The 115343-nt window shown below is 53.9% G+C and carries 108 protein-coding genes and 1 riboswitch (1 of these 109 running past the window's edge); of the genes, 74 read left to right on the top strand and 34 right to left on the bottom strand.

The features are described from left to right. The first annotated feature begins 159 nt into the window (after positions 1 to 159). The 5 genes from GNT65_RS00005 to GNT65_RS00020 all read left to right on the top strand — a co-directional run bounded on the left by GNT65_RS00005 (position 160) and on the right by GNT65_RS00020 (position 2638). Complete coding sequence (locus GNT65_RS00005) at positions 160 to 798, top strand: hypothetical protein (RefSeq protein WP_160793104.1); 639 nt, start codon at positions 160 to 162, stop codon at positions 796 to 798. A 139-nt stretch (positions 799 to 937) separates the two neighbouring features. After that, on the top strand, positions 938 to 1531 hold the full coding sequence (locus GNT65_RS00010; protein WP_160793105.1) for a hypothetical protein: 594 nt from the start codon (positions 938 to 940) through the stop codon (positions 1529 to 1531). A gap of 109 nt (positions 1532 to 1640) precedes the next feature. After that, a complete protein-coding gene (locus GNT65_RS20600) occupies positions 1641 to 1811 on the top strand; it encodes a hypothetical protein (protein WP_244952052.1) in 171 nt (56 codons plus the stop codon). Positions 1812 to 1823: 12 nt separating this feature from the next. Beyond that, the gene (locus GNT65_RS20605) at positions 1824 to 2108 is read left to right on the top strand and encodes a GNAT family N-acetyltransferase (RefSeq protein WP_338091749.1); all 285 of its coding nucleotides are present in this window, start codon (positions 1824 to 1826) and stop codon (positions 2106 to 2108) included. 155 nt (positions 2109 to 2263) lie between these two features. Continuing rightward, a complete protein-coding gene (locus tag GNT65_RS00020; protein WP_041511511.1) occupies positions 2264 to 2638 on the top strand; it encodes a hypothetical protein in 375 nt (124 codons plus the stop codon). Between the two features lie 436 nt (positions 2639 to 3074). Here GNT65_RS00020 and GNT65_RS00025 read toward each other — a convergent pair whose 3' ends face one another. The 4 genes from GNT65_RS00025 to GNT65_RS00040 all read right to left on the bottom strand — a co-directional run bounded on the left by GNT65_RS00025 (position 3075) and on the right by GNT65_RS00040 (position 10399). Further along, positions 3075 to 5978: a TonB-dependent receptor gene (locus GNT65_RS00025; protein ID WP_244952054.1), complete on the bottom strand. Its 2904-nt coding sequence runs from the start codon at positions 5976 to 5978 to the stop codon at positions 3075 to 3077. 685 nt (positions 5979 to 6663) lie between these two features. Beyond that, positions 6664 to 7668: a LacI family DNA-binding transcriptional regulator gene (locus GNT65_RS00030; protein WP_160793106.1), complete on the bottom strand. Its 1005-nt coding sequence runs from the start codon at positions 7666 to 7668 to the stop codon at positions 6664 to 6666. A 19-nt stretch (positions 7669 to 7687) separates the two neighbouring features. Continuing rightward, a complete protein-coding gene (locus GNT65_RS00035) occupies positions 7688 to 9022 on the bottom strand; it encodes a glycoside-pentoside-hexuronide (GPH):cation symporter (RefSeq protein ID WP_160793107.1) in 1335 nt (444 codons plus the stop codon). A 15-nt stretch (positions 9023 to 9037) separates the two neighbouring features. Next, complete coding sequence (locus tag GNT65_RS00040) at positions 9038 to 10399, bottom strand: GH1 family beta-glucosidase (protein ID WP_160793108.1); 1362 nt, start codon at positions 10397 to 10399, stop codon at positions 9038 to 9040. A 213-nt stretch (positions 10400 to 10612) separates the two neighbouring features. On the opposite strand from GNT65_RS00040, the gene GNT65_RS00045 reads away from it, so the two are divergent. The 4 genes from GNT65_RS00045 (at position 10613) to GNT65_RS00060 (ending at position 16496) form a co-directional block, all read left to right on the top strand. Further along, positions 10613 to 11863, top strand: coding sequence for a sugar MFS transporter (locus GNT65_RS00045; RefSeq protein ID WP_160793109.1), 1251 nt, complete (start codon positions 10613 to 10615; stop codon positions 11861 to 11863). After that, the gene (locus tag GNT65_RS00050) at positions 11860 to 14433 is read left to right on the top strand and encodes a glycoside hydrolase family 3 protein (RefSeq protein WP_160793110.1); all 2574 of its coding nucleotides are present in this window, start codon (positions 11860 to 11862) and stop codon (positions 14431 to 14433) included. The genes GNT65_RS00045 and GNT65_RS00050 overlap by 4 nt, the downstream gene beginning before the upstream one ends. Before the next feature lie 38 nt (positions 14434 to 14471). Next, complete coding sequence (gene mak, locus GNT65_RS00055) at positions 14472 to 15404, top strand: fructokinase (RefSeq protein ID WP_160793111.1); 933 nt, start codon at positions 14472 to 14474, stop codon at positions 15402 to 15404. Between the two features lie 207 nt (positions 15405 to 15611). Next, entirely contained in the window at positions 15612 to 16496 is an 885-nt protein-coding gene (locus tag GNT65_RS00060; RefSeq protein ID WP_160793618.1) for a DMT family transporter, read from the top strand. Between the two features lie 43 nt (positions 16497 to 16539). On the opposite strand, the gene GNT65_RS00065 is transcribed toward GNT65_RS00060, so the two are convergent. Beyond that, complete coding sequence (locus tag GNT65_RS00065) at positions 16540 to 17037, bottom strand: glycine cleavage system transcriptional repressor (protein WP_041511506.1); 498 nt, start codon at positions 17035 to 17037, stop codon at positions 16540 to 16542. Between the two features lie 279 nt (positions 17038 to 17316). Between GNT65_RS00065 and GNT65_RS00070 the strand changes: the two genes are divergently transcribed. The 13 genes from GNT65_RS00070 to GNT65_RS00130 all read left to right on the top strand — a co-directional run bounded on the left by GNT65_RS00070 (position 17317) and on the right by GNT65_RS00130 (position 28246). Continuing rightward, on the top strand, positions 17317 to 19575 hold the full coding sequence (locus tag GNT65_RS00070) for an ABC transporter permease subunit (RefSeq protein ID WP_160793112.1): 2259 nt from the start codon (positions 17317 to 17319) through the stop codon (positions 19573 to 19575). A 60-nt stretch (positions 19576 to 19635) separates the two neighbouring features. Beyond that, positions 19636 to 21288, top strand: coding sequence for a phosphate ABC transporter permease PstA (gene pstA / locus GNT65_RS00075; protein WP_160793113.1), 1653 nt, complete (start codon positions 19636 to 19638; stop codon positions 21286 to 21288). A gap of 77 nt (positions 21289 to 21365) precedes the next feature. Further along, positions 21366 to 22184: a phosphate ABC transporter ATP-binding protein PstB gene (gene pstB / locus GNT65_RS00080; protein WP_160793114.1), complete on the top strand. Its 819-nt coding sequence runs from the start codon at positions 21366 to 21368 to the stop codon at positions 22182 to 22184. Positions 22185 to 22234: 50 nt separating this feature from the next. Beyond that, positions 22235 to 22936 (top strand): phosphate signaling complex protein PhoU, encoded by a 702-nt coding sequence (gene phoU, locus GNT65_RS00085; protein ID WP_160793115.1) that lies wholly within the window; start codon positions 22235 to 22237, stop codon positions 22934 to 22936. A gap of 312 nt (positions 22937 to 23248) precedes the next feature. Further along, positions 23249 to 23551 carry a DUF3088 family protein gene (locus GNT65_RS00090; protein WP_160793116.1) on the top strand — a complete coding sequence of 101 codons (303 nt, stop codon included), beginning with the start codon at positions 23249 to 23251 and terminating at the stop codon, positions 23549 to 23551. Between the two features lie 83 nt (positions 23552 to 23634). After that, complete coding sequence (locus GNT65_RS00095; protein WP_160793117.1) at positions 23635 to 24153, top strand: GNAT family N-acetyltransferase; 519 nt, start codon at positions 23635 to 23637, stop codon at positions 24151 to 24153. Between the two features lie 60 nt (positions 24154 to 24213). After that, on the top strand, positions 24214 to 24645 hold the full coding sequence (locus GNT65_RS00100) for a GFA family protein (protein WP_160793118.1): 432 nt from the start codon (positions 24214 to 24216) through the stop codon (positions 24643 to 24645). 139 nt (positions 24646 to 24784) lie between these two features. Beyond that, the gene (locus tag GNT65_RS00105; RefSeq protein WP_160793119.1) at positions 24785 to 25237 is read left to right on the top strand and encodes a hypothetical protein; all 453 of its coding nucleotides are present in this window, start codon (positions 24785 to 24787) and stop codon (positions 25235 to 25237) included. Positions 25238 to 25249: 12 nt separating this feature from the next. Then, complete coding sequence (locus GNT65_RS00110; protein ID WP_160793120.1) at positions 25250 to 25615, top strand: hypothetical protein; 366 nt, start codon at positions 25250 to 25252, stop codon at positions 25613 to 25615. 98 nt (positions 25616 to 25713) lie between these two features. Further along, positions 25714 to 26106, top strand: coding sequence for a GFA family protein (locus GNT65_RS00115; RefSeq protein ID WP_160793121.1), 393 nt, complete (start codon positions 25714 to 25716; stop codon positions 26104 to 26106). 276 nt (positions 26107 to 26382) lie between these two features. Then, positions 26383 to 27138, top strand: a complete 756-nt coding sequence (locus GNT65_RS00120; protein ID WP_160793122.1) for a hypothetical protein — start codon at positions 26383 to 26385, stop codon at positions 27136 to 27138. 81 nt (positions 27139 to 27219) lie between these two features. Then, positions 27220 to 27738, top strand: a complete 519-nt coding sequence (locus tag GNT65_RS00125; protein WP_160793123.1) for a GrpB family protein — start codon at positions 27220 to 27222, stop codon at positions 27736 to 27738. 142 nt (positions 27739 to 27880) lie between these two features. Next, positions 27881 to 28246, top strand: coding sequence for a YajD family HNH nuclease (locus GNT65_RS00130; RefSeq protein ID WP_160793124.1), 366 nt, complete (start codon positions 27881 to 27883; stop codon positions 28244 to 28246). Positions 28247 to 28259: 13 nt separating this feature from the next. On the opposite strand, the gene GNT65_RS00135 is transcribed toward GNT65_RS00130, so the two are convergent. Continuing rightward, the gene (locus tag GNT65_RS00135) at positions 28260 to 28502 is read right to left on the bottom strand and encodes a DUF1289 domain-containing protein (RefSeq protein ID WP_160793125.1); all 243 of its coding nucleotides are present in this window, start codon (positions 28500 to 28502) and stop codon (positions 28260 to 28262) included. A gap of 161 nt (positions 28503 to 28663) precedes the next feature. Between GNT65_RS00135 and GNT65_RS00140 the strand changes: the two genes are divergently transcribed. From GNT65_RS00140 to oleD, 6 genes are all read left to right on the top strand, one after another. Next, positions 28664 to 29821, top strand: a complete 1158-nt coding sequence (locus GNT65_RS00140; RefSeq protein WP_160793126.1) for a chemotaxis protein — start codon at positions 28664 to 28666, stop codon at positions 29819 to 29821. 163 nt (positions 29822 to 29984) lie between these two features. Further along, the gene (locus tag GNT65_RS00145) at positions 29985 to 31304 is read left to right on the top strand and encodes a methyltransferase (protein ID WP_160793127.1); all 1320 of its coding nucleotides are present in this window, start codon (positions 29985 to 29987) and stop codon (positions 31302 to 31304) included. A 291-nt stretch (positions 31305 to 31595) separates the two neighbouring features. Beyond that, on the top strand, positions 31596 to 32645 hold the full coding sequence (locus tag GNT65_RS00150) for a 3-oxoacyl-ACP synthase III (protein ID WP_160793128.1): 1050 nt from the start codon (positions 31596 to 31598) through the stop codon (positions 32643 to 32645). Between the two features lie 86 nt (positions 32646 to 32731). After that, on the top strand, positions 32732 to 33604 hold the full coding sequence (locus tag GNT65_RS00155; RefSeq protein ID WP_160793129.1) for an alpha/beta fold hydrolase: 873 nt from the start codon (positions 32732 to 32734) through the stop codon (positions 33602 to 33604). Positions 33605 to 33658: 54 nt separating this feature from the next. Further along, the gene (gene oleC, locus GNT65_RS00160) at positions 33659 to 35350 is read left to right on the top strand and encodes an olefin beta-lactone synthetase (protein WP_160793130.1); all 1692 of its coding nucleotides are present in this window, start codon (positions 33659 to 33661) and stop codon (positions 35348 to 35350) included. Positions 35351 to 35356: 6 nt separating this feature from the next. Then, entirely contained in the window at positions 35357 to 36478 is a 1122-nt protein-coding gene (gene oleD, locus GNT65_RS00165; protein WP_160793131.1) for a 2-alkyl-3-oxoalkanoate reductase, read from the top strand. Positions 36479 to 36515: 37 nt separating this feature from the next. On the opposite strand, the gene GNT65_RS00170 is transcribed toward oleD, so the two are convergent. Both GNT65_RS00170 and bioA read right to left on the bottom strand, forming a co-directional pair. Next, positions 36516 to 36938: a globin domain-containing protein gene (locus GNT65_RS00170; protein ID WP_160793132.1), complete on the bottom strand. Its 423-nt coding sequence runs from the start codon at positions 36936 to 36938 to the stop codon at positions 36516 to 36518. Positions 36939 to 37112: 174 nt separating this feature from the next. Continuing rightward, the gene (gene bioA, locus GNT65_RS00175; RefSeq protein WP_160793133.1) at positions 37113 to 38453 is read right to left on the bottom strand and encodes an adenosylmethionine--8-amino-7-oxononanoate transaminase; all 1341 of its coding nucleotides are present in this window, start codon (positions 38451 to 38453) and stop codon (positions 37113 to 37115) included. A 149-nt stretch (positions 38454 to 38602) separates the two neighbouring features. On the opposite strand from bioA, the gene bioB reads away from it, so the two are divergent. From bioB to GNT65_RS00285, 22 genes are all read left to right on the top strand, one after another. Continuing rightward, the gene (gene bioB, locus GNT65_RS00180; protein WP_160793134.1) at positions 38603 to 39655 is read left to right on the top strand and encodes a biotin synthase BioB; all 1053 of its coding nucleotides are present in this window, start codon (positions 38603 to 38605) and stop codon (positions 39653 to 39655) included. A gap of 20 nt (positions 39656 to 39675) precedes the next feature. Next, complete coding sequence (locus GNT65_RS00185) at positions 39676 to 40824, top strand: 8-amino-7-oxononanoate synthase (protein WP_160793135.1); 1149 nt, start codon at positions 39676 to 39678, stop codon at positions 40822 to 40824. 146 nt (positions 40825 to 40970) lie between these two features. Continuing rightward, a complete protein-coding gene (locus tag GNT65_RS00190) occupies positions 40971 to 41795 on the top strand; it encodes a methyltransferase domain-containing protein (RefSeq protein WP_244952055.1) in 825 nt (274 codons plus the stop codon). A gap of 15 nt (positions 41796 to 41810) precedes the next feature. Continuing rightward, positions 41811 to 42518 carry a dethiobiotin synthase gene (gene bioD, locus GNT65_RS00195; protein WP_160793136.1) on the top strand — a complete coding sequence of 236 codons (708 nt, stop codon included), beginning with the start codon at positions 41811 to 41813 and terminating at the stop codon, positions 42516 to 42518. A gap of 311 nt (positions 42519 to 42829) precedes the next feature. Beyond that, positions 42830 to 43693, top strand: a complete 864-nt coding sequence (gene htpX, locus GNT65_RS00200; protein ID WP_160793137.1) for a protease HtpX — start codon at positions 42830 to 42832, stop codon at positions 43691 to 43693. A 341-nt stretch (positions 43694 to 44034) separates the two neighbouring features. Further along, the gene (cctA, locus tag GNT65_RS00205; protein WP_160793138.1) at positions 44035 to 44382 is read left to right on the top strand and encodes a tetraheme c-type cytochrome CctA; all 348 of its coding nucleotides are present in this window, start codon (positions 44035 to 44037) and stop codon (positions 44380 to 44382) included. Between the two features lie 476 nt (positions 44383 to 44858). After that, positions 44859 to 45338, top strand: a complete 480-nt coding sequence (locus GNT65_RS00210; protein WP_244952056.1) for a curlin — start codon at positions 44859 to 44861, stop codon at positions 45336 to 45338. A gap of 164 nt (positions 45339 to 45502) precedes the next feature. After that, on the top strand, positions 45503 to 46129 hold the full coding sequence (locus tag GNT65_RS00215; RefSeq protein WP_160793140.1) for a LuxR C-terminal-related transcriptional regulator: 627 nt from the start codon (positions 45503 to 45505) through the stop codon (positions 46127 to 46129). After that, positions 46126 to 46593, top strand: coding sequence for a CsgE family curli-type amyloid fiber assembly protein (locus tag GNT65_RS00220; protein ID WP_160793141.1), 468 nt, complete (start codon positions 46126 to 46128; stop codon positions 46591 to 46593). Before GNT65_RS00215 ends, GNT65_RS00220 begins: the two co-directional genes overlap by 4 nt. Positions 46594 to 46607: 14 nt before the next feature. Next, complete coding sequence (locus tag GNT65_RS00225; RefSeq protein WP_160793142.1) at positions 46608 to 47027, top strand: curli assembly protein CsgF; 420 nt, start codon at positions 46608 to 46610, stop codon at positions 47025 to 47027. 2 nt (positions 47028 to 47029) lie between these two features. Then, entirely contained in the window at positions 47030 to 47878 is an 849-nt protein-coding gene (locus GNT65_RS00230) for a CsgG/HfaB family protein (protein WP_160793143.1), read from the top strand. A 267-nt stretch (positions 47879 to 48145) separates the two neighbouring features. Further along, on the top strand, positions 48146 to 48661 hold the full coding sequence (locus GNT65_RS00235) for a hypothetical protein (RefSeq protein ID WP_160793144.1): 516 nt from the start codon (positions 48146 to 48148) through the stop codon (positions 48659 to 48661). A gap of 172 nt (positions 48662 to 48833) precedes the next feature. Further along, positions 48834 to 49184 carry a purine nucleoside phosphoramidase gene (gene hinT, locus GNT65_RS00240; RefSeq protein ID WP_160793145.1) on the top strand — a complete coding sequence of 117 codons (351 nt, stop codon included), beginning with the start codon at positions 48834 to 48836 and terminating at the stop codon, positions 49182 to 49184. A 29-nt stretch (positions 49185 to 49213) separates the two neighbouring features. After that, complete coding sequence (locus GNT65_RS00245) at positions 49214 to 49711, top strand: PaaI family thioesterase (protein ID WP_160793146.1); 498 nt, start codon at positions 49214 to 49216, stop codon at positions 49709 to 49711. Further along, positions 49708 to 50172: a PaaI family thioesterase gene (locus GNT65_RS00250; RefSeq protein WP_160793147.1), complete on the top strand. Its 465-nt coding sequence runs from the start codon at positions 49708 to 49710 to the stop codon at positions 50170 to 50172. The genes GNT65_RS00245 and GNT65_RS00250 overlap by 4 nt, the downstream gene beginning before the upstream one ends. A gap of 31 nt (positions 50173 to 50203) precedes the next feature. Then, entirely contained in the window at positions 50204 to 50593 is a 390-nt protein-coding gene (locus tag GNT65_RS00255) for a YcfL family putative periplasmic lipoprotein (RefSeq protein ID WP_160793148.1), read from the top strand. Positions 50594 to 50721: 128 nt separating this feature from the next. After that, a riboswitch (TPP riboswitch) is annotated at positions 50722 to 50842 on the top strand. Positions 50843 to 50914: 72 nt separating this feature from the next. Further along, positions 50915 to 53056 carry a TonB-dependent receptor gene (locus GNT65_RS00260; protein WP_160793149.1) on the top strand — a complete coding sequence of 714 codons (2142 nt, stop codon included), beginning with the start codon at positions 50915 to 50917 and terminating at the stop codon, positions 53054 to 53056. Positions 53057 to 53120: 64 nt separating this feature from the next. Continuing rightward, positions 53121 to 53381 (top strand): hypothetical protein, encoded by a 261-nt coding sequence (locus GNT65_RS00265; RefSeq protein WP_160793150.1) that lies wholly within the window; start codon positions 53121 to 53123, stop codon positions 53379 to 53381. Positions 53382 to 53422: 41 nt separating this feature from the next. Then, on the top strand, positions 53423 to 54070 hold the full coding sequence (pnuC, locus tag GNT65_RS00270; RefSeq protein WP_160793151.1) for a nicotinamide riboside transporter PnuC: 648 nt from the start codon (positions 53423 to 53425) through the stop codon (positions 54068 to 54070). 42 nt (positions 54071 to 54112) lie between these two features. After that, positions 54113 to 55216, top strand: a complete 1104-nt coding sequence (locus GNT65_RS00275) for a phosphotransferase (protein WP_160793152.1) — start codon at positions 54113 to 54115, stop codon at positions 55214 to 55216. Between the two features lie 95 nt (positions 55217 to 55311). Continuing rightward, positions 55312 to 55902, top strand: coding sequence for an HvfX family Cu-binding RiPP maturation protein (locus tag GNT65_RS00280; protein ID WP_160793153.1), 591 nt, complete (start codon positions 55312 to 55314; stop codon positions 55900 to 55902). Between the two features lie 95 nt (positions 55903 to 55997). Next, complete coding sequence (locus GNT65_RS00285; protein WP_160793154.1) at positions 55998 to 56546, top strand: NAD(P)H nitroreductase; 549 nt, start codon at positions 55998 to 56000, stop codon at positions 56544 to 56546. 212 nt (positions 56547 to 56758) lie between these two features. On the opposite strand, the gene GNT65_RS00290 is transcribed toward GNT65_RS00285, so the two are convergent. Then, the gene (locus tag GNT65_RS00290; protein WP_160793155.1) at positions 56759 to 57490 is read right to left on the bottom strand and encodes an oxygen-binding di-iron domain-containing protein; all 732 of its coding nucleotides are present in this window, start codon (positions 57488 to 57490) and stop codon (positions 56759 to 56761) included. Between the two features lie 40 nt (positions 57491 to 57530). Continuing rightward, positions 57531 to 58148 (bottom strand): chemotaxis protein, encoded by a 618-nt coding sequence (locus GNT65_RS00295; protein WP_160793156.1) that lies wholly within the window; start codon positions 58146 to 58148, stop codon positions 57531 to 57533. 68 nt (positions 58149 to 58216) lie between these two features. Between GNT65_RS00295 and GNT65_RS00300 the strand changes: the two genes are divergently transcribed. From GNT65_RS00300 to GNT65_RS00320, 5 genes are all read left to right on the top strand, one after another. Beyond that, positions 58217 to 58720, top strand: coding sequence for a GNAT family N-acetyltransferase (locus GNT65_RS00300; protein ID WP_160793157.1), 504 nt, complete (start codon positions 58217 to 58219; stop codon positions 58718 to 58720). A 178-nt stretch (positions 58721 to 58898) separates the two neighbouring features. Next, a complete protein-coding gene (locus GNT65_RS00305) occupies positions 58899 to 59504 on the top strand; it encodes a GNAT family N-acetyltransferase (protein WP_160793158.1) in 606 nt (201 codons plus the stop codon). A 26-nt stretch (positions 59505 to 59530) separates the two neighbouring features. Continuing rightward, the gene (locus tag GNT65_RS00310) at positions 59531 to 59983 is read left to right on the top strand and encodes a GNAT family N-acetyltransferase (protein ID WP_160793159.1); all 453 of its coding nucleotides are present in this window, start codon (positions 59531 to 59533) and stop codon (positions 59981 to 59983) included. 47 nt (positions 59984 to 60030) lie between these two features. Next, complete coding sequence (locus GNT65_RS00315; RefSeq protein WP_160793160.1) at positions 60031 to 60429, top strand: hypothetical protein; 399 nt, start codon at positions 60031 to 60033, stop codon at positions 60427 to 60429. A 135-nt stretch (positions 60430 to 60564) separates the two neighbouring features. After that, on the top strand, positions 60565 to 60954 hold the full coding sequence (locus tag GNT65_RS00320; RefSeq protein ID WP_160793161.1) for a hypothetical protein: 390 nt from the start codon (positions 60565 to 60567) through the stop codon (positions 60952 to 60954). 280 nt (positions 60955 to 61234) lie between these two features. Here GNT65_RS00320 and GNT65_RS00325 read toward each other — a convergent pair whose 3' ends face one another. Continuing rightward, positions 61235 to 61468: a hypothetical protein gene (locus tag GNT65_RS00325; protein WP_041511464.1), complete on the bottom strand. Its 234-nt coding sequence runs from the start codon at positions 61466 to 61468 to the stop codon at positions 61235 to 61237. A gap of 1189 nt (positions 61469 to 62657) precedes the next feature. On the opposite strand from GNT65_RS00325, the gene GNT65_RS00330 reads away from it, so the two are divergent. Then, positions 62658 to 65492 carry a hypothetical protein gene (locus GNT65_RS00330; RefSeq protein ID WP_219822449.1) on the top strand — a complete coding sequence of 945 codons (2835 nt, stop codon included), beginning with the start codon at positions 62658 to 62660 and terminating at the stop codon, positions 65490 to 65492. 23 nt (positions 65493 to 65515) lie between these two features. Then, positions 65516 to 67915: an amidohydrolase family protein gene (locus GNT65_RS00335; RefSeq protein ID WP_160793162.1), complete on the top strand. Its 2400-nt coding sequence runs from the start codon at positions 65516 to 65518 to the stop codon at positions 67913 to 67915. 352 nt (positions 67916 to 68267) lie between these two features. Here the strand turns inward: GNT65_RS00335 and GNT65_RS20485 are convergent, their stop codons facing one another. The 12 genes from GNT65_RS20485 to hyaA form a co-directional block, all read right to left on the bottom strand. Further along, the gene (locus GNT65_RS20485) at positions 68268 to 68432 is read right to left on the bottom strand and encodes a hypothetical protein (protein ID WP_181006099.1); all 165 of its coding nucleotides are present in this window, start codon (positions 68430 to 68432) and stop codon (positions 68268 to 68270) included. Positions 68433 to 68457: 25 nt separating this feature from the next. After that, the gene (gene hypA, locus GNT65_RS00340; protein ID WP_160793163.1) at positions 68458 to 68808 is read right to left on the bottom strand and encodes a hydrogenase/urease nickel incorporation protein HypA; all 351 of its coding nucleotides are present in this window, start codon (positions 68806 to 68808) and stop codon (positions 68458 to 68460) included. Beyond that, positions 68808 to 69818, bottom strand: coding sequence for a hydrogenase expression/formation protein HypE (gene hypE, locus GNT65_RS00345; protein ID WP_160793164.1), 1011 nt, complete (start codon positions 69816 to 69818; stop codon positions 68808 to 68810). Before hypE ends, hypA begins: the two co-directional genes overlap by 1 nt. Positions 69819 to 69820: 2 nt before the next feature. Next, positions 69821 to 70936: a hydrogenase formation protein HypD gene (gene hypD, locus GNT65_RS00350; protein WP_160793165.1), complete on the bottom strand. Its 1116-nt coding sequence runs from the start codon at positions 70934 to 70936 to the stop codon at positions 69821 to 69823. Beyond that, positions 70933 to 71181: a HypC/HybG/HupF family hydrogenase formation chaperone gene (locus GNT65_RS00355; protein WP_160793166.1), complete on the bottom strand. Its 249-nt coding sequence runs from the start codon at positions 71179 to 71181 to the stop codon at positions 70933 to 70935. Before GNT65_RS00355 ends, hypD begins: the two co-directional genes overlap by 4 nt. A 2-nt stretch (positions 71182 to 71183) precedes the next feature. Then, positions 71184 to 71963, bottom strand: coding sequence for a hydrogenase nickel incorporation protein HypB (gene hypB, locus GNT65_RS00360; RefSeq protein ID WP_160793167.1), 780 nt, complete (start codon positions 71961 to 71963; stop codon positions 71184 to 71186). Between the two features lie 151 nt (positions 71964 to 72114). Beyond that, a complete protein-coding gene (gene hypF / locus GNT65_RS00365; protein WP_244952057.1) occupies positions 72115 to 74484 on the bottom strand; it encodes a carbamoyltransferase HypF in 2370 nt (789 codons plus the stop codon). A gap of 1 nt (position 74485) precedes the next feature. After that, on the bottom strand, positions 74486 to 76243 hold the full coding sequence (locus tag GNT65_RS00370) for a NiFe hydrogenase (RefSeq protein ID WP_160793168.1): 1758 nt from the start codon (positions 76241 to 76243) through the stop codon (positions 74486 to 74488). Next, the gene (locus GNT65_RS00375; protein WP_160793169.1) at positions 76224 to 76787 is read right to left on the bottom strand and encodes a HyaD/HybD family hydrogenase maturation endopeptidase; all 564 of its coding nucleotides are present in this window, start codon (positions 76785 to 76787) and stop codon (positions 76224 to 76226) included. The genes GNT65_RS00370 and GNT65_RS00375 overlap by 20 nt, the downstream gene beginning before the upstream one ends. An 11-nt stretch (positions 76788 to 76798) precedes the next feature. Continuing rightward, complete coding sequence (gene cybH / locus GNT65_RS00380) at positions 76799 to 77470, bottom strand: Ni/Fe-hydrogenase, b-type cytochrome subunit (RefSeq protein WP_160793170.1); 672 nt, start codon at positions 77468 to 77470, stop codon at positions 76799 to 76801. 10 nt (positions 77471 to 77480) lie between these two features. Continuing rightward, positions 77481 to 79187, bottom strand: a complete 1707-nt coding sequence (hyaB, locus tag GNT65_RS00385; RefSeq protein ID WP_160793171.1) for a nickel-dependent hydrogenase large subunit — start codon at positions 79185 to 79187, stop codon at positions 77481 to 77483. Positions 79188 to 79191: 4 nt separating this feature from the next. Further along, a complete protein-coding gene (gene hyaA, locus GNT65_RS00390; protein ID WP_160793172.1) occupies positions 79192 to 80328 on the bottom strand; it encodes a nickel-dependent hydrogenase small subunit in 1137 nt (378 codons plus the stop codon). Positions 80329 to 80670: 342 nt separating this feature from the next. On the opposite strand from hyaA, the gene GNT65_RS00395 reads away from it, so the two are divergent. From GNT65_RS00395 to GNT65_RS00425, 7 genes are all read left to right on the top strand, one after another. Further along, the gene (locus GNT65_RS00395) at positions 80671 to 81087 is read left to right on the top strand and encodes a CBS domain-containing protein (RefSeq protein ID WP_160793173.1); all 417 of its coding nucleotides are present in this window, start codon (positions 80671 to 80673) and stop codon (positions 81085 to 81087) included. A 168-nt stretch (positions 81088 to 81255) separates the two neighbouring features. Next, positions 81256 to 85131, top strand: a complete 3876-nt coding sequence (gene hrpA / locus GNT65_RS00400; RefSeq protein WP_160793174.1) for an ATP-dependent RNA helicase HrpA — start codon at positions 81256 to 81258, stop codon at positions 85129 to 85131. Between the two features lie 418 nt (positions 85132 to 85549). Beyond that, positions 85550 to 85708, top strand: coding sequence for a periplasmic nitrate reductase, NapE protein (locus tag GNT65_RS00405; protein ID WP_082035670.1), 159 nt, complete (start codon positions 85550 to 85552; stop codon positions 85706 to 85708). A 39-nt stretch (positions 85709 to 85747) separates the two neighbouring features. Continuing rightward, entirely contained in the window at positions 85748 to 86005 is a 258-nt protein-coding gene (locus GNT65_RS00410; protein ID WP_144199404.1) for a chaperone NapD, read from the top strand. 2 nt (positions 86006 to 86007) lie between these two features. After that, the gene (napA, locus tag GNT65_RS00415) at positions 86008 to 88497 is read left to right on the top strand and encodes a nitrate reductase catalytic subunit NapA (RefSeq protein WP_160793622.1); all 2490 of its coding nucleotides are present in this window, start codon (positions 86008 to 86010) and stop codon (positions 88495 to 88497) included. Positions 88498 to 88508: 11 nt separating this feature from the next. Continuing rightward, entirely contained in the window at positions 88509 to 88988 is a 480-nt protein-coding gene (locus GNT65_RS00420) for a nitrate reductase cytochrome c-type subunit (protein ID WP_160793175.1), read from the top strand. A gap of 10 nt (positions 88989 to 88998) precedes the next feature. Next, complete coding sequence (locus GNT65_RS00425; RefSeq protein WP_160793176.1) at positions 88999 to 89586, top strand: cytochrome c3 family protein; 588 nt, start codon at positions 88999 to 89001, stop codon at positions 89584 to 89586. Positions 89587 to 89660: 74 nt separating this feature from the next. Here the strand turns inward: GNT65_RS00425 and GNT65_RS00430 are convergent, their stop codons facing one another. After that, positions 89661 to 90581 carry a LysR family transcriptional regulator gene (locus GNT65_RS00430; RefSeq protein WP_160793177.1) on the bottom strand — a complete coding sequence of 307 codons (921 nt, stop codon included), beginning with the start codon at positions 90579 to 90581 and terminating at the stop codon, positions 89661 to 89663. Between the two features lie 319 nt (positions 90582 to 90900). Here GNT65_RS00430 and GNT65_RS00435 point away from each other — a divergent pair, with 319 nt between their 5' ends. Further along, positions 90901 to 91353, top strand: a complete 453-nt coding sequence (locus GNT65_RS00435) for an excinuclease (RefSeq protein ID WP_239880846.1) — start codon at positions 90901 to 90903, stop codon at positions 91351 to 91353. A gap of 99 nt (positions 91354 to 91452) precedes the next feature. Here the strand turns inward: GNT65_RS00435 and ilvN are convergent, their stop codons facing one another. The 4 genes from ilvN to GNT65_RS00455 all read right to left on the bottom strand — a co-directional run bounded on the left by ilvN (position 91453) and on the right by GNT65_RS00455 (position 96371). Then, positions 91453 to 91947, bottom strand: a complete 495-nt coding sequence (gene ilvN, locus GNT65_RS00440; RefSeq protein WP_011865573.1) for an acetolactate synthase small subunit — start codon at positions 91945 to 91947, stop codon at positions 91453 to 91455. Beyond that, on the bottom strand, positions 91947 to 93668 hold the full coding sequence (locus tag GNT65_RS00445) for an acetolactate synthase 3 large subunit (protein WP_160793178.1): 1722 nt from the start codon (positions 93666 to 93668) through the stop codon (positions 91947 to 91949). Before GNT65_RS00445 ends, ilvN begins: the two co-directional genes overlap by 1 nt. A gap of 388 nt (positions 93669 to 94056) precedes the next feature. Further along, positions 94057 to 95277: a multidrug effflux MFS transporter gene (locus tag GNT65_RS00450; protein WP_160793179.1), complete on the bottom strand. Its 1221-nt coding sequence runs from the start codon at positions 95275 to 95277 to the stop codon at positions 94057 to 94059. Between the two features lie 206 nt (positions 95278 to 95483). Beyond that, positions 95484 to 96371 (bottom strand): class II glutamine amidotransferase, encoded by an 888-nt coding sequence (locus GNT65_RS00455; protein WP_160793180.1) that lies wholly within the window; start codon positions 96369 to 96371, stop codon positions 95484 to 95486. 232 nt (positions 96372 to 96603) lie between these two features. Here GNT65_RS00455 and GNT65_RS00460 point away from each other — a divergent pair, with 232 nt between their 5' ends. Further along, positions 96604 to 98487, top strand: coding sequence for a choice-of-anchor I family protein (locus GNT65_RS00460; RefSeq protein WP_244952058.1), 1884 nt, complete (start codon positions 96604 to 96606; stop codon positions 98485 to 98487). Between the two features lie 73 nt (positions 98488 to 98560). Here the strand turns inward: GNT65_RS00460 and GNT65_RS00465 are convergent, their stop codons facing one another. Next, positions 98561 to 99232: a glutathione S-transferase gene (locus GNT65_RS00465; RefSeq protein ID WP_160793625.1), complete on the bottom strand. Its 672-nt coding sequence runs from the start codon at positions 99230 to 99232 to the stop codon at positions 98561 to 98563. A 262-nt stretch (positions 99233 to 99494) separates the two neighbouring features. Between GNT65_RS00465 and trhO the strand changes: the two genes are divergently transcribed. From trhO to GNT65_RS00485, 4 genes are all read left to right on the top strand, one after another. Beyond that, the gene (trhO, locus tag GNT65_RS00470; protein WP_160793181.1) at positions 99495 to 100475 is read left to right on the top strand and encodes an oxygen-dependent tRNA uridine(34) hydroxylase TrhO; all 981 of its coding nucleotides are present in this window, start codon (positions 99495 to 99497) and stop codon (positions 100473 to 100475) included. Between the two features lie 788 nt (positions 100476 to 101263). Further along, positions 101264 to 101743 (top strand): MarR family transcriptional regulator, encoded by a 480-nt coding sequence (locus tag GNT65_RS00475; RefSeq protein WP_160793182.1) that lies wholly within the window; start codon positions 101264 to 101266, stop codon positions 101741 to 101743. Between the two features lie 5 nt (positions 101744 to 101748). Then, positions 101749 to 102807, top strand: coding sequence for an HlyD family secretion protein (locus GNT65_RS00480; protein ID WP_160793183.1), 1059 nt, complete (start codon positions 101749 to 101751; stop codon positions 102805 to 102807). Between the two features lie 9 nt (positions 102808 to 102816). After that, positions 102817 to 103845: a DUF2955 domain-containing protein gene (locus tag GNT65_RS00485; RefSeq protein WP_160793184.1), complete on the top strand. Its 1029-nt coding sequence runs from the start codon at positions 102817 to 102819 to the stop codon at positions 103843 to 103845. On the opposite strand, the gene GNT65_RS00490 is transcribed toward GNT65_RS00485, so the two are convergent. Both GNT65_RS00490 and GNT65_RS00495 read right to left on the bottom strand, forming a co-directional pair. Then, positions 103842 to 104645 (bottom strand): slipin family protein, encoded by an 804-nt coding sequence (locus GNT65_RS00490; RefSeq protein ID WP_160793185.1) that lies wholly within the window; start codon positions 104643 to 104645, stop codon positions 103842 to 103844. The two genes, GNT65_RS00485 and GNT65_RS00490, sit on opposite strands and share 4 nt — an antisense overlap. A 9-nt stretch (positions 104646 to 104654) precedes the next feature. Next, positions 104655 to 106136, bottom strand: coding sequence for an NfeD family protein (locus tag GNT65_RS00495; protein ID WP_160793186.1), 1482 nt, complete (start codon positions 106134 to 106136; stop codon positions 104655 to 104657). 136 nt (positions 106137 to 106272) lie between these two features. Here GNT65_RS00495 and yegD point away from each other — a divergent pair, with 136 nt between their 5' ends. After that, positions 106273 to 107667: a molecular chaperone gene (yegD, locus tag GNT65_RS00500; protein ID WP_160793187.1), complete on the top strand. Its 1395-nt coding sequence runs from the start codon at positions 106273 to 106275 to the stop codon at positions 107665 to 107667. Positions 107668 to 107709: 42 nt separating this feature from the next. Next, positions 107710 to 108201: a CreA family protein gene (locus tag GNT65_RS00505; RefSeq protein ID WP_160793188.1), complete on the top strand. Its 492-nt coding sequence runs from the start codon at positions 107710 to 107712 to the stop codon at positions 108199 to 108201. A gap of 124 nt (positions 108202 to 108325) precedes the next feature. Here the strand turns inward: GNT65_RS00505 and GNT65_RS00510 are convergent, their stop codons facing one another. The 3 genes from GNT65_RS00510 to pdsR all read right to left on the bottom strand — a co-directional run bounded on the left by GNT65_RS00510 (position 108326) and on the right by pdsR (position 112483). Then, entirely contained in the window at positions 108326 to 109513 is a 1188-nt protein-coding gene (locus tag GNT65_RS00510) for a cystathionine beta-lyase (protein WP_160793189.1), read from the bottom strand. A gap of 100 nt (positions 109514 to 109613) precedes the next feature. Continuing rightward, positions 109614 to 111788 (bottom strand): proteobacterial dedicated sortase system histidine kinase, encoded by a 2175-nt coding sequence (pdsS, locus tag GNT65_RS00515; protein WP_160793190.1) that lies wholly within the window; start codon positions 111786 to 111788, stop codon positions 109614 to 109616. A 2-nt stretch (positions 111789 to 111790) separates the two neighbouring features. After that, positions 111791 to 112483 carry a proteobacterial dedicated sortase system response regulator gene (gene pdsR / locus GNT65_RS00520; RefSeq protein ID WP_160793191.1) on the bottom strand — a complete coding sequence of 231 codons (693 nt, stop codon included), beginning with the start codon at positions 112481 to 112483 and terminating at the stop codon, positions 111791 to 111793. A 219-nt stretch (positions 112484 to 112702) separates the two neighbouring features. Here pdsR and pdsO point away from each other — a divergent pair, with 219 nt between their 5' ends. Beyond that, positions 112703 to 113458 (top strand): sortase-associated OmpA-like protein PdsO, encoded by a 756-nt coding sequence (gene pdsO / locus GNT65_RS00525; protein ID WP_160793192.1) that lies wholly within the window; start codon positions 112703 to 112705, stop codon positions 113456 to 113458. Positions 113459 to 113497: 39 nt separating this feature from the next. Continuing rightward, positions 113498 to 115343, top strand: the 5' portion of a protein-coding gene (locus GNT65_RS00530) for a marine proteobacterial sortase target protein (RefSeq protein WP_160793193.1). It continues 434 nt past the right edge of the window; only the first 1846 of its 2280 coding nucleotides appear in the window; the start codon lies at positions 113498 to 113500; the stop codon falls past the right edge of the window.

Genomic DNA, 115343 nt, shown 5'->3' on the forward strand with positions numbered 1-115343 from the left:
TCATGTAGTATTGTAATGTCGCGCATGGTGTTGTTCTAGTTTGTTTTTGGCGAAATTGATTAGATCAAACAGCACCATGCGTGTCTACTAATTGATTGTACAAGGAATTATCTGGGGATTCCCTAGATTAGGGCGTTATGCATATTTATCGGGAGCCGTATGGATATCGAGGTTTTTCTAAAAGAGCGAGTTACTTTTGCTAATAACTTCTATGAACAAGGTTGTAAACCTTTTAAAGAAATCATGGAGTTAATTGAGCAAGAAAAGACTCCATATGAGCCTGTATATGATGAATCAGGAGAACCTCAGTTCATTCATGAGTGGCTTGAAGCTAGAGATGGCGTTGAATCTATAGGTTTAGCTGCAGTGTCTATGCTGTCATCATCCTTGCAATTATATATGAATGAGTGGCTAAACCGTGTTGAAAAATCAAGCTCGCCGTTCAATAGAAAAGGAAGTAAAGGTTGGTTCAATGCGCTCAAAAACTGCATGAAAAATGAAGGTGTAGATTTTTCAGCTTGTCCCGCTGATCTAAACGCTATCGAGCAATTGGTTTTAGCAAGGAATAGGACACAGCATGCGGAAGACATAACATCAAATACAATTAGCCATAGAGCACTGGAGCTAGCTAAGTTTCCTTCCCCATTATTTGTGGACCCTCAAGATCAAGCTCTATCATATAACTGGTTTGGTCAACCGAGGGTTTATGCTGGCAAACATCAAATTGAGACCATATCTCAAGAGATATTAGATTTCTGTGATTGGCTAGAGCATGAGTATCGGCGTATATATGCATAACAAGTTACTCAAAAGGACGCAAAACGCTTGGCTTGCGCTCCTTCGTCGCTAATTTTAGCCAAGCATTTATGCGCCCATTAGAAAGGCGTTATATGCCTAGCGCCTTTACATATAATTTTCGTCAGTCAAAAGGATTGAAATGCTATACTTAATATTCACGATTCTGCTTTGTTTTCTTGGTCTCTTTACGTTTGTACCTAAATTTAAAAGTGTTATTGAGCGCCATAGTGTAGGTATTAATTTTTTTCTCACTCTTGTTGCGACATTAGTTGGTGTTCTATTAGCCATATCTATTACAAATTACGAAGCGAAACAAAAAGAAAAACAAGATGTAATTAAACTCTTAATGTCATCGATCTCTTCAGTAGAGACGTGTTATGAATATAGTGAAGAATTAATAGAGTATTTTAATAAGTTGCCAAAAGAAGATGAGTTGAGGACTGGGTTTTATTCAAAGAATCCACCACCGTACCCAGAATATTTAGACACTTTCTTAATGCAAAATGTAGTTAGCAAAAATTTATCAGGGACAACGTTAAGTGAGCTGAACGAATATTTAATCAACCTTAAAAGAAGTCGTACATTTAATGCTCCTTTATATCTCAAGGTTTTAGAACAAACACTAAAACTCTTAGAATTAGAAGTGGCATATCAAAAAGGTCACATTAATGAAACTCAATTGGACTTAAAGTTAAGTGCAATTGAGAAAATTTTAACGACAACAGGCAGATAACAGGTTACTCAAAAGGACGCAAAACGCTTGGCTTGTGCTACTTCGTCGCTAATTTTAGCCAAGCATTTGTACGCCCATTAGTAAGGCGTTTGACGCTTTAAGGGATTAAATGGAATTTTGTCTTCTTGCGGATGATCCATCCGCTGCCGATACGGTTGCTCAGTGGTATTACGACCAGTGGTGTCGTGCGTCTGGCCGTCACTCCTTCCAGTTTGTTCGTGAGAATGTCTCATCTGCTATCTGTCGTCTTGGTGCGCCTATGATAGTGCTCGCTAAGTAAAAAGGTGAACTGGTGGGGGCGGCAGAGTTGAAAATCCGCGAAATGGAGATGTTTCCTGTGTATGAGTTCTGGCTCGGTGGTGTCTACGTCCGCGAGCAGTCTCGTGGTCAGGGAGTGGCATCGGCGCTCGTGAAAGAAGTACTTAGGCAAGCGCGCAGGGCGGGTATCGCTATGCTGTACCTGCAAACCGAAGACTTGTCTGGCGGCTTATATACCCCATTCGGCTTTAGGCATCTGGAGCAAGTTGACTCAAAAGGTGTACTTGTCACTGTCATGGTGGCAGAGACAGGTGTATAACTGTGGGGGTACTCGTCCGTTGCGGCGTTAGTTAGTCGCAGTGCTTGTTGAAAAGGCCTGAAACCCGCACTTTTTTAGCATGGATTTTCGGCCATCGAACAAAATACACAGTCACGAGTTTGCCTATGTTGCTGGCCTAATGGTAGGGGGTAATAATGAAAGTAAAGTTTACTTTTTTGTGTGTTTTTCTGTTTCCTTTGTCTGCTATTGGCGCTGCTGACTCAGAAATCGAGCAGTTAGAAAATCGAGTCCATGAGCTAAAAATAAAAGCAGAGCGTGCCCAGGCTGAGTATTTAAATGCTAAATCTGAACTTGAGAGACTGCAAAAGTCAAAGGCAACGAACAAGAAGACTGATTATGAAAAGTCAGATACGCCGCCCACCTCTGTTTTCAACAACAAGCGAATGTGGAATCCGGAAAGAATATTGTGGGAGAACAAATTTTTCAAATGCGGCAATTATTTAGCCGATGGGCGTTGTGAATACGTCGTTGAAATGAAAAATGTGAGAATAACCCTAGACAAAGACTGATGAGAAAAGTGATGGGCACAGCCAACTCGTCAAGGCGTCAATTGTACTAGTGCTCCTGCGTTCAATAGTAACACTTAGATAGTGTCATTTCTCCTGCGAAAATGCCGGATAATTTTTATATCAATAGGTTAGGTTGGCTTGGTGCTGTAAAAATGGTGCGAAGGAATGCTGATTTTCCCTGAAGAGAACAGGCATCTTCCGGTTAATTGCCGCTATTTTGGTGTGCAGACTCTGCAGCGCTTCCCGCTTCCCGCTTCCCGCTTCCCGCTTCCCGCTTCCCGCTGAGACTTTTTGCTTTTCTTTAAACAAAAAAAGGCCGCGGTGGGGACCGCGGCAAAAGACCTTATCCTTGTCTATGACCTAAAGGGGTTACATCGTTGTGTGTTGTGTTGGAGCCTACCTTATCGAGCAGGGTAGGCTCCGTTGTTGTATGAGCTTAGAAGCTGTAACGTGCGCCAATGGCGTAACGGGCAGCGTTTTGCTGAGCCAGCAGCATCTGCTCCTCGTAGCGGCCGTAGACACGTTTTTCCTGCTCAAGCACGTTGATGCCTTCGGCGAAGATGGACAGATTGTCGGTGAGCTGGTAGCTCACGCTGATGTCCAGCTGACCATAGGCCTCGGTGAACTGAGGGGCTGGTCCACCGGCTTCCGCCTGACCCATGCCCGACAGGAAGGTGTCGCGCCAGTTGTAGGCCATACGGGCCTGCAGGCCGTAGTTCTCATAGAAAACTGAGAAGTTGGCTGAATCTGACAGGCCGGGCAGGGCAAACTGCTCGTCGACACGCTCAACATCGTACTCGGTATCGCCATCCACCAGGGTGTAGTTGGCGGCAAAGCCAAAGCCGGTATCCCAGAACCAGTGCTGCCACGCAAACTCGAAACCGTTGATATTGAGATCTTCGACGTTGTTAGGCTTGCTGATGTTCCATTCGGCCACTGGGTCACCACCCGCCTGAGGGACACGGCCCTCGGCATTGCCATATCCGTTGTCGATAAGCCACTGGAACACGGCTTCATCGCTTGGGGTCTCATTGTTGGCAATCAGCTCGGCGCGGGCCTGCTCGGCGGCGGCACCTAGGTATGGGTCGCGTAGGTGGTCATACTCGACCGTGTCTATGGTGTTCATCAGGAAGTTTTCCACTTCCTTGTTGAAGTAACCCACCGACACATAGCTGGCACTGTCGTAGTAGTATTCCACTGACAGATCAATGTTGTGCGAGCTAAATGGCTTCAGGGCAGGGTTACCGGCAAAACCTGTGCGTGAGCCCACCTTGGGAATCGGCGTCAGTGCCGTCGTGGCACGCATCGACCCTAGGGTTGGACGGCTGATGGTGCGGCTATAACTGAAGCGTGCAATCACGTCCTCGACCACTTCCAGGTTGATATCCAGATTTGGCAGGAACTCCTTGTAGTCATGGGTTTCATGGCTGTAGCTGAAGTCATCGGCATAGACGGTTTGCCACTCGGTGGGGTTGAGCCACACCAGCTGCTGGGCTTCCTGCTGCATAGAGCTTGCGGTCACATCGGTTTGCTCGTAGCGCAGGCCGGCCACGATACTCAGCGGCATGCTGTTGAACTCACTCTCGATGTTGACCTGAATATAGGCGGCCGTGGTGTCTTCTTTGATCAGGTGATCATCTTGCCAAGGCGCCGATACGTACTCGACGTCGTAAAGTGCCTCGGCCTTTTCCATGGCGGCCTGCTGATCATAGGTGTAGTAGTAAGGGATCAGCATGTCGCTGCCACCACCCGAGAAGTCAGACAGGAAGTCAGACCCAAGGCCAACGTAGCTAACGTCGTCTTTCCACAGCCCCATGTTGCCGTACCAGCCTGCGCTGATAGGGCCGGTGTAAGAGCCTTGTGCACGGGTTTCCATCGAGGTGAAGGAGAGTCCGAAATCGATAGAGGAGAGGGCGTCGTTGTTCTCGTTTATCCAGCGGCCGTCAAACTGATACTGGTTAATGTCGGTTTCGTTGCGACCGGCGCGTACCCCGGCAAATAGCGAGGCGTAGTGCTCGGGGAGCAGGTGTGGCTCGCCGTTTGGATTGAGCGTGCCATAGTTAGCATCAAGCAGCGGGATCTCAGTGCCGGTTGCATCATAGGTCTTGTCGGCGATGTTAAGCGCACCCAGGATGAAGAACTTGTTATCGGCGCTATTGCCCAGGGTACCCTCGGCGGTGGCGCTTGAATCGTGGGCATCGAATCTCAGTTCAAGGTTATCGCTCGCCTGCCACTTGAGGTTAAAGCCCAGCGACTTATTGATGTTGTCCGAGGCATTTTGTTGCATGGTGCTCGAGTAGTCGCCGCCCACTTCGGTCACATAGTCGAAGGTGCCATGCTCGTTGATATGGGCGTTAGTGGCGTTACCCGGGCCTGAGAACCACAAGCCCCAGGTATCGGCATTAGAGACATCCGACAGCTTGGAGTAGGTGTAGTCCAGGGTCATCTCCAGGTCGTCGTTAGGCGCATATTGAAACACCGCCTGGGCGTTGGTGCGTTCGCGCTCTGTGTCCTGGCTGGCAAAGCCTATGTTACGGGCGTAGAAGGTGTTGCCATATGGGTTTTGGTTTTCGTTAACTACCACGGCATTAGGGTTGAGCTCGCCATCGATATTCTGGCGCCAGCCGTCTATGGTGGCGCGCTTGGTGTTGCTGTCACGCTTCTGGTATGAGGCGGATACACCAAAACCCAGTGAATCGTCCATGAAGGTGTTGCTGAAGATCCCTGAGATCTCTGGGGTGACCGAGCTGCCATCTTCTACGCTGCTGTCGTTGTGGGCTTTAACCCCCACAGTGGCGACCAGGTCGCGGGTGTCGAAGGGGCGGGCAGTACGGATGTTGATGGTAGAGCCTATGCCACCCGAGCTGATATCGGCCTTGCCTGTCTTGTATACCTCGACGCCGCTGATCGCGTCGGAGGCCAGGTTGGCAAACTCAAATGAGCGGGTAGACTCGCCGGCCACCTGGGCGGTCGGCATGGTGCGGTTGTTGAGCAGCACCAGGTTAAAATCGGGGCCAAAGCCACGTACCGTCACCTTGCTGCCTTCGCCGTTGACACGGTCGATAGACACGCCAGAGATACGTTGCAGCGATTCGGCTAGGTTAGTATCGGGGAATTTACCGATATCTTCGGCAGAGATCGCATCGACCACCCCGGCAGACTGACGTTTGAGGTCCATGGCCTTAGCCTGTGAACCGCGCACGCCGGTGACTTGGATAACTTCGATATCGCCATCGACCACAGGGGCCTCTTCGGCAACGGCGGGTAGGGCAGACAGCAGACCCAGCACCAGTGAGATCTTGGTGGCTAGCTTTGTTCTTTTAAATTCTAATTGTCGCATCAGGTTCCTCTCCCAGAGACCCTTGGCTGCCAAGGGACGCTATTGATGTAAAGCTTACCGCTTTGCATACAACTTTTCCTGCAATCGCAAAATGTAAGCGCTTACATAAATTAAGACCTGGATACTTTTATGTCAACCGCTGGTCGTAAAAATGTTGTCAAAATGTTGAATCGTGATAACGAGCGTTATGCCAGGAGTCTTGTGTAACCAATTGAATGTTAATTGGATAATTGAATTTCCTTCTGCCGGGTTAATGCTAAATATTTTTTGAAAGCGCTTACATTTATGGTGGCGACTTTTGCCAAAAACGGGTCAAGCGGGGGAGTGGAGCTAGGCCAAATTGGTTATCGAGAGGCTTAGTCGTAACGGATTCGGCTGGGGATAGGCTCAGCTGGGGACTGGCTCGGCTGCGGACAGACTCCGCTGTGTATAGGCCCAGCTGCCTACAGACACTGGCGCAGACAGGCTTGGCTTTAAATGGGTACGGCTTAGTTTTAACCGAGGGCGGCTTAGCTTTAATCGAGGGAGGCTTAGACGGACTGAGGTGCGGAGAGAGGTGCGGTCAGATTCATAGGACAGGCTAGCTGCGGGGCAGCTAGCGCTATTGAGAATAGATCTTTCTGGGCGAGCGCTGTGGCGGCTAGGCCTGTGCCTGCTAGCCCAGTATCAGTTAGCTCAGTACCTGTTAGCCCAGTGCCCGCTGCACCGACTCACGCACCACCAGTTGGGGTTCGAATTTGTGGTTGAATTCGATATCGCTCTGGCCGTACACCTCTTTGAGTACCCAGTTGGCGGCCATGTGCCCCATATCCTGGATAGGGTTAGACACAGTGGTTAGCTTAGGCGAAATGTAGCGCGGGAAGGGGATATCATCGAAGCCGACGAAGGAGATCTCCTCTGGCACCCGTAGGCCCCGCTCGAGACATAGGGCGATGGCGCCTGAGGCCATCTGATCGTTGGCGCACACCACGGCACTAAACGGCTCACCGCTATCGAGCAGCGTCGCCATGCCTTCGTAGCCACCCTCTTCACGAAAGTCGCCCTCGAAGAATAGTGCCTCATCGAAGGCCAGGCCGTGCTCGGCCAGCGCCTGCTTGTGGCCCTGCAGACGCTCTCTGGCATCGAGCTTAAACAGGGGACCCGAGATATAGGCGATGCGGCTGTGGCCAAACTCCAGCACATGCCTGCTGGCGAGTAGGCCGCCCTTGAGGTTGTCCAGATGCACGCAGCGATCCGCTATCCCCTCAACGTGCCGGTTGATCAGTACCACAGGGGTCTTGCCCTGGCACAGCTCTCTCAGGTAGTCGTTGGTAACAATTTCGGCATCTACAATCAGCGCATCGCAGCCGCGGGAGAGCAGAAACTCCACCGCTTCTTTCTCCTGGGCGGCATCGCTGTGACCGGCGGCGATGATCACGTGCTTATTGGCCGAGCGCAGTACAGATTCGATCTCCCGCATCAGGGGACCGTAGAAGGGACCATCGAGCTGGGAGACCAGGACGCCTACGCTGTTGGAGCGATTAGAGGCCAGCGACTGCGCTATGGTGTTGGGCCGATAGTCCAACTGCGCCATGGCATCGTGGACCTTCTGGCGGGTCTTGTCGCTGACTTTGCCGGTATTATTCACCACCCGGGAGACGGTCGCCAGGGACACGCCTGCCAGTAGTGATACGTCATAAATTGTGGCCATAAATGCTTGGCTTTCCTTGCTATGTGCCTGAATGTTTTTGTTTCAGCGCGGTATTGATTTGGGTAACCATTTGAGTGTCCAGTGTATAGCGTCGCATGACAAAGGCAACCGCAATCGAAGCAAGCGCCGGGTAAAGGGTAAAGCAGAGCAAGATCCCATCCAGGGTCTTCTGGCTTTGCACCGTATCGGCCTCATAACCGTAGGCGGCCAGCAACCAGCCAGCGAGGGCGCCGCCGATGGCCAGTCCCAGCTTGATGAAGAAGATCACCGAGGAGTACACCAGGCCTGTGGTGCGAACGCCTGTCTTGAATTGGCCATAATCGACCGTGTCGGCCATCTTGGCCCACAACAGCGGAGTGCCCATATTGATGGTGAAGTTCCAGGCTATATAGAGCACCAAGGCTAGCAGGTATTGTTCACCCGGGACAAACCAGGCCAGCAGGCACAGGACGGCGGCGATCAGCTGTAGGCCGATATAGGCCTTTACCTTGCAGATCTTGTCGGCGAGCTTCTTTGCTAGCGCCACCCCGACTATGTTGCCTATGACGCCGCTGGTGACAAACAGGCTGATCATATCCTCACGGCCGAGGAAGTATTTGACGTAGTAGATGGCCAGGGTGGACTTAAGCACCAGGCCGGTTAACAGGAAGATGGCCGCCAGCGACAGCACGCGCCATTGATCGTTCGCCCAAAGCGCCTTGGCGGCGGCTTTCATGTTGTCGCTGCCTTCGTCCTTGCTAAAATCCCGCTCCTTGGTGCCGGCAAAGCAGAGCAAGAACATGATGGTGCCCAGTATGCTCATGGCCAGTATGGTGAGTTGGTAACCCTTAGCCTTGTCGCCATTGCCGAAGAAATCCACCAGGGGCAGGGTGAGGGAGCTCACCATCAGGCCGCCTAACATGGCAAACACGAAGCGGTAGGACTGCACAGATACCCGCTCGGCCGGATTGGTGGTGAGCGCCGCGCCCAAGGCGCAGTAGGGGATGTTGATTGCCGTGTAGGCCAGCATCAGCAGGGCATAGGTGAGCAGGGCGTAGATCTCCTTGCCGCTCTCGTTGAAATCAGGTGTGGTAAAGGCCAGTACGCTGATGGCGGCGAAGGGCAGGGCGCACCACAAGAGGTAGGGGCGATATCGCCCCCAACGGGTATGGGTGCGATCGGCCAGATAACCCATCAGCGGGTCGGTCACCGCATCCATGATACGCACCGCCAGAAACATGGTGCCGACGAAGGCGGCGGAGATACCGAAGATGTCGGTATAAAAAAACGTCAGAAACAGCATGACGGTTTGAAATACGATATTGCTGGCGGTATCGCCAAGCCCGTAGGCGACTTTCTCTCTAATGCTTAACATGGCGACCTCCTATTATTATTCTTGTTGGCCCAGTGTTTGCCTTTGTGCAAGCAGGCCTTGGTAGGCTTTGGCGCTTGATTTAAGGGTACGCTGCTGGGTGAGGTAGTCTACATATACCAGACCGAAGCGTTTACGGTAACCCTCTGCCCATTCGAAATTATCCATCAGGCTCCAGGCAAAATAGCCCTGAACATCCACACCGGCCTCGATAGCCTGGTGTACGGCCAGCAGGTGAGATTGCAGATAAGCCAGCCGCATGGTGTCGTGGACCTCACCGTCTTGCATCACATCCTCTTCGGCGGCGCCGTTTTCCGTGATGTAGATGGGTGGTAAGGCGAATTCGCTCGACAGATCTTTGAGTAACTCGGTAAAGGCGTCCGGGCAGATCTCCCAGTCCATGGCGGTGCGGGGCACGTTGTCGATGCGTACATCCTCAAAGCCTAGCTCACCACCGGCGCGATAGACGTTGCGGGTGTAGTAGTTGATGCCCAGATAATCCATCTCGGCGGTGATGATATCCATGTCGCCCGGTTGGATCTCGGGTCTCTCCTGCGGGGCGAGCCGATCGATGATCTCTGGGTAACGGCCCTGCATTAGGGGCATCAGATACCAGAGGTTATGGTATTCGTGCGCCTGACGCGCGGCGTAGGCATCCTCTGCTGAATCGCTATGGGGATAGGCCGGGCTGAAGTTGAGCACTATGCCCGCCTTGGCATGGGGCGCGAAGCGTCTAAGCTCGGCCATGGCCAGGCCGTGGGCCAGCAGCAGGTGATGGGCCGCTGTGCGACCTTGGCTGCGGCTCTGGTGACCAGGTGCATGCACGCCGACCTCATATCCCAGGTAGGCGCTGCAGAATGGCTCGTTGAGGGTCGAGTAGGCGTAGACCCGGTTGCCCAGCTCCTGTGCCACCACGCGGCTGTAGTGGGCGAAGGCATGTGCCGTGTCTCGGTTGAGCCAGCCGCCGTTATCTTCCAGATGTTGGGGCAGATCCCAGTGATACAGGGTGACGAACACCTTGATATTGCGCACCCGCAATGCGTCCAGCAGGGCGATGTAGAAGTCCATGCCTAGGCGGTTGATGCTGCCATCCTGATTGAGTACCCGTCCCCATGAGATCGACAGACGATAGACGTCGACTCCCAGTGAGGCGATCAGCTGTACATCCTCACGCCAGCGATTGATATGGTCGCAGGCGACCTTGCCATCGGAGCCATCGGCGATTTTGCCTGGCGTGGCACAGAAGGTGTCCCAGATGTTGGGTAAACGATGCTGATAATCGCCCTCGATCTGAAATGAAGCGGTGGCGACACCAAACAGAAAATCCTTGTTCATCAGGCGCGAATCTCTCGGCAGGGTAAAAGGTGTTACGTGTGTCATGGTGATCCCGTTCCCAAAATCGTTCCCTGTTGTCGGCCTGTTCTGCCGCGCTGTCGAGGTGCTGTCGCGGCCTCTTGCGGTCAAAATAGGTTGACAAAGGTTAACTCAGTGTTAAAAATGAAAGCGCTTACATTAATCTAGTGGCAGAAGTCACAAAGGTCAATCACCAATGCGAATTACCTTGTCGCAAGCATAAAAATTAAAGGAGACAAGATGGCTACTGCACCCAGTCCGAGTGTCGTCACATCACAAGCCGGTAACAAAGACCACTTTGGCTTTGCCCTGGCATCGTTAACGACGCTGTTCTTCATGTGGGGCTTTATTACCTGCCTCAACGATATTCTGATCCCGCATCTCAAGGCGGTGTTTAACCTCAACTACGCTCAGGCGATGTTGATCCAGTTCTGTTTCTTCGGCGCCTACTTTCTGGTGTCGGTTCCCGCGGGGGCGCTGGTGAAGCGCCTGGGTTATCAAAAGGGCATAGTGGTGGGGCTGCTGACCGCTGCCCTGGGCTGTGGTCTCTTCTATCCTGCAGCCGTGTCGGCCACCTACGGCCTGTTCTTGGCGGCGCTGTTTGTGTTGGCGAGCGGCATTACCGTGTTGCAGGTGGCCGCCAACCCCTATGTGACGGCGCTAGGTCCGGTGGAGACGGCATCGAGTCGACTCACCCTGACCCAGGCCTTTAACTCCCTGGGCACCACCATAGCGCCGGCCTTCGGCTCCTTGCTCATTCTCTCTGTGGCCGCCGGCGCCTCTGCCGAGGCAGAAGCCGAAGCGGTGAAGCTTCCTTACTTGCTGCTGTGCGCCATGCTGGTGGCTCTGGCTCTGGTATTTGCCCTGCTGAAACTGCCCCATATCGACAGCCAGGAGGAGTCGCAACCGGGGGAAGAGGTCGTCAGTGCCCTAAGCCATCGCCATCTGGTGCTGGGGGCGGTAGGCATCTTCGTCTATGTGGGTGGTGAGGTTGCTATCGGCAGCTTTCTGGTTAACTTCCTTGGTCAGGCGAGTGTGGCAGCAATGGAGGAAGCCGAGGCGGCCCATTACATCGCCTTCTACTGGGGCGGTGCCATGGTGGGACGTTTCATCGGTGCGGCCGTGATGCAGAGAGTGCCTGCGGGTAAGGTCTTGGGCTTCAATGCGGCCATGGCGGCATTGCTGGTGGTGATCGCCATGATGAGCCAGGGCATGCTGGCCATGTGGGCGATTTTGGCCGTCGGCCTGTTTAACTCCATCATGTTCCCGACCATCTTCAGCCTGGCGCTGAAAAACTTAGGCCCGGCCACGGCTCAGGGCAGTGGCATTTTGTGTCTTGCTATCGTCGGTGGCGCCGTGGTGCCCCTGGCTCAGGGATTGATCGCCGACGCCGCCGGACTGTCGATCTCCTTCCTGCTGCCTGTGCTCTGCTATGCCTATATCCTCTTCTATGGCCTTAAGGGAGCTGAGCCTGTGGAGGTGAAACAATGAAGCTGCCCGTTTTAGCCCAGCCAGTTTTAGACCTGCCGGTAAGGGCCTTGTCCTATGCGGCGCTGGCGTTGACCTGGTTATCGGCGGGCGCCCAGGCGAGCGAACGAGAACCTGCTCGAGAAGTGACTCGCTGGCCAGCCAGTGTCTATAAGGTTAGCGCCGATCCCTCGCTGGAGGCCAGGGTCGACAGTTTGCTTGCCGGGATGACCCTTGAGCAGAAGGTGGCGCAAGTTATTCAGCCCGAGATCCGCGACTTTAGCGTGGAAGATATGCGCCGTATCGGCTTTGGCTCCTACCTCAACGGTGGGGGCTCGTTTCCCGGCAATAACAGCCGGGCGAGCGCCAGCGACTGGGTGGCCCTAGCCGATGCCATGTATCAAGCGGCGATGGATACCAGTCAAGATGGCGTAGCCATTCCCCCCCTGTGGGGCACAGATGCCGTGCATGGTCACGGCAATGTCTTCGGCGCGACCCTGTTCCCCCACAACATGAGTCTGGGGGCGACTCGCAACCCAGAGCTGATTAAGGCGATAGCCGCCGCAACCGCCAAGGAGGTTCGCGCGACGGGCATAGATTGGGTGTTCGCACCGACTGTGGCCAATGTCGAGAACCTGCGTTGGGGGCGCAGCTATGAAGGCTATGCCAGAGATCCTGCCCTTATCGAGTCCTATGCCGAAGCCTTCGTTGAGGGAATGCAGGGACAGGGCGAGACCTGGCTCAAGGGCGCCCACACGATCGCCACCGCCAAGCATTTTATCGCCGATGGTGGCACCCAAGGGGGTGATGATCGCGGCGATGCCCAGTTCGATGAGCAGACCCTGATCGCCCGCCATGGACAGGGGTATGTCGGCGCGCTGGCCCAAGGGGTTCAGACTGTGATGGCTTCTTTTAACAGCTGGAACGGTGAAAAGCTACACGGCAGCGAATACCTACTCACCCAAGTGTTAAAAAAACGCATGGGGTTTGACGGTGTTGTGGTCGGCGACTGGTTGGGGCACGCCTTCGTGCCAGGTTGCAGCGGCGAGCGCTGCGCCGCAGCCATCAATGCCGGGGTGGATATACTGATGGCACCTGGGGATAGCTGGCGTAGCCTGTATCCCAACACCATCGCTGATGTGCGCGAAGGCGCGCTGCCCATGGCACGACTGGACGATGCCGTCAGGCGGATCTTGCGGGTGAAGCTGAGAGCTGGTCTGTTTGATGGCAAGGCGCCATCGGCAAGACCCTTTGCGGCGCAGCAGGCCCTGATCGGTCATCCAGCGCACAGGGCGCTGGCGCGCCGGGCCGTTGCCGAGTCTTTGGTGCTGCTGAAAAACAACAAGGTCGGCGAGTCGCCCATCTTGCCTATCTCATCCAAGGCTAAGGTGCTGGTGATAGGCCAGGGCGCCGACAACATTGGCCAGCAGGCCGGTGGCTGGAGCATGACCTGGCAGGGCACGGAAGTGACCAATGCCGACTTCCCCGGTGCGACCAGCATCTTTGCCGGCATCGCCGCGGCCATCCAGGCCGGGGGCGGTGAGGCGCGGCTGAGTGTCGATGGCAGCATTCCCGATGGTTTCAAGCCGGATCTGGTGGTGGCCGTGTATGGCGAGACGCCTTACGCCGAGGGCAACGGCGATCTGGATAATCTCGAATTTCAGCGCGGCGATAAGCAGGCGCTGGCCATGTTAGCAAGCATCAAGGCGCAAGGCTTGCCTCTGGTGTCTGTGTTGCTGTCTGGCAGACCTTTATGGGTCAATCCCGAGCTTAATCTTTCTGATGCCTTCGTGGCCGCCTGGTTACCGGGTAGCGAGGGGGCTGGGGTGAGCGATGTGCTGATTGGCGATGCTCAGGGTAAGCCAAGACAGGACTTTGTCGGTCGTCTGCCATTTCCTTGGCCGGCCAAGCCAGATGGTGATGGTGCGGCGGACCAAGCGCGCGACGCAACACTGTTCGCCCTGTGGCAGGGATTCGATTACCGGCAGGATGCTCGCCTTGCGCAACTGGATGAGTCCAGCGGCGATAGTGGCTTAGCCTCACGCCTGAGCATATTCGACAAGGCGGTGAAGGCCCCCTGGCATCTGGCCGTGGGTGATGATGGTGCCATGCACAGGGTAGGTGCAGGCATATGGCAGCATGAGGGCTGGGCGGTGAGAAGCATCAACCGCGAGGTGCAGGAAGATGCGCGTCAGTTCAGTTTCAGCGCCGCCGGTCATCTGGCCTTCAGAGACGATTTCCCCATGGATCTGAGGCGCTTCGCCAACCAAGACGCGGTACTGAGCTTCGACATGGCACTGGAGCACAAGCCAAGCGTTGCCAAGCTTTCTATGGTCTGTGATGGGCATTGTGGTCGCAGTCTGGATCTTAGCAAGGCGCTGCTGGCCGACGGAAAGTGGCATAGCTACCGGGTGCCGCTGGCCTGCTTCGACTTAGGCGTCAAGGAGCTGTCTAGGGTGTTTAGCCCCATGACGCTGACGCTGGGCGCCGGAGACAGCATCAAGCTGGCGAATGTGGCGATTGACGAGCAGCAAGGTCTGATTCAGCAAGAGGGCCAGCAGCAAAGCCGTCTTATCTCATGCCAGCGTAACTAGGCCTTAACGACAACAAATTAGAGATATTGGAGAGCAGTATGTTTCGCATCGGGATAGATTTGGGCGGCACCAAGATCGAGCTAGTCACCCTTAACAGCAGTGGTGAAGAGGTGTTTCGCCGCCGGGTGCCGACCCCCAGAGGCTACAAGGCAACCCTGGATGCCATCGCCGAGTTAGTGCGCGAGTCTGAGCGTCATACGGGTCAGCTCGCCAGCATAGGCATAGGTATTCCAGGCGTGGTGTCATCTGTGAGTGGCCGGGTTAAAAATTCGAATGCTATCTGGCTCAACGGCCAGCCTATGGACAAGGATCTCTCGGCCATGCTGGATCGCGAGGTGCGCATCGCCAATGATGCCAACTGTTTCGCCCTGTCAGAGGCGGTCGATGGTGCGGCGGCGGGCAAGGCCGTGGTGTTTGGAGCCATCCTGGGCACGGGCTGCGGCGCCGGAATCGCCATCGCCCAGAAGGTACATGGTGGCGGCAACGGCATCGGCGGCGAGTGGGGCCACAACCCCTTGCCTTGGATGACGGCCGAGGAATTTAATTCCACCCGCTGCTTCTGCGGTAATGCCGACTGCATCGAGACCTTTGTCTCTGGCACCGGGTTTGTGCGGGATTTTCGCGCCCATGGTGGCGAGGCGGCCAGCGGCATAGAGATAGTCCAGCTGATGGAGCAGGGGGATGATCTGGCCGAGGCGGCGTTCGGTCGCTTCATCGATCGCTTGGCCCGGGCGCTGGCCCATGTGATCAATCTACTGGATCCCGATGTGATTGTGCTGGGCGGCGGCGTATCGAATATCGATCTGATTTACGAGTTTCTGCCGGCGCTTCTGCCTAAATATGTGCTTGGCGGCGAGTGCGCCACGGCAGTGGTTAAGAATCACCATGGCGCCTCATCGGGTGTGCGCGGCGCGGCGTGGCTCTGGGCGCCCGGCGAGCATGCTGCTCTGCCTGTGCTGACGGAGGTGTGATAGGTCCTATTTTTCTGTCTGTATTGCCTCATGGATGAGGCCCTTTTGTACTTGTGTTTTTGGCGCCCGATCGGTTCGATTGAGGCGTCTTTTTTTTATTTTGCATGCCTTAAATGTGAATCAGACGTTGTAAGTTTTTCGGCCGCTGGGCAGAATGACGCTTTGGCTTTGGCGCATGATGATTTGGGGGAGTGAGTGGCCAATTTAATGTTATTGCTGGCGGCGGCCATCTGGGGTTTTGGTTTTGTGGCGCAGCGCCTGGGAATGGAGAGCCTGGAGCCCTTTGCTTTTAACGGCCTGCGCTTCGTGATTGGCGCCCTGAGCCTGTTGCCGCTCATCTGGTTCCTGCAGCGTCGGGGCAGGCTAAAGGGGGTGAAGGATAGCGGTTTTCTACCAAGGGCGCTGCTCGGTTCATCGGTATGTGGCGGCATCCTCTTCATCGCCGCCTCCTTTCAACAGGTGGGTCTGCTTTACACCACGGCGGCGAATGCCGGGTTTATCACCGGGCTCTACATAGTGCTGGTGCCCGTGTTGGGCTTGCTGCTGAAACACAGTACTGGCAGCAATACCTGGATTGGCTGCGCCGTGGCCGCGGTGGGCCTCTACTTCTTAAGCGTGGGCGAGAATTTTTCAGTCACCTATGGCGACGGTCTGCAACTCATCGGCGCGCTCTTCTGGGCCATGCATATTCTGGCGGTGGACCATTTTACCTCCCGGGTTGCCCCCGTGGTATTGGCCTGCGGCCAGTTTTTGGTCTGTGCCTTGGCAAGCTTCCTGGTCTCGCTGGTGCTGGAAACCACCACTATGGCAGGTGTTCAAGAGGCCTGGGCGGCCCTGGCCTATGCGGGCCTAGTGTCGGTAGGCGTGGCTTATACCCTGCAGGTGCTGGCGCAGAAACATGCCCATCCCGCCCATGCGGCCATCATCTTGAGCTTGGAAACTGTATTTGCCGCTATCGGCGGTATCCTGTTTCTGGGGGAGAGCCTGTCGGGGAGGGCGCTGTTTGGCTGCGCTTTGATGTTGCTGGGGATGTTGATAAGTCAGCTACCGCTGCGCTATCTAGTGAAATCCAGGCAAGAAAAAGCGGCATAATTGCCGCTTTTTCTTGGGCTACTCATAAACTATTACACTCTGACTAATCGACGATATCCAGCACCACGTCGTCGCCTATGGTGTAGAGAGCCTGGGTGAGTCGCTGCTCGGCGGCCTCATCTTTTACGCTAAGGCTAAAGTTGGCGCGAAACAGGGCGACCCCCGTGTGGCTGGCGGTCTCGTAATGGGTGGAGAGACGCTCGATGTTGGCACCCAGCTCATTGATCTTATTTGAGATATCATGTACCAGACCGGGTCTGTCGTAGGCCACCAGAGAGTAGCGTCGTATGGTCTGCGGCGCCTGGGCCTTGCGGGTCTTGGCGTAGGTGAGGGTGAGGCCTTCGATGCATTCCAGATTTTCCAGCAGTGTGTCCCAGTTGGCGGCGGGGACTTCCAGCAGCAAGATGGCGGCGAAGATGCCGTCGATATGGCGCAGCTCAGAGTCGAGCCAGTTACCGCCGTGGCGGCTCACGCTGTGGGCAATCTGTTCGACCAATCCCGGTTTATCGGCGACTTGCAGGGTAACTAAATATCGTAACATTTCGCATAGGCTCCATCAGTTGGTTGAGTGCAGTATCGCCACGCCCCCAGAAAGGGGGCGGTTGAATCAATTTCCGGCATTAACAATATGAAAAGCGACTGAAAAAGTTAAACAAGCTCCTATAATGATGACATTTTCTGTCTGTAACATTAGTGTCATCTTTGCGTCATATAATCCCGACTGTCAGAAAAAGGGCTTGCCTCGATTCACTATAGTTAACATAGCAGAAACGACAATCCCAGCGAAAACTCTACTGAACAAAAATTAACGAGGTTCTTAATGGAAACTCAGGTCATTCAACCTGGTTCTACTGCAACAGATTTGTTGATGGGCAAGGGCTCCAGCAAGCGAGCATTTAAGGATAAGCTCACCCAGTTTGGGGTGACGATGGGCGGTACCATGGTCTTCGTGGCGCTCTTGCTGATCTTTTTCTACCTACTCTATGTTGTAAAGCCGATTTTCGATGGGGCAGATGTCACGCCAGTGATGAATGTCGAACTGCAGGATGTTACGTCGCCAGTGCTCATGGTGGGCAGTGACGAGCAAAACGAGATCCTCTATCGCGTGTCGCAAGATGGCGGGGTCAGCTTCTATAGCGCCCTGAGTGCCAACTTAGTCAAGCAGGCACACATCGATGTGCCCCAGGACGCCGAGATCGTCAGCAGCGTTGCCAGCGTTCCGAACGAGCAGCGTTTTGCCTTCGGCCTCTCTAACGGCCAGGTGATCATAGGCGGCGTTAACTTTGCCGTGACCTATCCTGATAACAAGCGTCTCATCACCCCAAGCCTGCGTTATCCGCTGGGCGAAACGCCGCTGCAGGTGTCTGAGTCGGGCACGCCGCTTTATCAGCTCGCCTTCGCCTCAGCCTCTGACAAACTTAGCTTCGCCTACCATGATGCCGAGGGCCGCTGGTTCCTGACCCGCCATAACGGCGAAGAGAACATGATGACCGAAGAGGTGGAGTGGGAAGCCACCACCAGTCAGCTTAACGAGGCGCCTGCTCAGGTGGATCAGCAGTTGATGACCCCAGATCAGCGCCAACTACTGCTGCGCTCTGGCAATCGCCTGTACGTTTACGATATCCGCTATGTGGATGAGATTGCCCTGAGTCAGGTGATCGAGCTTGAACGCGCCAAGACCAAGGTGACCGACGTGGCCCTGTTGGCCGGTGCCAGTTCTCTGCTGGTGAGCTATGACAATGGTCAAATTTATCAGTATTTCCAGGTTAACGGCGATAAGGGTCGCCAGTACCAGGAGATCCGTGACTTTAAGAACAAGGCGGGCGTCAAGCGCATCGCCGGAGAGTTCTACCGTAAGAGTTTTGCCACAGTGAGCGAGTCTGGCGAGCTGGATCTGCTTTACACCACCAGTGAGCGCAAACTCTTCACCGAGAGCTTCGATCTGGCTCACGCCACTCAGATGAGCTTTAGCCCACGCGCCAATGCCTTGGTGGTCGAGGCGGGTAACAAGCTACACCTGTTTGCGGTGGAAAATAGCCACCCTGAGGTGTCTTGGAGCGCCATGTGGAGCAAGGTGTGGTACGAAGGTTACCCTGAGCCACAATATGTGTGGCAGTCGACCTCAGGTTCGGACGACTTCGAAGCCAAGCTTAGTTTGATGCCGCTGGCATTCGGCACCATGAAAGCCGCACTGTATGCCATGTTATTCGCGACGCCGCTGGCGATTGCCGGCGCCGTCTATACCGCGTATTTCATGTCGCCGAAAGTGCGTGCCGTGGTTAAGCCGACCATCGAGATCATGGAAGCCTTGCCAACGGTTATTCTCGGCTTCCTGGCCGGTCTCTGGCTGGCCCCTCTGATTGAAGATCACCTGCCTGGGATTATCATGTTACTGGTGCTCTTGCCCGTCAGTATCTTGCTGACGGCACTGGCTTGGTACAAGCTGCCGGGTCGTTGGAAACAGCGTCTGCCTGAAACTTACCAAGAGCTGATGTTGGTGCCTGTTATCTGCTTCGTGGGCTGGTTTGCCTTCTATATCAGTCCGAGTATCGAAGTGGCCTTCTTCGGCGGCGATACCCGTCTGTTTATCACCAATGAGCTGGGGATCACCTTCGACCAACGTAACGCGCTGGTAGTGGGCATCGCCATGGGCTTTGCGGTCATCCCAACTATCTTCTCTATCGCCGAGGACGCCGTGTTCTCTGTACCGCGTCACCTGTCTAACGGTAGCCTGGCGCTGGGCGCCACCAACTGGCAGACCCTGACCCGCGTGGTACTGCTTACCGCGAGCCCGGGGATCTTCTCTGCGGTCATGATGGGGCTTGGCCGCGCCGTGGGTGAGACCATGATCGTGCTGATGGCAACGGGTAATACCGCCATCATGGAGTGGAGTGTATTCGAGGGGATGCGTACCCTGGCGGCAAACATCGCCGTGGAGATGCCTGAATCGGCTATCGGCAGCTCGCACTATCGCGTGCTGTTCCTGGCGGCCTTCGTACTGTTTATCTTCACCTTCCTGTTTAACACCATCGCCGAGGTGGTGAGACAGCGTCTGCGTGAACGCTACAGTTCACTGTAAGGGAGGCTGGCATGTTATCGATTTTTAATTTTTCGCCTGTGACGTTAAGAGGCCAATGTAATGGGTAAGTGGTTTAAGTCGGGCTCCCCCTGGATCTGGATGACAGGTGGCGCCGTGAGTATCAGTTTGATTGCCGTGTTGGGCTTGTTGCTATTGATCGCCTGGCGAGGATTGAGCTACTTCTGGCCGGCGGATATCTACCAGTGGGAAGTGGTGGATCAGCAAGGCAAGCGCTCAACCATTATCGGTGAGATCTACGACAAGGAAGAGGTGCCAACCGAACGCCTGATCTCTGCCGGACACAAGTTTAGCGAAGATCCCGGCGAGCTGGTCACCCGCTATCTGATCAAGACGGGTAACCGTGAATTCGTCGGTCTGGATTTTCGCTGGGTGCTGGAGACAGACATTCTGTCGCGCACCACACCAAAAGATGTGGCTAAGCTAGAGCGTAGCAAGAACGGTGACTTCTTCGGTTATCCCATCGCCATTATCGAAGATGGTAAGCGTCTGACGCTGGACGATGTGGAAGCCTCTTTCGAGGAACATATCGAGCGTGCGGTGGCCCTGAGTGACAAAGCCACCTCGCTGCAAAAGCGTGAGATTGGCGCCGTAAACTATGAATTGGAAAACCTGCGTCTTAAGGAGCGTCGTTTTGAACTGGATAACGCCCTGACCGACAGCCGCAAGCTGGAGCTACAGGCCGAGCGTGACAAGCTACAGGCCGATTATAAGGTGTTGGAGAAGGACTTCTTCGCCTTGCGTGAAGAGGCGGGTCGTGATGCGGTGATCGTTCGTGACATGCGCGGCGAAGAGGTGACCCTCAAGCTAGATAGCATCCTGGGTGTTACCTACTCAAACCGTCTGGGTATCATGGGTAAGCTGGGCCACTGGTTTAGCGGCGTAGGTAACTTTGTCAGCGCCGATCCCCGTGAGGCCAACACAGAGGGCGGTGTCTTCCCGGCTATCTTTGGTACCGTTTTCATGGTGTTGCTGATGGCGGTGATTGTGACCCCATTTGGTGTGGTCGCGGCTATCTATCTGCATGAATATGCGAAGAAAGGCCCAATAACTAAGATGATCCGCATCGCGGTGATCAACCTGGCGGGTGTACCGTCAATCGTGTACGGCGTATTTGGCCTTGGCTTCTTCGTCTACATGCTGGGTGGCTCCATCGACCAACTCTTCTACCCTGAAGCCCTGCCGGCACCTACCTATGGCTCGCCTGGGGTGATCTGGTCGGCACTGACCCTGGCGATTCTAACCCTGCCTGTGGTGATTGTGTCTACCGAAGAGGGCCTGAGCCGTATTCCTAGCTCTGTCCGTCAAGGCAGCCTGGCATTGGGTGCCACTAAGGCTGAGACACTGTGGCGTATCATCATCCCTATGGCGAGCCCGGCGATCATGACAGGTCTTATCCTGGCGGTTGCCCGCGCGGCCGGTGAGGTAGCGCCGCTGATGCTGGTAGGTGTGGTAAAGCTGGCGCCGACCCTGCCGATCGATATGAACTTCCCCTTTGTGCACCTGGAGCGTAAGTTCATGCACCTAGGTTTCCATATTTATGATGTGGGCTTCCAGAGCCCCAATGTTGAGGCGGCGCGTCCCTTGGTTTACGCGACCTCCTTCCTGTTAGTGTCTGTGATCGTGAGTCTTAACCTGACCGCCATCGCGGTGCGTAACCACCTGCGCGAGAAGTATCGCTCGCTGGAACACTAACCTAAAACCCGAATTAATCGCGCCTGGGCTAGGCTAGGGCGCGAATAACCTTTATCCTGAAGTGATTAGGAACAGATATGATTTCGATAGATCAGTCGGTAATGAAAACAGAGACTCTAGACTTAAATAATTTAAGCAGCGAACAGACCGCACTTGAGATCCGTAACTTAGATCTAAAATATGGCGACAAGCAGGCCCTGTTTGACGTATCGATGAAGATCCCAAAGAAGAAGGTGACCGCCTTTATCGGCCCCAGTGGTTGCGGTAAGTCAACCTTGCTGCGCTGCATCAACCGCATGAACGACCTGGTGGACAACTGTCAGATTGGCGGCGAGATCCTGCTGCATGGACAGAACATCTACGACAAGAAGGTGGATGTTGCCTCCTTGCGTCGCAACGTTGGCATGGTGTTCCAGCGTCCTAATCCTTTCCCTAAGTCTATCTATGAGAACGTGGTCTATGGTCTGCGCCTGCAGGGTATCAACAATCGTCGTCAGTTAGATGAGGCCGCCGAGCGTTCACTGCGCGGCGCCGCGATTTGGGACGAGGTGAAAGATCGTCTGCACGACAACGCCTTTGGCCTGTCAGGTGGTCAGCAGCAGCGTCTGGTCATTGCCCGCGCCATCGCCATCGAACCCGAAGTCTTGCTGCTCGATGAGCCAACCTCGGCACTTGATCCTATCTCGACCCTGACCATCGAAGAGCTGATCACTGAGCTGAAGACTAAGTATACCGTGGTGATCGTGACCCATAACATGCAACAGGCGGCGCGTGTCTCGGATCAGACCGCCTTCATGTATATGGGCGAGCTTGTGGAATATGCCGACACCAACACCATCTTCACCACGCCGAAGAAGAAAAAGACCGAAGATTACATCACGGGTCGTTACGGTTAATTGGGCCGCTGCCGGAATTGAATTGAAAGAATTGATAAGGTTGAATGTCAATGGAAAACATGAACTTAAATAAACATATCTCGGGTCAGTTCAATGCCGAGCTCGACGATATTCGTAACCGTGTACTGGCCATGGGAGGCTTGGTTGAGCGCCAACTGGAGCAGGCCCTGGATGCCTTAGGTAACCTGGATGCGGATCTGGCGCAGAAGGTGATTGACGGTGACCACAGCGTCAACGGTATGGAGGTCTCTATCGATGAGGAGTGTACCCGTATCATCGCCAAGCGTCAGCCTGCCGCCAGCGACTTGCGTCTTATCATCTCTATCTCTAAGACGATTGCCGATCTTGAGCGTATCGGCGATGCTTGTGTGAAGATTGCGAACGCGGCGCTGGACAAGCGCCTCAAGAATCAGCAGCCGCTGCTGGTAAGCATAGAGCATATGGGCCGCCACGCGACCCGCACCCTGCACTCGACTCTGGATGCGCTGGCGCGTATGGACGCCGACGTGGCCATCGAGCTGCACAAGGAAGATGCCAAGCTAGATAGCGAGTACGAGGGTATCATACGTCAGCTGATGACCTATATGATGGAAGATCCCCGTTCTATCCCCGAAGTACTCGACGTACTCTGGGCCGCGCGTGCAGTAGAGCGTGTAGGTGACAGATGTCAGAACATCTGCGAATACATCATCTACTATGTGAAGGGTAAAGACGTACGCCACACCTCTTATGAAGAGATGAAGCAGATCTAAGCTCAGTACTGAGTCCTAATTTTTAAGTTAAGAAAAGCAGCCCAAGGGCTGCTTTTTTGTATCCTTGTTTTGGAGATCGGCTGGGTATCGCGGGTGACTATGCTAAGGTGTCTGCCTGCTCGCGTGTTTCTGAATTTTTCTTGGGGTGGTAACATTCATCTTGAAAAAGTAAGTCGGGCATTATTAAAAAATTCATCAGCTTATGTTTTTATGAGTGGGCCCGAGATATGTTGATGGTTAGTCTGTCCGCTAGTTTCACTTGTCGGCGGCGCACATACAGGGAATTTAGTCACCAGGAGGTAAAGCGCAAACATGACGAAACCTAAGCTATTCATATTAAAGATGCCGTTTGAAGACGGGCCAGGAAAGTTCTGGATTTGTTCTCATTGCGTGCTTATAGAGGGAGCCCTGGCGGTTAACGCCCATTGGTGTGATCAAGTAGATGTTCGCCGCATCGATTTCCCTAAGCCTCGCAAAGAGGTGGTCGACCTTTTAGGCGAAGCGAATCAATGGCTGCCTGTATTGGTGTTAGAAGATGGGAAGCTGATTAAAGAGCCAAATGAAGTCATCAATTATCTGGCCGATCGTTTTGGTGGCGCGGCGGTACACCCTTAAATAGTCCGCGCTAGTATTCCTCTGATGGCGTTCACTGGGCGTTTAGTGGGAACGTAAAGGCTTTATCAATTTAGATGGCAGTTATGACACTCGCAGATAAAAAATTAGCATTTACAACAGCAAGACTCGCAGTCATAGAAATTGACGAAATGCTTGCTTCGTCTGAGCGTACAACTTTGCTTGCACGGATTCCACACATCCTCACCGAGCCTGTTGTCGAGCACCTTCCGCCTTATTTTCATGGTATTGACTCGGTCGAATTAGCCGACACCTGGCTAACGCGGATGTTGGCGGAGAGTCGTTTCTTTCAGGTGAAATTTACGACCGACGAGACCATAGGCTTCCTGTTTGCCTATGTCGAAGATGAAACCCAGGCGCATATAGGTTATCTGTTTGCCAAAGAGGCTTGGGGCAAAGGCTTAGCCACCGAATTACTGCAAGGATTTATTCATGAGGCCTCTCGGTCAACCCCCTGGGTTAAGCTGATTGGAGGCGTCGATCACGCTAATCTGGCATCGGCTCACTTACTTAAAAAGTTGGGCTTTGTTGACCAGGGTGGGAGTGAGAGTCCTGTCATCTTTTTCGAGTATAAGATTCGCTAAGCGCTGGTGGTTGTTAAATTGGTTTCGGGAACAGAGTGTTGAGTCGGGGAGAATGGAAAGATGAATGGAAGATGCCTGTGCGGCGAAGTTGAATTTAAGATTAGTGGTGATCTTCCGCACTTATATCAGTGTCACTGCTCACTGTGCCGAAAATTATCCGGCTCTTCGTCAGATACTGCCACCTTTCTCGATTGCGCCCAGTTTGCCTGGGTCAAGGGGGAATCGTTGGTGAACTCCTATGTGACCGAAACGGGTTATCGTTCTGATTTTTGCAGCAAATGCGGCAGTACGGTTCCTCATCTGATGGCCAACCAAAAGCAGTATTGGATCCCTGCTGGATTGCTCGACCAAGCGAAAGACAGCGAGGTAGTAGCTCACCTCTTCGTCGACGGGAAAGCCAGTTGGGACTGTGTCTGCGATAGTGGAGCGCAATATGACACAATGCCGGATATGGAAACGCTTAATAGGGTATTGCAGAGGGTTCTTCGCTGAAGGGCGTGTCATCGGACGAATTGGCTAATGAGATGCTATGGGAAAGCGTTAATGGAGCATTTTGACAGTTGTGCTGTGACCTTTTTATTTGGCGTTGCCAGAGAATGCTTACAAAAGTAGCACAAGGCGTATAAATGTTATGGCATGGACATGTCCTCAATGCGGCTGGAAAGATAAACCCAGTCACCACAAATATTATGCGTCTAAAGGCCTGACCCGGCCTAGCTGTGAAGCCTGTAATCCTTCGTTTAAGCAGAGACTACCCGGACTAAGGCGAGACCTTATTATCGGCGCATTTTCAAATAGCTACATGGGCTATGGTCCCTTGGCATCCTTGCCCTATATCCCCCTGGTGATGCTGCTACCAGTCACTGTTCTCTTTTGGGTTCATGGGACAGTGGCCAGTGTATTAAGCCTGCTGCTATTCATCGCAGGATGGTTTGCCAATACTTATATCGCCACCAGGGTGGGGGAAAGCATACGGCATCGTTTACTAGGGGGCAGTTCGATTTTTGCTCTGGTGATTGGTTATTATGCGCCTTTGCTGCTGGTGTTGGCAGTGACACTGATATTGGCGCCATTTTTTATTTAACAGGGAGACGTTATGGATCTATATGATATTTTTCAAAACTTCAGAATCAATGATTTGTCGCGGGAAACCGGGCAGGCAAAGTCTCATGCTAAGGCCAATGAGATCAGCTTGCATGCACTACAAGATCAGATAGATCACCTCTCCATGGTGTGTCTAGCCATGTCGGAGTTGCTCGAAGAGATAGGTTTTAATAAGGAGATGCTGGTCGCTAAGATCCAGGAGATCGATCTACGTGATGGCAAACTCGACGGAAAATTTACGCCGGCCATTCATTGTACTGGTTGTGGCAGAAAGCTGGCGCCGCGTCATGTCAGCTGCCTCTATTGTGGCGCCAAGGTGAAGAGTAATTCCGTGGTGCAATCAGCTCATGGTCGCTGATTGTCTGTGGAGAACTAAGCGCCTCTAGATAACCAGGCGTCTCGAGATGGTTAAAGACAAGGCGTCAGTAAACTAAGCGCTAGCGAGGAGAGAGCAAGATGAAACGAGTCGGTGACACTGAGATTTTGCCTGTGCACAAGGCGAGCTGCCATTGCGGCGCGGTGGAGTTAGCATTGAGTCTACCCAATGGCATAGAGAAGCCCAGACGCTATGATTGCTCTATCTGTCGTCGCAAGGGGGCTATCGTAGTTTCGGTGACGCTTGACGGACTAAGCGTCGTTAAGGGACACGAACAGCTTAAGCTGTACCAGTTTAATACCCATACCGCCAAGCACTACTTTTGCGGGGTGTGCGGCATCTATACTCATCATCAGCGCCGATCTAACCCAGAGGAATATGGTGTTAACCTGGGGTGTCTCGAAGGCGTGAACCCTTATGATATTGGCGAGGTAGTTACTAGTGACGGGGTGAACCATCCTGCCGATAACTAGCCTGGCCTTGGCCTATGTTACTGTCACTGCTGGGTAACATTGTATTGATCGCCGATTGAATGGCGAGAAAAAGCAAGGGGTAGGGTTGGTGCGTTACTTTGCCTTGGGGTTAATGGCAATGTTGGTGGGGTATAGTTGGGTTAATTTCGAAGACTTGGTATCGATTTTTGCCCCCGTTAGACAGGGTTAATTCCTGCAGTTGCTCTCTTACTTGTTTTTGTTGAGTCCTGTATTCGCCCTGTATATGTTAAATAGCGTCAAAGAGGGGAAGGTGTGATGAAAAATAATCTGGCGTTAACAATAGTGGCGCTTAGCTTAATGCTGCTCCAGGCTGGCTGTACGCAAGAGTCTTCAACGGCTTCTAGTGAAGAGTCTTCAACTTCGGGTAATGAAGAGTCTTCAACCTCGGGTAGTGAAGAGTCTTCAACGGCTCCTGACGAAAGGCACTCAACGGCTAATCAAGACGAGTCAAAACTTGGTAGTGAACAGGCAACGTCAGCATCAGAAGCCTCGCTCATCGTCATCCCTGGCCAGCAATTTGGGAATATCAATAAGGGGGCGAGCATCGATGAGATCCGCAGCAAACTGGGTGAGGGCAATATCACCGCAACCGAGATTGGTATCGGGGAAGGTGAGACGATATCCGGTTATATGGCCTTTAAAGGTGAGCCTGAACGCGAGTTTCTCTTTTTCTATAATCAAGATGGCAATCTGACGGCGCAGATTAGCTCGTTCGAGAGCCGGTGGCGGATACTCGGTGAGATCACTATCGGCAGTAGCCTGAGCCAAGTTGTACAAGCCAATCAAGGACCTTTTAGACTGTATGGTTTCGAGTGGGACTATGGGGGGCAGGTGACTAATTGGCAGCAGGGTAAGCTGGCAAAGTATGAGCAGAGTCTCACCCTAATACTTACGCCGCTTGAGTTTAAAGAGGCGGCCATATCGCTCATGGGGGCTAGTGAGTTCAGTTCTGAAGATCCTATGATGATCGCCGCCGATCCGCGTGTCAGCGAGATCTGGGTAACGCTATGAGCCGATTTTGTTTAAGCCGGTTGTTTGAGCCGGCTTTGTTTATACCAATGGTTTTGAGTGCATGAGTCTGGAGTCGTTGAGATGAGCCGGCTCATAGAGGTGCTCGACTATCAAGGCCATTGGCCAGCGGCCTTTGAAGCGGAGAAGGCTCTGCTACAACAAGCCTTGGGGGAAGCGGGGATGACTATCGAGCATATCGGCAGCACCTCTGTGCCTGGACTGGCAGCCAAGCCGACTATCGATATCTTGGCTGAAGTTGAGAGCCTGGCGGCATTGGATGTACGCACCGAGCACTTAATGGCCTTAGGCTATATCCCTCGCGGTGAAAATGGCATTAGCGGGCGTCGCTATTTTTGTAAAGGCAGTGAGCGGCGTACTCATCATCTTCATGTGTTTCAGTCCGGTAATGGGCAGCTGATTTCCCATCGCGCCTTTCGTGACTATTTGATAGCGCATCCAGCTAAGGCTCACGAGTATGCTGAGCTAAAACGCCGGGCCGCGTCGGCCTGTCACCATAACAGTGGAACTTATGTGGCGTTAAAGGCCGACTTTATGACCAAGACATTAGCCCTGGCGCTGGACTGGTATGTTAAGCCTTAACCTTTGTTTTAATGTCTCATCAGCATGTTTTAGCCATTTTTAGTCATGGGGGAGTTGCGTTACCGATTCCCTTTTAGGGAGACTATGGGTATATTGCCTGTGAATCGAGTCGCCCCGCTGGGGCAAGAACAGAGACGAGTCTATGTCGAGCCATCAAGGTCAAAGTAAATTAGATAGAGTGCTGGCAGAGGCCCGCGAATATAAGGCCAAGCGAGAGTCTGGCTATCGCGAGCAGGCACTGAAGCTGTATCCCTGGATCTGCGGTCGCTGCACCCGCGAATTTACCCACTCCAATCTAAGGGAGCTGACGGTCCATCACAGGGATCATAATCATGACAATAACCCGAGCGATGGTTCCAACTGGGAGCTACTCTGCCTCTATTGTCACGACAACGAGCATGCCAAGTATGAAGAGTTGATCCAGTACGGGCCGACCAGTGAGACTCAGGTAGAAGCGGCGACCTATAATCCCTTCGCCGATCTTAAGAGCATGATGAATAAGAAGTAAGTCCTATGTTCTGCTAATTATCTGCGTCTTGCGCTGCGAGACGCTGCTCCGCCTCTAGCCACTTCTGACGGCTGATTATCTGCTGGTTCTCACCAGTCTTTCCTAGCCGTTTACGCCGGTTCACATTGTCCCAAATCTCTGCCTGACGAGCCTCGTCGGCCTGTCCCCAACCGACAATCTCGTCGATATGGCGAAAACAGCCCATACAGATATCTTCATCATTTAGGCCGCAGCGGGCTACGCAGGGTGATTGCATCTTAGATGTTTATACTCAAGTTGTGATCTTGGCGGCATTTTAAAGTAGCTAAGGTGAGGGTTCAACCTAGGAGCATACTGGTTCGTCTTGGTTTATAGTGCTAGCATCTTGTTATTATTCATTTAAATTCAAGTGGTTGTGATTTTTAGTGGGGTGTTGTTATGGGGCTGAAATACAGATCTGTCCTCTTGGTGATCGGCATGTTGAGTTTATCTGCCTGTTCGTTACTGGAAATTAAACTCGAGAGCGGCATAGAGCCGCTGCCACAGGCACAGCTTAACATGCGCGTCTTTAGCCGCGACTTTAGCCATACCTTCTATGCCAAGGTGGAGCAGGGGGCGGATCAGATTGTATTAAATCAAGGGGATGATCTGGCGATCAAGTCCAATGCCTTGATGTGGAAGATCAACAGCGAACAGGCGCTGCAGCGGGCGATCTTTCAGGCATCACCCGTTGCGGCCATGGTAGATACCTGGACCCTGACGGCGCAGATGAGCGCGTTCTTCGAGAGCGGCGAAGGTCAGACGCTGTTTGGCGAGCAGCAAAGAATCGCCATCGAGGTCAGCAAGGTGCTGCAGGCAGATTTCGAGCGTTCCATAAAAGGCTTCGTAGCGCCCGACGAGTTTAAGCAGTATCAGGCCTTTATCTTAGATTATGTGGCCAAGAACCCCATTACCGATCTCAGCTTCGCCCGCCATTCGGCCTTTAACGACTGGCTGGCCTATCGCAATATTAGCGAGTTTGAGGCGGTCACCACCTTTGGTACTGTGCCCGAGGTGATGAGCGATGTGTCCGACCGCATGGCGATGATCGCCGAGCAGACGCCTAAGATCCTGGGGTGGAAGGCGGAGCTGTATGCCCTGCATGCCAACATCAATCCAGAGACTGTGCAGCAGACACTGCAGAGTATCAGCGATACCTCGGCTAAGTTTCAGCAGTTGATGGCCCAGAGCCCAGAGATGATGCAGACTCTGGCGGTAGATCTACGCCGCGAGTTGACCCCGCTGCTGGCGCAGCTGAGCGAGTCCACCGACGACAAGTTGGCCAAGCTCTCCGTCGAGCGTGAGGCGCTGGTGCAGATGGTGAAGCAGGAACGTCTGGCCCTGGAGGATATGGTTAATCGTCAGCGCGCTGCAGCCGCGGCGGATCTCGATACCATCAGCCAGCATGCGGTCGAGCGCGCCTTTAGCGAGCTGACCAAGACACTCAAGAGTCTGATCCTCTATCTGGTACTCTTCTTCGTGGTCTGCTTCTTCGCCCCCTTGGGACTGGGGGTCTACCTGGGCAAACGCATGGCGCTTAAGAAGCTGCAGTCTTAAGATGTGGATCGCTATAGCTGTAACCCAAGTAGCAGCCAAAGTAGCAGCTTAAGTCGCAGCCTAAGTTGGTTGACAATTAACGCCCGCCGGTCGATCATCGCCGGCGTTTGTTTTTAGCCTTATTCTATTTCGAAGAGTGCCGTAGAGAATGCCGAGGAGTCAGATGTCCTATGCCAAGCAGTTTACTGCCCTAGATGACCTGCTAAGTAGCAGCCGAACGCTTTGGCAGGTTAAGGCTTTCGAGGCGGGAGCCTTGCCTTGGCAGGATGAGTTTCCAAGACTGGCGGAGCAGCTCTGGCAGATCGATGACGAAGAACTCGATAGTCTGGATAGCGATAGCATAGCGCTGCACGCTCGTCTCGCCCCCGCACTCGAGGCGGATCTCGCCGCCAAGGGCATAAGCTGGCCCTTGTCTTTACTTAAAACCCTTGCCGCAGGGCTCGCGCCTTTTGAGCCCACGCCTTCTGATATAGCACCAACTGAGCCCAGGCATTCTGAGTTAGCACCTGAAGACTTAGCAGAGCAGAGCGCCGATGAGGGCTGTGCTGGACTGTCCGAGAGTGAGCTCGGGCATTTTAGCGCCCACATCAAGGGGCGCAAGTGGCAGCAGATCCTCGCCTTTGCCGCGAGAGTCACACCTGGTGATGATGAGATCCTAGAGTGGTGCGCCGGTAAGGGACACCTGGGGCGTTTGCTGGCCAAGGGGCAGTCACGCACTGTTGTGAGCCTGGAGTGGCAACAGGGCTTGTGTGAGGCAGGTTCGCAGTTTGCCCACCAGTGGCAATTGCCCCAGCGTTTCGTCTGCGGCGATGCCTTGTCTGAATCAGCTCAGCAGCTACTTAAGCGCGAGCAGCAGGCGGTCGCCCTTCATGCCTGCGGCGAGCTGCACCTGAGTCTGCTGCGCGGTGCGGCCAAGGCAAGAACTCGCGCCTTAGCGGTGGCGCCCTGTTGTTATCATTTGATAGGTGATACTCACTACAAGCCGCTGTCGAGCCTCGCTAAGAAGAGTGAATTGTTGCTCAGTAAACACGACCTTCAACTGCCGCTGCAACGCTCTGTCATCGCCAATGCTAAGGCGAGGGCGCTGCGTCTTAAAGAGGTAGCCTGGCGCCTGGGGTTCGATTGCCTGCAGCGGGACCTGACCGGCAGCAGCCACTACCTGCCCATTCCTGCGGTGAAGCAGAGCCAACTGAGCGGCAGCTTCAGGGAATTTTGTGTCTGGGCGGCAGAGCAGAAACAGGTCAAACTGCCCGAGCAGTGGGACGAGGCGCACTATCTAGAAAAAGGGTTCGAGCGTCAGCGCCTGACCCGGCGTATCGATCTGGTGGCGCACCTGTTTCGCGAGGCATTAGAGCTCTGGCTGCTGCTCGACAGAGTCTGTTTCCTGCAGGAGCAGGGCTATGAGGTGAGCCTAGGCGCCTTTTGCGACCTCCAGGTAACGCCGAGGAACGGATTAATACTGGCTCGCCTGCCAAGCTGTTAATTGCCAGACTCACACTCGCAAGATTAGTGCTTGTCTGATTAGTACTGCCAGAGTCGCTTTTTTAACCACTTGGTTGACCAGGAATCGACTGACGAGTTTTTTTGTAGTTAGGCCTTAGTGAAAAAACCAGCGGGCGCGGTCATAAATTTGAGGCCTCTGGTCGAAAAAAGCCGCCATGTGGCGGTTTTTTATTGAATCATTCGCCGTTTCTTGCTCAAATGGCGGGTTAACACTGAAAGATAAAAATTGGCCGAATAAGTGCCGATATAATGAGCGAAACAGAACGGTTTCATGAAATATTCTCGCGTTTTTATAAATAGTCTGGCCTATGAGCTGGCACCTGAAGTGGTTTCAACTTCAGAGTTAGAGTCTCGATTAGCTCCCTTGTACCAAAAATTCAGGATCCCTATGGGGCAACTCGCCGCATTGACAGGGATCCACGAGCGTCGCTGGTGGCCGAAAGGGCATAGATTGTCCGACGGTGCCCTGGCGGCGGCGCACAAGTCTATCGAGGAGACGGGGATAGATGTGGCCGATCTTGGTGCCGTTATCTATACCGGTGTCTGCCGCGATCAGCACGAGCCGGCGACTGCCTGTCGCATCGCCGCCGAGCTTGGCGTGTCTAAGGACACTGCCATCTATGACATCAGTAACGCCTGCCTGGGTGTGCTGTCTGGCATTTTAGATATCGCCAACCGCATCGAGCTGGGCCAGATCAAGGCCGGCCTGGTGGTTTCCTGCGAGTCGGCGCGCCATATCGTAGATATCACCATAGATAACATGCTGGCCGAGCCCACCATGCAAAACTATGCCCAGTCGCTGGCGACACTGACCGGCGGCTCTGGCGCCGTAGCCGTGCTGATTACCGATGGCAGCCTGCCGCTTAAGAGTGAGCGTCAGCATCAGTTGCTGGGAGCGAGTCACCTTTCGGCGCCCGAACATCATAATCTCTGCCAATGGGGATTGCAGGAAGCCGGCACCCAGCTATATCGTGAGTTTATGCGCACCGATGGTGTAGCTCTGCTTAAAGAGGGGGTCGAGCTGGCTCGCCATACCTGGGCGCATTTCCTCGAGCAGCGCAACTGGCTGGTGGAGCAGGTCGATAAGGTGATCTGTCATCAGGTGGGCGCCTCGAACCGTAAGCAGGTGCTGAGCGCGCTCAATATCCCTCAGGAGAAAGAGTTTCCTACCTATCAGCTACTTGGCAACATGGGCACAGTCTCCTTGCCCGTGACGGCAGCCATGGCCCACGACCAAGGTTTCCTGCGCAAGGGCGATCAGGTCAGTTTCCTCGGCATAGGCAGTGGTCTCAACTGCATGATGCTCGGACTCAAGTGGTAGAGCATCCTTCATATTCTTACTGAAAGCACAGCTTAGGGCGCCGCCGAGCGGCGCCCACTCAACGCATAATCATAACAGGTACCCCCATGCTCGATTCGTTATTTCCTTTTAAACGCAATTACTTAGACCGTAATGGTCACAAGTTGCAATATGTGAATGAGGGCCAGGGCGAGCCCGTGGTCATGGTGCATGGCAACCCGAGCTGGTCTTTCTATTATCGCAACCTGGTGACGGCGCTGAGCCCAAATCATCAGTGCATAGTGCCGGATCATATCGGCTGCGGTCTGTCGGATAAACCAGACGATGCCGGTTACGACTACACCCTTAAGAATCGTATCGACGATCTCGAAGCCCTGCTGGATCATCTCGAGGTGAAAGAGAAGATCACCCTGATCGTTCACGACTGGGGCGGCATGATAGGCATGGGCTATGCGGTTCGTCATCCCGAGCGGATCAAGAAAATCGTGGTGCTCAACACGGGCGCCTTTCATTTGCCAGAGGCCAAGCCGTTTCCCTGGGCGCTATGGATCTGCCGCAACACCCTGCTGGGCACTGTATTAGTACGTGGCTTTAACGCCTTCTCCTCTATCGCCTCCTATGTGGGGGTCAAGCGCGCGCCCATGCCAAAGGCGATACGCGAGGCCTACGTGGCGCCGTTTAACTCCTGGGCGAATCGTATCTCGACCCTGCGCTTCGTGCAGGACATTCCCCTAAAACCTGGCGATCGCAACTATGAACTGGTGAGTGAGATCAGCGAAAAGCTCAGCCAATTTAGCCAGCTTCCTGTGATGATCTGCTGGGGACTCAAAGACTTTGTGTTCGACAAACATTTCCTCGATGAGTGGAAGCGTCGATTCCCACAGGCCGAGGTGCATGAGTTTGCCGACTGTGGTCACTATATCCTGGAAGATGCCAGCGATGAGGTGGTGGCCCAGGTGCAGCAATTTATGGCGCGTTAACTCACGTATTAACGTAAAAAGGTCACGCATTAACGTAAGAAAGGGATAAGGCGGATGTCAGAGACGATTCAAGTCGGCGCCAATTTGTGTCGTCATCTCAACCGGGCGGCCAAAGAAGCCCCTAATGAACTGGCGGTGGCGGTGCAAAAGGCCAGTGGCGTCTTTAGCAAACAGCTTAACTATCGAGAGCTAGATTTTGCCGAGCTCGATGCCATGAGCGACATCCTGGCCCACGGCCTATACGCCTATGGCATCAAACGCGGCGCCAAGGCGGTGTTGATGGTGACGCCGAGCCTGGAGTTCTTCGCCTTAACCTTTGCCCTGTTCAAGGCCGGGATAGTTCCTATCTTGGTGGATCCAGGCATGGGGGTGAAAAATCTCAAGCAATGTTTTCAGGAGGCCGAGCCCGATGCCTTTATCGGGATCCCCAAGGCCCACCTGGCCAGACGCCTGTTTGGCTGGGCCAAGTCCAGCCTGACTCATCTGGTGACCGTTGGCGGCAGCAAGCTGTGGGGCGGTGCCAGCCTGGAGCAACTCAAGCAGCTTGGGCAAGGCAAGGGGCCTTTCTCTATGGCCCAGCTCGATATAGATGAGATGTGCGCCATCTTGTTTACCAGTGGCAGCACGGGCACACCTAAGGGCGTGGTCTATTCCCATCGCATGTTTGAGGCGCAGATCAGCGCCCTCAAGCACGACTATCAGATCGCGCCCGGTGAGCGGGATCTTGCCACCTTCCCGCTGTTTTCCCTGTTTGGCCCGGCGCTGGGCATGGCCTCGATCGTGCCAGAGATGGACGCCAGCAAACCGATCACCGCCAATCCCGACTATATCTTTGCGGCCATCGAGCGTTATGCCTGCACTAACATGTTCGTCAATCCGGCGCTTATCGAGCGCCTGGGGCAGGCGGGCACCTCAGGGGATCAAAAGGTGAGACTCGGCAGCCTGAAACGGGTGATCTCGGCAGGAGCACCGGCGACCATAGCGTCCATCAAGCGTTTCAGTGAGATGCTAACGAGTGATACGCCCGTGCTTAACTCCTACGGGGCAACAGAGTCCCTGCCGCTCAGCATGATAGCCAGTCACGAGTTGTTTGAAACCACTGCCATCACAGACAACGGCGGCGGGATCTGTGTGGGCAAACCGATAGATGGTGTCAGCATGCATATCATCGACATCGATGAGGCCGAGATCCCAACTTGGTCGGCGGAACTCTGCCTGCCAAGGGAGCAGATAGGCGAGATAGTGGTGCAGGGCCCCATGGTGAGTGCCAGCTATTATCGGCGGGACAAGGCCACGGCCCAGGCGAAGATCTTCGATGACCAGGGGCAGCATTATCACCGCATGGGGGATCTGGGTTATCTCGATAATCAGGGTCGTCTATGGATGTGCGGTCGTAAGGCACACAGGGTGGACTGCCGGGTCGACGGCCAGCCGCGTCGCTATTTCTCCATCCCCTGCGAGCGTATCTACAACACCCACAGCGACATCAAGCGCTCCGCCTTGGTGGGCGTTGAGGTGAAGGGGGAAGTTCAACCCTTAGTTTGTCTCGAGTTGAAACAGGGACTGAGCTGTAGCAACGCCGCCGCCCTCTATACCGAACTGAGACTGCTGGGTGAGACCCATAGTCAGACCCAGGGGATCACCCGTTTCCTCATCCATCCTGGCTTTCCCGTTGACATTCGCCATAACGCTAAGATCTTCAGAGAGAAGCTGGCGGTCTGGGCGCAGTCCACCTATAAGGAGTGATCGCCCGTGAGCATCACCAAGCAATCTACTAACACAGCTGGCTTAAACCTGCTCCCAGAAGAGCTTGAGTCGCTGACTCAGCTGGCGGGCCTTAGCCGCCATGCCTTGGTAACCGGGGCCGGTGGCTTTCTGGGTAAGGCGATCTGTCAGCGGCTCATATCGGCGGGCATCGCCGTGACAGGCTTTGCCAGGGGGCATTATCCCGAGCTCGAAGCCATGGGCGTTAACATGGTGAGCGGTGATATCTGCGATCTCGAGTCCGTAACCAATGCCATGGCGGGTTGCGACTTGGTATTTCATGTGGCCTCTAAGGCCGGGGTGTGGGGCAGCAAGGAGAGTTATTTTGCCCCTAATGTGCAGGGCTGTGACAACCTGCTTAAGGCCGCTATCGCCCAGAGTATCGACAGTTTTGTCTATACCAGTACCCCAAGTGTGACCTTTGCCGGTGAAGATGAGTCTGGCATAGATGAAAACGCTCCCTATGCCAGTCGTTTCCTTAACTATTATGGTGAGTCCAAGGCGATCGCCGAGCAGATGGTGACGGCCGCAAATGGCGCGCCGCTGCCAAATTCATGTTCGGCAGAGGGCATGCTAAATACCGTATCCTTGAGGCCCCATCTCATCTGGGGGCCGGAAGATCCTCACTTGGTACCTAGGGTCATCGCCCGCGCCCGAGCCGGTAAGCTTAAGTTGGTGGGTAAGGCCGATAAGCTGGTGGATACCATCTATGTCGGTAACGCCGCCTATGCCCATATTCTGGCGGCCTTAACTCTCAAGCAAAACCCGCAGCGATGCGCCGGAAAGTGCTACTTCCTGAGTAACGATGAGCCGATCACCATGGCGGCCATGCTCAACAAGATCTTGGCCTGCGCCGAACTGCCTAAGGTCGAGAAGCGGGTACCCGCCAGCGTCGCTTATCTGGCCGGCGCCCTGTTAGAAGGGGTCTACGGCCTGCTGGGTAAGCATGAAGAGCCCATCATGACGCGTTTCGTGGCCAGGCAGCTCTCGACCAGTCATTATTTCGATATCTCCGCGGCCAAGCGGGATCTCAACTATCGTCCCCTGGTGTCCATAGATGAGGGGATGACACAGTTAAGCGGCTGGCTCAAGCAAGTAAAAGTAGATTAAGGATGAGATTAAGACAGGCGAGATGCTGACCGCCTGGCTAGGGGGCCGCTTGCTGCATGGCGTCTATCATCACCTTGGCTATCTCGTCGTAATAGCAAGCCCAGGCCTGCTCGATAGCCGGACTGGATGCGTCTCTCAGACAGTCTTGAATCGATAATAATAAAGCCGACCGCACCACCTCAAACTGGCTGACTTTGACGCCATATTCCAGATGCTTTCGTCCTAGTTCCTCTAGCTTAGGCTTAACCTCATTAAATTGATGCACCTTGGCAACGGCAGTGGTGATGAGTTCGTTGAAATGATACTCGAACACCGGCCGATCGCTCTGGAACATGGGACGGATCAAGGGCGCCATGGCGAACAGGCAATCGTAAAAGTGGCCGGCAAAGTTGCTGTTTTGCCGATTGATCATGGCAAAGGATTTTTGGATCAGCTGTTTTTGCTCGTCGGTGAGAGCCATAGCATTCCCTTTCCCTGAGGTTGAGCGTAGCGGCGCTATGTGGCCGAGTGCTAATCGCTGCTGTGCAGCCTAAGTCATCGGTGCGCCTTGGCTAACTATAGCTCAGGGATTGTTCAGGGGCACAATCTTGCCCCCGGAATATAGGCGAGTCTAAATTAAACTAGACCAGGCGGGTTAACCGTGGCTGATAAAGCCCGCGTCATCGCTATCTGCGTCTTTTGCCTGAGCACCGGCAATGGCGGCGACCTCGAGCATCGCCTGGGTGAGTTGGCTGAGCTGGCGTGGGCTTATGGTGTAAGATGGCATGATATAGATATAGTTTGAGAAGGGGCGAACCCAGACGCCGCGATCCACAAATGCCTGTTGCAGCGCAGCGGTATTGACGCTGCTTATCATCTCTATCACACCGACGGCGCCCAAACAGCGCACCGCCTTTACTCCGTCAATATCCCGGGCCGGCGCTAACTCTCGGTGCATCTGCTGCTCGATGTTGGCCACCTGTTCGGGCCATCGATTTTGATTGATCAGATCCAGGCTGGCGCTGGCGGCGGCGCAGGCCAGCGGGTTACCCATGAAGGTGGGACCATGCATGAAGACGCCAGAGGGAGAGTCGCTGATCCCCAAGGCCACCTCGTCGCTGCACAGGGTGGCGGCCAGGGAGATATACCCGCCGGTGAGCGCCTTACCCAGACAGAGAATATCGGCCTCTATGTCGGCGTGCTGGTAGGCAAACAGTTTACCTGTGCGGCCAAAGCCTGTGGCTATCTCATCTAAGATCAACAACACCTTGTAGCGATCGCATAGGGCACGCAGCCCCTTCAGGTAGTCGGCGCTGTAGAAATGCATGGCGCCGGCGCCCTGCATGATAGGTTCTATGATAACCGCAGCAATCGTCTGGTGATGTGCCTCCAGTAGTGCCTCCATCGCCTCGAGATCGTCTGTTATCAGGGGGTCGCCGAAGGGCGTTTTGGGCGCGGGGGCAAATAGCTGTTGAGTTACAGCCTCGCCAAACATGGTGTGCATGCCGCCTTCGGGGTCACAGACGCTCATCGCGGCGAAGGTGTCGCCGTGATAGCCGTGTTTCACCGTGAGTATTCGCTGCTTGCCTGGCGCGCCGCGTCCCTGCCAATATTGCAGCGCCATCTTCATCGCCACCTCGACGGCAATCGAGCCCGAGTCGGCCAAAAACACCTTGGTGAGTTTCTCGCTGGTCATGGCCACTAGCTTCTTACTCACCGCGATGGCGCTGGGGTGGGTAATGCCGCCAAACATCACATGGCTGAGGCTAGCGAGTTGCTTCTGCATCGCCTCCAGGATATAGGGGTGGCCATAACCGTGTACGCAGGCCCACCAGGAGCTGGTACCATCGATTAGGCGCCTGCCATCTTCCAGGATCAACTCACACTCCTCGGCCGCCACCACCCCATAGGCCGGAAGGGCCTGAGTCATGGAGGTGTAGGGATGCCAGATGTGTTGTCGGTCGAATTGGTGGTCGATCTGGGTTGTCGCAGACATAAAAAATCCTGTTTGTTTTTTAACCGCTAGTAAACCGGTTTAACTGGTTGGCGTTGACAGATTAAGGCCTAAGGGTATGCTAAGCAAGATAAATGTCGCCGGAAATCAAGCATTCCGGCTAAAAATAGCAACTTGAAGGTTGGTAATCAATGTCCGAATTAGCCTTACGTCACGATTGGCAACGTGATGAAATTGAAGCGCTTTTTGCGCTACCTATGAATGACCTGCTGTTTAAGGCCCATAGCATTCATCGCCAGCATTTCGACCCTAATGAGGTGCAGATCTCGCGTCTCTTGTCGATCAAGACCGGCGCCTGCCCAGAGGATTGTAAGTATTGTCCTCAGAGTGCCCGCTACGATACCGGCCTTGAGAAAGAGCGACTGATCGAGATTGAGAAGGTGCTGACTGAAGCCCGCGCCGCCAAGGCCGCCGGGGCGTCACGCTTCTGTATGGGCGCGGCCTGGCGTAATCCCCACGAGCGTGACATGCCGTATCTGAAGGATATGGTGAGCGAAGTGAAAGCCATGGGCATGGAGACCTGCATGACCCTGGGAATGCTTAACGAATCCCAGGCCAAAGAGCTGGCCGATGCCGGACTGGATTACTATAACCACAATCTGGATACCTCGCCGGAATACTATGGTGACATCATCACCACACGTACCTATCAGGACAGACTCAACACCCTGGATAACGTGCGCGCCGCCGGTATGAAGGTGTGCTCCGGCGGTATCGTCGGCATGGGTGAGCAGGCGAGCGATCGCGCCGGGCTGTTACAGCAATTGGCCAACATGGCCAAGCATCCCGAGTCTGTGCCCATCAATATGTTGGTGAAGGTTGCCGGTACCCCATTTGAAAACCTGGACGATCTGGATCCGCTTGAGTTTGTGCGTACCATCGCCGTGGCACGAATCGTGATGCCACAATCAAGGGTCCGCCTGTCGGCAGGGCGAGAGAAGATGACTGATGAGCTGCAGGCAATGTGTTTCTTTGCCGGCGCGAACTCCATCTTCTACGGCTGCAAGCTGTTGACCACGAGTAACCCGGAAGAGAATGAAGATATGACGCTGTTTAAGCGTCTGGGTCTACATCCCGAGCAGGGGCAGGCTGGCACGGTCGAAGAGGAAAAAGCGGTATTTGCCAAGGCTCAGGCTGTTAAAGACAAGGCCTCTCTGCCTTTCTATGATGCGGCAGCGCTCTAACTCTCCTAGTGACTAAGCCTATGACTCGGCTACAACAGAAAATCGATGACAGGATGCAGCGCGCGGAACAAAGCGGGTTGCTCAGGCGTCGTCAGAAGCTCTTACAGTCGGTTGGTTGTGCTAATCGTTTAGTGCATCAGGGAAGCATCAAGCATAACTTCGCCAGCAACGATTACCTCGGCCTGAGTCAATCGCCTGAGCTTATCGAGGCGCTGGGGGAGGGGGCGAGATTATACGGCGTCGGTAGTGGCGCCTCGCCCTTGGTCACGGGTTATAGCGACGCCCACGCCGAGCTCGAGCAGGCGCTTTGTGAGGCTACGGGCCATGAGGCCGCCTTGCTATTTAGCAGCGGCTTTAGTGCTAATTCTGCCTTGATGAAAACCCTGCTGGACAAGGAGAGTGTGGTGGTGGCCGACAAGCTGATCCACGCCTCATTGATCGACGGTCTGCTGGAAAGCGGTGCCCAGTTAAAACGCTTCGCCCATAACGATGTAGGCGCTGCCAAGCGATTGGTGGATAAGCATCAGCCTCTGGCCTTGGTGACCGAGAGCGTCTTTAGCATGGATGGCGATCTGGCGCCCATAGACGAGCTCTATGGGTTGGCGAAAGGCAATGGTGCCTGGTTGATCGTCGATGATGCCCATGGCTTCGGCGTTCTGCCTCAGGGCGGGCATAACAGAGTCGATGCCAGCTGCTGTGACATTCAAATCGTCACCTTCGGTAAGGCGTTAGGCTGCCAAGGCGCCGCCATCTTAGGATCGAACGCCGGTATCGATTTTCTGGTGGCCCATGCCAGAGACTATATCTATTCCACCGCCTTGTCGCCGGCCAGTGCCCATGTGGCCCTTAAGGCGGTGAGCTTGACTCAAGACGGCGAGCGACGAGGCAAATTGGCACAGGTGATTGAGGCATTTAAGCTGGCCGCAAAGGCGAGGGGGCTCGAACTGCTTGGCAGTCAGACCCCGATACAGCCGCTGGTGGTAGGGGATATCGATAAGCTTGCGAAGGTCGACCGTGAGCTAAAAGCCGCGGGTTTCTGGGTGGGAGCGATTCGGCCACCGACCGTGCCCCAGGGGAGCGCCAGGCTCAGGATCACCTTGAATGTGAAGCATACCCAGGCAGAACTAGAGGCCCTGGCAGATCAACTACAGCGAGCCTTACAAGATTAAGCGGTACAGGCTTAGAAAGTGATTTATTTTTCCAGAGGAAGTCTGATTCTGTGTGTAGTGAATTAGCCCAAGATGTACCTACGAATATGCCGAGCAAGATGCCAAATCAAATGCGAAACCAAGAGCGAAATCAAGCGCCAGGCCAAATGCCTAATATGCAGGCCAAAGATCGCATGACAGAGTCGAGCCAGGCATCGAATGCCGCTCTGCACGACAAGGCTAACATGAGTGCAGACAAGATAGCGCGGCAGTTTTCCCTGGCGGCCAGACATTATCAGGAGCACGACAAGGTACAGCGACTCAGCGCCCAGAAGCTGAGGGCAAAAATGGTGGCCGTCGGTCGCCTGCTGGATATCGGCTGTGGCCCGGGTACAGATTTTTCCGGGTCGCCTGGACTGAATGAGGTGCTGGGACTGGATATCGCCCCAGGTATGTTGTCGCAGATGCGCGCAAGTTTTCCTGCCTATCAAGCGCTGTGCGGCGATGCCCAGGCGCTGCCCCTTGCCAATGCCAGCATAGACACCCTCTATTCGAACCTTGCGCTGCAGTGGTGCAGGGATATCAAGACGGCCATAGGTGAGCTTGCCAGGGTGCTTAAGCCTGGCGGTCAGTGTCATCTCGCCATCGTCGTCGATGGTAGCCTTTCTGAGCTTGACGCGCTCGGGCTCAGAGTTAATGTCTTCGAACAAGCCCAGACTGTGATAGGTGGGTTTAGCGACACCCATTGGCAAATTGAGCATCAATCGGTGGAGCCGCTACGGGTGCATTTCGATAGTCTCAAGACCTTGCTCTATTCCATCAAGGGGGTAGGTGCCTCGGCCGCCATGGGCTCAGATGGTAAGTCGCTACCTAGGCTTCGTGGTCGTCAGGATTGGCTGGCACTGTGTGAGCGCGCCGAGGCCCAGCGTCATCCCGAGGGACTGGCCTTGACCTATCAAATCTTATTTATTCATGCCAGCCGCAGAGGCTAGTTAAGGACAGGGTTCATGCGTTACTTTATCGCCGGCACAGACACAGACAGCGGCAAGACCTTGGTGGCTTCGTCACTCCTGCATCTGGCGAGCAAGCAGGGCAGTACCTTAGGGGTCAAACCCATCGCCTCGGGTTGTGAGCAGACCCCAGAGGGATTGAGAAACGGCGATGCCCTGGCACTGATGGCCGAGTCCAATGTGAAGCTAACCTATGACAAGGTGAACCCTTTCGCCTTTGCGTCGGCTATTGCGCCCCATATTGCCGCCAAGGAGGTGGGCATTACCCTGAACGCCGATCTGGTCACGGCTCATCTTAAGGCATTGCCATTAGATGAGGTGGATTTTGCCTTGGTAGAAGGGGCTGGTGGCTGGCGACTGCCGCTTAACCATGCACTTCGCGTACAAGATAAGCTTAATCCTCAGGCCTTTCTGTCGACCGTGGCGATCGATCTACAGCTGCCGGTTATCTTGGTGGTTGGGGTTAAGCTGGGTTGTCTCAACCACGCGCTGCTGACTCAGGAGGCGATACAGGCCGATGGAGTAAACATTGCTGGCTGGGTGGCAAACTGCGTCGACCCTGAGATGCAGGTGACAGACGAAAACTTATCTGCGCTCACCGCCTTGATGGACGCCCCATGTCTTGGTGTTATCCCTCATCTGACTGAATGTTCAAGCCAAAACGCCGCCCAATACTTAGATCTTACCAAGCTGGCATTGAGTTAACTTGAGCCGCTATAGCGCCAGTTGAGTGAGGGGCGTTGATTAACAAAGCGCCATTTCCTAGGGTCGCGAGTAATTATTAATAAAGATTAATGGCTTATCCCGCCAAAGCCAATAAATTTAAGATTAGCTTAATACAGGGCTTCTAGACTCCACGCCAAGGTCTACACTTTTTGGCGTGGATGCGCACTCAATCGTACCCACCGAAAAAATTTTTACGTTTACCCTTGAACTCTGACTTATCGGACATATTATGTCGTTAAGAGAGGCTGATGACACATAGGGTGTCTCATACAGGGCTTATAGGAGCTTACATGAAGCGTATTTTTCTATTGATCGCGACGAACATGGCAATCTTGCTGGTCGCTTCAATTGTGATGTCTATTTTAGGGGTTAACACCTCGACCATGGGCGGGCTATTGGTCTTTGCCGCCATCTTCGGTTTCGGCGGTGCCTTTATCAGCTTGGCTATCTCTAAGTGGATGGCGAAGAAGACTATGGGCTGTGAAGTGATCACCACACCGCGCGATAACATGGAGCGCTGGTTGGTCGAAACGGTTGCACGTCAGGCCGAGCAGGCGGGTATCAAGATGCCTGAGGTGGCCATTTACCAGTCACCCGAGCTGAACGCCTTTGCCACTGGCCCGAGTAAGGATAACTCTCTGGTCGCCGTGAGTAGCGGACTGCTTTACGGCATGACCCAGGATGAGATCGAAGGCGTATTGGCCCACGAGGTAAGCCATGTGGCCAACGGTGACATGGTGACCCTGACACTGATCCAAGGGGTGGTGAACACCTTCGTGATCTTCGCAGCCCGTGTAGTGGCAAGCATTATCGACAACTTCGTTGCCAGTAACGACGAAGAGGGTGAAGGTCTGGGTATGTTTGCCTATATGGCGGTGGTCTTCGTGATGGACATGCTGTTTGGCATCCTGGCGTCAATGATAGTGGCTTACTTCTCACGTGTTCGTGAGTTCAAGGCCGATGCCGGCGGTGCTCAGTTAGCGGGTAAGCATAAGATGATTGCGGCGCTGGATAGATTACGTCAAGGCCCTGAAACAGGTGCCATGCCTGCACAGATGGCTGCCTTCGGTATCAATGGTAAGAAGTCGATGGCCGAACTGATGATGAGCCATCCGCCACTGGAAAAGCGTATCGAAGCACTGCGCGCACAATAATCGATTTATAATGATGAAAACGGGAGCCTAGGCTCCCGTTTTTTTGCCTGTTTTCGGCTCATCATCTCCTCTGTGCATGAGAGCACAAAGCGATACATGTTTATACGCATAGCCACAGTGTGACCGGGATCAAGTTTATCTGTGACAATGAGGCTTTCGGCATAGATATTTGATTAAGTGCACATTTTTCACTGGTGGCTATTGTTAGTATGCCCGCAAGAGAAAATTTGCCTATTTGTAAAACCTTAGCTATTTTAAGCTAAGTTGTGCAAATAGGAACAAGGCCGGATGGGACATAATAATTACACCCCACTGTGCCAAACATAAGAGAGGAAATTATCGTGAGCAATAAAATTCTAAGTGCGTTATTTGGTGCTGGTTTAGCGGCGCTAGCCTTGTCACCAGCGGCAATGGCAGAGCCACAAGAACTTGCAGAGATGCATGCAGAGATGGAAGGCTGTGAGGCGTGTCACGCAGACGGTGAGCCATCAGCGGACGGTGCTCACGAGTTTGAACAGTGCCAAAGCTGTCACGGCACCATGGAGGAAATGGACGACGTGCATAAGCCACACGAGGGTAACCTGATGTGTGCCGACTGTCACGCGCCACACGACTCTAACGTGGGTGACCGCCCAGCTTGTGATAGCTGCCACGACGATGGCCGCACCGCAGAGTCAGTGCTTAAGTAATAAGCCCATCGCAATAGTATCGAGAAACACCGGCCAACTGCCGGTGTTTTTTTATGCCTCATTTTTATGTAGCTTGCTTAGTTCTCATTAGATTGGCCAAGCCCCTGACGACACTAAGCTCCTGATGATTAGCATACTTTAAGCACGCCTTGTTTTAGCCATTGTTGTTTAGCGTGCGCGAGAGGGGGCTTATCTAAAACCTGCTCACAGCGGTCCTTTCAACCCTCTTAGCTTTATTGCCAAGTAACTGCGCTATACCACCGCCATCCTTTTTACTTAGTTAGTAGAAAAGTATTAGTGCTAGTCGCGGAATAGATATTTTGTCTAGCCGGAGTTAATACTCTTTGGGGACGTAAGTCCTTTGCCTTAGATAGATAATCTTGGCCTTAAACCACTAGGGTGTGCCAAGGATGGAATTCAATTTGATGCAAGCAAAATTAAAAGTGAGTCGCTTTATCAGACGGCAGGTGAGTTGCTTGTCACTCCTCATGGCCGTGCTCTGCAGCGGTTCGTCGTGGGCGACCGATCTTAGTGAACTGGATGAATTAGCAGGTGGCGATCAGGCCAGCATCATGCAGCTTGGGGATGCGCTGCAGGCGGATATCAGCCAAAGCGGCGGTGCGAATCGTACGCTACTGACGCAAACCGGTATGGCCAACAGTGCGCAGGTGCGCCAACAGGGAGTTTACAATCAAGCCTACCTGATGCAGCAGGGGGAGGCGATAGAGGTCAGCCTATTACAGGTGGGGGCCAATAACAGCCTGATTGCGACTCAGTTTGGAACGGATCTCTCCTTGGATGTCGAGCAAAGGGGCAATGATAATCAGGCCTTTATTCAGCAGAGCGGTTATGACAATGAGGTCAGCATCTATCAGAACGGCTCAGGCCATGGGGTGATAGTGACCCAGTGGGGAAATGCACAGCGGGCGAGTATAACTCAGGGATATCGACAGTAGTAAGCAGGTAAAAAGTTAGGTGAAGGGAACTCACCTCAACCAGATATTCTGGTTGGGCTAAATAAAATTGGCGCAATTAAGATGTTATTTTTAATTCTATAGTTGTTATTATATGTGTCGGTTTAATGGAATACGCTTATAACTAGCGACATGGAGTGAGCAGGATGTTCAAAGTGATAAATTGGGTAGTGGTTTCGCGATCGCAATTGTTGATTGATCTGTTGGAGACGCGTTGGCCCCAGGAGTTTCTGGTTAAACTGGCTAAAGTCACCCCTGAGAGTGTTGAAGTTACCATGAGTGAAGGGAATTACTCTTTGGTTGTTATCGATCTCGCCACCATAGATGTGCAGCGCGCCTATCAGGTGCAGAAGCAGATCGAGAAGCGTCACAGCGCCCGGGTGGTATTCTTGCACTACCCCAAACAGATAGACGCAAGATTTTTAATCTCCCCTATTACCGCCGCCGTTTTCTATGGTGATGCGTCCTTAGAGCAGATTGGCAAGGCCTTAGCCAATGTGCTGCGTGGTCAGACTGTGATCCCCCAAGATTTGCTGTCTGCTTCTTCCGATCAGGAGCAGCTCGATGGTGCCGACAACCTGACGATTCGCGAGCGCGAGGTACTGCAGGCCTTGTTGACAGGCAGCACTAACGTGGATATCGCCAATCAGTTGTTTGTCAGCGAGAGCACCATCAAGACCCATCTCTATCGTGTGTTTAGAAAAATTGGTGTATCAAGCCGTGGGCAGGCGATTGCCTGGGCTCAGACTCATCTGCATGAGGTGCAGCAGTGAAATACCTGGGCCGCTTACTCCTGTTAGCGGCCTTCTCGGCCCCGGCTTACTGTCAGGGGCCTGATGTCGACGAGGGCAGTAAACTGGCGGCGCAGAGCACCAGTGATGCGCCACCCAGGCTGGAGTCTGATCTCATCGACGGACTGCTCCTCAACCGCGCGATGACCCGTGTGGGACACAGGTTTTATCGTGAGTTTGTGGCCGCCTATCGGGACATAGGCGGCATGACAGATCATGGCGGACTGAGCATTGTCGAGCTGGCTACGGCCCGCAGCGGCAGTAAGATCAGCGTGCTTCACAATCGCAAACCCATCTTTGTGACTGTGGTGTCACCGGCGAGTCGGCAGCTGGATAAGCTGGCAGAGCAGGTGGCCAGGCGCGTTGACAATATATTGAAACGAAATAAGAAACAGGCTAGCTGGGCTCAGTGGTTGGATCCCGATTTAGCGCCTGATGAATTCTAATAGGGACATTTTTAATGAATCGAGCTAAGTCTTATTTGCCGATAGCGCTGCTATTGGCGGGCACTTGCAGCCTGAGCTCTCAGGCCACGCAGCTTATCTACACGCCTGTGAACCCCAACTTTGGCGGCAGCTATCTTAATGGCTCCTACCTGTTGGCGAATGCCTCGGCGCAGAACGATCATAAGGGGGGCTCAGGTTATACGCCTCCCAGTGCGCTCGAGCGTATGGCAAGCTCTCTGGAGTCTCGCCTGATGAGCCAACTCTTTAACGATGCGGCTAACGGTGGCGAGGGTTACCTCAAGACCACAGACTTTGAGATCCAAGTGGTCAACGAAGATGGCATGTTGCTGGTCCACATCACAGACCTTCTCACCGGCGAAACCACGGTAATAGAGGTGGGTGGGCTGACCGATAGTTCGAGTGTGGGTGGCTAACGATGAAACCTTTGTTGATGGCCGCCGGCCTACTATTTCTCTCGGCCTGTTCTTCCACCAGTGAGCTCGAACAGGTACAGGCGTCTTCGAGCCTGATGCCCAAGGGGGAGAGCTACTACGATCTCATCAATCTGCCTGCGCCCCAGGGGGTCATGCTCGCCGCCGTGTATGATTTTCGCGATCAGACCGGCCAGTATAAGCCAATTCCCTCCAGTAACTTCTCTACCGCCGTGCCCCAGAGCGGCACCGCCTTCCTCGCCCAGGCACTGAATGATTCCAGCTGGTTTATTCCCGTCGAGCGTGAGGGGCTGCAGAACCTGCTCACCGAGCGCAAGATTGTCAGGGCGGGGCTTAACGGCGATGCCAACAAGTTGCCTCAGCTGAATTCGGCGCAGATCCTGATGGAAGGTGGCATAGTCGCCTATGACACCAATGTCAGAACCGGTGGCGCGGGCGCGCGTTACCTGGGCATAGGCGCCGCAACTCAGTTTCGTGTCGATACCGTGACGGTTAACCTGAGGGCGGTGGATATTCGCACTGGCCGCCTGCTCAGCAGCGTGACGACCACTAAGTCCATCTTGTCGAAAGAGATCACCGCCGGGGTGTTTAAGTTTATCGATGCACAGGAGTTGCTAGAGTCCGAGCTGGGCTATACCTCTAACGAGCCAGTTAGTCTGTGCGTGGCATCGGCCATAGAGAGTGCCGTGGTGCACATGATTGCCGATGGCATCTGGAAGGGCGCCTGGAATTTAGCCGATCAATCCAGCGGACTACGCAGCCCCGTGTTACAAAAATATTGGTTAGAAGCCCATTCCGATGCCAGGGTGCGGGCAAAGATCAGTCAAGGATAAGCCGTTGTGCGCTTGGTATCATACTTATGCTATGCATAACATCATAGCGTCTGCGACTTTAGTTTGACGTCTGGCACGCCTGTGATAACATCTTCACTACTTAAGGTTAATACTGGTTAACCTTATCTTTTTTATGATTTTTTGCGTTTTGTCTGTTTCTTGTCTCTAGCCGATGGGGTAGAATTCGTCAAGTTTTTGACTGGCTAAATAGGTACGATGAAGAAGTTTGCATTGTTAGTAGTGTTAGCGCCACTTTATGCACATGGAATGGCGCCTTTTGGGCTGAATTGGGGTGAGGATGTTAGCCAGTATGGCGAGGTCAAACGCCAGGGAGATGGAGTTAGGGTAGAAACCCATCTACTACCTAAGTCTTTGTCTTTAGCCAATGATTATGTGCTCTATGCCGACAAGCAACACGGGCTGTTAAAAGTCACCATGACAAGCAAGAGATATGGCTTGTATGACGATGACTATAAAGAAGATTTCAATTTTATTAAGCAGTCGCTTGTCGACAGTGGCTATCAAACCACACAGTACATTGGCAGTGAGATGAGCTCCTACAAATGTGTGTTACAGGGTAGCTGCTATGGCAAACGCTGGTATGGCTTCACGGACGATGGTACCAATGTAGCACTGGAGCAACAGGCCAAGACACGCCAGGATGCCTACATCAAACTGACCTTCAAGGCGCCCAAGTTGCTGCAGATAGAAGCCGAGCGTGAGGATCTCAAGCAGCTTAAACAGCAAGATCAGATGAACAGCGATAGATTAGCATTTGATTAAACTCCCGCTAACAGCAACATAGGCCCGCTCGTATCCCTGGCGGGCTTTTTTGATCTCTGCGCTAAAAATCGTCACTCGTCGGCGGGGGTAACTCCTTTATTTATATGAAGGATCACAAACAGGCCATTTGTGAGTATACTGACAGGGTTAACGTCATATCGAGGATAGTGCAATGGCCGAAGAGACCATTTTCAGTAAAATTATTAGACGCGAAATTCCCGCCGATATCCTATATCAAGACGATCTCGTCACGGCTTTTCGCGATATACAGCCCAAGGCGCCAACCCATATTCTGATCATCCCCAATCACCTGATCCCCACGGTAAACGATGTCAAGGCATCGGACGAGAAGGCGTTGGGCCGTATGGTGTCAGTGGCGGCTAAGCTGGCTGATGAAGCCGGCATCGCCGAAGACGGTTACCGTCTCATCATGAACTGTAACAAGCATGGCGGCCAGGAAGTCTTCCATGTTCATATGCATCTGTTAGGCGGAGATTTCCTCGGACCCTTGGTATCTCGTTAAGCCTGGCTTTTTCTGGACTGTGTTGAGCAATGAAGACAAACCCTGATTTTTTCCCCCTCACAGATCTGGCTACACGCTTCGTCGGCCAATTGGTGCAGTGTCGTCGCCTGGGGCTCAGTGTGCTTGAAGCCAGCGAGCAGCATGTGCTGATTGAGCTGCCATACAGCAGCGAGCTGATCGGCTACCCGGACACGGGCGTGATACACGGCGGGGTGATCACTACCCTGATGGATACCGCCTGTGGCACGGCCGTGGTCTGCAATATCTTCGACAAGTATAAGTCGCTGGAGTTGTCGCCGACCCTGGATCTGCGAGTCGATTACATGAAACCTGCCGAGCCTAACAAGAGTGTCTACGGCTTTGCCGAGTGTTATAAGCTCTCCTCGAGTGTGGCCTTTACCCGCGCCATCGCCTATCAGGATTCTATCGACGACCCTATCGCCCATGCGGTGGGCTCTTTCATGCGCATCAGCCCGGAGATGGTGGGCGACGCGTTCAGACAGGCCTTGATGGGTAAGGGGGAATGACCATGGTCACACAAGATGCCAGTCAGGCGTTAAACGTTAAAGATATCGTCAAGAAGGCTACCGAGCTTAATGATTTCGGTCACCTGTTGGCGCACGTGCCCTATGCTAAGTTTATCGGCATGCAGGTGGCGCGCTTCGGCGACGAGTTGGTGTTTCAGCTGCCGAAGAAAGATGAAAATATCGGTAACCCAACCCTGCCGGCTATTCACGGCGGTGTGATCGCCGGTTTCATGGAGATGTCGGCCATAGTGCAGCTGATGGTGTTTATGCAGACTACCAAGGTGCCAAAAATTGTCGACTTCTCTATCGATTACCTGAGGGCGGGGCACCACAGGGATAGCTTTGCCGAGTGCAAGATCACCCGTCAGGGGCGCCGTGTGGCGAACGTGAACATCAACTGTTGGCAAACCAATCGTAAGGCCTTGATTGCCACCGCCAGGGCTCATTTTCTGATCGAATAGACGTGAAGGCTAAGTCGTAAGGAGAGTAAAGATGAACAAGGGATTAATACTGGGCAGCCTATTGATGGGGCTGAGCGCCTGTGCGCCCCATACTGGAGGCATCATGACCAGCTCTACCGGTGAGGTGCGGGTCGATAATGGCTCCTTTCACTCAGATGTGGATGTCAGTGCTGTGACCACCCAGGCCGAGGCGGGTTTTCTGCGGGCTCGCGGCACCATCATCAGCAAGTCGCCAAAGGATCAGCGCCTGCAATATAAGTTCACCTGGTACGATATTAATGGCGCGACGGTAGAGGATGAAGGGGTAAGCTGGAAGTCTCTTAAGCTGCACGGTAAGCAGCAGATGCAGGTGACGGCGCTGTCACCCAATGCCACTGCGGTGCGCTGTGAGCTCTATGTGCGAGAGGCGATCTCTAATTAATTCCCCCGCTCAACATTGAGTAGAGGGAATGATTTGATGAAAACGTCAGCAATGCTGGCGTTTTTTTATGGATCATGCGCAAATATTGCGTTAAATATGTCAACTCTTTGTATGAGTCATGTATAATCGGCCTCGCCAAGGGGTGTTAACGCCAAGCCATAGCTTAGCGATTGACTGAGATGTCCACGGGACAAACCCTTAGAACCTGATCCGGCTAATACCGGCGTAGGAATGGGCCACATCACTAGATTCAACACAATCTGTCTGTGCATTCTTTCTCGCTTTCTTAAGTGCCGGATCTCAATAATGATTTGAGGTCCTATGTTTACATTAAAATCTTATTCACCCATCGCCCTTGCCGTCGCGGCAGCGTTAACCCATACCAGCCTGATGGCGAGCGACACAACGCCTGCCAACGACGAGATGGAAGTCATTGTCGTCACCTCCGACTTTCGCCAGTCTAGCCTCGACAAGATGCCATCTAGCATCAGCGTCATAGATCAACAGCAGATCGAAGACGAGGGCGCCCAGCACTTTGAAGACGTGCTCAATGGCATCGCCAACTTCAACTGGTCCGGCGGTAGCTCGCGGGCCAAATATTTCCAGATCCGTGGCGTGGGCGAGCAGGAGGAGTACCAGGGCGCACCTAACTCTTCGGTGGGATACATCATAGACGATATCGACCTGTCGGGCCTTGGGATGATCTCCAGCATGTACGACCTGCAGCAGGTCGAGGTACTTCGCGGTCCCCAGGGCACACGCTATGGCGCCAACGCCTTAGCCGGTCTTATCTATCTTAAGAGTAACGATCCTACCTCGGTATTCGAGCATGGCGTAGAGCTGCAACTGGGTGACGATAACCTGCGTACCTACAGCGGCTTCAGCTCTGGTCCATTGAGTGATTCGGGCAAGCTCCTGTATCGCGTGTCGCTACAAAAGCACGAGCAGAATGGCTATCGCGACAACCTCTACCTGGGGCGCGACGACACCAATGGCAGGGATGAATTTACCGGCCGCGTCAAGCTGCGCTGGTATGCCACAGACGATCTCGTGGCCGATATTAGCCTGATGCACGCCGACTTTAACAACGGTTACGATGCCTGGACGTTGGATAACAACGGCTTCGATACCCTCACCGATGAGCCGGGTGTCGACAAGCAGCGCACCACGGGTGGCTCGCTGAAGTTGACCTACTCGGGCGCCGATAGCTTCGAGCTGGTGTCACTAAGCTCAATGGCCCAGAGTGACACGCACCACGGCTACGACGGCGACTGGGCCAACCCAGAATTTTGGGCGGCCCGCAGCTGCGAGGGTGAACCCTGTCAGTACGACTACACCTGGAACAAGCTGGGCGATAGAACCACGTTATCTCAGGAGTTTCGTCTAAGCTCTACCGAAGCGGGACGTATCTTCGATGGCAGCACCGACTGGCTGGTGGGTGTCTATGGCCTGAGACTCACCGAGGATAACGACACTCTCGAAGTCTATAACGGCTGGGAAGACAGACTGCTGGCCGAATATGAAGCGACTAATTTGGCGGTTTTCGGCCAGTTAGACAGCGAGTTAGGTAATGGTTATGCGCTTTCAGTGGGTGCCCGTCTTGAGCGCCGCGAGAGCGATTACAGCGACTCGGACAAAGATGCCTTCGAGCCCTCTGAAAACATGTGGGGCGGTCATATCGCCCTGAGTAAGACCCTGAGCCCAGGCCAACAGGCCTATGCCCGCATCGCCCGAGGCTACAAGGCGGGTGGCTTTAACATGTCGCTGCCAGCTTCTCTGAGCGATAAGAAGGAGTTCCAGGCCGAGACATTGTACAACTATGAGCTGGGCCTCAAGTCAGAATGGCTCGATGGCGACGCGACCACTCACTTCTCGCTGTTTTACATGGACAGACGCGACCAGCAGGTCTCTGCGTCCCAGCAAAATCCTGACGAGCCGCAGAAGTTTATCCTCTATGTGGAAAACGCCGGTAGCTCACACAACTATGGCGCCGAGCTGGAAGCCAACTGGTATGCCACTGATAACCTTAAGTTATACGGCACGCTCGGCTGGCTAGAGACCGCCTACGGCGATTATGCCTACCAGGACAAGTATGGTGGACTGGTGGATCTCACTGGCCGCGAACTGGCGCACTCACCTAATCTTACCTATAGCGCGGGTGCGACCTATCGCAGCGATCTGGGCTGGTTTGCTAACCTGACCACGAGCGGCAAGAGTGAGTTCTACTACTCAGACAGCAACGACTCTAAGTCAGAGCCCTATACTATCTTCAATGCTCGTGTCGGCTACGAGACAGAGACCTGGTCGGCTTATCTTTGGGGGCGTAACCTGTTTGACGAGAAGTATGGTGTGCGCGGCTTCTATTTTGGCAACGAGCCGGATAACGGTTGGGCCGATAAGCAATATATCCGTTACGGCGATCCTCGCCAGCTAGGCGTCACCCTTAACGTCAAGTTTATGTGATCGGTTTTTTGCTGGTGCTAATTATTGTCGGGGCGGGCAGGGCTCGCCCCCTTAAGGAGTTAAGATGAAATTAACCGCTGAAATCAGCATGTATCCCCTCAAGGATAACTACCTCGACCCTATCAAGTGGTTCATCGGCCGGGTTGACACTTACGCCAATATCGAGCGCCGCACCAATGCCATGGCCACTCAGGTGTGCGGCGAATATGGCGAGGTGATGCAGATGTTGGCCACCGAGATGGAGGCCGCCCACCAAAAGTGGGGCAAGGCCGTCTTCGTAGTCAAGTTTATCGGTGGCGAGCTGGACCTGTCCCATCAGGAATAGCCACTAGGCAATGACTTAACCACGGGAGCTATGCTTATCCTATGATAGATTTCTGGTCCGCACTGGCCGCCACAGTGACTCAGGCTTTCGAGCAGGCTAACGCCATGACGGTGTGGGAGGCGATTGCCGTACTCCTTGCGCTAGCCTATCTGGCATTGGCGATGCGCGGCAACATCTGGTGCTGGGCGGCGGCTTTCGTCAGCACGGCCATCTACACCCTGCTATTTTGGGAGGTCTCCTTGCTCATGGAGTCGCTGCTCAACGTCTACTACATGGTGATGGCGGGCTATGGCTTCTGGCTGTGGCGTTATGGCGGCGGTGAAGATCAGGGGGTCGAGGTGGTAAGCTGGTCGCTAGGGCGACATCTCTACCTCATCGTCGCGACGACAGTGGTTTCCTTGGTGGTCGGTCACCTGATGGCGAGTCATACTCAGGCGTCTTACCCCTACCTGGATGCGGCCACCAGTTGTTTTGCGGTAATGACCACCTATCTGGTGGCGCGCAAGGTGCTGGAGAACTGGCTCTACTGGGTGGTTATCGATTTTGTCTCTATCTACCTCTATCTCAACAAGGGACTGATGCTCACCTCTATGCTGTTCATCTTGTATGTGGGGATGGCCATAGGGGGCTATTTCCTATGGCGTACCAGCATGCAGCAGACCAGCCAGGGTGATTACTCCTATGATTAGGGCGCGCCTCGTCGCCGAGAAGCCTTTCGAGGTCGGCATCTGATGTCAACAGGCAGTGATCTTAGTGCTCATCAGGCAGACGTGGACCGGCACGAATCTCTGCGCGCTCGTTTACCCGAGGCGGTTAATGCGCGGCTGGCCGAGCTTGGTTGCCCACTCGATGAGAGGACTCAGATACAGGTGCTCTCGCGGGGGCTGAGTAATCAAAATTATCATCTGACTAATGCCGACAATCAGCTGGTGCTGAGGGTTAACAGTCAGGCCAGTAGTCAGATAAGTGCCCGCGATCATGAGGTGGCCAACTGGCGCATGGCCGAGCAGCAAGGCATAGCGCCTGAGCTGGTATATGTGTCGCCTGACAACCGCTTCTATCTGAGTCGTTTCATCGACACAGAGGAAGATTGGAGCCGCTTGATGACGGCTAATCCTGCTCACCCGCTACAGGATGAATGCGTCACCCGGCCTGGTGCCGAGGTTTTACTGCTCGACTTACTCAAGGGCCTAGGTCATTTACCCCTACCTGAGAACCCTATCTCTGTGACCGAACAGTGGCTGCGCTACTATCGCCAGTTGGCACAGATTGCCGAAAGTCTTGATACGGGTGGTATGCCGGCCTCCTATCTCGAGCCGTGGCATAAACGATGGTTAGCGCTCAAGGCGCATCAAGGGCGGGTCGAAGCCGTGCTCGAGCAGCTTAATGCCTGTGAGTTGGCGCCCCAATACAGCCATCGCGATCTCAATCCCCATAACCTCCTGGTGAGTCAGGGAAAGCTCTGGTGTATCGATTATGAATATGCCTGTAGCTCCCATCCCTTGGTGGATCTCGCCAGCGTGCTGGCAACCCACAGGCTCTCTACCGAGCAGCGCCACAGACTGATCCTCGGCTATCTGAATGAGCACCCTAAGCTCAACGACAAGGCGCTCGCGGCTATACCCTGCGCCATGGCACTCTATTGGTATTTCGCCGCCTGCTGGGCACTGCTGATGGCAAGCCAGGGCGAGGGCCTATTGAAGCCGACTGTGCAAAGTACTGTGCAACAGACAGTGCCGCTGCATCAGGTGCAGGGCGAGTCAGATGCCAGCCTGCCACACAGCGTGAGCGACTATCTGCAATGCTTCGATGACTTCATGGTGTTAATCGCCTAGTTTAGCTGTTTTTATCAATCTGACCGCTTGCTGAAATTAAAATGATTAGCTAAGGGTCTATTAGGTAATGACAAATTAATTAGGGATTTTTCGTTATGCAGAAACTGTACGCTAAGTTTATTCGAGGGGCGAGTGGGCTCGACGGCATCGCGGCCTTGGCACTTAGACTCTATCTGGCGCCCGTGCTGATGCAGGCAGGTTACAACAAGCTGTCTCACTTTAGCGATACGGCTGCCTGGTTTGGCAACGCCGAGTGGGGGCTAGGCCTGCCCATGCCTGAGGTGATGGTGGCTCTGGCGGCCGGCAGCGAGTTTGTCGGCGGGATCTTGTTGATCTTGGGCCTAGCGACCCGTCTGATCTCCATCCCCTTGATGGTCACCATGGCGGTGGCGGCCTTTAGCGTGCATTGGAAAAACGGCTGGTTGGCTATCGCCGATCCCAGCTCCTGGCTCGCCAATGAGCAGGTGATGGCCTCGGCGGAAAAGCTGGCAGCGGCCAAGTCCTTGCTGCAAGAACATGGCCACTATGAGTGGCTGACCTCTTCCGGTAACTTTGTGATCCTCAATAACGGCATCGAGTTTGCCATTACCTATCTGTTCATGTTGCTGGCGCTGCTGGTGATAGGCGGCGGACGTTATACCAGCCTGGATTATTGGATCGCCCGCAAGTATCTGCCTAAGGATTAATCAGGCACTGGAAAGTGTAAATCCCACTGTTTTGGTGGGATTTTTTTTGCCAATTTGTTACCCTCGAAATCGGTATCAATGACAGGATAATCTTTGTGGAAGCGATCGAACTTTTGTTGACTCGGCAGTCTTGCCCCAGATTAGTCGCCCCGGCGCCCGATGAGGCGCAGCTAAAGCAGATCTTAGGCGCAGCGGTGCGAGTGCCGGATCATGCTGGCCTTACCCCGTGGGAGTTTATCATCGCCGAGGGCGATGGCTTAACCCGCCTGGCAGAGCATTTTGTGCAGGCCATGGAAAAGGATGGTGGCGATGAGGCTGTGGTTGCCAAGGCTGCCAACATGCCGATGCGCGCCCCCATGGTGGTGACGGTTGTGGCTAAGGTCACCGAGCACCCTAAGGTGCCGGCACTCGAGCAGCATATCGCCGCGGGCTGCGCCTGTATGGCGATGCAGCAAGCGGCCTTCGCCCTCGGACTGGGTGGCATATGGCGCACCGGGCCCTTAGCCTTTAATCGTCATCTGCATCAGGCCTTAGGTTTAGGCGAGCAAGATCAGATAGTGGGCTTCCTCTACCTGGGCACGCCTGCGGTGAAGGCGCCGATAAAGCCGCAGAAATCTGCAGACTCGGCGGTGCGTTACCTCTGATAGGGCGGAAAATGTGAAGCCTAGCCCCATAGCTTCGACTTTGGTCGGGTTTACTGAGCTGGAAAAACTGGCAAAGTGATCAGGAGCCTGCATCCTACCTATGCAAGGTTTTCACCCTAAGTGATTGTGTTGCCCGCTTGCTGCGGGCATTTTTTTGTCTGTGGGAAGAGGGAGCCAAGACCCTACTGCTAGCCCCACCATAAACGCTTTTTTTATACCCCCACGCCCACGTTGAGGTTCTCGAACCAGTCGAGGAACTGCTTTACCTGTTGACCGCGGAAGATCCTACCATGTTGCGGGCAGAGGTACTGAACATCCAGTTTTCGTACCCGTTTTATCCAATCATTCTTGGCCCGGTTTGATGGCATCCACCTCTGATGAAAGTAGGCCATCTTGGTACAGTGTTGCTCGAAGTCATCCACATAGATATCGGCCTGGGGATCCTCCAGCGCCGCGCCGATATCGCCGCTCATTAAGACCTTAGTCACCGGGTCATACACATGAAAGTTACCCGAGGCGTGCAGGTAGTGGGCGGGAATAAACTGCAGCTCAACCTGATCCAGGTTCACGCTACCGCCGTTATCGGCTATAGGCTCGTAGCTGATGTTATTCATGCCGAAATGTCGGATAAACCCCTCCCATAGCCAGGGGGAGTAGAGCTTGGCCTTAGGCAGGGTCTGGTCCCACAACCCGAGTGAGGAGATGATGTCGGGATCCTGATGTGAGGCAAACAGGTGGGTCAGCTGGCTCAGGGGGATGTGTTTGACGATATTGGCCAACATGGCCGCAAACAGTTCAATGCCGCCGGGATCCATCAGCAGGGCATGGTGACTGCTTACCACCATGTATTGGTTGGTGTCGATGATCTTATCGGGTTTGTCGGGATCGCGACCGAAGTAGAGCCATTTGTGTGTTGGGGTTTCGATGATCAGCTCACTCTTCATGGTGCGACTCCTTGTCGGTTACTTATCGGTAGAAAATGGATCAGGGGGCGGTGTTGCCAAAGAGGGTAATGGCATGGTCGACGCGGCGGCGGATCAACTGGGCCACGTCGTCAACCCGATTGGCCACGTCGTTGAATATGGTCTGGTTGGCGGTATCGACCCGGCAGGCCTCTATGCGGCAGATGGAGGCCAGTATGTTGGCGGTGCGCAGATTGCGTTTCAGGTCAAAGAGCTGGTTTTCCATCTTGTCGATGAGGCGATCAAATTCCTGCTGTAACTTGCTGTGGTGGGCCTGGGTCGCGGCGACGGCGGGGTTGATGGTGTCGCCAAAAGGGGCGCCATTGGCCTTGAGTTTTGCCCGCTGAAAATGATTGAGTGCTACCGCAGCGCGGGCGGTCTCGGTGGCGAGACGACTGGTCTGATGGGCCAGTTGATTGATGTCGGTCGCCGCCTTCATGGTGTAGGAGGCGAGATCGTCGATAAATCCTGTTAACGCCTTAAAGCCGAGGGCCGCATTACCCACTCGGGCCGATGCCGCCTGGGCGTTGCTGGCGGTGAGATTTATCTGTTTACAGTAGCTGAGCGTCTGATTGAGTTCGGCGGCGACAACTGCCGCAATGACATGATATTGACTGATTTTCGGCGCATGTTGTGTCATTAGAACCACTTCCTATGTAGAACCAATCACAGTATAGTCAAGATCGTCAGAAGTGATAGGAGAATGAATTGCTTACCTTAGAAACCGAGCGTCTCGTTCTGCGTGAGATGACGGTTAAAGACGCGCCATTTATGCTGACCCTGCTCAACAGCCAGGGCTTTCTCGACAACATAGGCGATCGCGGCGTGCGCACCCTGGCGCAGGCGGAGAATCACCTTATTGAGGGGCCGCTCAACAGCTATCAGGAGCATGGCTATGGCATGTATTGCATCGAACTCAGGCAAAGCGGCGAGCCCGTTGGTGTGGCCGGCCTGGTGAATCGTGAACAGCTGCCCGGCATAGATCTCGGTTATGCCCTGTTGCCCGACTATTTGGGTAAGGGCTATGCGGTTGAGGCCTGCCACGCCGTGCTTGCCCATGCCAAGACGCTAGCGATAGGCGAGCTGCTGGCGATCGTTAATGAAGGTAACGGCCCCTCGCGGGCGCTGCTGGAGAAGCTAGGCTTTGTCTGTGATGGACCAATACCCTGGGGCGAAGGCGGTGAGGTGCTGCTATATAAGATAAGGCTTTAATTCAATTAATAATTTTGTTAGCGTGTGTATTAGCGACGTCGCAAGCAAGCCTTAACTCTTAAAGGCTACCCCCTATACCAGATAGACGCTTATCCCGGAGCCAGACTATATGGGTAAGCGGGCGATTTCATCTATCGGTCATATGGCTTTGTTATAACTAAGGCATTGGAGCATCAACATGAGTCAGGACGCATTGAGAGGCTGTTTGAGTGGCGAGCACGTGGTATTGGAGCCGCTGCAGGAGGAGCATATACCCGCCTTATCTATCGCGGTCAGCGATGGTGAGCTGTGGAACCTCTGGTACACCTCGGCGCCCCATCCCGATGAGATGAAGGCCTATGTTGAACAGGCACTGGCCAGCGAGCAACGCGGTGAGGCCTTGGCCTTTGCCGTCAGAGACAGGCGCTCGGGGCAGATCGTCGGCTGTACCCGGCTGATGTCCTGGGATCAGACCCACAGGCGCATCGAGATAGGCCATACCTGGTATGCCAAGGGCGCCCAGCGCACCGGGATCAATAGCGAGTGTAAACTCCTGTTGCTCACCTATGCCTTCGAGACCTTAGATGTGATTGCGGTTGAGTTTCGCACCCACTGGCATAACCAGAGATCTCGCGAGGCGATCACCCGCTTGGGCGCCAAGCAGGACGGCGTGCTGCGTAACCATCGTATTTTGAAAGACGGCACCATAAGGGATACCGTGGTCTACTCCATCATCGCCTCGGAGTGGCCGAGTGTGAAGCAGAATCTTAAGTTTCGCATGCGGCAGTATCAGGACAACCAATAAGTAATACATTGAATCAGGGAGGATAAATGTCGGGAGATTTACGCAGGGCTAGCCTGGAAGATGCGGCCGTAGTCGCGGGCCTGTTTGATGAGTACCGCCAGTTCTATGGTCAAGGGAGTGATATCGACCTGGCCAACAAGTTTATCAACGCGCGCCTGACGCGCAAAGACGCGGTGATCTTCTTGATGCTCGACCCCCAGGGCAATGGCCTAGGCTTTTGTCAGCTCTATCCCAGTTTTAGCTCGGTGCATGCCCGTTCCAAGCTGATCCTAAACGATCTCTATGTCACCCAACATGCCCGCTGTGTCGGGGTAGGGCGGCGCCTGATGAATACCGCCATCGACTACGCCAAGGCCAAAGGCATAGCCACCCTCTGCTTAGAAACCCATAAGGACAACCATCAGGCACAGGCCCTGTACGAGTCCCTCGGCTTTAGGCTAGACCAAGAATTTTTAAGCTATAGCCTTGATATTCAGTGACATCTAAAGTAGAAATGGTTCAAACTCATTGCTCAAGGACAGTATTGATGCGCAAGATTTTTTCACTTTCGCTGTTAGCCCTGGTGGCCAATAGCGCCGTTGCCGCCCCCTCAGAAGCCGAATTGGCCTTCAACAAAGAGGTGCTGGAGTGTGCCGCCTATTACCAAATCGCCTCAGAGACTATCTCAGGCATGAATGCGCCGCAGATGAAACCCGTGGGCGAAAGGCTTAAGCAGTCTGGCCAAGATGCGGTGACGCTGGCAAAGCAATATCAAGACGCCGATAAGGTGGAGCAGCAGCTAGCGGCAACTGTCGCCGAGCAGAAGGCAAGCCTGCCGAGTAACAATAATCTGGGCAGCCTGATGAGCCGCTACAAAGGCCCTTGTCAGAAGCTGATGGCCAACCCGCAGCAACGTCTGGACTACTGGAGCATGGCAACCATGTAACGCTCTCTGTTACAGACAAAATTTCAAGAAAAGAGTGCGCCAGCGCACTCTTTTTCGATCATGCATGAAACAGGGAATCGACTAGACTGGTCTAGATAAGGGTGATCTTTACTCGCCCGTTTTCATGGAGACTCGATGAACATCTATTTTCTCATCGCCGGCATCATCGCCATTCTGACCTGTATCGGCCATTTTACCCTGGGGAAGCAGCGTTTCTTAACCCCAATGCTTGAGGCGGATTTCGATCCCATCGCCAAATCCGTCATGCACTGCGTGTTTCACTATATCTCGGTCTTTCTGGTGCTATCGGCGCTGGTGCTGCTGGCCTGTTCCTTTGCCATGGTGTCTAGCATGCAAAGCTATGGCTTGCTGCTGTTTATCGCGCTGAACTTTGTGTTGTTTGCCATCTGGCAGATCTACATAGGGTATTTTGCTGAGATGAAGGGGGCGTTTCGTTCTATGTTTCAGTGGATCTTCTTCGCCCTAGTGAGTGCCTTTACCCTGGCAGGTATCTTCCTTAATTAATCAAAGGGCGAATCTAGCGCTAAACCTAACGCTAGGCGAGGGGCAAATCTAGGGTGATTCCAGGGTGAAGAAAGGATAGCGCTAGGATGCCAGGGAAGGGGATAACAGGCTTAGTCTTGTATGAATCGAACTCTCGCGATAAAGCTAAGTCTCACGATAATAAAACTCACGAATATAAAGCTTTCGAAACTAAAGCGAGGAAATCGAAATCTCGTGAACCTAAAGCTAATGAATCTAAAGCTCATACTAATAGCTTATCGAATCAAATTAGGCCTGGACGTTATTCGCCCAGTGGCGCACTCGCTTCATAGCAGCTGTTCGTGGCCTGGCAATCATTGTCCTGGCTGCTGAGGTAAGTGGTGTTCAGTGCTGGCTCATCATCTTTAAAGTTGGCCCACTCGCTCTTGATGGTAGACAGCCAGCCATCTTCCTCTGCGCCCAAGTAATTGGAGACGTCGACAAAGGTCAGCCAGAAGGCATAGGCCACGATTGAATAAATTGTAAAACGAAACATGATTTTCACCCTAGCGTCACTAAATTAGAAACGCACTATACGCCGCTTTTTTTAAGAAATAAACTGTCAATGTTTTGCCGCGGAAATCGCCTGTCAGAATTGCGTCAAGCCAATGTTTATAAAGGGATAAACTTTATTTAGCTTTGTCTGATGTTGGTAAAAATGACGCCGTCATTTTATTAGCAAAAAGCCTGTTTTTTGACTCTTTGTGGAGAAACCTTGGAGAGTTGGCATTGTTTTTGATTTGGGAGGTGGAGGCTGAGATGGGATTTTTAGGTGGTGATTTAGTGAGCGATTTCGGCGCTCATTTTGTTAGTTGTTAGTCCAGCGTATGCCTGTATTCGTGTCTACATAGTGGAGTTGAAGGTCGTAACTTCAGGGTTATTTAACGCCTGTTCGGCGCGGGGAGGTTTCTCAGTTGATTTTCTGTTGAAGCGTTTACCAGCATTCGTGTCTACATAGTGTTGTCGAAGATCGCACCTTCAGGGCAACCTAACGCCTGCCCGGCGTGGGGAGGTTTGTCAGTAGATTTTCAGTTGAAGCGTTTACCAGCATTCGTGTCTACATAGTGGTGTCGAAGGTCGCACCTTTAGGGCAACCTAACGCCTGCCCGGCGTGGGGAGATTTGTCAGTAGATTTTCAGTTGAAGCGTTTACCAGCATTCGTGTCTACATAGTGGTGTCGAAGGTCGCACCCTTAGGGCAACCTAACGCCTGCCCGGCGTGGGATGTGTAAGCACTCTTTTGGCACGCTGTGAATATATCCTTATACGCTTCACGGCGGCGTCCATGCCGCCGAGAGCCAAAAGTGTGCTTACACTGGGGTTTAACCGTTTCTTCGATTTAGCGTCATTGGGTTGGCATTGAGACAAGCGATTGTTTTTCGATAAAAAAAACAGGTGAATATGTGACATAACATGTTGATAGCCATTAACAAGATAGATTAAAGTACCACCACTTAAGGACAGAGGTAGGCCTACTCGAATCAAACATCGACCATGCCATTCAGGGAGAGGAAAAGCCAACTATCATGCGCAACTGACGCCCTCAAAACTTTACTCTGACCCCACTTATTTTAGCTGTGGAAGTTGGGTCGTGGCGATGCCCAACGACCTGACAGAGGCAAAGAACATTGAGCATTGCATCAATCAATGCTGTGTAAATTTAATGCGCCAGTTCTGATTCACAGAATGGCCAAAAATCAAAATCACTGGATCGATACCGATATGACTGATAGCACGCAGACTGAAACTACCGAGAAAAAAATCATCATCGACTTATTTGCTCCTAATCTTCCGGGTAGTACCAATGAAGATGACCTAATTCAGAAATCTCTGCGTGATCAGTTGGTCGAGAGTATCCGTAATTCGGTTACCCTTCCTAACGCTGATAAGTCTGCTGAGCTAACACGGTTTATTGATGAGTCCGGTCGTAATGTGTTTTTTGTGGATGGTACACGCGGTGCGGGTAAAACCACCTTTATCAATAGTGTGGTCAAATCCCTGAATAGTGATAAAGGTGATGCCAGCGTCAGCATCAAGTGTCTGCCGACCATTGACCCCACCAAACTGCCGCGACATGAACCCATTTTGGTCACGGTGACAGCCCGTCTGAACAAAATAGTGTCCGATAAGTTAAAAGAGAGTTGGTCATCGAATAACCATAAAAAACAAAAGGAAGATTGGCAGAGCCACCTTGAGCAGCTGAAACGTGGTCTACATCTGCTTACCGATAAGGAATACAAGCCAGAATATTTCAGTGATGCTTTGAAGCTGGATGCCCAACTAGATTACTCCATCGGTGGCCAGGATTTGTCAGCAATCTTTGATGAACTGGTTAAATGCGCGTGTGAGGTTCTCGGCTGCAAGGCGATTTTGATCTCGTTTGATGATATCGATACTCAGTTTGATACAGGTTGGGATGTGCTTGAATCCATTCGCAGGTTTTTTAATAGTCAGAAGCTGGTGGTAGTAGCAACAGGTGACTTGCGCTTGTATTCCCAGCTGATTCGCGGCAAGCAATACGAGAATTACAGCAAAACTTTGCTCGATCAGGAAAAAGAGAGCGCGCGCTTGGCCGAGCGGGGCTATATGGTTGAACACCTTGAACAGCAATATTTATTAAAACTTTTTCCAGTACAAAAACGTATGCAGCTAAAAACCATGCTGCAGCTGGTCGGCGAAAAGGGGAAAGCCGGTAAAGAAAATATCAGGGTTAAAACCGAGCGTGGTATGCAGGATGTTGATGCTATAGAAGTCTGGCAAGCGATTGGTGATGCTGTTAGGGAAGGGCTTAATTTGAGGACTGGCTCTGATACGGATATGTATGTAAATGAGCTGCTGAAGCAGCCAGTTCGTTTATTAATGCAGGTACTACAAGACTTCTATACCAAAAAGAATTATGCCAAGCCTAACAGGAATGAAAGTGAACAAAGAGTCAATGAAGAAGTTGGTGAGCAATCAATCCCGAATTTACTTAGAAATGCCTTGTATGGATCGATGCTTAGTAGCATTTATCGTGCGGGGTTGAACTATGAACAACATCGATTTGGTATGGATTCGCTCTGTAAGGATATATTTACTTATGTAAAGCAGGATCGTGATTTTAATACCGGGTTTTATTTACGACCTCAGTCCGAGAGTGAAGCATTAAGAAATTGTTCTATTTACTTAGCATCTCAGGTAAGCGAAAACTGTCAGGGAAGTCTGTCCAAATTTCTACAGATGCTTTTGGTTGGTTGTGGTTCCGTCAGTATATTCAATCAGTTTGTGACCGGGTTGGTGCAGGCTGAGAATGATAATGGTAAATCAGAACAGCTTATCAGTGAATATTTAGCCTATATGTCAGTGGGCAGAAATGAAAGTGCCTCCCATTGGGCGAATCGATGTTGCGCTGTGATCGCAAACACCTCCAATGATGCCAAGGCGGGGGTTTTTCTTGGCATGGTGCAGCTAAACCGTCAAAAACGCTCAAATATACCCGACTATTTCAATGCATTTGATATCGATGCCGAGAAGGGCTTGGCAAAAGCAGCAATCGCGGCTTCGTTGAGTTCAGTTGCTTCAAGTAATTTGATGGATTTCAGTAGTGTTTTTAATCTGATTGGTGCTATCGCTGATATCTCAGCATGCCATCGTGAAAAGACCGCTATTGCTAAGGCATTTAATAAAGCTATAGCACAACCAACATGTATCGTTCCTCCATGGAGCGACACTGCTGCTCGTGCGGACATGAAAAAACCTGATAATGAGGAAGTTGAAGAATCCCATCCGGAAGCCGACAATAACTTCTCTGATGCAATTGATAAAATTTCAACATGGCTAGATAAAGTCGAACAAGTTGAGGCTGATATTCGTCCATCTTCACTATTGATTGGAAAAGTATGGACTCGTCTATATTTTAATCTGAACAATATAGCTGATGAGCATAAAAAAAGACTCTCCAGCGATTCGAATTCTGGGAAAAAAGCCAGTCAATCAAATGCTGCGAAAATTATGCGCTTTAATGTCCTAGCTTTTCTGCATGCAGCATTGGTTGAAGAAAGCTTATATCATTCGATTAGTAATAAGGAATATCTTGGTGAAGGGCTAAGGCTAAATCCGGTCACTTCGGTTGACGAGTTTGAGAAAAAGATAAGAGAAATGAATGTTGAATTGGATTGTGCGGGAAAAACATGGAAAGAGACCCATCCGTTGTTTTTCTTATTGATTAGCTGCCCAATTCTTCATCCATTCATCTTTCCTGTTGGAGGGGTTAATAGTTCGCAAAGATCCTATGTAAAAGAGGTAAGCTTTCGCAAACTAATTTCGGATATAATCAACTCTGATACACCTCAATATGATGTTTTGTCGAAGAGTGAATTCGATGATTTGTTCAAGAACGATACTCCAAATGAAAATATTAAACCGGAAACTTCACGTAAAACAATAATGTCACTGAATGCTGCCACAATAGCAGGTGCAAAATACCCTGATCCTAAGTCAGTTAAGGAAAGTGGTACTCCTTCTTCGGATGTCGAAGAATAATTACCTCCGTATAAGGATTAGATATGGAACGCTTTCTTCTTAATTCAACAGCATTGTTGCATCGTTTGATTACTGCCTCATTGGACGAGGTATCACTTGATGATAGGGTAGAAGCATCCGTATTTCTTACTCAATATGAGCAGACACGTAATCTGCCTGATCATGTAGCGAAATCGGCGTGGTCCTCCTTGGTGCAGGAACTCAAACCGCAAAATATGAAACTCGGCCCTATTGCTGCTTTACGTTTGATCGCTGACAAATTTGTTAAAAATGAGAAAGATGGCCCGAGAATTGACCTTTCTATGTTCTCGGAATGGCAAACTCTAATGAGTCGTGTGTCGTGCTTGCCAATTATGGCATGTCATCAGGTATTTAACCTAGGGCCTGCCAGTCGGGAATATAGCTTTCGTTGGCCTTTGTACCCGTATCACCCAACGGTTGAGGACTATATTACCCGTGAACGTCTGCACGAAACTCACCAACATCTGAATGGCAGTACCAGCGCAGAAGAGTGTTGGCTGGATGCACTCAAGCACCCAGACATGACTGTCAAAGATTTTGAGAAGGGCTGGACTTCTCAAGAGATGAAGCAACTCTGTGCTCAGATTGATTCCTCACTCGCGCCTAAAATCTTCAAAGACCGTTTGCAGGTTGCCAACAATATTCGCGAAATTCTTTGCCGGATAGCTCAGAACGTGGAGTTGCCAGAGTGGATGGCGTCATTGCAGCACCCGCAGCAGTTGGCGGACAGCACAATTCTACATCAGGGAAAGGAGTACAGGTTTGCGACGGTTTGGCCAACGGACGACAAATACAGTCAGGAGTCTGAATTTTGCTGGCTAACCGGGTTGTTGGAAAAATGGCGGTATGGTGCGCCCGAAGGATTGGAACGACTGCTTTGGGTTTACCTGCTGATTCAGAATCAGTATCTGACCCTGCTGGTTCAGCGAGACGATTTTTTCGGTTTTGAACAGTTCCAGAAATACACCATGACGGAGCTGAGAGAAGAAACCGAGAAATCTTATTTGTCTCGTTTCAAACATGCACATGGTGCCGGTGTGTATTCTCAGGTGCGTTATCTGGAAGGACGCTTTGCTCCGAAAAGCGACCCCAACAAAATGGAAAAACTGATCTTCAGCGTTTTGCGTGGGTATTGGGAATACCTGAAAGCGCATATGGTAGTGGATTGGCGGCATGACCTGCCCTTGAATATTCCGCAGATACTCGACAATTTTGAGCAGGTTAAGTCTGGCAGTATATGTGCCGAGCTGGCGCTGGTGCCGCACTTTATAAAGAGAAAGCCCAAAAAGGATGAAGTCTATCCTTACGCGTCGCTGTTCAAGGATTTGAAGAATCAGGCTGCTATTCTGATGGACATCCTGAATCATGAACCACGCTTGACACGTTGGATTCGAGGAGTGGATGCTGCTGCTAATGAGATGCACGCGCCACCGGAGTTGTTTGGACCATTGTTCCGGGTGCTAGCCAAATCCGGTATTGCTCATTTTACCTATCATGTTGGCGAGGACTTTCCTCATCTGATCAGTGGTATTCGCTCAATTGATGATGCCTTGAGGTTTTTGCCGTTGCGTAATGGCGATCGTTTGGGTCACTGCACGGCGATTGGCATCACGCCTGATATCTGGAAACGCTCTTTGCCAACCTGTTTGTCCATGACCAAAGAAACGCTATTGCTCGATTTGGTGTTTATCTGGCGAGAACTTCGAAGTCATCCGGAGCTACTGCGTTACGCCACTGATGCCGCTATTGACGCGGTTCGTTTGGCCCATGAGGTGTTTTCGCTGGAAGAAGAAATTTCGATTACCACCCTTGATCAGGTGTTTGAGTTGCGGGGGGAGTTGGCTGAATCGGAAGGCCTGCTGGGTGAATTAGATGGGCCATTAAAACCCAAATCCCTCTGGTTGGAAGAGTACGAGCACGCTAGAGAGTTGGCTAAAAAGTCGGGAATGAAAAGGCCATTGAACTTGTATAAGCAATGGCTGACAGATGACAACGTGCGAAAACAGCGTGCTGAATACGTTGAAGTTGACCTAGAATATTTGCCGGATGAGGCGTTAGTTTCATTGCAACAGATAGTGATGGCAAAAATGGCAGACAGAAACATTGCGATTGAGTGCCCACCGACCAGCAATACCCGTATCAGCCAGTATCGAGATGTTAGCGAGCATCATATCTTTCGCTGGATGGGCTTGCCAGGTGAAGTGATTGAAGGTGATGTCCCTATGTCTATTTGTCTGGGATCTGATGATCCGGGTATTTTTGCAGCAGATCTAAAATCCGAGTTCTATCATCTGTTCGTGGTGTTAACCAGAAAGTTCGGTTTGTCTCCAGCGGAGGCTTTGAGAAAGGTGGCGGAGGTGAACGAGAATGGACGGATTTATCGCTTTCACAATGTAAGGTAGCGCGTAATCATCGAGGATGATCCCCGTATTGTAATTTTGACACTGAATTCAAAATCATGGAGGTCAACCCTGCCGCCCGCGAAGGAAAACCTATGCAGGCAAATGAGACAAGCCAAAAAGCCAATACCATCATTCGACGGTTTACATATTCTTGTCAAAAATGACTTTAACTATGGTTGAGTTCTATTGTTTACAATAGTGGAGGCTGGCGGTTTACCGAGGGCGCTGATTTACTATGAAGCTAACCTATGTAAAGCTCGCTAAATATAATTGAGATTAGTTCGGATGACGCAAGATAGCGTTAGACTCTGGCGAGTCTAACGCTGTCTTTAGGCTTAGGGTAACGCTTGGATTATGAGCGTTTCTTCCACAGCATGACGCCGGCGACGATGATCACTAGCGCGATGATGGGGAGTAGGTCGTTAAGGTGGTGGAACAGACCTATGCCATTGTGTCCTGGGTGTGCCCAAGCCGCTGCAGGAAGAAGGCTAGCGAGTAGTAGTGAGGCTTTTTTCATTGTAATACTCCATATATGTTTGGTTTTATTCATCGGTTTCTAGCTCTAGTTGCATCAGCAGCAATTCTTCCCCTTCGATGATGCGGGTCTCATAGCTGTGACAACTAGGACAAATGACACTTCGTTCTTTAATGGTATGAGTGCTTTGGCAAGCTTGGCACTCGAGCACCAATTCTTGATGTAGAATCTCCAGCTCCGCCTCTCTGGCGCGTCCCTCCAGCTTGAAGGTTTCAAACGCCGTCGCCAGTAGGGCGGGTTCGACGCCGCTGAGGACGCCGATTTTTATCACCACCTTAGTGATCCTGCTCGCCTGATTGGCGATGGCGTGCTGTTCACACTGTTCCAGCAGGGCGGTGACAATCGAATACTCGTGCATTAACAGATCCTTGGCAGCAGTTCACCCTGGGGCAGGTCGAGGTAGCGGCTGCTGCCCCATGGGGTCTTGAGGACCACTTTACCCGGATGAGTCTCTTCCACATGGCCTATGATGGCCGCCTGTTGGCAGTGGCCGTAACGCTTGATGATCTCCAGTGCGCCTTCGGCTACCTCACCCGGCACGGCTAGGATGAAGGTGCCTTCGTTGGCCAGATCATGGGGCTCGAAGCCGTAGAGCTCACACAGGCCTTTAACCTCGTCACACACGGGGATCTTGCTCTCCTCGACATTGATGCCGACGTCGGAGGCGCCCGCCCATTCGTTGAGCACCGCCGCTAGGCCGCCACGGGTGGCGTCACGCATGGCGTGCACCTCTATGTTGCAGGCGATTAGCTGCTCGACCACGGGCCAGAGGTTGGCGCAGTCGCTGACCAGTTCAGATTCCAGGGTGAGTCCCTCGCGGGCCATCAAGATGGCGGCGCCGTGACGACCGATATCGCCTGAGACGATAATGGCATCGCCGGGACGCAGGTTTTTCACCGAGATCTGCGGCTTCAATACGCGGCCGACCCCGGAGGTGTTGATAAACAGGCCATCGGCGCAGCCCTTAGGCACCACCTTGGTATCGCCGCAGACGATGCGGGTGCTGCTCTTGTGCAGCTCCTCGGCCATGCTATTGACGATAGTTTTCAGATCCTTGATGGCAAAGCCTTCTTCTATGATGAAGCTGCAGCTCAGATATTGAGGTTCGGCGCCCATCATGGCCAAATCGTTGACCGTGCCCGCGATGGCGAGCTTGCCTATGTTGCCACCGGCGAAAAACAGCGGCGATACGGTGAAGGAGTCTGTGGTGAAGGCGGCCTGACCCTCGAAGTGGAGCAGGGCGGCGTCTTCCTCGCTCGCCAGGATCGGGTTATTGAAGGCCTTGAAGAAGATGGACTTGATCAGTCGGTTCATCTCCTTACCGCCACCGCCGTGACTGAGTTGTACGGTTTTTTCGTTGTCGGCCATGATTAGACTCCGTTATAGCGGTAATAGGCGTTACAGGCGCCTTCCGAGCTGACCATGCAGCTGCCGAGGGGCGTCTCTGGGGTGCAGCCGCGGCCAAAGACCTTACAGTCTTTCGGCTTGGCGATGCCTCTAAGGATGTCGCCGCACTGGCAGGCCTTGTGATCGTCGATATCGGCCACATCCAGTTTGTCGCGATAGATCACCTCGGCGTCGCGGTGGGCAAATTCGGGCCTTAGCATCAGCGCCGACTCATTTAGCGGTCCCAGGCCGCGCCAGCGAAAGTGGGGCCTGATGGTGAGGTATTGATCTACCTTCTGCTGGGCGTGAAGATTGCCATCCTCGCTCACCGCGCGGCTGTATTGCACATCGAGCTCGGCGACGCCTTCGACCTTCTGTTTAACGATGCGCAGGATAGACTCCATCACATCCACAGGCTCGAAGCCGGAGACCACCACTGGGGTGCCGTATTGGGTCACGGCCGGGCGGTAGAGCTTGGCGCCGGAGATCACGCTTACGTGAGCCGGGCCGATAAAGGCATTCACCTTGGCTTGGGGATCGGCCATCACGGCGTCGATGGCCGGTGGCACCAATACATGGTTGATATGAAACAGCAGGTTTTCAAGCCCCTGTTTCTCCGCCTGTTCGATTAGCACTGCGGTCATGGGGGTTGAGGTCTCGAACCCAATGGCGAAGAAGATAACCTGCTTATCCGGGTTATCTTTGGCAATGGTCAGGGCGTCCATGGGATCGTAGAGGGGGCGAATATCGCAGCCCTTGGCGCGAAACTCCGCTAGGCTGCCCTGGGAGCCGGGCACGCGGATCATATCCCCCAGGGTCACCAGGATCACATCAGGCTGTGAGGCCAGGATGGCGGCGTGGTCGATGCGCTCCTTGGGCATGACACACACGGGGCAGCCGGGGCCGTGGACAAATTCTATGTTGTCAGGCAGTAGCTGGTTGAGGCCATATTTCATGATGGTATGGGTATGACCGCCGCACACCTCCATGATGTAGATGTTGCCGTCGTGCTTGGCGGCGTGCAGGGCGATCTCCTTAGCCAGGTTGTGTATGGTCTCGGGATCTCTGAACCCCTGATATAGCTGCTTGAGCGCTATCATGACTGGGCCTCCTGCTCGTTCATCTTGGCGACGATCTCCTGATACAGGGCCAGGCTCTGCTCGGCGTCGGCCTTGTCTATCTTGTTCATCACGAAGCCGATATGGATCAGCACATAGTCGTCGAGGGCCAGTTGCTCGTCCATCAAGTGGCTGCTGACCTTACGCTTTACCCCAAGGGTCTCGACCGTCACGGCCTGCTCTTCGGGATGGAGTTCTACAATTCTTGAGGGGATAGATAAGCACATGACTATTGGCTCCTGTGGGCGTTTAGCCAGTCGACCACGGCGCGCATGCTGTCGCCATCCTTGATGGAGGTGGTGATCACCTCGGCGTCTGGGTTGAGGCGTTTCACTTGGGTTCTGGCTTCTTCGACGCTGAAATCGAAGTGAGGCAGCAGGTCGGCCTTGGTGATCAACACCAGGTCGGCCTTGCGGAACATGACGGGGTATTTCTCTATCTTGTCGTCGCCTTCGGGCACAGACACCAGCACTATGTTGAAATGGGTGCCTACATCGTAAGAGGCGGGGCAGACCAGGTTACCCACGTTCTCTACGAAGCAGATATCCAGCGGCGCCAGATCCACATGATGCAGGGCATCGTGCACCATGAAGGCGTCCAGGTGACAGGCTGAGCCGGTCTGGATCTGGAAGGCGGGAATGCCTTTGGCGGTGAGGCGGTCGGCATCGCGGGAGGTCTCTAAGTCCCCTTCGACCACGCCATAGTTGAGATCTGTGTACTCCTTGAGGTGCTCGAGCAGTGTGGTCTTGCCGCTGCCTGGGCTGCTCATCAGATTGAAGGCGGTAATCTTGTGGGCCTCGAAATGGCTGCGGTTGTGGGCCGCTTCGTGGTCGTTCTTATCGAGGATCTTATGGATGACAGACAGGGTCTTCTTGTCATTGAGCTGAGGATTGCTATGCAGGGAGCCGTGGTCGTGATGATGTCCGTGGCTGTGCTCGTGGCTGTGTTCGTGATGATGATCATGGCTATGGTGATCCCGAGTGATAGAGCAGCCGCAGTCTTTACACATAATGAACTCCAAAAAATCTAAGGCGTTAATGCCATTTTGCGCTAGGGGCCCGATGACTTCATTGACCCGGGTCAGTTTTAGGCAAAATCCTGTTAATCAAATTGGCTCGAGCGCCTATCGCAGGGCGATTTAGGGCGCGGCTCAAGCCTGGTTAATGCTTGTGTATGGCGTACCAGAGTTGCCCCAGGGCAATGCCGCCATCGTTAACCGGTACCTGATGCGAATCCAGCACCTTAATCTTTGCCATCTCTAGGCGTTTGCGTGTCTCGCTGAGCAGGTAGCGGTTTTGAAACACGCCGCCGCAGAGCGCCACATCTAAGCCGCAATGCTTAACCGCGCAGTCGGTGACCGCTTGGGCCAGCGCGTTCATGAAGCCTCTGGCGATCAGGCTGCTTGCCTCTGGCTTGTGCTGCCACTTAAGCAGAGCATCTACCATCTGCGCCCAGAGGGCATCCAGCTGCCACACGCCGTCGATCTCACCGAGGCTAAAGGCCAGATCCGATGCCGCGAGCTCGCTTGCAAGTTGGGCTTCGCTGACTTCATTGGCCTTGGCTTCGATCAACATGCCGGCCTGACCTTCAAACTGGGTGGTCTGCATCAGGCCCAGCAGGCAGGCGGTTGCATCAAACAGACGGCCGATGGAGCTGGTCATCTGGGTCGCGACTCCTTTCTGCCACAGGGTATGCAGGTTGCCGATGAGGCTGGCTGGCAATCCCTCGATTGCCGCCAGTGGCAGCGCCTTAATTTCATCTGGCGAGTAGCGCTGGAACAGCAGCGCCAGCATGATGCGGCGGGGATTTTTAATTGCCTGTTCGCCGCCGATCAGCGCCATAGGGCTTAGATGGGCGACGCGCTTGAAATCTGAGATATCGGCTAGCATGGCTTCGCCGCCCCAGAGTTGGCGCTCATCCCCGAGGCCCGTGCCATCGAAGCTGAAGCCCAGCACCTTGTCGGTAGTCTGGTTGACGGCCATGACGCTGAGGATATGGGCATAGTGGTGCTGCACCTGAGTGTAGGCGATGCCTAGTGCTTGCTTCTGCTGCTGCGCCCAGATGGTCGAGGCGTAGTCGGGGTGCTTGTCGCTCACCAGATGTTTGGGGCTGAACTGATACAGGCGCTTAAAGGTCGCCAGGGTGTCGATAAAATATTGCTCCGCCTCCAGGCTGAAGAGGTCGCCTATGTGCGAGCTGAGCACCAGGTTGCGGTCGAAGCCGAAGGCGATGCTGTTTTTCTGCTGGGCACCCACGGCCAAGGTTTCTTGGGGGACTTCTTCTGGCAGCGCCAGGGTTAGCGGCGCATAGCCCCGCGCCAGACGGATCACCTGCAGCTTGTCATCCACCATCTGCACCACGCTATCGTCACAGCCGTTGAGGATCTCGCGGTTATGATCCAGCACGGCATCGACCACCTCGCCGAGGCGCTCGAAGATCTGCTCGGCGTGCGTGATGATGGGCTCGCCGCTGCGGTTGGCACTGGTGGCCACGAGCGGACGGTTTAGCCTGCTGAGCAGCAGTTGATGCAGCGGCGTGTAGGGCAGAAACAGCCCGAGTCTGTCGATGCCGGGGGCCACGGCCGGACTTAGTGTGTCGCTGTCGTTCGCATCGCTACTGGATTCTTCTTTGCTGAGCGCCTTTTGCAGCAGGGTGATGGGCCGCTCGGCGCTTTGCAGCAGTTGCCACTCGGCGTCGCTGCCGCTGGCCAATGTCTTGGCCATGTCGAGCGAGGTGCACATCACGGCGAAGGGCTTGGCCGGGCGCTGCTTACGGGATCTCAGCTGCATTACCGCCTTGTCATTGGTGGCATCGCATACCAGATGAAAGCCGCCCAGCCCCTTGATGGCCAGCGTCTTGCCTTGGGCCAGCAGCTCGACGGCCAGGTCTAAAGCGGCGTTACGCTCACCAAGCAGGCGCTTATCCTGTGCCAGCAGGCTCAGCTGCGGGCCGCAATCCGGGCAGCTCACCGGCTGGGCGTGGTAGCGCCTGTCCAGCGGATTCTGATAGGCCGCCGCGCAGGCATCACACATGGCAAATTCAGCCATGGCGGTGTTGGGCCTGTCATAGGGCAGGGCGCGGATCAGGGTATATCTGGGGCCGCAGTTAGTGCAGTTGGTAAAGGGGTACTGATAGTGACGGTTGCCGGGATCCATTATCTCATCGAGACACTCCTGGCAGCTGCTCTTGTCGCTGGAGACGGCCACCACCGCCTTGGCATCCGCCTGGCTGTGCACTATCTCGAAGCGGTCGCACTCTTCGAGTGGCAGTTCTGTCTGGCTCAGGCTATCGATGCGGGCAAGTGGCGGTGGCGTCTGAGTCAGGGCCTCGACGAAAGAGCTAATCGCCGCATCGCTGCCTTGCAGCTCCACCGTCACGCCTTTACTGTGGTTGAAGGTAAGGCCCAGCAGATCAAGCTCAGTGGCCCAGCGATAGACGAAGGGGCGAAAACCGACCCCCTGAACAATACCTGTGATGTCCAGCCTGACGCGCTTGGTCGTTGCCATGGACCTGTGTAAACCGGTCGACATGCTATAGCCTACGTTTCTTCAGCAGCAGGGCGCCGATAGCATGGTTGTTGCCATCGATCTCCAGCAGCTGGTTGTGCTTGAGCGGGAAGTTCTTGCCGACCCTTAGTGCGACCCGCTGACACAGCAGGGGGTTAACCCACTCGCTGCCGGCCAGGGCCACCGACTTGACCCCAAGGTTAAGATCCAGATGCTCAATCCAGTTAGCCAGGTAGTCGGCGAAGGAGTCGTGCATGCCAAAGGCCAGTTTCTGGCTGTCTCTGTCGTCGGCCAGACGGAAGCTGATCAGGCTGCCCAGTGTCTTACACCAGTTGAGGCTGCGATAGGCTTCGCCGCGGGTGAGCGGGTAGTCGATGCGCGGCGAGTTGCTGCCGCGATGGGCCATGGCTGCGGCCATCAGGGCGTCGTTGAGATCGCTCACGCTCAGGGAACGCGTCTTGAGGCCCAGGATCACGGCGCCAACGGCCCAGAGGGCGCTGAGGCTATGGCGCTCGGCGGGCAGTTTAAGGTCCAGCAGCCTGAGATAGTCCTCGGGATAGCGCTGCTTAAACTTCTCCAGCACCTTGCGCTGTGGGCTCTGCTCCAGCTGATGGTAGATCTCATAGCCGTTTTCCGGCAGCTCCGGCAAGGCGAAGAAACGCTCGGCCTCACACTTGCCATCTAAGGTGTAGATCTGCCCGCCGTGGTCACGGCTGAGGTAGATGATGGCGCTGTTTTTACTCAGACCATGTTCAAGATTCACGCTATGCAGGGCGCACTGGGCCAGCTCTTCATGGGTCAAGTTAACCGGGCTCAGCTCGCTGCGGCGGGCCTCGACTTCACTGCCTTGTTCCAGCAGATAGTGGCCGCCCTGCTTGTCGCTGTGGCTGGCGTAGTAATAGGTGTCCTTGCCCGCCAGTAACACGGCATCATGTAGAGCTCGTTTTGGCGAGTCGATGCGCAGGGCGTTTGGCGCCTTTGTGCGGATCTCGGCCCATTGGCCGTCGATATAGGCGAGCGCCTCGCCCTGCGCGGGATCATTTAAATAGACCCAGTCTATGCCATGCTGGCGCAGATGTTCGGCCAGGATCACCAAGAGGCGGTTGTAGGCGAAGCAAAGATCGTACAGGGGCTCCCTTAATTTAGGATGATCTTTGATGGGCCGCACACAGATGAGCGGCTTCTCTATACTCGATAACGCCAGCACCTGAGGATCGCTCAGGTGGAACTGGGCATTGAGGGTGTTGGGATTACAGACAAGCAGGCGAGGGCGCTGGGGACTGGAGATCGGATTTAGGCTCAGGTGAATGCCGCCTGGCAGCTTGAGTTCACCCTGGGTCATCAGGGCCTGATACATGGCCCGGATATCACCCGCGGTGAGGCCGTGATACGCCAGTTGGATGCGTTGCTCGCCGTGGCAGCAGTCGCAGCTTAGATCCAGCTGGCCAAACTCTGGCGCCTGATTGTCGCCAAATTGCGGCGCACATTGTTGGCAAAACTCCTGAGTCAGCGGCTGGGTGGCTAAGGGCTTCTTGCTGCCTGTGGGGGCGTCAACCAGGGCGATGCGGGAGTCTGTCAGCCAGACGGAAATGAGAAAATCCTGGGCGATGGCATCGGCCAGGGTTTCCAGCTCGCTCTGTTTGCCCTCGGCCTCGATAAAATAGGCGCCGTCCTGGTGGCCAATATGGATGTTTAGGTTCGCGTAATTTAGGTATTCGTTACATAAATGCGCGTAAAGCGGCACCTGCCGTGAGCAGGTAAATTCAAATTTGATTGTCTTCATCTAGGATCACACCGCGCTTATAAGAATCTGGAATGAGCGTTTCAATGGCCAAATCCTTGACTCGAGTGACCTCGAAACCTAAGGATTTGAAGTGGTTGAGTATTGTCGTTTCCATCAGGGGAACGGCGGCGGCGACACTCGGGGTGAGTCCCAGTGTCATAGGTTCGAGTACGGTTGGCGTGCAGCCAAGTACGAAAGTTTTCGGTCTGTCTCCGACCATTTCCATCATGGTCAATGTCTGTAACATCTCCACCTCGTGTGCGCTTCCTTGCCAATCGATCTCGCTGGGAGCCTTGTCGAAATCGAAAAAATAGACCTCTCCCGGTCCCACGCCGTGGGCGTTGACCGTATCTACTACCACAAGATAGTCGTATTTACAGATAATGGGAATTAGCCCTTGGGCTAAGGTGCCACCATCCATCACATCGAGTTGATGGGACGGATGGCTAAAGCGATAGTTTTCTTGCAGGTAATTGACAAAATGTACGCCGATCCCTTCATCGGCGTACAGCACATTACCAATACCGAGTAACAGTATTTTCATGGCGCCCTTATTTAGTGTTTCTTAGGATGGTAGTCATAGCCAGAGACGATGGAATCTACCGAATTATGTTTAAATCTGATGCCGGTCCAAACCGCCATATAGACGTGGATCACCACGAAGATAATAAACACCCAAGTAAAGTAATGGTGCCAGATCCGCACCTGGGCCAGTCCACCCATGGCGCCTGTCAACCATGCTGCCATGTCGCCTAACATGCCGCCGAGGCCGAGATGATAGACATTGGCATACAATGCCAGGCCCGTGATACAGATAAGCACTGCAATCACTGATACGGCAAAGTAGGTGACAAACTGCAAGGGGCCGTAAACGCCTTTCTTGTCCAGGTGTCCCATCCAGAGATAGGACTTAAGCTGCACTATCCAGCTGTTGACACTGGTGACGTCCTTAAAGGAGCGCCGCTCTATGTCGCTCTTGCCGAAGAAGAACAGATAGGCCCTGGCGAGTGTGATGGCACACAGCACGAAGCCGAAGATCAGGTGGGCGAACCTCACCCATCCCTGTACCAGTACATCCGAGCTGCTTGGCGCTACCAAGAAGGGCCAGGCAATATAGAAGCCTGTGATCACAAGAACCAGTATGGAGAGCGCTCGCAACCAGTGAAAAATCCTGATCGCGGCGCTAAAGATAAAGGCTCTCTCATAGGGTACATTGGTTGTAGCCATGAGTTGCTCCTTAGTTATTGCCGTTTGGGTCGATACGGAACTCACCTAGATCTTGACCCTTATAGTCCATCACATGTACCGAACAGGCCATACATGGGTCGAACGAGTGAATGATACGTATCACTTCCAGTGGTTTAGTCGGATCTTCTAGCTTGAGTCCCATCAGTGCTGCCTCATAAGGACCCACCTTACCGGCGGCGTCCACAGGGCCAGCGTTCCAGGTAGTGGGGACCACCGCCTGATAGTTCTCCACCAGACCGTTCTTGATGCGGATCCAGTGGCTGAGCATGCCGCGCGGCGCCTCGATCATGGCGTGGCCGACATACTCCTTGTTGGGATCTATCTCTGGTAGCACATAGGTAGACTCGTCAACCAACAGGTTGTTGATCAGGGCATCGAAGGTCTTGAGACCCTCTTCGGCTACAATCACAGTCTGTAGCATGCGCGCCGCGGTGCGACCAAGGGTGGTGAACAGGGCTTCAACCGGCAGACCGGTGACTTCCAGCAGGCCGTTAACCGCATCGACCACCACCTTGTTGCCGCGGGCGTAGCTGACCAACAGGCTAGAGAGGGGACCCACTTCCACCGGCTCGCCTTGGTAGCGAGGCGACTTCACCCAGCTGTACTTGCCGTCGCCATCCAGGGTTGGCAGCTTGCCGTAGACGGTGTCGCGCTCCACAAAACCTGTGTAGTTAGGCACTGTGGTACCGTCATAAGGATGCTGTGGCTCGTTGGCATCGTACCAGGCGTGGCTCACGTCTTCTTTAATCAGATCCGGGTTGATGTCGGTGACATTGGCCAGATCGCCGTTCATGATCACGCCCTGGTCGAACATGTACTGTCCGTCGGCCAACACGAAGTCGTTGGTGGCCAGGAAGTTCTTCACATTGACGCCGCCCAGCACGCTAGGCTCGCCGCCGAAGGCTTCGGCCGCCATGACGATATCGGCCTTATAGGCACGGTGGATAAAGTCGGTCACTATGGCGTGCTTCTGTTTCCACTCCTGCAGACGGGCAGGGCTTAACATGTCGCGCACCGAGGTGACACCACCGACGACCAGTGACTGTGGATGGGGCTGCTTACCACCGAAGATGGCCAGCATCTCGGCCGCAACGCGTTGGACTTCCAGTGCCTTGAGGTAGTGAGACAGGGCGATCAGGTTCTGCTCAGGGGTAAACTTATAGGTGCCGTTGCCCCAGTAGGCGTTGGCGAAGGGGCCGAGCTTACCGGTTTCGACGAAGCCTTTGACGCGCTCTTGTACCGCGCGCAGTTCACCCTCGCCGGCGGCGATAGGCTTGTCTGTGTACTTGAGGGCCACTTGTGCGGCGGCGGCCGGATCGGCATTCAGCGCCGAGACTACATCTACCCAGTCCAGGCCGTGTAGGTGGTAGAAGTGCACTATATGGTCATGCATGTAGAGGGATGTCTGCATGAGCGAGCGAAGGTATTTGGCGTTAAGCGGGATCTTCACCCCTAAGGCGTTTTCCACCGCCTCGGTACCACAACGATAGTGTGAATAGGTACAGACACCACAGATACGCTGCACGATCAGGCCAACGTCCATCGGCGTACGGCCCTTGAGGATCACCTCGATGCCGCGCCACAGGGTGGAGGAGGACCAGGCTTTTTGAACAACATTATTTTCGTCGACTTCGACCTCGACGCGCAGATGGCCTTCGATACGAGTGATAGGGTCGATAACTACACGTTTGCTCATTGAATTAGTCCTCCTTCGAATTGGCAAATACGCTGGCAACAGCATGAGCGCCGATACCTACAGCTGTGGCACCCAAGATCACTGCGCCGACGGTATCGGCCGTTGCGTCCAGTCCGTGAAGGAGCTGTCTGCCAAGGGGTTTTTCAAAGTCGGCCATGTCGTCCCAGAAGTTAGGCTCGGAGCAGCCCATACATCCGTGACCCGCAAGTACCGGCCAACTGGTGTGGTGATTGAATCTTTCTGTGGGGCAATTGTTATAGGTATAAGGCCCTTTACATCCCACTTTATAGAGGCAGTAGCCTTCTTTCGCGCCTTCATCGCCAAACTGCTCGACGAACTCGCCCGCGTCGAAGCGGCCGCGACGCTCACAGTTATCGTGAACCCGTGCGCCGTAGGCCCACTTAGGACGGTTGAACATATCCAGTGCTGGCAGCTTGCCGAACATGATGAAATACATCAGGGTGCCGACAATGTTCTTCTCGCTTGGTGGACAGCCACCCAGGTTGACCACTGTCTTGTTGACCACCTTGTCGACGCCCTTGGCACCGGTTGGGTTAGGAGCGGCAGCCTGTACACCACCGAAGGAGGCACAGGTACCTACAGAGACGATCGCTGCGGCGCCTTCGGCGGCGTGGTGGATGATCTCAAGGCCGGTGTGACCCTTACAGCCAACGGTGAGGAAGGCACCGTTATTGGCGGTGGGGATGGCACCCTCTACGGCCAGCAGGTAGTTACCCTTGTAGGCCTCCAGTGCGTGTTCCAGGTTTTCTTCGGCTTGCCAACCGGCGGCGGCCATCAGGGTTTCATGGTATTCCAATGAAACATGGTCGAAGATCAGCGAGTCGAGGTTAGGAGTATCGGCACGAACCAGAGATTCTGAGCAGCCGGTACATTCCGCCATGTGCAACCAGATCAGTGGCACGCGATCCGCCAATTCGGCGGCTTCGGCAACCAGAGTGCTAAAGGGGAGCGGCAACGCTAACATGGCGGTGACGGCGGCGCTCCATTTCATAAAGTCTCGGCGGGTAATGCCATGCTCTTCCATCTTGTCTTGCAATGTATGAGCATGACGAGGCGCTAAGCGACGTAACTCTTCGAGGCGTGCTTGGCCTTGTTGGTATAAGGCGGCATGTGTGTCCATGGTTAACCCTTTGTTTTCATTTTGATGCGAAAATGTAGTGGCACGATTCAGTAACTTAGTTTAGGCCTCAAACTCGGTGCGATTGTTGATGTATGTCAACATTTAGAAACCTTGTGATTCGCAGGGGCTTTCCACCTTCAATTGGTATGAGCTGGATCATGTTTATTTAAAAATGTGGGACAAAATGTCTCATTTTTTGGTGGGATTCGATCTGCATCAAATTTTACCGATGTTAGATAAATGTTTGTTTTGTTTGCTTATAAATAAAATCGGTTAAAACTTCGGCTTTTTAGACCAACCTTAATTACACTTAAGGTGCGGACACGATTAAGGAGTCAGAATATGGAATCGATGAAAGTCGTTGATTATATGGATCGCCAGCCGGTGTTATTACAGGCAGATATGACACTGGCAGCCGCGGTCGAGAAGCTGCTGTCACAAAAAAAACTAGGCGCAGCCGTGGTCGATGCACAGGGTCATTTGGTGGGATTTTTGTCGCAACAAGATTGTTTAGCCGTAATGTTAAAGAGTACTTATCACTGCGATCTCACCGCTAACGTGAGTGACTGCATGCGCACCGATGTGCTTAGCGTCTCCAAGGACGAGCCCATCATCAGTCTGGCCGAGCAGATGCTGCTGCCTAAGCCGAAGATCTACCCTGTGATCGACCAAGGCAGGGTGGTTGGCATCATAGATAGAAATGCCGTGCTTAAGGCGATCAACAATTCAATGCAGGAGTGTTACCTTAAGCCTGCCTAAGTTGATGCTTATGTTCACCTTTTTATCGACAATTTAATCGACAATGCCCAGTGGTATCTGCCGGTAAAGAGGTGAACAAATTCGCCCTCTTGGGGTGATTTTCCATATCAAAATGGCGCGTTACTTGGTAGGATCCCTGCTTTGTGTTTTGCTATATGGGTTTTTCCTTTGAATTCGCCACGTCACCCCCTGTCTCATGCCTTCCTAAACCAGTGTTTTCAGGCCGATGCCTCTCGCATCAAACGCCGTCTTCATAGAGTGAAAAAACAAGCCGATGGCGAGCAGAAAGATGCGGCGCTGGCCCAGTTAGAAGAGCAGGCCATTGCCGCCGCGGCCAGGGTGCAGGAGCGCTTGCAGAGTTGTCCAAAGATCAGTTATCCCGATGCCCTGCCTGTGTCGCAGAAACGTGGCGAGATAGCCGAGGCGATAGCGGGCAACCAGGTGGTGATTGTGGCCGGTGAAACAGGCTCGGGTAAGACGACTCAGCTGCCAAAGATCTGTCTCGAGCTTGGCCTGGGTACCCGCGGCCTTATTGGCCATACTCAGCCAAGACGACTGGCGGCCCGCAGCGTGGCAACCCGTGTGGCCGAAGAGTTAAACAGCCCCCTGGGCGAGGTCGTTGGCTTTAAGGTGCGTTTTGCCGATGCCATCAAGCCGACCTCCTACATCAAGCTGATGACAGATGGTATCTTGCTGGCGGAGCTGAGTTCAGACAAATACCTGGACCAGTATGACACCATCATTATCGATGAGGCCCACGAGCGAAGCCTGAATATCGACTTCATCCTAGGTTACCTCAAGAGCGTGCTCAAGCGCCGCCCGGATCTTAAGGTGATCATCACCTCGGCCACCATAGACGTGGACCGTTTCTCCAAGCATTTCAACAATGCGCCTGTGATAGAGGTATCGGGCCGTACCTATCCGGTGGAGACCCGCTATCGTCCTCTGGTTCGCGAGCAGGATGAAGACCTGGATCTTACCGATGGCATCTTCGCCGCGGTGGAGGAGCTGATGGCCGAAGGGCCTGGAGATATCCTCATCTTCCTCAATGGCGAGCGTGAGATCCGCGACCTGGCGGATCAGCTTAACAAACAGCAGTATCGCGATACCGAGATCTTACCCCTTTATGCTCGTCTCTCCTACGGTGAGCAGTCTAAGGTGTTCAAGAGTCATCGCGGACGCCGCATAGTACTGGCCACCAACGTGGCGGAAACATCATTAACCGTGCCAGGCATCAAGTATGTGATCGATCCGGGGACGGCGCGCATCAGCCGCTATAGCTACCGCACTAAGGTGCAGCGCCTGCCGATTGAGCCTATCTCTCAGGCCAGCGCCAACCAGCGTCAGGGGCGTTGTGGCCGTGTGGCACCGGGGATCTGTATTCGTCTTTACGACGAGGCGGACTTTAACAATCGCCCCGAGTTTACCGACCCCGAGATCCTCAGGACCAACCTGGCATCAGTGATTTTACAGATGCTCTCCATCGGCCTGGGTGATATCGAAGGCTTCCCCTTTATTCAGCCGCCCGATGCTCGTTATATCCGCGACGGTTTCATGCTGCTGGAAGAGCTGCAATCGGTGCGCAAACATAAGGGGCAGCTGCAACTGACGCCGCTCGGGCGTCAGCTGGCGAGCATCCCAGTGGATCCACGCCTGGCGCGCATGGTGGTACAGGCCAAGGAGTTTGGTTGCCTACATGAGACACTGGTGATCACCGCCGGCCTGTCGATTCAAGACCCCCGCGAGCGTCCTATGGATAAGAAGCAGGCCGCAGATGAGGCCCACAGACGCTTTAACGACAAGGACTCTGACTTCATGGCTTGGGTTAAGCTGTGGGATCACATCAAGGAGCAGCAAAAGGCGCTGTCCGCCAGCCAGTTCCGCAAGCTGTGTAAGCAGGAGTTTTTGGCCTATCTGCGGGTGCGCGAATGGCAGGACCTCTATACTCAGCTTCGACAGGCGGTGCATGATCTTAAGTGGAAGCTCAACAGTGAGCCCGCCGACTATGAGCTGCTGCATAAATCCTTGCTGACTGGCCTGCTGAGCCATATCGGCTTCAAGGATAAGGATAACGAGTACCTGGGGGCGCGCAATCGCAAGTTCTTCGTCTTCCCCGGTTCGCCGCTGGCCAAGAAGGGGCCTAAATGGATCATGGCCGCCGAGCTGACCGAGACCTCGCGTCTATTTGCCCGCTGCGTCGCCAAGATCCAGCCGGAATGGGTTGAGCCATTGGCCAACCACCTGGTGAAGAAGAGCTATGTGGAGCCCCATTTCGAGGCCAAGCAGGGCAGTGTGGTCGCGCTGGAGAATCAACAGCTCTATGGCCTCACCATAGTCAATCGCCGCCGGGTACATTATGGCCCGGTCGATCCCGTGGAGGCCCGCGAGATCTTTATTCGCAGCGCGCTGGCCGAAGGGGAGCTGCGCACCAAGGAAGCCTTCTTCGTCAACAACCGCGCCCTAATCGATGATATCGAGGCACTGGAGCACAAGTCTCGTCGCCGCGACATATTAGTGGATGAGCAGGCGCTGGTGGACTTCTATCAGGCGCGGATCCCCGAGGGGATCTATAACGCCCCTAAGCTGTTGACCTGGTGGAAGCAGGAGAAGAAGCGTCAGCCCCATCTGCTGGACTTCGAGCGTGAGCAGCTGATGAAGCGCAGCGACGATCATGTCTCGGCCCTGGACTTCCCCGACAGCTGGCATCAGGGCAACTTTAATCTGCCCCTAAGTTACCATTTCGAGCCGGCAGATGTTGATGACGGCGTCTCAGTGCACCTGCCCGTCGCGCTACTTAACCAGATAGAGCCACAAGGCTTCGACTGGTTGGTGCCAGGCCTGCGGGAAGAGAAGATCACCGCGCTGATCAAGTCACTGCCTAAGACGCTCAGACGCAACTTCGTACCGGCGCCGGATTATGCCAGAGCCTGCTTGCAGGCAATGACCAATAGTGAGATGAGCCTGCTCGACGCCATGTGTAAGCAGTTGCTGCGCATGAGCGGCGTGCGTATCTCAGCCGATGATTTCGATCTCACTCAGCTCCCACCGCACCTGCTGATCAACTTCAAGGTAGAAGATGATAAGGGCAAGTTGCTGGCTCAGGGCAGGGAGCTCGAGCAGTTAAAGGATAAGCTGCAGGGCAAGGTGACCCAGGCGATCCGTAACGTGGCCGAGAGCGGCATAGAGAAGAGCGAGTTGACCCAGTGGAGCTTTGGCGATCTGCCCAAGCAGTATGAGAAGCAGCGGGGTAACTTCCAGGTGAAGGCCTTCCCGGCGCTGGTGGACAACAAGGATAGCGTTGCCATCAAGCTGTTTGATGATGAGCATGAGGCCGGTCGCTGCCACAAGGCGGGCCTGCAGCGCCTGTTACTGCTCAACATGCCATCGCCGGTGAAGCACTTGCAGAACACCCTGCCCAATAAGGCAAAGCTGGCCATGTACTTCAATCCCTTTGGCCAGGTGCAGTACCTGATCGACGATATCCTGTCGGCGGCGGTGCAGCAGCTGCTGGATGAGAAGGGGCTTGATGTACGCAGTGCCGAGCAGTTCGAGCAGGCTAAAGATGTGGTGCGTCAGGACCTCAACCCCACGGCGGCCAAGATCGCCTTGCAGGTGGAGGAGATCCTGACCCTGTATCAGAAGGTGAAGAAGCGTCTCAAGGGCAAGATCAGCCTGGATATCGCCTTTGCCATGAGCGATATCCAGACTCAGCTGGATAACTTGGTGTTTAAGGGCTTTGTCGAACAATGCGGTTGGCAGCGCCTGGCAGATTTAATCCGTTATATCAAGGCGATAGACAATCGCTTAGATAAGCTTCCCGTGGATCCAAACCGTGATCGCCTGCATCTGCACAGCATCAATAATGTGCAGCAGACCCTGGCGGCGCAACTGGCCAAGGTGCCCCGCAGCGCGGCAGTACCCGAGGCATTGCAGGAGGCCCGCTGGATGATAGAGGAGTATCGCGTCTCCTGTTTCGCCCAGGTGTTAGGCACCGCCTATCCTATCTCTGAGAAACGCATCCTCAATCGCATCGCCGAGGCCTGATGCTTGTCATAAAGACACAAGAAGCACCCGCAACGGGTGCTTTTTTATGTTCTTAAATTTTCCCACTACCCCCATTGATATATTTTTACGATTTAGATCACATTTTGACTTACGAAATCCCGATTTTGAGTCTATGTTTTAGTTGTTTATGAATAGCTAATTTATTCATTTTGTTGCTTTCTCAATCGAAATTGCTGTGTAGGAGAAGTGATCTAGGTTTTATCCGTAATAAAAGGATGATCCAGATCAAATCTGCATATAGTTTACCGATTTAGGGGTATACAGAATGTTAAGAAGATATTGATACCATAAATAACAGGAAGAAAAGTATGGTCTTTGATGTTTGATTGACACAATCCAACCAGAAGTAAACCAACTTTATCTGCTATGAAAACCGGCATGACCCGTTGGAGGATGCATGAGTTCCACATCTAATGAAGAGAAAAGTTTAGAGCTAAAAATATTTGTGTTTCTAACCGTTTTTCTTGCTCCCCTGCTGTCAGTGTTACTCGTATCTGGTTTGGGCTTTGCTATCTGGTTTAGCCAGATATTCACCGGCCCACCAGGTGCAGGTTAACCCACTGTAATCGAACAATTATTAAGAGTGAAAATGTCAATGAGCAATGAACTTCACGTCACCAGTTTAGTGGTTCAGGTTAAACCTGAATTTATGTCCAGTGTCAGACAGACAATTATGAAGATGGAAAACGCAGAGTTGTCTGTTAACGATGAGGTCAAGTTGGTGGTTGTGCTGGAAGGCATGACCCAGAAGGGCCTGATGGCTGATATTGAGACGATCAACAAGATTGAGGGCGTGCTGTCCGCAGCCATGGTGTATCACCAGAGTGAAGTGCTTGAAGAGGTTGAAAAATGAAGATGAATCGACGCGAATTTATGAAGGCAAATGCGGCCATGACCGCTGCCTCAGTGGCTGGTTTAGCCTTGCCTGCGACGGCAAGCAACCTAATTACCAGTTCCGAGCAGACTAAACTTGAGTGGAACAAGGCGCCATGTCGTTTCTGCGGTACAGGTTGTTCTGTGATTGTTGCCACCCGTGACGGTAAGGTGGTTGCGACTCACGGTGATGCCGAGAGTGAGGTGAACCGCGGTCTTAACTGCATCAAGGGCTATTTCCTGTCTAAGATCATGTACGGCAAGGACAGACTACAGACGCCTATGCTGCGTATGACCAACGGCAAGTATGACAAGCATGGCGAATTCACACCTGTGAGCTGGGACACTGCATTCGACACCATGGCCGAGAAGTGGAAGGCGACCATCAAGAAGAAGGGCCCAACCGCAATCGGTATGTTTGGTTCTGGTCAGTGGACCGTTTGGGAAGGTTATGCCGCCTCTAAGCTGATGAAGGCAGGTTTTGGCTCTAACAACATCGACCCTAACGCCCGTCACTGTATGGCATCTGCGGTAGGTGGCTTCATGCGTACCTTTGGTATCGATGAGCCTATGGGTTGTTATGATGACATGGAGAACGCCGATGCCTTCGTGCTTTGGGGGTCCAACATGGCCGAGATGCACCCCATCCTATGGAGCCGTGTTACCGACCGTCGTCTGAGCGCGCCCCATGTGAAGGTGTCAGTACTATCCACCTTTACCCATAGATCTTTCGACCTTGCCGATCTGGGTATCGTCTTCACGCCACAGACAGATCTGGCTATCTTGAACTTTATCGCCAACTACATCATTCAAAACGATGCGGTAAACTGGGATTTCGTCAATAAGCACGTTAACTTCCGCAAGGGTGAAACCGACATCGGCTACGGCCTGCGTCCAAGCCACCCACTGCAACAGAAAGCCAAGAACGTTAAGACCGCCGGTAAGTCTACACCGATCGAATTTGATGCCTTTAAGGCCTTCGTCGCCGACTATGATGTAACCTCTGTCAGCAAGCTTTCTGGCGTGCCGGAAGACAAGCTGATTGAACTGGCGAAACTCTACGCCGATCCAAATACCAAGGTGACTTCATTCTGGACCATGGGCTTCAACCAACATACCCGTGGTGTGTGGTGTAACAACCTGATGTATAACATTCACCTGCTAACGGGTAAGATCTCGACGCCGGGTAACAGCCCATTCTCGCTGACAGGACAACCATCTGCCTGTGGTACCGCCCGTGAAGTGGGTACCTTCTCACATCGTCTGCCTGCAGACCTGGTAGTGAAGAACCCAGAGCACAGAAAGATTGCCGAGAAGATCTGGAAGATCCCGGATGGCATCATTCCACCTAAGCCTGGCTACCATGCGGTTGAGCAGAACCGTCGCCTCAAAGATGGTGACATCAATGCTTACTGGGTGCAGGTGAACAACAACATGCAGGCCGGTCCTAACATTAACGAAGAGGGCTTACCTGGTTATCGTAACCCTGAAAACTTCATCGTGGTATCTGATGCCTACCCAACTGTGACCACACAGGCCGCCGACCTTATCCTACCTACCGCCATGTGGGTTGAGAAAGAGGGCGCCTATGGTAACGCCGAGCGTCGTACCCAGTTCTGGCATCAGATGGTGAAAGCACCGGGCGAATCCCGCTCAGATCTTTGGCAGTTGATGGAGTTCTCTAAGCGCTTCACCACAGATGAAGTCTGGCCAAAAGAGGTGTTAGCGGCTAACCCGCAATATAAGGGCAAGACACTGTTCCAGGTACTTTACCAAAACGGTAACGTGGATAAGTTCCCACTCGAGCAGGCCGATCCTAAGTATATGAACGATGAAGCCAAGCACTTTGGTTACTATGTTCAGAAGGGCCTATTTGAAGAGTACGCAACCTTTGGTCGCGGCCATGGCCATGACCTGGCGGACTTCGATACCTATCATGAGGTGCACGGCCTACGCTGGCCTGTGGTTAACGGTAAAGAGACCAAGTGGCGCTTCCGCGAAGGTAGCGATCCCTATGTGAAACCAGGTACAGGCTTCCAGTTCTACGGTAAGCCAGATGGTAAGGCGGTTATCTACGCGCTGCCATATGAGCCTGCCGCCGAGTCGCCAGATGAAGAATTTAACCTCTGGTTATCGACTGGCCGTGTGCTAGAGCACTGGCATTCAGGTTCTATGACTCAGCGAGTGCCTGAGCTGTACCGCGCCTTCCCAGATGCTGTCTGCTTCATGCATCCAGATGATGCCAAGAAACGCGGCCTGCGTCGTGGCGATGAGGTGAAGGTGGTTTCTCGCCGTGGTGAGATCAAGACACGTGTCGAGACCCGTGGCCGTAACAAGCCGCCAGTCGGTCTGGTCTTTGTGCCTTGGTTCGACGCTAGCCAGCTGATTAACAAGGTGACGCTCGATGCGACGGATCCTTTGTCTAAACAGACTGACTTTAAGAAGTGCGCAGTTAAAGTAGTTAAGGCATAAGGAGAATCACCATGAAATCATTGAAACTTGTAACCTTGGCGACTCTGGTGACTCTCTCTGTCGGCGCGACCTTTAGCAGCATGGCTGCCAGCGTGCCCGATGAGAAGGTTGCCACCCTCAGGCAGGCGCCGCTCGACACTAACCCGACGCCGCCTGTGATGCAGAAGGTGCGTAACACAGACGTTAAGCAGGTGCGTAACTATCCGATGCAGCCGCCGGTGATCCCCCATAAGATCGACGGTTATCAGATAGACCTTAAGGTCAATAAGTGTATGTCGTGCCACGCTCGTAAGCGTGTCGGGGATTCACAGGCACCTATGGTCAGCGTCACTCACTACATGGACAGGGAAAACAACTTCTTAGCGAATCTGTCTCCACGTCGCTATTTCTGTACTCAGTGCCATGTGTCACAGCTGGATGCGAAAACCATGGTCGATAATGAATTTATCGATATCGACCACCTGATTAAAGCTGAAGCTGTTAAGCACTAGGAGCGGCCGTATGTTAGATAAGTTAAAGAAAATCTGGCAGGTGTTAAGAAAACCCAGCGTGCATTTCAGCTTAGGTTTCCTCACCTTAGGTGGCTTCGTCGCCGGGGTGATCTTCTGGGGGGGATTTAACACCGCCCTGGAAGCTACCAACCAGGAAGCCTTCTGTATCGGTTGTCACGAGATGGAAAATAATGTGTATCAGGAACTCAAGTCGACGATACACTTTACCAACCGCAGTGGCGTGCGTGCGACCTGTCCGGATTGTCACGTCCCCCATAACTGGACTGATAAGATAGCCCGTAAGATGCAGGCCTCTAAAGAGGTATGGGGCAAGATATTCGGCACCATTAACACTCGTGACAAATTTGAGGCCAAGCGCCGCGAATTGGCCGAGCATGAATGGGAACGACTGAAGGCCAACGATTCGCTTGAATGTCGTAACTGTCACAATTTCGACTACATGGACTTTACTCGTCAATCGACACGTGCGGCCAATATGCACTCCACATCTTTGGCCAGCGGCGAGAAGACCTGTATCGATTGTCATAAGGGTATTGCTCACCACTTACCTGATATGAAAGGGGTCGAAGGCTTCTAGGCTAAGATTCCATCTCCAAGCAAAACGCCAGCCTTCATCTCGCTGGCGTTTTTTATGGGCCTTTCTCAAGTTTCTTACCCTTGCACAGAGTCGATGATTAACTCCCGAAGCCAGCGATGACTGGGGTCGAGATCGAAATGTTTATGCCAGAGCAGCAGGTAGGTGCCAGGCACCATTTGTGTGGGGGCTGGCAATGAGACCAGTTTATATTGGCCCATCATCTCCTTAGCGTATTTTGCGGGCGAACAGAGGATGAGATCGCTCTGCTCACATAGCTGCATGGCGCTGTTAAAATCGGTGAGGTTGACGGCTATGTCCCGTTTGAGGTGCTTTATCTGCAGCACATCATCCAGCAGCCAGTGGGAGATACCGCCGAAGGTGACCTGAAGGTGGCGATATTTGAGAAAGGTATTGAGGTTCCATTCTTCATTAAGCAGCGGGTGCCCCTCGCGTACCAGACAGAGAGAGATGTCCCGGGTCAGCTCGACGTAGCGCAGGGCACTCGGCAGATTATTAACATGCTGCAGCGAGCGTTCGTCCCATTCCCGGCAGGCGATCCCCAGATCCGTGTCGCAGCGTAGTAGCCGCTCCATGCTCTCGTTGTGCCAAGTCTGACTGTCTATGGTGATCTTAGGTGCCTGCTTGAGCAGCTTAGGCATGAAGCGTGGATAGGTTAGCGAATAGGCTGTCTCCACCAACTCGAGGCGAAAGCGTCTATGGCTCTTGGAGGGCTCGAAGTCGCTGGGCCGAGTGAGGGAGGAAACCTGACTCAAGATTTGACGGATCTCCGGCCCCAGCTGTTTGGCCTTGGGGGTCGGGCGCAGACCGTGGGCGGTGCGCTCGAATAGCTGGTCGTCGAAGGAGTCTCTGAGCTTGTTGAGCTGTTTACTTACCGCAGATTGGCTTAGATGCAGTCGCTCAGCGGCGGCCGTGACGCTCTGCTCTTCCAGCAACACCTCCAGCAGGGGAAGCAGGTTAAAGTCGAATGCTTTCAATGGGATTTCCGTTTGGGGATGGCCTTAACTGCTGCCATGATAGCCAGCCGATAGGGTTTTAGGTAGTCCAATCTCAAAGTTTGCCTATTTATCTGTTTATCTACCTATCTACCTATTTACCTTTAGCCATGGAGTTGGTTATGCTCGTCGATTCCCATGACGCTTGTCTTTGGCCATCTATGTTTGAGTTGGGCCAGCCTAGCGCCGGGAAGATAAGTTGGACGCTGACGCGTTGTCAGTCTGGTAATGTTAATGGAAGTGCTAGTTTGAACTAGTGCGTGGCGTGGGGGTAACTCATGCCAATTCAACGGAATTTGTTATGATGAAAAAGATACTGCTTGTAGGTTTGACCTCTCTGACCCTTTGTTCTCCGCTGGCCTTTGCCAGAGATGATGTCGGCAATTATAACATCGCCTCTGTGCTTAACTCAGATGTGGCCAAGGCCAAGCTGGGTAGTGACGTCAGCTTCTACTTTGGCGAGCAGGCCTATGGTGAGCCGGTGCAGAAACTGGGTGAGCTGAAGACCAACAAGAAGACCAATGCATTTAATAAGTCAGATCAGGAAGCCTGTGAATGGGTTTTTCTGTCGGCGATGATCGCCCTTAAAAACAGCGCCGTGAAGCAGGGCGGCAATGCAGTGGTGAATATCAAGTCTAACTACAAGAACAACCTAACCTCGAGCGAAGAGACCTTCCAGTGCGGCGCAGGCGCCCTGATGGCGGGTGTGGCGCTCACCGGTGAGGTGGTCAAGCTGTCAGAGAGTACTAACTAGGTTAGCTTAGTGTCGGCTCTTGAGCAGAGTTAATAAAAACGCCAGCAATTGCTGGCGTTTTTATCTTTAGCGATGAGTCGCTAACGATTGGATATTCGTTTAGGCGCGCATCGCCTTCTCGCCGCGGCACAGGCCGACCACGCCGGAGCGCGAGACCTCGATCACCTTAGTGACCTCGCCGATGGCGGCGATGAAGGCATCGAGTTTATCCGAGGTGCCCGCCATCTGAATGGTGTAGAGCTCAGAGGTGACATCTACTATCTGACCGCGGAAGATATCGGCGGTGCGCTTCACCTCTTCTCGACCCGCCCCCTTGGCTTTCACCTTGATCAGCGCCAGTTCACGCTCGATATGGCTGGATTCAGTAATGTTGGACACCTTGAGAATGTCGATGAGCTTATGCAGCTGTTTCTCAATCTGTTCCAGCACCGCCTCGTCGGCCACCAGGGTGATGTTTAGCCTGGAGAGGGTGACATCGTCGGTGGGCGCTACCGTCAGGCTCTCGATGTTGTAGCCACGCTGTGAGAAAAGGCCTACCACGCGGGATAGGGCGCCGGGCTGGTTTTCGAGTAATACAGAAATAATTCGACGCATTAGCTTTTCTCCGTCTTGCTTAGCCACATTTCATTCATCCCGCCACCGCGGATCTGCATTGGATAGACGTGCTCCGTCTCATCGACGCTGATGTCGACGAAGACCAGCTTGTCTTTCATGGCAAGGGCCTTCTCGAGTCCGGCTTCCAGTTCGGCCGGATCGCTAATGGTCATGCCCACATGGCCGTAGGCCTCGGCGATCTTGGCAAAGTTAGGCACTGAGTCCATGTAGGAGTGGGAGTGACGACCAGAATAGATCATATCCTGCCACTGCTTCACCATACCGAGGAAACGGTTGTTTAAGTTGATGATTTTAACCGGCGTATCGTATTGCAGTGCGGTCGATAGTTCCTGAATATTCATCTGGATGGAACCATCACCCGTGACGCAGATAACCGTCTCATCGGGCTTGGCCATCTTCACCCCCATGGCGGCTGGTAGGCCAAAGCCCATGGTGCCCAGGCCGCCAGAGTTGATCCAGCGTCTTGGTTTGTTGAAGGGATAATAGAGGGCGGCGAACATCTGATGCTGACCCACGTCCGAGGCCACATAGGCATCGCCATTAGTCAGCTTGTGCAGGGTCTGGATCACCTGCTGGGGCTTGATGCGCTCGCTATTGGTGTCATAGGCCAGACTGTTGCGGCTGCGCCACTGATTGATTTCGCTCCACCAGTAGTCGATAGCGCCTTCATCGTTTTTCATCGATGGCTCATTGTCTAGCAGGGCCAGCATGTCGTTAAGCACCCTGTCGGCCGAGCCCACGATAGGGATATCCACCCTAACCGTCTTGGAGATAGAGGAGGGGTCGATATCTATGTGTAATATGGTGGCATTGGGACAGTATTTTTCCACATTGTTAGTGGTGCGATCATCGAATCTCACCCCGATACCGAAGATAAGGTCGGCGTTGTGCATCGCCATGTTGGCCTCATAACAACCGTGCATGCCCAGCATGCCGACGCTGTTGGCGTGGGTGCCAGGAAAGGCGCCCAGCCCCATGAGGGTGTTGACCACAGGCAGGCCCAAACGCTCAGACAATGCGAGGATCTGCTTATCGGCGCCGGAGATCACCGCGCCGCCGCCCACATAGAGCACCGGCTTCTTGGCCTTTAGCAGGGCTTGCAGGCCGCGGCGGATCTGTCCCTTATGGCCGGTAGTGGTCGGGTTATAGGAGCGCATGTTGATCGCATCGGGATACTGATACTCATGTAATATCTGTGGGTTGAGACAATCCTTGGGAATGTCCACCACCACAGGGCCGGGACGCCCGGTGGAGGCGATATAAAACGCCTTCTTGATGATGGCCGGAATATCCTTGGCGTCTGTCACCAGGAAACTGTGCTTCACCACTGGGCGGGAGATGCCTATCATGTCGCATTCCTGAAAGGCATCATTACCAATTAAGTTGCTGGGTACCTGACCCGAGAGAACAACTAATGGAATCGAGTCCATATAGGCGGTGGCGATCCCTGTGATCGCGTTGGTGGCGCCTGGGCCCGAGGTGACCAGTACCACGCCTACCTTGCCGGTGGCGCGGGCATAGCCGTCGGCCATGTGTACGGCCGCCTGTTCGTGGCGCACAAGAATGTGTTCTATGCCGGATTTTTGGTGCAGGGCATCGTAAATATCGAGAACCGAGCCACCTGGGTAGCCGAAAATGTGCTTAACGCCTTCATCGATTAATGATCGGACGATCATGCTGGCGCCGGAAAGTTTTTCCATTGGTGATCCCTCTTAAGTTACCGCGACGGTATGCAGTATCTTGATACAGCGACGGTAATCGCTCTAAACATAGAGTCTGGAGGGTAATCCAGACTCGCGCTTCACCCTAAAGCGGTCTGCTTGGGGTGACTGTTGCCAATGAACAGAATTTCATCATATTCAATAGATGAATGAATTCAAGCCTTTTGTGAGCAAACTTTGCCAAGTTGAGTAAAACTCAACATCGAAGCGGTAGCAGAGCCGGGGGGAAGAGGCCATCTGGTGGGATTTGGTGGTGAGTCGAGGGGGGAAACTCAGGGGTGTTAGACTTTAGTCTCAAACACGAGTCCTAGTGACGAAGCGCCGCCCTAATGTGCTGCCGGGCGGCGTTTGTTTGCGCTGAGAGACTCTAGGACAGATTTTGTTGAGAGTGAGCTAAAAACTGACACAGAGCCACCAGCAGCACGGCGCCTAGCATGAGCGCCGAGAAGGGCACCGCCGTGCCCGTGTAGAAGAGCGCCAATAGGGGACCGGCAAGGGCGCCAAAGCCAAATCTCAGGGTGCCTATTACCGCCGTGGCCGTGCCGGTTTCTTGCTGAAACTTCATCAAGACTATGGCATCGGCATTGACCGACATCACGCCCAAAAAGCCCATGAAGGGAATGAGCGCCGCAACGGTAAAGTGATAGCTAAGCCCCAGCAGATTAACGCTTAACAGGCCAAGGCCGGCGATGGCTGCCAGCAGGGTGGCTACCTTGAGCATGCGGCGCGAGCCATATTTGACTACGATGCGGCTGTTGATCACATTGGCCAGCATCAGGGCGCCGACATTGGTGCTAAACAGGATCGCAAACAGGCTCTTATCCAGACCAAATACCTCCATATAGACGAACGGCGAGGCGGTGAGGTAGCAGAAAAAGGCAAACGACGTCATCACACCACTGGCGATATGCAGCTTGACGCCCGGCTTGGTGAATACCACGGCGTAGGCGCCGAAGAAAGAGCGTTGACTGCGTGCGCCAGTTTGCGAATCGCTGGGCATACGCAGCTTGGTCAATACCAGGCCGAGCAGCAGGCTGGCGTAGCAGGCCAAGATGAAGAAGATCAGGTGCCATTCGCCCAGTTCGAGGATCAGGCTGCCTATGGTGGGGGCGATAAGCGGCGCCAGCATCATGATCAGGCTGACATAGGACATCCCCTTGGCGGTGTTCTTACCATAGACCTCCTTGATGTAGCCGGGGACCACCACGGTCGCGGCTGCGCCGATAAAGGCCTGTATAAACCTGAGTCCCAGGAAGATCTCAACCCGTGTCACAAAGGCCAGTGCCAGGCTGATCAACATGAAGCCCGTTAGACCCAAGATCACCAGGGGGCGACGGCCGATGCGGTCGGCGATAGGGCCGAAGGTGAGCATGCCCAGGGCATAACCTCCCAGGTAGAGACTGAGTGACTGCTGCACTGTGGTGACGCTGGAGTTGAAGCTGTTGGCCAGGGTCGACATGGCTGGCAGGTACATGTCGATTGCCAGCGGCGTGATGGCCACGATGGCCGATAACATGGGGATCAACAGGGCAAGATTAGGGATGCCTTGTTGCTTAAGCTCAGATGACGGGATCGACGCTTTGTTCACTCATACCTCTTGTGACGGATAAAAGACAATTTTTGGGGGTGATAACAGGTGATGGGGATGTTATCTGGGAGAAGATCGATTGTACGGGATCTCGCCATGCCTTGGCTAATGCTTTATTGCGCTCAGGCTAATGCAGGGTGAGTCGATTTGTAACAAAACCTTGCTAGGCGGGCAACGCCCGCGCGTGAGCAATATAGGGGCCTGGGTTAAAGCGCTGACTGAAACGGCAGCTCAATCTTGCGCTGACTCACCCGCTCGTTGCCGACGGCACTGATCATGTGGTTACGCTCTACCTTGGTCCAGTGCTCGCTCTGCTCTGTTGGTGGCTCGGAGCAGATGATGATACAGGCCTGCTCACCGTCCTGAACATCTTCCGTGTGGGGAATAAATTCGATCCCCTCCTGACATTCGTTAACCTTGCCACGACCGAAGAAGAGGGAGGCGGGTTTGACGCCCTCCAGTGTGGCGAAACGGGTCACGACCGTGTGTTTGCCGTCGGTGACCGCAAAGTTGATGAAGGCGTTGGTGTCGGCGCCTGCGGCGCGTCGCAGGCTCATAATGCAGGCGATAGTCGCCTCCATCGCCTGTTCCAGCTGGCTCAGACTGGCCTGCTCGGCAAATTCCAGCTTGTCCATGAAGAGGGCGAAGGCATATTCAGAGTCTGTGTTGCCCTTGATTAAGGCAAAGGCGCGATCCGAGAGTTGATTGAGCAGCTGACGACGAAACCTGTCGAACTGATCCAGTCGACCGTTGTGCATCCACAGGTAATGCATGCAGGAGAAGGGGTGGCAGTTGGCTTGGCTGACCGGCATCCCCTTGGAGGCATCGCGCACATGGGCGAAGTAGTGCCGGGTTTCCACCTTTTCGGCGATCATCTTGAGGTTACGGTTACTCCAGGCGGGATCCACGTTGACGAAGGTCGCCGGGATAGGATCATCCTGAGTGGGGTACCAGCCAAGGCCAAAGCCGTCGGCGTTGGTGGGCACCTTACGTTTCTGGGCGTATTTACTCTGCATCACCAGTGAGTTTGAGGCCTTAAAGATAAGCGGTGACATCAGCGCCTTGGGACCGCTATAGGTTAAAAATCTGCACATGGACTCTTATATCCGAAATCATACCGACTCAAAATCTAGCGCGGATCACACGGGCGACAAAGGGAAATTTACGCCTCAGGCCAATTTTCTCCCTTGCCTGTCGTTAAACTGTCATGCTCACGTCATGAATTCGTCTTATCCCGGCCTTAGCTTAGCGCAATTTATAGCCTATTTATCTGTCTTTTGGCGGAGTTTACTTAGGCGTACTCAGGGCATTCAAAAGGATTAGGCAATGAATAACAAGATGAAGAAAACAACGATAGCTTTGGTCGTGGCAGCTTTGGGCCTGACGGCCTGCAGCGGCGATGACGGCAAAGATGGCACAGATGGCAGCAATGGCACAAACGGTACGAATAGTCTGGTTGCATTTACCCAATTGCCTGCGGGTGACGGTGAGTGTCCACTCGGTGGACAGATGATACAGACAGGCCTAGATCTCAATGGCAACGGCGTGCTGGATAATGATGAAGTCAACGCCGAGCAGACCCAATACCTTTGCCGTGAGCTAGTGTCTGGGCTTAGCGCCGAGCTGGTTGGCCGTTATGAATCCGGCGTCTATGGTCAGAGTGCCGCCGAGATCGTCGGTTTTCATGTGGCGAGTAAGCGCATCTTCGTGGTGAATGCCCAGAGCGGCATGGTGGATATCGTCGATGCGGCCAACTTAGCCACTAGCCCGGTAGCAGGGAGCGATGCATTGCTGCTCAATAATCTGCCAAAGCTGGCAGTGCTGGATGTAGCAAAAGATCTTGGCCTGCAGCGTCTTGGTGGTGTCAACAGCCTGGCTATTCATGACAATCTACTGGCGGTGGCCATAGAGCGCGGCGACGAGGCGGGTAACAGCAAGCAGGGGATGGGCTATGTCGCCTTCTATCGTATCGATAGCGCAGGCGAAGCCAGCCTCATCCATGGTGTCGAGGTAGGTGCGCTGCCAGACAACCTAGTGTTCAGCCATGATGGTAAGCAGGTGTTGGTGGCCGGCGAAGGTGAGCCCAGCGACGATTACAGCGTCGATCCGCTGGGCACAGTGGCCATGATAGCCGTGACCGATGGTATGCCAGCGACCAGCGCGACCCTGCTGGATTTTAGTGACTTTAATCTTGGCGGCGCGCGCGAAGCCGAGCTTTCCAGTGACATCAAGATCAACGGTCCGGGTGCCAGCCGGGCGCAAGACTTGGAGCCAGAATATATCAGCGTATCGCCAGACGATAGGCTCGCCTATGTCAGCCTGCAGGAAAACAACGCCATCGCGGTGATCGACATTGCCAACAAAGCGGTCAAGGCCATCTGGCCCCTCGGCTATAAGGATTTTGGCTTAGCAAAAAACGCGATCGATGCCAGCGATAAGGATGACAGGGTCAATATTAAGGACTACCCGGGGGTGGTTGGCCTGTATCAGCCCGATACGATTGCCAGCTACCAGTGGCATGGCAGCGACTTTGTGGTGACGGCCAACGAGGGGGATTCTCGCGACTATGGCGGCTTCTCAGAAGAGGTGCGCGCCGGCGATCTCCTGCTCGATCCCAATCATCCGCAATTTGCTGCGGCCCAAGATAAGACGCAGCTGGCGCGACTCAAGGTGACCACCTCAATGGGGGACGAAGATGGCGACGGCGATTTTGACAAGATAGTGGCCTATGGCGGTCGCTCATTCTCAATCTGGGATCAAAATGGTCAGCAGGTGTTTGACAGCGGCAGCGATTTCTCTCGCATCACGTCTGCGCTTCTGGGGATGAACTTCAATAACCATAATGAAGAGAATAAGGGCGACAGCCGGAGTGACGATAAGGGCGCAGAGCCCGAGGCGCTGGCCATTGGTGAGATAGAGGGTAAGCAGTATGCCTTCATCGGCCTGGAGCGCACCTCAGGCTTCATGATCTATGAGATCACCAATCCCTTCGCGGTGAAATTTGTCGACTATGTGGTCAATCGTGACTTCGAGGTCGGCTTCGAGATCGATGGCAGTGATATCACAGGTTCGCCCGAGGCGGCGGGGGATCTCGGCCCTGAAGGCATGAGTTTTGTGGCCGCAACCGACAGCCCGAATGGCAAGCCACTGCTGATCATAGGCAACGAGGTGAGCGGCAGTACCAGCGTGTATCAGCTGTCGCTGCAGTGAAATTAGGCATAGACCGATAAGGAAGGAAAAAGGCGCCCTAGGGCGCCTTTTTTTAATATCTGCGTTGCCCCGGTTAGTTTTCTAGCAGTGAGAAGCTCTCACCGCTGTCTAGCCAGGTAGGGTACTTCTTCATGATGGCGGCGAAGGCTGGGCTGTCTATGTGGTTGGCCAGCCAGGCGCGAACCTTAGGGTAGGGGGATTGTTGCCACCAATTTTTATCCACGTGGGCAAACTGGCGCACGAAGGGGAAGATGGCGTAGTCGGCGAGGCTTGGAAGGTCTGACACTAACTGGTCATGCTGACTCAGCCTAGCTTCAAGCTGGGTGATAAAACGTTCGCCCTGTGTGCGATACTCGTCTTGTGTCTGCTCTGGGTGGCGATCGGCGTACTTATACTTATCCAGCCAGGGCTTAAACTCATTGTCGTTTGCTTCAATCAACGCCATGGCCGCTTGTTGCAGGCCAGGTTCATGGGTGAGTAGCAGCGCCTTGGTTTTCTCATCACCCTCTTTGGCCTTCTCACTGAGTGCCCACAGCATGATCGACAGGCTCTCATCGATGACGCTGCCATCTTCTAAGATCAGAACGGGTACTGTGCCCTTGGGGCTGGCCGCTAACATGGGCTCAGGCTTATGTTTGAGTACTATCTCTCTGAGCTCCACCTCCTGGCCAGCGAGGAAGAGGCCCAGACGGGCACGCATGGCGTAGGGGCAGCGACGAAACGAATATAATATGGGGTAGGCCATGGAGTCTCCTTGATTGCTGGCGCTATTTTTCATGGCTTTTCCCTAAATCGCAACCCCGAAGCGCATTTAGGCGTCATGAGCAGGCCACCGGACAAATAGGTAATAAAATACCCTTACTTTTTCTGCCTGTTTGTTTAAGTGTGATTTAGGTAGAATTCGCCTCCATTTTGCGCTCTAGATCACCCATGTTCATTCTTAGGGGGTGAGAGCGCCACTTTATGCACTGGGGATTAAGCCTCAGCGAGCAGTTTAAGAGGTTGATATGTCTCAGTTTGTAGTATGTGCGTTATATAAGTTTGTCTCCCTGCCAGATTTTGAAACTCTGCAGCAGCCATTGCTGAAGGAGATGGAGTCCTTAGGAATAAAGGGAACCCTGCTGCTGGCCAGCGAAGGGATCAATGGTACGGTTGCCGGTAGTCAGGCGGGGATCGATGGTTTACTGGCCTGGTTGGATGCCCAGCCAGGACTGGATAATATTGTCTACAAGCTGTCATTCGACGATGAGATGCCTTTCTATCGCACCAAGGTCAAGTTGAAGAAAGAGATAGTCACCATGGGGGTCGAAGGCATAGATCCCCGTGAGGTGGTCGGCACCTATGTGAAGCCTAAGGATTGGAACAAGCTGATCTCAGATCCCGAGGTGCTACTGATCGACACCCGCAACGACTACGAGGTCAACATTGGCACATTCAAGAATGCGGTCGACCCTAAGACACAGACCTTCAGAGAGTTTCCAGACTATGTGAAGCAGAATCTGGATCCTAAGCAACATAAGAAGGTGGCCATGTTCTGTACCGGTGGCATCCGCTGTGAGAAGTCCACCGCCTACCTGAAAGAGCAGGGATTCGACGAGGTGTATCATCTCGAAGGCGGGGTGCTTAAGTATCTGGAAGAGGTGCAGCCTGAGGAGAGCCTCTGGGAAGGCGAGTGTTTCGTGTTTGATAATCGTGTGTCGGTCAACCATCGGCTGGAAAAGGGACAGTACGATCAGTGTAATGCCTGTCGTCTGCCTATTACCGAAGCAGACAAGCAAAGCGAGCATTATGTGCAGGGCGTAAGCTGCCCACATTGCATCGATAAGTTGTCCGATAAGCAGCGCAAACGCTTCGTCGAGCGAGAGCGTCAGGTGCAACTGGCCAAGTCCCGCGGCGAGAGCCATATTGGCAGCGACGTGAAGCAGGTGATCCAGCAACGCCGTCAGGACAAGGTCGAGCGCAAACAGCGCCAAAATGAGGAAGGCTAACGGGCGCTAGGAGCCGGTGCTTAATCGCTAACTAGGCTGAGTGTTTAAACAATTTACCGCAAAAATCCACGCGATTGCGTGTGCAAATAATAGTACGAATTGTTTGTGCGAAAAGTCAGAATGGCTTCTATACTTAAAAGGCTGCTAGAGATGAGTTGCATCGGGCGACCTGTCTGCTTGATGAGCAGTATTGGCGAGGATTTATATAGCCTTTCAGTTTAGAGTGTCCGAGCCAATGTATTCAGAGTAAGAAGCGAAGGCGAGTGTTGTGTTATGCAATGCTCGCTTTTTTATTGGTCGCTTTTCATCAAGGGGATAGGCTCCATTAATCATTGGATTAAATGCAGTAGATGATTAAGGTTAGTGCCTTTCGCTGTACCATCTAATGGCGTCTGTAATGCTCACTGAGACGAGCTCGGCAGCGTCCTGTGCAAGCCGGGTTTTGTGCAAGTCGGGTTTTGTGTCAGTCGGGTTTTTGTCAGTTGGCTTATCTCCCGAACTCACAGCTTTTACTAATCTGTTTACCCATGTCCATATCCATACTCTAGCCATAGCCATAGCCACTCTTCTTGGGACTCTCCTCTAAGCTTTATCAATCTTGTTATTCGTGGGTTATTAAATCATGCAAGCCGTAATTCATAAGTCGCTTAGCGGTATAGGGGAGCCGAGCTGATAAAGTGTAGGTGTAATTTATTTTCATTTTGCCATTTACTTAGCCTGCTAAATAAATATAATGCTTAGCATGCTAAGTAAATGCTGGTGTCACTATACCAGCAAGGAGGAGCAAGATGACTGAGAAAAATCGAGATTGGGGCGAATCGTCCAATGCGGAGCGAGTCGCCAGGCTCGCTAGACTTTGGCGCATGGTTGCCGATGCCGAGCTTGCACCACTAGGACTGACCCATAGCCGCTGGAGTGTGCTTTGGAAGCTTTATCGCATGGGCCAGAAAACCAGTCAGAAGGGTTTGGCCGAGGCCCTCGAAATTGAGCTTGCTTCCCTGATGCGTACCCTGAGCCAGCTAGAGCAACAGGCGCTGATCGAGCGCCATTGCTGCGAACATGATAAACGCGTGCGTCGGGTTTCCCTGACCCCGGCTGGAGAGGAGCTGCTGGCCTTCATTCGTCAGCGCATTATCGATCTGCGCGCCGAGCTTTATCAGGGCGTCAGCCCAGAGCAGCTCGAAGCCTTCGAATTTGTGCTTAATCGCATCAGCGACAACGCAGTCAGAAAATTACATCCCACCGTCACGGATAAAGAGGAAAAATAGAAAGCATGACACCGGATCAGCAATTTGCCCGTTTAGTTAAGTTTGCCAGCATTGGCTTCATCCTGTTGTTTGGCTATTTCCTGGTGGCCGACCTTAAGATGCCGTTGACCACACAGGCAATGGCGACGCGCACCATTACCCAGGTAGCACCTCAGGTGAGTGGCCGGGTCGTCTCAGTACAGGTCGCGAATAATCAGAAGGTGAAGCAGGGGGATCTGCTGTTTAGTCTCGACACCACGCCTTTCCTGCTGGCACAGGAGCAGGCAGAACTGGCCCTGGAGCAGGCGAGACAAGATAACGCCGAATTAGATGCGGCCATCGCCGCCGCGAGTGCCGAGGTGAACGCCAAGGAAGTCGCCTATGCGCTTAAGCAGCGCGAGGCGCAACGTATTCAATCGCTTTACGCCAACCAGAGTGTGTCGCAGCAGATGATCGACCAGGCCCAGACAGAGGTGAAAGCCGGTCGCTCCCAGCTTTTGGCTGCAAAGGCTCAGCTGGCTAAGGTACAGACGCTGCGGGGACTACCTGGTGAAGATAATCTAAAACTGCGTCAGGCCAAGAACCGACTGTCTCAGGCAACATTAGCCCTGAGTTATACCCAGATCCGCGCCGAGCATGATGGGGTGGTGACCAATGTGCAGTTGGCTTCGGGCAACATGGTCAATCAGTCGACGCCAGTCATGGCGCTGCTGCTGGATAATGTGGATGTGATCGCCGATTTTCGCGAGAAGAACCTGCGCCACATAGCCCCGGGAGCAGCCGCGCTGGTGGCCTTCGATGGTCGCCCCGGTGAGCTGTTTCAGGCCCGCGTGAGCAGTGTCGATGCAGGTGTGAGTCAGGCTCAGTTCGATGCCAATGGGCGCCTGGCGACCCCAACCGAGTCTAGTCGTTGGGTTCGTGACGCTCAGCGTTTTCGCCTCCACCTGGAATTAGCGTCCGATGCGGGCATCACTATGCCGGCTGGCGCCAAGGCGACTGTGCAGTTACAGCCCACCAATGTCATCTATGATCTGCTGGCCAAGGTGCAGATCAAGTTGATCAGCCTGCTGCATTACATCTACTAGGGGCGAAGCGTGTTAATTCGTCATCATCCCTTAAGCGCCAACGAGCTGCGCCAGTGTCTGCGAATCGCCACGGGCGCCACCCTGGGTTTTCTAGTTTGTAAGCTATTGGAGTTTAACTACGGAGTCTTCTTTACCGTACTACCCATGTTGATGTTGGGGATCGTGCCTAAGATGTCGCTGCATGTGGTGCGCCAGGTGATGGCCTCCTCGGCTATCGCTATCATAGAGGTGGCGCTGCTGGCTGAGTACCTGGGGTCTCACCCTGTGGTGATGTCAATGGTCGCCTTCTTGTTGTTTCTCTATCGTTTCGCCTGTATGTCTCGCGGCAGCCTGTTTCTGTTTGGTGCCACTGGGGTGATTAGCCTAAGCATCATGCTGCACTTTGCCAGCTACCCTGATACCGATGTGACCGAACTTGCGATCAATAACTTCATTGGTTGCGGCTTCTCCGTGCTGATCGCCTATTTGATGATGTACCTGTTTCCCGACGTCGATGCACGGGCACCTATGGCCGCCATGCCCAAGGAACCCCATCGTATGCGTCATGAGGCGTTGATGGGGGCGACTATCGCCACCATCTCATTTGCCGTGTTTCAGGTGTTTGATCTGCGTGATTCCCTGGCGGCCCAGGCGACGACCCTCTTGTTGCTCTTTCCTATGCACTGGAACGGGGCTTTGGGTTATGCCAGGCGCCGTGCCATAGGTACCATACTCGGGGTAAGCTGTGGCCTCTTGATGCAGTTGCTGCTCTATACCTGGGCCCATCAGCTGGTACTCCTGCTGCCACTGTTTTGGTTGGTGACCCTGCTGTTTAGCCAGGCTCATGTGACCGAGGCAATGGGATCAGGCGTGGGATTCGGCGCCATGACCACACTGGGAACCCTCTATGGGCAAAATCTGACGCCGCAAAACGATCTTATCTACAGCAGTCTCTATCGCGCCTCGAGTATCTTAGGTGCCATAGTCCTGACCCTAATGGCCTGTTATCTGGTGCATCGGCTGCTCAACCGCTTCGAGGCGACCCGCTTCGGCCATTAGTCTTGTGTTTTTTGGGTTGGTTTATCCTCTTGCTCGCCAATCCGGCTTAATACGCCCTTAAGGAGATCCATCGGCAGCGGGAAGAGAATGGTCGAGTTCTTCTCGCCTGCAATCTCGGTCAGAGTCTGCAGGTAGCGCAGCAAGATGGCATTGGGGGATTTTTTCAGGTTCTGCGCCGCTTCCACTAACTTGGTTGAGGCTTCCATCTCGCCCGAGGCGTGGATCACCTTGGCACGACGGATCCGCTCTGCCTCTGCCTGTTTGGCGATGGCGCGTACCATGGTCTCGTTAAGATCCACGTGTTTGATCTCGACGTTAGAGACCTTGATCCCCCAGCCATCGGTGCGGCTGTCGAGAATAGACTGAATGTCCGTATTGAGCATGTCGCGATTGGCCAGCATCTCATCCAGTTCGTGTTGCCCTAGCACGGAGCGCAACGTGGTTTGGGCTAGCTGCGAGGTGGCTTGCAGGAAATCTTCCACATTGATGATCGCCTTCTGGGCGTCGATGACTCGAAAGTAGATCACCGCATTGACCTGTACCGAGACATTGTCGCGGCTGATCACATCCTGAGTCGGTACATCCATCACCACGGTACGCAGATCCACGCGCACCATCTGTTGTATTAGGGGGATCACTATGATGAGGCCAGGGCCCTTGACCCGGTAGAAGCGGCCCAGCATGAAGATCACCCCGCGCTCATATTCTCGCAGGATCTTGAAGGTGCTGATCAGCAGGGAGACCAGCAGAAAGATCAGCGCGACGAAGAAGACCTGGGTATTGTAGGTTAAGGCTTCCATGTGGACCTCCTAAGGGTTGTCTGAACCGGGGCGAGTCGCCTCTCGGGTGACGAGCAGGGTGAGTTTGTCACGACCGACTACCAACACTGTCTCACCCGTGCGGGTCTGAGTGTCGGATCTGGCCTGCCAGCATTCGCCGCCAAGGGTGACCAGGCCGTACTTATCGAAGCCTTTCACTACCTGGGCGCTCGCACCAATGAGCAGGTCGTCACCGCTGACATTGGCGGCCTTGCGGGCCTTCCATAGGCTAGATAATACCCAGAGGGAGAAGCCCGAGGCGGTGACCGTCACGGCGGCGATGAGTGGCAGTGAGATAGAGAGGTCGCCGCCCTCGGCATCGATAAGAAACAGCGAGCCCAGGGCGAAGGCCACTATACCGCCCAGGCCCAGAATGCCGAAACTGGGTACCATGGCTTCGGCAATGATGAGGGCTATGCCCAGTAGGATGAGCCCGAGTCCGGCGTAGTTGACCGGTAGCAGCTGAAAGGCGTAGAGGGCCACCAGGAGTGAGATGCCTCCTATGACGCCAGCGACCCCTATGCCTGGGCTATAGAACTCAAGCAACAGGCCATAGATGCCGATCAGCATCAGGATATAGGCGATGTTGGGGTCGGTAATGGTCGCGATAACGCGATTTCGCCAGCTTTGATGATGTTCTACCAGATTTGCCTTGGCCAGGGACAGTTGTTTGGTTTCCCCGTCCATCTCCAGGCGATAGCCGTCGAGCTTAACCAATAGCTCATCGGGATCGGCGGCGATAAAGTCGATCACATTCTGTTCCAGCGCCTCGTCAGAGGTGAGGGTGGCGGCATCTATGACGGCGCGCTCGGCAAACTCGATGTTGCGCCCCCTTAGCTTAGCCAGTGAGCGGATATAGGCGATGGCATCGTTGAGAACCTTCTGTGCCATGGCATCTTTGCTGTCTTTTGGCTTGGACTCTGGCTTAGAGTCGCCTGGGTCATTTTCCTTGGCGTCAGGCGTTTGTGTGGCTTTTTCTTGTGAGTCTCGCTCCTTAGGGCCAGAGTCTTGAGGAGAGGTAGGCATGCCCAGCTGCACGGGCGTCGCCGCGCCAAGTGTGGTGGCGGGCGCCATGGCGGCGATATGACAGGCATAGAGCATATAGGTACCGGCGCTCATGGCTCTGGCCCCCGAGGGAGCCACCAGACAGGCGATGGGAACATTGGATGCGAGGATCGCCTGATTGATGCTTCTCAAACTGGAGACCAGGCCACCCGGGGTATCAAACGCTATCATGATGAGTGGAGGTCTCTCTGCCGAAGGGAGCAGGTTGGCATTGACTATCTCCTCGCTTAAGTATTCGCCGATGGCCGGGCCTATGGCGCCATTAAACTGCAACAGGGGGACCGGCTGGCGAGAGACTTGTGTTGCGGTATCGGCTGGCTCTGTCTCGGACAGGGCCTGACCCAGGCTCAGTAAGGTGAGCAAGATCAGGGTGATTAAACTCAGCGCGCGCCTGTTTGATGACTGCATAACGACTCCCATGATTTCTTTAAGTTTAGTCGATTTCCCGCCGCCGATATTTGTTGATGATATTTGATTAGTCCGCTTGTCTTTTGTGTTGAGTGTGTTATTTTGCTCGGCTTTTTTATGGGCGGGAGCGCTTAGCATGTTTGTGGGATTCGATTATGGCAGCGCCAACTGCGCCGTCGGCATTATGGATGCGGGGCAGGTGCGGCTACTGCCCTTGGCGGGGGACTCTCATTACCTGGTATCTACCCTGTACGCCTTAGATCGCGAGCTTATCGCCGAGGCCGTCTATCAGCAGCTGACCAGTGAGTTAAAGGCCGATTACGCCAAGCTGCGCTCGGCACAGCTGAGCCGCGCCCGTCATGCCCGCCAGGAGCTGGATCTCGATAGTGATGAGCAGGCGGTATTTGTCGGTGAGCAGGCGGTGGCGCATTATCTAGATATGCCCGAGGAGGGCTTCTATGTGCGTTCGCCCAAGTCTTTCCTGGGGGCAACCGGCTTGCGTCAGGATCAGATCGCTTTATTTGAAGATATCGTCACCCTGATGATGATGCATATCAAAACCTTAGCGGATAAGCAGTTGGGCGCTCAGGGAAGTGCAACCCACGCGGTGATCGGCCGCCCGGTCAACTTCCAGGGGATAGGCGGCGAGGAGAGTAATCGTCAGGCCGAAGCCATCTTGGCAATGGCGGCCAAACGTGCCGGTTTCAATGAGGTTAGTTTCCTATTCGAGCCTCTGGCGGCGGGTATGGATTTCGAGGCCAGCCTGACTCAGGATAAGACGGTGCTTGTAGTGGATGTGGGCGGCGGTACCACAGACTGTTCTGTGGTGAAGATGGGACCGTCTCATATCGACAAGGCCGATCGTAGCGAGGATTTCCTCGGTCATAGCGGTCAACGTATCGGCGGTAACGATCTGGATATCGCCCTGGCCATGAAGGCCTTCATGCCCCACCTAGGGCTGGGCTCCCATATGGTCAATGGCCTGCCTGTGCCCAGCCAACCCTTCTGGAATGCGGTGGCGGTTAACGACATCAGCGCCCAGCGCGACTTTGCCAGCCTGACCAGCCGCAAGATGCTTGAAGAGCTGATGAAAGACGCCGAGCGAACCGATCTGCTGTCACGCCTACTCAAGGTGCAGCGGGACCAGCTCGGCTATCGACTGGTACGCAGTGCAGAAGGGGCTAAAATTGCCCTGTCAGCCAGCGAGGTTACCCAGGCGAGCCTGGATTATGTCGACAGTGAACTGACCGCAGAGGTGGATCAGCAGGGCTTCGTCGAGGCGATCGCTCAGCCAGTTGGGCTGATCCAATCCTTGATGGTCGAGGCGATGGAACAGGCCTGTGAACAGGGACAAGGCGAGACAGGAACGCCTCAAGCAGATATCATCTATGTCACCGGCGGTACGGCTAAGAGCCCTGCAATTTACCGGAAGATTGCCCAGATGTATCCCGAGACTGAGATAGTGGTCGGAGACCACTTTGGTAGTGTGACCGCAGGCTTAACCCGCTGGGCACAGAAGGTGTTTGGCTAATACAACGAGCTAGCAAGGCAACAAGGCAACAAAGGAGAGAAGATGAAAGCTTGGATTGGAATGATGGGCCTAGCGGCAGTGACCCTGCTCGCAGGCTGTGGCGATGATGTCGGCAAGGTGAGCCTGGGCGTGTTTACCACTAAGGATGTGATCATCGAGGCCAGGCAAGATCCTAAGATCCCAGGGGTGACCTGCCATATCAGCCGCATCGAGGCGAATCTGGACTTTGCCGACCCGTCGGATATGGGGATCGCCTGTCGCCAGACCGGACCTATCCTGCCTGCGGATTTGGCGAATATCGACAAGAGTCATGGCGGCGAGGTGGTGTTTAAGGCCTCCCTGAGCATCTTGTTTAAGTCCCTCAAGGTGAGACGCATCTACGACGCCGACAATCAGACGCTGATCTATCTCTCCTATTCCACCAAGGAGATAGACGGCAGCCATAAACACAGCCTGTCGACCGTGCCCCTGTACGGTACCCAGGCCTGGCAAGCGCCTGTTACACAAAACGAAGCGCCAGCAACTAAAAACTGATCGCCAGCAGCGCAAAATGGACAGACAGCCCTCAATAGGGTGAATCAAAGCTAGCACAATCAAAAACGCCGTCATCTGACGGCGTTTTTTTATGGATGATCTTCTGGCTTGTTCTAGCGAGGCGCTAGTCGCTGTGGCCTTCCAATATCGCGTTGTAGCGGGCGAAGCCTGCCTCGAGATCTTTGATGAGATCCTCTGGATTTTCCAGCCCAACATGCAGTCGGATCAACGGTTTGCTACTGTCCCACTGAGTGGCGGTACGCAGCTTGTCGATGCCGAAGACGCCCAGGATAAGGCTCTCGTAGCCGCCCCAGGAAAAGCCCATCTTGAAGTGTTCCATGCCTTCCACAAAGGCAGTGATCGCCTTGATGTTGCCGCGCTTGAGCACGAAGGAGAAGAGGCCATTGGAGGCGCTGAAATCTCGCTTGAAGAACTCATGTCCGGGGCAGGTGTCGAAGGCAGGGTGGCGCAGATGATCCACCTCGGTGCGCGTGGCCAGCCAGTTGGCGACCTCTAGACCATTTTTCTCATGCTGGGCCATGCGTACCCCTAGGGTGCGCAGGCCGCGGCTGGCGAGATAGATATCGTCCGCCGAGGTGCATTGTCCCATGAGGTAGCTGTTTTCTCTGAGCTGTTCCCAATGGGCCTGGTTGGCGGTAGCCGTGCCCAGCATCACATCCGAGTGGCCGACGATATATTTGGTCGCCGCCTGAATAGAGATATCCACCCCCAGCTCGAAGGGACGACTGTTGATGGGTGAGGCCCAGGTGTTATCCAGCATGACTACCAGGTTATGGCGATGGGCGATGGCACTCAGGGTCGGCACATCCTGCACCTCCAGGGTGATGGAGCCGGGAGATTCCAGAAATAGCACCTTGGTATTGGGGCGAATCAGCGCCTCTATGCCATCACCGATGAGCGGATCATAGTAGGTGGTCTCTATACCGAAGCCCTTAAGCAGTTTGTCGCACAGATCCCGAGTGGGTTCATAGGCAGTGTCGACCATGAGCAGATGATCGCCTGCCTTAAGGAAGGAGAGCAGTGCGCCAGAGATGGCGGCCGAACCAGAGGGGTAGAGTGCTGTGCCTGCGCCACCTTCGAGCTCGGCGATGGCCGCCTGAAACGCAAAGTGGGTCGGGGTGCCGCGGCGACCATAAAACATCTCGCCGTTGGCGCGATTCTTGGTGGCATGACGCATCTCCTCTATGGTGTCGAACACCACGGTGGAGGCGCGAAATACCGGTGGGTTGATCACCCCTTTGCTCCATTTCTTGTCGCGGCCGACGCTGACTATCTTGGTCTCTCTTTTCATCCCATACTCTCGTGTTGGCAACTCATTGCAGCCATCTTAACATCTATACGGCTAAATGAAAGTGAGATTTATTGGAGTCGTTTCTCCCTTAAGGTGAAGGCTATTGCGCCTCCAGCGGTAGAAGAATATGGATAACCACGCCGGCGGCCTGGCCATCCTGCATCAGGTTTTCCGCGCGAATGCTGCCCTTGTGGAAGTCGGTGATCAGGCGGGCGATATAGAGGCCGAGGCCCAGATGGGGCTTGTCCTGGGCCTTCTGGGCGCGTACAGACACCATGGACTCGAAGATCTGCTCGCCCATGTTGGCGGGCAGCGAAGGTCCCTGGTTACTGACGCTCAGCAGGGCCTGTTTGCCCTTGGCCTTGAGCGACACCTTAATCGGCGTATCGTTCTGGCTGAACTCGATGGCGTTGGCGATCAGCTTGTCCATCAGCTGGGCGATATACTCGGGCACCCCGCGCATGGTCATGGGATCCTTGTCTATCTCAAGCTCAAACACCTGATTGGCATAGGTCATCTGATAGCCCTGCATACAACCAGAGATCACCTTGGAGAGAGGGAAGTTGTCCACCTCGGCGTCGGTCAGTGCCTCTTCGAGGCGGGTGGCCTCGCTCATGTTGTTGAGGATCATGTTGAGGCGGCTCACCCCTTCGTGGGCGCGGTCCACATACTTCTGATGCTGCGGCGGCAGATCCTGGCTGTTGAGGTGCTCGAGGGACGAGCGTACCACGGCGACCGGCGTACGAAGCTCATGGCCCAGGCGCGACGACATGTTCTCCAGATAGTGGGTATATTGGCTCAGACGGCCGACTATGCTAGCGAAACTGCGGCTGAGATCGCCGATTTCATCGCGTACCTTAGAGCCGACGATTGCCTTTCTGATCCTGCCCTGGCTATCGATCGCCTGCTCGGCATCATCCCTTAATTTACGGATACGACTGGAGATGCTGGAGGCGAAGAAGAAGAGCGCCAGGGTGCCCATACTCATTATGGTCAGGATCACGTTAAACAGCTTCTCCAGCGCCTTGTTGCGCAGGGTGCGGATACCGTGGGTGGTCTCCTCGGCGATCACCACCCCCATCACGGTATCGTCGATCCAGATTGGGCTGGCGGCGGCGAGGATCACCGCCTTACCATCAGGTGTGAGGCGCCAGGTGGAACCAAACTGACCGGCCAGAGCCTTACGGATATGGCTGCCCTCCAGCACGGTGGAGTCTTTGAGCGAGTCGACGAAATGTTTCGGTGGCGTGGTCAGAATGCGGTAGTAGAGGGGATGCAGAACCTGCTGCTTGAAATGGCCCCAGAAGGTGTCCGGCGTCTGCTCGGTCGCCGTCTGTGCCCACACATTGGTGCTGCTGTAGATGTCGCCCGACTTCGCCAATACCCGGCCGTGGCGATCCACCACCCAGATCCGTGAGCTGTTGTGGCTCATCCCCTTGATGATGCTCTCGATTTCCGGTGAAGGCACCAGTACTGTGCCTAGCTTGGTGACATCGTCTGTGGCCGAGGTGCCGACGATCGCCTCAACGTTTCGTTTCTTCCTGTCGTTGACATCGACGATGGCAAAGCCCAGCTTGCTGCCCACCATCTCCAGCGGGATCCTCAGCTCGATGTTGTAGCCCTTGTCGGTCTTCAGCCACTTGCCCTGGATGCGCACCTCTGGGGTGACGGGCTGGGATCTGCGGGGATCGGCGGGCAGCTCGAAGGCGCTGATCCAGCCGTCACGTATGGTGGCGACGATATAACGGCGAAACTGTCCGTCCGGCGCCAGGGTGGCGATGGCCAGATGATCGTTGTTGTCGATACGCAGGCTGTTGGTACCTCGGTAGATCACCTTAGGATCTGTCACCTCGAAATAGCCATACAGGTAGCCGGCGTATTTGCCCACCATATGGGTAAAGCTGACGTTGAGGGGCTTGCCATCATCGGCCTTAAACAGCTGGTGATCTGGGCCGTAGGTCACTGCGCGGTGACGGTTAGAGGCCCATTCCCCAAGCTTACCATCCAGATGGATAGGGCCGGTCAAGGGATAGGCGTAGAGATCCCGTCCCTTCTTCACCTGTGACAAAAAGCTCGCCTGCTTGTCGAATAGCTTAGGACGTTCATGCAGGGCCGTGGCAAGGGCCTGTGTGGTGCCTTCCAGGGTCTTTTCCTGGCCGTGGCGCAGGTATTTTTCCATCTCCCACACATATTGATAGCCAAGCCAGGGTAGGCAGAGCAGGAAGAGGGAGAGTATGGCGACCTTAGTGCGCAGGCCGATGGGCAGATTAAACATGTTTAGTCTTGGGTATCCCAGCGGTAGCCCATGCCGTAGACGGTGTCGATGCAATCAAACTCTGGATCCTGGCTGATAAATTTCTTACGGATCCGCTTGACGTGGGAGGTGATGGTGCTGTCATCCACATAGATCTTGGCGTCCTGCATCAGCGCCTGACGGCTACGCACATGGCCTGGGCGTTTTGCCAGGGCGTGCACCATCCAAAATTCGGTGACCGTCAGCTCGATGGGCTGCTGCTTCCAGTAGACCTGGATGCGGTTGACATCTATGGTCAGGTTGCCGTGCTCTATCATGCCATCTTGCGGGTTGGCGCCATTTTGGATGTCCGAGCGCCTAAATAGCGCGGCCAGGCGTGCGATCAGATGGGGAAAGCTGACATCCTTGCTCAGGTAGTCATCGGCGCCCAGCCTCAGGCCGCAGACGGTGTCGAAGTCACTGTCTCTGGCGGTCAGAAAGATGATAGGCAGGGTGTTCGACATAGCCCTGAGAGACTGGCACAGGGTAAAGCCGCCATCTATCTCATCTTCCAGGCCGATATCGATGATCGCTAAGTCGGGCAGACGAGTGTTGAAGGCCTCCATGGCGCTGGGGCGGTTGGCGTATGCCTGTACAGAGTAGCCTTGCTGTTGCAGCACCTCTTTGTAGTTTTCGCGGATAGCCGCCTCATCTTCAACTATTGCAATACGCTTCATGATCCATCCATTACAGCTTAGTGTTTCTGGAGTGTGACTATACAGCAAAATACCCGGGAGAAAAGTGGCCCGGGACAAAAGCCATTTTCTTGCCACATTTGGTCTGCGCATCGTCATTTTTACACCCCGGACTTGCCATTTCACTCAGGTTTAATGACCTCATCGACAGGAACCACAAGGTTCTCACTCATCAATCCATGTCAACTTGAGGATTTTCCCATGAAGAAGCAGATCATTGCCGCATTAATCAGTGTTTCGTTATTTGGCAGCTCAATGGCTTTCGCTGCCCCCGCAACTCAAGCGACTCAAAGTACAGACAACAGCTCGGGCGATGAAGAGGCGCTCATAGGTGTCGGCTCAGGCATAGTGCTGGGCGCCGTGGTAGCCGGTCCTGTGGGGGCCATTATCGGTGCCTTTACCGGTGGCATGATAGGCCAGACGGTGGCCAACGACAGCGAGATCAAACAGCAGCAGGCGGCGCTGGCCGAGCAGGAGAGCCGCCTCATGGCGCTCAGGCAGCAAAATGAGGCGCTGCTGACGGTGAAGGAGGAGTATCAAGAGGCCAAGGTGGAACTGGCCCAGCTCAGACAGCATCAGGGTACCCGCTTAGAAGAGCTGGCCCTGGGGCTCAACGTACAGTTTAAGACAGGCTCATCTAACGTCGAGCCGCACTTTAAGAGTCAGCTCGATGAGGTGGCCGACGCCATGGCAGTCTCACCCCAGCTTAAGTTAGACCTCACCGGCTATGCCGACCGTCGCGGTGACAGCAGCTACAACCAGGCCTTGTCGGAGCAGCGCGTGGCCGAGGTGAAAAGTTACCTGGTGTCCAAAGGTGTGGATGAGACTCGCCTGGATGCCAAGGCCTATGGTGCCAGCGCACCGATTAAAGATGAGCAGAGCTTTGAGAACGACTTCTTCGATCGCCGCGTGACCATCAAGTTGCTGCCTGGCGATACCGCCCTGGCTTCAAACTAGATTTTGCACCATGAAGCAACGCACAAAAGGAGAAGTAAGATGTTGCCACGCTCGCGTCTCAGGATGAACCAGACCGACCTTTGCCCCCCGAGGGGGGCGTTTTTTCCTCACCAGCGTCTGGTGCTTGCCGCCTTGATGTTAAGCGTCAGCGCGATCGGCTCAATGACACCAGCCTTTGGGCGCATGGGTCTGCAGGCCGGCGTAAATGTAACGGCTGCTAAATATGGAGAGCAGCTGCATCATTTCGAATTGCCTGTCGCCGAAGAATCGACTCTAGGCCAGGGGGTGCTCGAGTATCGTCTGGATGGCGTTCAACTGGGCAGCGAACTACCTGCCACGGCGCTGGCGGTGGATACCCAGGTGCAGATGAACATCTCTGGCTGGATCAACCGGGTGTCGGTGAAGCAGGTATTTGTGAACGACAGCGAGCATTGGCTCAACGGTCGCTATCAGTTTCCGCTGCCCCATGATGCGGCGGTCGACAGCCTCAAGCTACATATCGGCCAGAGGGTGATCGTTGGTGAGATCCAGCCTAAGGCGGTGGCGCGGAAAACTTTCGAGCAGGCCAAGGCCAGCGGTAAGAAGGCCAGCCTGGTAAGTCAGCAAAGACCCAATATCTTCACCTCAGAGGTGGCGAATCTGGGGCCGGGGGAGGCCTTGGTGGTGGAGATTGCCTATCAGCAGCAGGTGCGTTATCAAGATGGCGAGTTTAGCCTGCGTTTTCCAACGGCCATCACCCCGAGATACTTTCCTAAGGGGCTAGTTCAAGACTTAGATGTGGGATCTGTGCCGATTAACAGGGGACTGTCTCGGTCCGAAGTCAATGTGGGCACGCTACCCGATGAGCAGAAGCTCTACCTGGATGTGGTGCTGGATGCAGGCATGGCCATTAGCCGCCTGGAGACCCCCTATCATCAGATGCGCCAGACCCAATTGGGCGGCACTAAGATAGGGTTGAATCTCACCGAAAACTTGAGACCCGACCGTGACTTTCTGCTTAAGTGGCGGCCGCTGCTTGCCGAGCAGCCTAGCGCAGTGATGTTTGCTCAGCTGGGTAGGACTCATGGGTCGAATGCTCCTTCAGAGCCTGATAATGACGAGCAATCCATTCAACAAGCCAAGGAGCAAGATAGCTACGCCCTGGTGATGCTGATGCCGCCTCAGGATAAGGCGCGGGTGCGTCTGCCAAGAGAGTTGACCCTGGTTATCGACACCTCGGGCTCAATGACGGGGGACTCTATCCTTCAGGCCAAGTCGGCCATCTTAAACGCCTTAGCCGGGCTTGGCAGTCAGGACACCTTCAATGTGATCGCCTTTGACAGCAGCGTGCGCAGCCTGTCGCCGGTGGCCTTATCTGCCACCGCAGCCAACCTGGGTAAGGCCAATCTGTTCGTGCAGAGTCTGGAAGCCGATGGCGGTACCGAGATGGCGCCGGCCCTGCTGCGGGCCTTGAGTCAGACGGAAGCTAGCGTGTCGCCCATCTCATCGGCTGTAAAACCTGAACGTTTGAAGCAGGTGGTGTTTATCACGGACGGCGCCGTGGGTAACGAGGCCTCGCTGTTTGCACTAATTGCCGCCAATATCGGTCGTCAGCGTCTGTTTACCGTGGGCATAGGCGCGGCCCCTAACGGCTACTTTATGGAGCGCGCTGCCAGGGCGGGGCGCGGCACCTACACCTATGTGGGCAAGATCAGCGAGGTGGATGCCAAGATAGGAGAGCTACTGGAGAAGATTGAATCGCCCCAGGTAAGCGATGTGACCCTGACACTGGATGACGGCTCTATCCCAGATTACTGGCCGGTGCAGATTGGCGACCTCTATGCCCATGAGCCGATCATGGTGGCGCTGAGACTGACGCCCGCCCAACGGGCGCGTAGCGATGCCC

Source organism: Shewanella insulae, assembly GCF_009831655.1.
GTDB classification, from domain to species: Bacteria; Pseudomonadota; Gammaproteobacteria; order Enterobacterales; family Shewanellaceae; genus Shewanella; species Shewanella insulae.

What these genes read in the sequence shown, in the direction of transcription:
- GNT65_RS00005 (WP_160793104.1), top strand. Translation starts at nt 160, where the DNA reads ATGGATATCGAGGTTTTTCTAAAAGAGCGAGTTACTTTTGCTAATAAC.
- GNT65_RS00010 (WP_160793105.1), top strand. Translation starts at nt 938, where the DNA reads ATGCTATACTTAATATTCACGATTCTGCTTTGTTTTCTTGGTCTCTTT.
- GNT65_RS20600 (WP_244952052.1), top strand. Translation starts at nt 1,641, where the DNA reads ATGGAATTTTGTCTTCTTGCGGATGATCCATCCGCTGCCGATACGGTT.
- GNT65_RS00020 (WP_041511511.1), top strand. Translation starts at nt 2,264, where the DNA reads ATGAAAGTAAAGTTTACTTTTTTGTGTGTTTTTCTGTTTCCTTTGTCT.
- GNT65_RS00025 (WP_244952054.1), bottom strand. Translation starts at nt 5,978, where the DNA reads ATGCGACAATTAGAATTTAAAAGAACAAAGCTAGCCACCAAGATCTCA.
- GNT65_RS00030 (WP_160793106.1), bottom strand. Translation starts at nt 7,668, where the DNA reads ATGGCCACAATTTATGACGTATCACTACTGGCAGGCGTGTCCCTGGCG.
- GNT65_RS00035 (WP_160793107.1), bottom strand. Translation starts at nt 9,022, where the DNA reads ATGTTAAGCATTAGAGAGAAAGTCGCCTACGGGCTTGGCGATACCGCC.
- GNT65_RS00040 (WP_160793108.1), bottom strand. Translation starts at nt 10,399, where the DNA reads ATGACACACGTAACACCTTTTACCCTGCCGAGAGATTCGCGCCTGATG.
- GNT65_RS00045 (WP_160793109.1), top strand. Translation starts at nt 10,613, where the DNA reads ATGGCTACTGCACCCAGTCCGAGTGTCGTCACATCACAAGCCGGTAAC.
- GNT65_RS00050 (WP_160793110.1), top strand. Translation starts at nt 11,860, where the DNA reads ATGAAGCTGCCCGTTTTAGCCCAGCCAGTTTTAGACCTGCCGGTAAGG.
- mak (WP_160793111.1), top strand. Translation starts at nt 14,472, where the DNA reads ATGTTTCGCATCGGGATAGATTTGGGCGGCACCAAGATCGAGCTAGTC.
- GNT65_RS00060 (WP_160793618.1), top strand. Translation starts at nt 15,612, where the DNA reads ATGTTATTGCTGGCGGCGGCCATCTGGGGTTTTGGTTTTGTGGCGCAG.
- GNT65_RS00065 (WP_041511506.1), bottom strand. Translation starts at nt 17,037, where the DNA reads ATGTTACGATATTTAGTTACCCTGCAAGTCGCCGATAAACCGGGATTG.
- GNT65_RS00070 (WP_160793112.1), top strand. Translation starts at nt 17,317, where the DNA reads ATGGAAACTCAGGTCATTCAACCTGGTTCTACTGCAACAGATTTGTTG.
- pstA (WP_160793113.1), top strand. Translation starts at nt 19,636, where the DNA reads ATGGGTAAGTGGTTTAAGTCGGGCTCCCCCTGGATCTGGATGACAGGT.
- pstB (WP_160793114.1), top strand. Translation starts at nt 21,366, where the DNA reads ATGATTTCGATAGATCAGTCGGTAATGAAAACAGAGACTCTAGACTTA.
- phoU (WP_160793115.1), top strand. Translation starts at nt 22,235, where the DNA reads ATGGAAAACATGAACTTAAATAAACATATCTCGGGTCAGTTCAATGCC.
- GNT65_RS00090 (WP_160793116.1), top strand. Translation starts at nt 23,249, where the DNA reads ATGACGAAACCTAAGCTATTCATATTAAAGATGCCGTTTGAAGACGGG.
- GNT65_RS00095 (WP_160793117.1), top strand. Translation starts at nt 23,635, where the DNA reads ATGACACTCGCAGATAAAAAATTAGCATTTACAACAGCAAGACTCGCA.
- GNT65_RS00100 (WP_160793118.1), top strand. Translation starts at nt 24,214, where the DNA reads ATGAATGGAAGATGCCTGTGCGGCGAAGTTGAATTTAAGATTAGTGGT.
- GNT65_RS00105 (WP_160793119.1), top strand. Translation starts at nt 24,785, where the DNA reads ATGGCATGGACATGTCCTCAATGCGGCTGGAAAGATAAACCCAGTCAC.
- GNT65_RS00110 (WP_160793120.1), top strand. Translation starts at nt 25,250, where the DNA reads ATGGATCTATATGATATTTTTCAAAACTTCAGAATCAATGATTTGTCG.
- GNT65_RS00115 (WP_160793121.1), top strand. Translation starts at nt 25,714, where the DNA reads ATGAAACGAGTCGGTGACACTGAGATTTTGCCTGTGCACAAGGCGAGC.
- GNT65_RS00120 (WP_160793122.1), top strand. Translation starts at nt 26,383, where the DNA reads ATGAAAAATAATCTGGCGTTAACAATAGTGGCGCTTAGCTTAATGCTG.
- GNT65_RS00125 (WP_160793123.1), top strand. Translation starts at nt 27,220, where the DNA reads ATGAGCCGGCTCATAGAGGTGCTCGACTATCAAGGCCATTGGCCAGCG.
- GNT65_RS00130 (WP_160793124.1), top strand. Translation starts at nt 27,881, where the DNA reads ATGTCGAGCCATCAAGGTCAAAGTAAATTAGATAGAGTGCTGGCAGAG.
- GNT65_RS00135 (WP_160793125.1), bottom strand. Translation starts at nt 28,502, where the DNA reads ATGCAATCACCCTGCGTAGCCCGCTGCGGCCTAAATGATGAAGATATC.
- GNT65_RS00140 (WP_160793126.1), top strand. Translation starts at nt 28,664, where the DNA reads ATGGGGCTGAAATACAGATCTGTCCTCTTGGTGATCGGCATGTTGAGT.
- GNT65_RS00145 (WP_160793127.1), top strand. Translation starts at nt 29,985, where the DNA reads ATGTCCTATGCCAAGCAGTTTACTGCCCTAGATGACCTGCTAAGTAGC.
- GNT65_RS00150 (WP_160793128.1), top strand. Translation starts at nt 31,596, where the DNA reads ATGAAATATTCTCGCGTTTTTATAAATAGTCTGGCCTATGAGCTGGCA.
- GNT65_RS00155 (WP_160793129.1), top strand. Translation starts at nt 32,732, where the DNA reads ATGCTCGATTCGTTATTTCCTTTTAAACGCAATTACTTAGACCGTAAT.
- oleC (WP_160793130.1), top strand. Translation starts at nt 33,659, where the DNA reads ATGTCAGAGACGATTCAAGTCGGCGCCAATTTGTGTCGTCATCTCAAC.
- GNT65_RS00170 (WP_160793132.1), bottom strand. Translation starts at nt 36,938, where the DNA reads ATGGCTCTCACCGACGAGCAAAAACAGCTGATCCAAAAATCCTTTGCC.
- bioA (WP_160793133.1), bottom strand. Translation starts at nt 38,453, where the DNA reads ATGTCTGCGACAACCCAGATCGACCACCAATTCGACCGACAACACATC.
- bioB (WP_160793134.1), top strand. Translation starts at nt 38,603, where the DNA reads ATGTCCGAATTAGCCTTACGTCACGATTGGCAACGTGATGAAATTGAA.
- GNT65_RS00185 (WP_160793135.1), top strand. Translation starts at nt 39,676, where the DNA reads ATGACTCGGCTACAACAGAAAATCGATGACAGGATGCAGCGCGCGGAA.
- GNT65_RS00190 (WP_244952055.1), top strand. Translation starts at nt 40,971, where the DNA reads ATGCCTAATATGCAGGCCAAAGATCGCATGACAGAGTCGAGCCAGGCA.
- bioD (WP_160793136.1), top strand. Translation starts at nt 41,811, where the DNA reads ATGCGTTACTTTATCGCCGGCACAGACACAGACAGCGGCAAGACCTTG.
- htpX (WP_160793137.1), top strand. Translation starts at nt 42,830, where the DNA reads ATGAAGCGTATTTTTCTATTGATCGCGACGAACATGGCAATCTTGCTG.
- GNT65_RS00215 (WP_160793140.1), top strand. Translation starts at nt 45,503, where the DNA reads ATGTTCAAAGTGATAAATTGGGTAGTGGTTTCGCGATCGCAATTGTTG.
- GNT65_RS00225 (WP_160793142.1), top strand. Translation starts at nt 46,608, where the DNA reads ATGAATCGAGCTAAGTCTTATTTGCCGATAGCGCTGCTATTGGCGGGC.
- GNT65_RS00230 (WP_160793143.1), top strand. Translation starts at nt 47,030, where the DNA reads ATGAAACCTTTGTTGATGGCCGCCGGCCTACTATTTCTCTCGGCCTGT.
- GNT65_RS00235 (WP_160793144.1), top strand. Translation starts at nt 48,146, where the DNA reads ATGGCGCCTTTTGGGCTGAATTGGGGTGAGGATGTTAGCCAGTATGGC.
- hinT (WP_160793145.1), top strand. Translation starts at nt 48,834, where the DNA reads ATGGCCGAAGAGACCATTTTCAGTAAAATTATTAGACGCGAAATTCCC.
- GNT65_RS00245 (WP_160793146.1), top strand. Translation starts at nt 49,214, where the DNA reads ATGAAGACAAACCCTGATTTTTTCCCCCTCACAGATCTGGCTACACGC.
- GNT65_RS00250 (WP_160793147.1), top strand. Translation starts at nt 49,708, where the DNA reads ATGACCATGGTCACACAAGATGCCAGTCAGGCGTTAAACGTTAAAGAT.
- GNT65_RS00255 (WP_160793148.1), top strand. Translation starts at nt 50,204, where the DNA reads ATGAACAAGGGATTAATACTGGGCAGCCTATTGATGGGGCTGAGCGCC.
- GNT65_RS00260 (WP_160793149.1), top strand. Translation starts at nt 50,915, where the DNA reads ATGTTTACATTAAAATCTTATTCACCCATCGCCCTTGCCGTCGCGGCA.
- GNT65_RS00265 (WP_160793150.1), top strand. Translation starts at nt 53,121, where the DNA reads ATGAAATTAACCGCTGAAATCAGCATGTATCCCCTCAAGGATAACTAC.
- pnuC (WP_160793151.1), top strand. Translation starts at nt 53,423, where the DNA reads ATGATAGATTTCTGGTCCGCACTGGCCGCCACAGTGACTCAGGCTTTC.
- GNT65_RS00275 (WP_160793152.1), top strand. Translation starts at nt 54,113, where the DNA reads ATGTCAACAGGCAGTGATCTTAGTGCTCATCAGGCAGACGTGGACCGG.
- GNT65_RS00280 (WP_160793153.1), top strand. Translation starts at nt 55,312, where the DNA reads ATGCAGAAACTGTACGCTAAGTTTATTCGAGGGGCGAGTGGGCTCGAC.
- GNT65_RS00290 (WP_160793155.1), bottom strand. Translation starts at nt 57,490, where the DNA reads ATGAAGAGTGAGCTGATCATCGAAACCCCAACACACAAATGGCTCTAC.
- GNT65_RS00295 (WP_160793156.1), bottom strand. Translation starts at nt 58,148, where the DNA reads ATGACACAACATGCGCCGAAAATCAGTCAATATCATGTCATTGCGGCA.
- GNT65_RS00305 (WP_160793158.1), top strand. Translation starts at nt 58,899, where the DNA reads ATGAGTCAGGACGCATTGAGAGGCTGTTTGAGTGGCGAGCACGTGGTA.
- GNT65_RS00310 (WP_160793159.1), top strand. Translation starts at nt 59,531, where the DNA reads ATGTCGGGAGATTTACGCAGGGCTAGCCTGGAAGATGCGGCCGTAGTC.
- GNT65_RS00315 (WP_160793160.1), top strand. Translation starts at nt 60,031, where the DNA reads ATGCGCAAGATTTTTTCACTTTCGCTGTTAGCCCTGGTGGCCAATAGC.
- GNT65_RS00320 (WP_160793161.1), top strand. Translation starts at nt 60,565, where the DNA reads ATGAACATCTATTTTCTCATCGCCGGCATCATCGCCATTCTGACCTGT.
- GNT65_RS00325 (WP_041511464.1), bottom strand. Translation starts at nt 61,468, where the DNA reads ATGTTTCGTTTTACAATTTATTCAATCGTGGCCTATGCCTTCTGGCTG.
- GNT65_RS00330 (WP_219822449.1), top strand. Translation starts at nt 62,658, where the DNA reads ATGGCCAAAAATCAAAATCACTGGATCGATACCGATATGACTGATAGC.
- GNT65_RS00335 (WP_160793162.1), top strand. Translation starts at nt 65,516, where the DNA reads ATGGAACGCTTTCTTCTTAATTCAACAGCATTGTTGCATCGTTTGATT.
- GNT65_RS20485 (WP_181006099.1), bottom strand. Translation starts at nt 68,432, where the DNA reads ATGAAAAAAGCCTCACTACTACTCGCTAGCCTTCTTCCTGCAGCGGCT.
- hypA (WP_160793163.1), bottom strand. Translation starts at nt 68,808, where the DNA reads ATGCACGAGTATTCGATTGTCACCGCCCTGCTGGAACAGTGTGAACAG.
- hypE (WP_160793164.1), bottom strand. Translation starts at nt 69,818, where the DNA reads ATGGCCGACAACGAAAAAACCGTACAACTCAGTCACGGCGGTGGCGGT.
- hypD (WP_160793165.1), bottom strand. Translation starts at nt 70,936, where the DNA reads ATGATAGCGCTCAAGCAGCTATATCAGGGGTTCAGAGATCCCGAGACC.
- GNT65_RS00355 (WP_160793166.1), bottom strand. Translation starts at nt 71,181, where the DNA reads ATGTGCTTATCTATCCCCTCAAGAATTGTAGAACTCCATCCCGAAGAG.
- hypB (WP_160793167.1), bottom strand. Translation starts at nt 71,963, where the DNA reads ATGTGTAAAGACTGCGGCTGCTCTATCACTCGGGATCACCATAGCCAT.
- hypF (WP_244952057.1), bottom strand. Translation starts at nt 74,484, where the DNA reads ATGTCGACCGGTTTACACAGGTCCATGGCAACGACCAAGCGCGTCAGG.
- GNT65_RS00370 (WP_160793168.1), bottom strand. Translation starts at nt 76,243, where the DNA reads ATGAAGACAATCAAATTTGAATTTACCTGCTCACGGCAGGTGCCGCTT.
- GNT65_RS00375 (WP_160793169.1), bottom strand. Translation starts at nt 76,787, where the DNA reads ATGAAAATACTGTTACTCGGTATTGGTAATGTGCTGTACGCCGATGAA.
- cybH (WP_160793170.1), bottom strand. Translation starts at nt 77,470, where the DNA reads ATGGCTACAACCAATGTACCCTATGAGAGAGCCTTTATCTTTAGCGCC.
- hyaB (WP_160793171.1), bottom strand. Translation starts at nt 79,187, where the DNA reads ATGAGCAAACGTGTAGTTATCGACCCTATCACTCGTATCGAAGGCCAT.
- hyaA (WP_160793172.1), bottom strand. Translation starts at nt 80,328, where the DNA reads ATGGACACACATGCCGCCTTATACCAACAAGGCCAAGCACGCCTCGAA.
- GNT65_RS00395 (WP_160793173.1), top strand. Translation starts at nt 80,671, where the DNA reads ATGGAATCGATGAAAGTCGTTGATTATATGGATCGCCAGCCGGTGTTA.
- GNT65_RS00405 (WP_082035670.1), top strand. Translation starts at nt 85,550, where the DNA reads ATGAGTTCCACATCTAATGAAGAGAAAAGTTTAGAGCTAAAAATATTT.
- GNT65_RS00410 (WP_144199404.1), top strand. Translation starts at nt 85,748, where the DNA reads ATGAGCAATGAACTTCACGTCACCAGTTTAGTGGTTCAGGTTAAACCT.
- napA (WP_160793622.1), top strand. Translation starts at nt 86,008, where the DNA reads ATGAATCGACGCGAATTTATGAAGGCAAATGCGGCCATGACCGCTGCC.
- GNT65_RS00420 (WP_160793175.1), top strand. Translation starts at nt 88,509, where the DNA reads ATGAAATCATTGAAACTTGTAACCTTGGCGACTCTGGTGACTCTCTCT.
- GNT65_RS00425 (WP_160793176.1), top strand. Translation starts at nt 88,999, where the DNA reads ATGTTAGATAAGTTAAAGAAAATCTGGCAGGTGTTAAGAAAACCCAGC.
- GNT65_RS00435 (WP_239880846.1), top strand. Translation starts at nt 90,901, where the DNA reads ATGATGAAAAAGATACTGCTTGTAGGTTTGACCTCTCTGACCCTTTGT.
- ilvN (WP_011865573.1), bottom strand. Translation starts at nt 91,947, where the DNA reads ATGCGTCGAATTATTTCTGTATTACTCGAAAACCAGCCCGGCGCCCTA.
- GNT65_RS00445 (WP_160793178.1), bottom strand. Translation starts at nt 93,668, where the DNA reads ATGGAAAAACTTTCCGGCGCCAGCATGATCGTCCGATCATTAATCGAT.
- GNT65_RS00455 (WP_160793180.1), bottom strand. Translation starts at nt 96,371, where the DNA reads ATGTGCAGATTTTTAACCTATAGCGGTCCCAAGGCGCTGATGTCACCG.
- GNT65_RS00460 (WP_244952058.1), top strand. Translation starts at nt 96,604, where the DNA reads ATGAATAACAAGATGAAGAAAACAACGATAGCTTTGGTCGTGGCAGCT.
- GNT65_RS00465 (WP_160793625.1), bottom strand. Translation starts at nt 99,232, where the DNA reads ATGGCCTACCCCATATTATATTCGTTTCGTCGCTGCCCCTACGCCATG.
- trhO (WP_160793181.1), top strand. Translation starts at nt 99,495, where the DNA reads ATGTCTCAGTTTGTAGTATGTGCGTTATATAAGTTTGTCTCCCTGCCA.
- GNT65_RS00475 (WP_160793182.1), top strand. Translation starts at nt 101,264, where the DNA reads ATGACTGAGAAAAATCGAGATTGGGGCGAATCGTCCAATGCGGAGCGA.
- GNT65_RS00480 (WP_160793183.1), top strand. Translation starts at nt 101,749, where the DNA reads ATGACACCGGATCAGCAATTTGCCCGTTTAGTTAAGTTTGCCAGCATT.
- GNT65_RS00490 (WP_160793185.1), bottom strand. Translation starts at nt 104,645, where the DNA reads ATGGAAGCCTTAACCTACAATACCCAGGTCTTCTTCGTCGCGCTGATC.
- GNT65_RS00495 (WP_160793186.1), bottom strand. Translation starts at nt 106,136, where the DNA reads ATGCAGTCATCAAACAGGCGCGCGCTGAGTTTAATCACCCTGATCTTG.
- yegD (WP_160793187.1), top strand. Translation starts at nt 106,273, where the DNA reads ATGTTTGTGGGATTCGATTATGGCAGCGCCAACTGCGCCGTCGGCATT.
- GNT65_RS00505 (WP_160793188.1), top strand. Translation starts at nt 107,710, where the DNA reads ATGAAAGCTTGGATTGGAATGATGGGCCTAGCGGCAGTGACCCTGCTC.
- GNT65_RS00510 (WP_160793189.1), bottom strand. Translation starts at nt 109,513, where the DNA reads ATGAAAAGAGAGACCAAGATAGTCAGCGTCGGCCGCGACAAGAAATGG.
- pdsS (WP_160793190.1), bottom strand. Translation starts at nt 111,788, where the DNA reads ATGTTTAATCTGCCCATCGGCCTGCGCACTAAGGTCGCCATACTCTCC.
- pdsR (WP_160793191.1), bottom strand. Translation starts at nt 112,483, where the DNA reads ATGAAGCGTATTGCAATAGTTGAAGATGAGGCGGCTATCCGCGAAAAC.
- pdsO (WP_160793192.1), top strand. Translation starts at nt 112,703, where the DNA reads ATGAAGAAGCAGATCATTGCCGCATTAATCAGTGTTTCGTTATTTGGC.